The 115,343-nt window shown below is 57.0% G+C and carries 111 protein-coding genes and 1 riboswitch (1 of these 112 only partly in view); of the genes, 24 read left to right on the forward strand and 87 right to left on the reverse strand.

What is annotated here, in order from left to right; translation table 11 throughout:
- The 8 genes from QQF73_RS18065 to QQF73_RS18100 all read right to left on the reverse strand — a co-directional run.
- Nucleotides 1–1,125 (reverse strand): ATP-binding protein (locus QQF73_RS18065; RefSeq protein ID WP_285369052.1); only part of this gene is annotated, 1,125 nt, incomplete at its 3' end.
- Between the two features lie 53 nt (nucleotides 1,126–1,178).
- Nucleotides 1,179–2,273 (reverse strand): 3-dehydroquinate synthase, encoded by a 1,095-nt coding sequence (gene aroB, locus QQF73_RS18070; RefSeq protein WP_219868781.1) that lies wholly within the window; start codon nucleotides 2,271–2,273, stop codon nucleotides 1,179–1,181.
- Nucleotides 2,266–2,832, reverse strand: a complete 567-nt coding sequence (aroK, locus tag QQF73_RS18075; RefSeq protein WP_219868780.1) for a shikimate kinase AroK — start codon at nucleotides 2,830–2,832, stop codon at nucleotides 2,266–2,268. The genes aroB and aroK overlap by 8 nt, the downstream gene beginning before the upstream one ends.
- 137 nt (nucleotides 2,833–2,969) lie before the next feature.
- Entirely contained in the window at nucleotides 2,970–5,033 is a 2,064-nt protein-coding gene (locus QQF73_RS18080) for a type IV pilus secretin PilQ (protein ID WP_219868779.1), read from the reverse strand.
- Between the two features lie 65 nt (nucleotides 5,034–5,098).
- The gene (locus QQF73_RS18085) at nucleotides 5,099–5,647 is read right to left on the reverse strand and encodes a pilus assembly protein PilP (protein WP_219868778.1); all 549 of its coding nucleotides are present in this window, start codon (nucleotides 5,645–5,647) and stop codon (nucleotides 5,099–5,101) included.
- A gap of 2 nt (nucleotides 5,648–5,649) precedes the next feature.
- Entirely contained in the window at nucleotides 5,650–6,261 is a 612-nt protein-coding gene (locus QQF73_RS18090; protein ID WP_219868777.1) for a type IV pilus inner membrane component PilO, read from the reverse strand.
- Nucleotides 6,261–6,824: a PilN domain-containing protein gene (locus QQF73_RS18095; protein WP_285369053.1), complete on the reverse strand. Its 564-nt coding sequence runs from the start codon at nucleotides 6,822–6,824 to the stop codon at nucleotides 6,261–6,263. The genes QQF73_RS18090 and QQF73_RS18095 overlap by 1 nt, the downstream gene beginning before the upstream one ends.
- Nucleotides 6,824–7,888, reverse strand: a complete 1,065-nt coding sequence (locus tag QQF73_RS18100; protein ID WP_219868775.1) for a pilus assembly protein PilM — start codon at nucleotides 7,886–7,888, stop codon at nucleotides 6,824–6,826. The genes QQF73_RS18095 and QQF73_RS18100 overlap by 1 nt, the downstream gene beginning before the upstream one ends.
- 195 nt (nucleotides 7,889–8,083) lie before the next feature.
- Between QQF73_RS18100 and QQF73_RS18105 the strand changes: the two genes are divergently transcribed.
- A complete protein-coding gene (locus QQF73_RS18105) occupies nucleotides 8,084–10,582 on the forward strand; it encodes a penicillin-binding protein 1A (RefSeq protein ID WP_285369054.1) in 2,499 nt (832 codons plus the stop codon).
- Nucleotides 10,583–10,667: 85 nt separating this feature from the next.
- On the opposite strand, the gene QQF73_RS18110 is transcribed toward QQF73_RS18105, so the two are convergent.
- The gene (locus QQF73_RS18110; RefSeq protein ID WP_285369055.1) at nucleotides 10,668–11,933 is read right to left on the reverse strand and encodes a malic enzyme-like NAD(P)-binding protein; all 1,266 of its coding nucleotides are present in this window, start codon (nucleotides 11,931–11,933) and stop codon (nucleotides 10,668–10,670) included.
- A gap of 218 nt (nucleotides 11,934–12,151) precedes the next feature.
- The gene (rpmE, locus tag QQF73_RS18115) at nucleotides 12,152–12,376 is read right to left on the reverse strand and encodes a 50S ribosomal protein L31 (protein WP_218637502.1); all 225 of its coding nucleotides are present in this window, start codon (nucleotides 12,374–12,376) and stop codon (nucleotides 12,152–12,154) included.
- Between the two features lie 263 nt (nucleotides 12,377–12,639).
- Between rpmE and QQF73_RS18120 the strand changes: the two genes are divergently transcribed.
- The 6 genes from QQF73_RS18120 to hslU all read left to right on the forward strand — a co-directional run bounded on the left by QQF73_RS18120 (nucleotide 12,640) and on the right by hslU (nucleotide 21,003).
- A complete protein-coding gene (locus QQF73_RS18120) occupies nucleotides 12,640–14,814 on the forward strand; it encodes a primosomal protein N' (RefSeq protein ID WP_219868772.1) in 2,175 nt (724 codons plus the stop codon).
- Between the two features lie 155 nt (nucleotides 14,815–14,969).
- Complete coding sequence (locus QQF73_RS18125) at nucleotides 14,970–16,553, forward strand: hypothetical protein (protein WP_219868771.1); 1,584 nt, start codon at nucleotides 14,970–14,972, stop codon at nucleotides 16,551–16,553.
- Nucleotides 16,554–16,688: 135 nt separating this feature from the next.
- A complete protein-coding gene (argS, locus tag QQF73_RS18130) occupies nucleotides 16,689–18,374 on the forward strand; it encodes an arginine--tRNA ligase (protein ID WP_219868770.1) in 1,686 nt (561 codons plus the stop codon).
- Between the two features lie 9 nt (nucleotides 18,375–18,383).
- Nucleotides 18,384–19,019, forward strand: coding sequence for an SPOR domain-containing protein (locus QQF73_RS18135; protein ID WP_219868769.1), 636 nt, complete (start codon nucleotides 18,384–18,386; stop codon nucleotides 19,017–19,019).
- Nucleotides 19,020–19,131: 112 nt separating this feature from the next.
- Nucleotides 19,132–19,662, forward strand: coding sequence for an ATP-dependent protease subunit HslV (gene hslV / locus QQF73_RS18140; protein WP_219868768.1), 531 nt, complete (start codon nucleotides 19,132–19,134; stop codon nucleotides 19,660–19,662).
- 12 nt (nucleotides 19,663–19,674) lie between these two features.
- Entirely contained in the window at nucleotides 19,675–21,003 is a 1,329-nt protein-coding gene (gene hslU, locus QQF73_RS18145) for an ATP-dependent protease ATPase subunit HslU (RefSeq protein ID WP_285369056.1), read from the forward strand.
- Nucleotides 21,004–21,052: 49 nt separating this feature from the next.
- On the opposite strand, the gene QQF73_RS18150 is transcribed toward hslU, so the two are convergent.
- The 3 genes from QQF73_RS18150 to QQF73_RS18160 all read right to left on the reverse strand — a co-directional run bounded on the left by QQF73_RS18150 (nucleotide 21,053) and on the right by QQF73_RS18160 (nucleotide 25,265).
- Entirely contained in the window at nucleotides 21,053–22,294 is a 1,242-nt protein-coding gene (locus QQF73_RS18150; protein WP_219868766.1) for a patatin-like phospholipase family protein, read from the reverse strand.
- A gap of 118 nt (nucleotides 22,295–22,412) precedes the next feature.
- Nucleotides 22,413–24,719, reverse strand: a complete 2,307-nt coding sequence (gene ptsP / locus QQF73_RS18155; protein WP_219868765.1) for a phosphoenolpyruvate--protein phosphotransferase — start codon at nucleotides 24,717–24,719, stop codon at nucleotides 22,413–22,415.
- 15 nt (nucleotides 24,720–24,734) lie between these two features.
- The gene (locus tag QQF73_RS18160; protein WP_219868764.1) at nucleotides 24,735–25,265 is read right to left on the reverse strand and encodes an RNA pyrophosphohydrolase; all 531 of its coding nucleotides are present in this window, start codon (nucleotides 25,263–25,265) and stop codon (nucleotides 24,735–24,737) included.
- Between the two features lie 173 nt (nucleotides 25,266–25,438).
- Between QQF73_RS18160 and QQF73_RS18165 the strand changes: the two genes are divergently transcribed.
- Nucleotides 25,439–26,095, forward strand: coding sequence for a histidinol-phosphatase (locus tag QQF73_RS18165; RefSeq protein ID WP_219868763.1), 657 nt, complete (start codon nucleotides 25,439–25,441; stop codon nucleotides 26,093–26,095).
- A gap of 19 nt (nucleotides 26,096–26,114) precedes the next feature.
- On the opposite strand, the gene QQF73_RS18170 is transcribed toward QQF73_RS18165, so the two are convergent.
- The 3 genes from QQF73_RS18170 to QQF73_RS18180 form a co-directional block, all read right to left on the reverse strand.
- A complete protein-coding gene (locus QQF73_RS18170; protein WP_219868762.1) occupies nucleotides 26,115–27,311 on the reverse strand; it encodes a class I SAM-dependent rRNA methyltransferase in 1,197 nt (398 codons plus the stop codon).
- 119 nt (nucleotides 27,312–27,430) lie between these two features.
- Complete coding sequence (gene gcvH / locus QQF73_RS18175) at nucleotides 27,431–27,823, reverse strand: glycine cleavage system protein GcvH (RefSeq protein ID WP_219868761.1); 393 nt, start codon at nucleotides 27,821–27,823, stop codon at nucleotides 27,431–27,433.
- A gap of 47 nt (nucleotides 27,824–27,870) precedes the next feature.
- A complete protein-coding gene (locus tag QQF73_RS18180) occupies nucleotides 27,871–28,761 on the reverse strand; it encodes a LysR family transcriptional regulator (RefSeq protein ID WP_219868760.1) in 891 nt (296 codons plus the stop codon).
- A 125-nt stretch (nucleotides 28,762–28,886) separates the two neighbouring features.
- On the opposite strand from QQF73_RS18180, the gene metE reads away from it, so the two are divergent.
- The gene (gene metE, locus QQF73_RS18185) at nucleotides 28,887–31,169 is read left to right on the forward strand and encodes a 5-methyltetrahydropteroyltriglutamate--homocysteine S-methyltransferase (protein WP_285369057.1); all 2,283 of its coding nucleotides are present in this window, start codon (nucleotides 28,887–28,889) and stop codon (nucleotides 31,167–31,169) included.
- On the opposite strand, the gene cpdA is transcribed toward metE, so the two are convergent.
- The 4 genes from cpdA to thiC form a co-directional block, all read right to left on the reverse strand.
- Nucleotides 31,163–31,969: a 3',5'-cyclic-AMP phosphodiesterase gene (cpdA, locus tag QQF73_RS18190; RefSeq protein WP_219868758.1), complete on the reverse strand. Its 807-nt coding sequence runs from the start codon at nucleotides 31,967–31,969 to the stop codon at nucleotides 31,163–31,165. The genes metE and cpdA overlap by 7 nt on opposite strands.
- 205 nt (nucleotides 31,970–32,174) lie before the next feature.
- On the reverse strand, nucleotides 32,175–32,660 hold the full coding sequence (locus QQF73_RS18195) for a DUF1249 domain-containing protein (RefSeq protein WP_219868757.1): 486 nt from the start codon (nucleotides 32,658–32,660) through the stop codon (nucleotides 32,175–32,177).
- The gene (locus tag QQF73_RS18200; protein WP_219868756.1) at nucleotides 32,657–33,277 is read right to left on the reverse strand and encodes an NUDIX domain-containing protein; all 621 of its coding nucleotides are present in this window, start codon (nucleotides 33,275–33,277) and stop codon (nucleotides 32,657–32,659) included. The genes QQF73_RS18195 and QQF73_RS18200 overlap by 4 nt, the downstream gene beginning before the upstream one ends.
- Before the next feature lie 169 nt (nucleotides 33,278–33,446).
- Nucleotides 33,447–35,324: a phosphomethylpyrimidine synthase ThiC gene (gene thiC / locus QQF73_RS18205; protein WP_219868755.1), complete on the reverse strand. Its 1,878-nt coding sequence runs from the start codon at nucleotides 35,322–35,324 to the stop codon at nucleotides 33,447–33,449.
- 92 nt (nucleotides 35,325–35,416) lie between these two features.
- Nucleotides 35,417–35,536, reverse strand: a riboswitch (TPP riboswitch).
- Nucleotides 35,537–35,720: 184 nt separating this feature from the next.
- Between thiC and QQF73_RS18210 the strand changes: the two genes are divergently transcribed.
- Nucleotides 35,721–37,103, forward strand: coding sequence for a TolC family outer membrane protein (locus QQF73_RS18210; protein WP_219868754.1), 1,383 nt, complete (start codon nucleotides 35,721–35,723; stop codon nucleotides 37,101–37,103).
- Between the two features lie 32 nt (nucleotides 37,104–37,135).
- On the opposite strand, the gene waaA is transcribed toward QQF73_RS18210, so the two are convergent.
- On the reverse strand, nucleotides 37,136–38,389 hold the full coding sequence (gene waaA, locus QQF73_RS18215; protein ID WP_219868753.1) for a lipid IV(A) 3-deoxy-D-manno-octulosonic acid transferase: 1,254 nt from the start codon (nucleotides 38,387–38,389) through the stop codon (nucleotides 37,136–37,138).
- A 123-nt stretch (nucleotides 38,390–38,512) separates the two neighbouring features.
- On the opposite strand from waaA, the gene lpxL reads away from it, so the two are divergent.
- Genes lpxL through QQF73_RS18235 form a run of 4 tightly spaced genes read left to right on the forward strand, consistent with a single transcriptional unit; the run spans nucleotide 38,513 to nucleotide 42,661 of the window.
- Nucleotides 38,513–39,460: an LpxL/LpxP family Kdo(2)-lipid IV(A) lauroyl/palmitoleoyl acyltransferase gene (gene lpxL / locus QQF73_RS18220; protein WP_285369058.1), complete on the forward strand. Its 948-nt coding sequence runs from the start codon at nucleotides 38,513–38,515 to the stop codon at nucleotides 39,458–39,460.
- A gap of 41 nt (nucleotides 39,461–39,501) precedes the next feature.
- The gene (locus QQF73_RS18225) at nucleotides 39,502–40,488 is read left to right on the forward strand and encodes a mitochondrial fission ELM1 family protein (protein ID WP_219868752.1); all 987 of its coding nucleotides are present in this window, start codon (nucleotides 39,502–39,504) and stop codon (nucleotides 40,486–40,488) included.
- Nucleotides 40,485–41,600 carry a glycosyltransferase family 4 protein gene (locus tag QQF73_RS18230; RefSeq protein ID WP_285369059.1) on the forward strand — a complete coding sequence of 372 codons (1,116 nt, stop codon included), beginning with the start codon at nucleotides 40,485–40,487 and terminating at the stop codon, nucleotides 41,598–41,600. Before QQF73_RS18225 ends, QQF73_RS18230 begins: the two co-directional genes overlap by 4 nt.
- On the forward strand, nucleotides 41,597–42,661 hold the full coding sequence (locus tag QQF73_RS18235; RefSeq protein ID WP_285369060.1) for a glycosyltransferase: 1,065 nt from the start codon (nucleotides 41,597–41,599) through the stop codon (nucleotides 42,659–42,661). The genes QQF73_RS18230 and QQF73_RS18235 overlap by 4 nt, the downstream gene beginning before the upstream one ends.
- Nucleotides 42,662–42,677: 16 nt before the next feature.
- On the opposite strand, the gene QQF73_RS18240 is transcribed toward QQF73_RS18235, so the two are convergent.
- Nucleotides 42,678–43,466, reverse strand: coding sequence for a glycosyltransferase family 2 protein (locus tag QQF73_RS18240; RefSeq protein ID WP_285369061.1), 789 nt, complete (start codon nucleotides 43,464–43,466; stop codon nucleotides 42,678–42,680).
- Nucleotides 43,467–43,598: 132 nt separating this feature from the next.
- Here QQF73_RS18240 and QQF73_RS18245 point away from each other — a divergent pair, with 132 nt between their 5' ends.
- From QQF73_RS18245 to QQF73_RS18255, 3 genes are all read left to right on the forward strand, one after another.
- Nucleotides 43,599–45,014, forward strand: coding sequence for a mannose-1-phosphate guanylyltransferase/mannose-6-phosphate isomerase (locus QQF73_RS18245; protein WP_285369062.1), 1,416 nt, complete (start codon nucleotides 43,599–43,601; stop codon nucleotides 45,012–45,014).
- Nucleotides 45,011–45,916 (forward strand): lysophospholipid acyltransferase family protein, encoded by a 906-nt coding sequence (locus QQF73_RS18250; RefSeq protein ID WP_219868747.1) that lies wholly within the window; start codon nucleotides 45,011–45,013, stop codon nucleotides 45,914–45,916. Before QQF73_RS18245 ends, QQF73_RS18250 begins: the two co-directional genes overlap by 4 nt.
- A gap of 63 nt (nucleotides 45,917–45,979) precedes the next feature.
- On the forward strand, nucleotides 45,980–47,998 hold the full coding sequence (locus QQF73_RS18255) for an O-antigen ligase family protein (protein WP_219868746.1): 2,019 nt from the start codon (nucleotides 45,980–45,982) through the stop codon (nucleotides 47,996–47,998).
- 6 nt (nucleotides 47,999–48,004) lie between these two features.
- On the opposite strand, the gene QQF73_RS18260 is transcribed toward QQF73_RS18255, so the two are convergent.
- From QQF73_RS18260 to QQF73_RS18275, 4 genes are all read right to left on the reverse strand, one after another.
- Nucleotides 48,005–48,877 carry a polysialyltransferase family glycosyltransferase gene (locus tag QQF73_RS18260; protein WP_219868745.1) on the reverse strand — a complete coding sequence of 291 codons (873 nt, stop codon included), beginning with the start codon at nucleotides 48,875–48,877 and terminating at the stop codon, nucleotides 48,005–48,007.
- Between the two features lie 187 nt (nucleotides 48,878–49,064).
- On the reverse strand, nucleotides 49,065–50,141 hold the full coding sequence (locus QQF73_RS18265) for a CDP-glycerol glycerophosphotransferase family protein (RefSeq protein WP_285369063.1): 1,077 nt from the start codon (nucleotides 50,139–50,141) through the stop codon (nucleotides 49,065–49,067).
- Complete coding sequence (locus tag QQF73_RS18270; RefSeq protein ID WP_219868743.1) at nucleotides 50,142–51,260, reverse strand: glycosyltransferase family 4 protein; 1,119 nt, start codon at nucleotides 51,258–51,260, stop codon at nucleotides 50,142–50,144.
- Nucleotides 51,257–51,973, reverse strand: a complete 717-nt coding sequence (locus tag QQF73_RS18275) for a 3-deoxy-D-manno-octulosonic acid kinase (protein WP_285369064.1) — start codon at nucleotides 51,971–51,973, stop codon at nucleotides 51,257–51,259. Before QQF73_RS18275 ends, QQF73_RS18270 begins: the two co-directional genes overlap by 4 nt.
- A gap of 154 nt (nucleotides 51,974–52,127) precedes the next feature.
- On the opposite strand from QQF73_RS18275, the gene QQF73_RS18280 reads away from it, so the two are divergent.
- Nucleotides 52,128–53,165: a glycosyltransferase family 9 protein gene (locus QQF73_RS18280; RefSeq protein ID WP_285369065.1), complete on the forward strand. Its 1,038-nt coding sequence runs from the start codon at nucleotides 52,128–52,130 to the stop codon at nucleotides 53,163–53,165.
- A gap of 45 nt (nucleotides 53,166–53,210) precedes the next feature.
- Here QQF73_RS18280 and QQF73_RS18285 read toward each other — a convergent pair whose 3' ends face one another.
- From QQF73_RS18285 to glnE, 3 genes are all read right to left on the reverse strand, one after another.
- Nucleotides 53,211–53,618 (reverse strand): DUF6165 family protein, encoded by a 408-nt coding sequence (locus QQF73_RS18285; protein ID WP_219868740.1) that lies wholly within the window; start codon nucleotides 53,616–53,618, stop codon nucleotides 53,211–53,213.
- Between the two features lie 86 nt (nucleotides 53,619–53,704).
- Nucleotides 53,705–54,631 carry a branched-chain amino acid transaminase gene (locus QQF73_RS18290; protein ID WP_219868739.1) on the reverse strand — a complete coding sequence of 309 codons (927 nt, stop codon included), beginning with the start codon at nucleotides 54,629–54,631 and terminating at the stop codon, nucleotides 53,705–53,707.
- A 79-nt stretch (nucleotides 54,632–54,710) separates the two neighbouring features.
- The gene (glnE, locus tag QQF73_RS18295) at nucleotides 54,711–57,614 is read right to left on the reverse strand and encodes a bifunctional [glutamate--ammonia ligase]-adenylyl-L-tyrosine phosphorylase/[glutamate--ammonia-ligase] adenylyltransferase (protein ID WP_285369066.1); all 2,904 of its coding nucleotides are present in this window, start codon (nucleotides 57,612–57,614) and stop codon (nucleotides 54,711–54,713) included.
- 80 nt (nucleotides 57,615–57,694) lie between these two features.
- Here glnE and QQF73_RS18300 point away from each other — a divergent pair, with 80 nt between their 5' ends.
- Entirely contained in the window at nucleotides 57,695–58,846 is a 1,152-nt protein-coding gene (locus QQF73_RS18300) for a potassium channel family protein (protein WP_219868737.1), read from the forward strand.
- Between the two features lie 14 nt (nucleotides 58,847–58,860).
- On the opposite strand, the gene QQF73_RS18305 is transcribed toward QQF73_RS18300, so the two are convergent.
- The 5 genes from QQF73_RS18305 to typA all read right to left on the reverse strand — a co-directional run bounded on the left by QQF73_RS18305 (nucleotide 58,861) and on the right by typA (nucleotide 64,752).
- Complete coding sequence (locus tag QQF73_RS18305) at nucleotides 58,861–59,724, reverse strand: CYTH domain-containing protein (RefSeq protein WP_219868736.1); 864 nt, start codon at nucleotides 59,722–59,724, stop codon at nucleotides 58,861–58,863.
- Nucleotides 59,725–59,825: 101 nt separating this feature from the next.
- Nucleotides 59,826–60,827, reverse strand: a complete 1,002-nt coding sequence (locus QQF73_RS18310) for a porin (RefSeq protein ID WP_219868735.1) — start codon at nucleotides 60,825–60,827, stop codon at nucleotides 59,826–59,828.
- A gap of 515 nt (nucleotides 60,828–61,342) precedes the next feature.
- The gene (gene dtd / locus QQF73_RS18315) at nucleotides 61,343–61,786 is read right to left on the reverse strand and encodes a D-aminoacyl-tRNA deacylase (RefSeq protein WP_285369067.1); all 444 of its coding nucleotides are present in this window, start codon (nucleotides 61,784–61,786) and stop codon (nucleotides 61,343–61,345) included.
- 92 nt (nucleotides 61,787–61,878) lie between these two features.
- Nucleotides 61,879–62,841 carry a prolyl aminopeptidase gene (gene pip, locus QQF73_RS18320; protein ID WP_285369068.1) on the reverse strand — a complete coding sequence of 321 codons (963 nt, stop codon included), beginning with the start codon at nucleotides 62,839–62,841 and terminating at the stop codon, nucleotides 61,879–61,881.
- A gap of 99 nt (nucleotides 62,842–62,940) precedes the next feature.
- A complete protein-coding gene (typA, locus tag QQF73_RS18325; RefSeq protein WP_285369069.1) occupies nucleotides 62,941–64,752 on the reverse strand; it encodes a translational GTPase TypA in 1,812 nt (603 codons plus the stop codon).
- Between the two features lie 543 nt (nucleotides 64,753–65,295).
- Here typA and glnA point away from each other — a divergent pair.
- The 4 genes from glnA (at nucleotide 65,296) to ntrC (ending at nucleotide 70,175) form a co-directional block, all read left to right on the forward strand.
- Nucleotides 65,296–66,699: a glutamate--ammonia ligase gene (glnA, locus tag QQF73_RS18330; protein WP_219478235.1), complete on the forward strand. Its 1,404-nt coding sequence runs from the start codon at nucleotides 65,296–65,298 to the stop codon at nucleotides 66,697–66,699.
- A 181-nt stretch (nucleotides 66,700–66,880) separates the two neighbouring features.
- Complete coding sequence (locus QQF73_RS18335) at nucleotides 66,881–67,405, forward strand: DUF4124 domain-containing protein (RefSeq protein ID WP_285369070.1); 525 nt, start codon at nucleotides 66,881–66,883, stop codon at nucleotides 67,403–67,405.
- A 251-nt stretch (nucleotides 67,406–67,656) separates the two neighbouring features.
- Nucleotides 67,657–68,751: a nitrogen regulation protein NR(II) gene (gene glnL / locus QQF73_RS18340; protein ID WP_219868731.1), complete on the forward strand. Its 1,095-nt coding sequence runs from the start codon at nucleotides 67,657–67,659 to the stop codon at nucleotides 68,749–68,751.
- Nucleotides 68,748–70,175, forward strand: a complete 1,428-nt coding sequence (ntrC, locus tag QQF73_RS18345; RefSeq protein ID WP_219868730.1) for a nitrogen regulation protein NR(I) — start codon at nucleotides 68,748–68,750, stop codon at nucleotides 70,173–70,175. Before glnL ends, ntrC begins: the two co-directional genes overlap by 4 nt.
- A gap of 60 nt (nucleotides 70,176–70,235) precedes the next feature.
- Here ntrC and QQF73_RS18350 read toward each other — a convergent pair whose 3' ends face one another.
- The 19 genes from QQF73_RS18350 to QQF73_RS18440 all read right to left on the reverse strand — a co-directional run bounded on the left by QQF73_RS18350 (nucleotide 70,236) and on the right by QQF73_RS18440 (nucleotide 88,476).
- Nucleotides 70,236–72,995 (reverse strand): DUF6701 domain-containing protein, encoded by a 2,760-nt coding sequence (locus QQF73_RS18350; protein WP_285369071.1) that lies wholly within the window; start codon nucleotides 72,993–72,995, stop codon nucleotides 70,236–70,238.
- A 227-nt stretch (nucleotides 72,996–73,222) separates the two neighbouring features.
- Nucleotides 73,223–73,588, reverse strand: coding sequence for a hypothetical protein (locus QQF73_RS18355; protein ID WP_285369072.1), 366 nt, complete (start codon nucleotides 73,586–73,588; stop codon nucleotides 73,223–73,225).
- A gap of 37 nt (nucleotides 73,589–73,625) precedes the next feature.
- Nucleotides 73,626–74,411 (reverse strand): type II secretion system protein, encoded by a 786-nt coding sequence (locus QQF73_RS18360; protein WP_219868727.1) that lies wholly within the window; start codon nucleotides 74,409–74,411, stop codon nucleotides 73,626–73,628.
- Nucleotides 74,411–74,902 carry a prepilin-type N-terminal cleavage/methylation domain-containing protein gene (locus tag QQF73_RS18365; protein ID WP_285369073.1) on the reverse strand — a complete coding sequence of 164 codons (492 nt, stop codon included), beginning with the start codon at nucleotides 74,900–74,902 and terminating at the stop codon, nucleotides 74,411–74,413. Before QQF73_RS18365 ends, QQF73_RS18360 begins: the two co-directional genes overlap by 1 nt.
- Nucleotides 74,899–75,351, reverse strand: a complete 453-nt coding sequence (locus tag QQF73_RS18370) for a prepilin-type N-terminal cleavage/methylation domain-containing protein (protein WP_285369074.1) — start codon at nucleotides 75,349–75,351, stop codon at nucleotides 74,899–74,901. Before QQF73_RS18370 ends, QQF73_RS18365 begins: the two co-directional genes overlap by 4 nt.
- Before the next feature lie 91 nt (nucleotides 75,352–75,442).
- On the reverse strand, nucleotides 75,443–75,913 hold the full coding sequence (locus QQF73_RS18375; protein ID WP_285369075.1) for a type II secretion system protein: 471 nt from the start codon (nucleotides 75,911–75,913) through the stop codon (nucleotides 75,443–75,445).
- A 34-nt stretch (nucleotides 75,914–75,947) separates the two neighbouring features.
- Nucleotides 75,948–76,454, reverse strand: a complete 507-nt coding sequence (locus QQF73_RS18380) for a prepilin-type N-terminal cleavage/methylation domain-containing protein (RefSeq protein WP_228743634.1) — start codon at nucleotides 76,452–76,454, stop codon at nucleotides 75,948–75,950.
- A 37-nt stretch (nucleotides 76,455–76,491) separates the two neighbouring features.
- Entirely contained in the window at nucleotides 76,492–77,064 is a 573-nt protein-coding gene (locus tag QQF73_RS18385; protein ID WP_219868724.1) for a hypothetical protein, read from the reverse strand.
- A complete protein-coding gene (locus QQF73_RS18390) occupies nucleotides 77,065–78,294 on the reverse strand; it encodes a type II secretion system F family protein (protein ID WP_219868723.1) in 1,230 nt (409 codons plus the stop codon).
- Nucleotides 78,294–80,060, reverse strand: coding sequence for a GspE/PulE family protein (locus QQF73_RS18395; RefSeq protein WP_219868722.1), 1,767 nt, complete (start codon nucleotides 80,058–80,060; stop codon nucleotides 78,294–78,296). Before QQF73_RS18395 ends, QQF73_RS18390 begins: the two co-directional genes overlap by 1 nt.
- 2 nt (nucleotides 80,061–80,062) lie before the next feature.
- The gene (locus QQF73_RS18400; protein ID WP_219868721.1) at nucleotides 80,063–81,169 is read right to left on the reverse strand and encodes a flagellar biosynthesis protein FlhF; all 1,107 of its coding nucleotides are present in this window, start codon (nucleotides 81,167–81,169) and stop codon (nucleotides 80,063–80,065) included.
- The gene (locus tag QQF73_RS18405) at nucleotides 81,166–82,005 is read right to left on the reverse strand and encodes an ExeA family protein (protein ID WP_219868720.1); all 840 of its coding nucleotides are present in this window, start codon (nucleotides 82,003–82,005) and stop codon (nucleotides 81,166–81,168) included. The genes QQF73_RS18400 and QQF73_RS18405 overlap by 4 nt, the downstream gene beginning before the upstream one ends.
- A 1-nt stretch (nucleotide 82,006) precedes the next feature.
- A complete protein-coding gene (gene mshL / locus QQF73_RS18410; protein ID WP_219868719.1) occupies nucleotides 82,007–83,734 on the reverse strand; it encodes a pilus (MSHA type) biogenesis protein MshL in 1,728 nt (575 codons plus the stop codon).
- Nucleotides 83,731–84,078 (reverse strand): hypothetical protein, encoded by a 348-nt coding sequence (locus tag QQF73_RS18415; protein WP_228743633.1) that lies wholly within the window; start codon nucleotides 84,076–84,078, stop codon nucleotides 83,731–83,733. The genes mshL and QQF73_RS18415 overlap by 4 nt, the downstream gene beginning before the upstream one ends.
- Nucleotide 84,079: 1 nt before the next feature.
- The gene (locus QQF73_RS18420) at nucleotides 84,080–84,772 is read right to left on the reverse strand and encodes an MSHA biogenesis protein MshJ (RefSeq protein ID WP_285369076.1); all 693 of its coding nucleotides are present in this window, start codon (nucleotides 84,770–84,772) and stop codon (nucleotides 84,080–84,082) included.
- The gene (locus QQF73_RS18425; protein ID WP_285369077.1) at nucleotides 84,772–85,377 is read right to left on the reverse strand and encodes a PilN domain-containing protein; all 606 of its coding nucleotides are present in this window, start codon (nucleotides 85,375–85,377) and stop codon (nucleotides 84,772–84,774) included. Before QQF73_RS18425 ends, QQF73_RS18420 begins: the two co-directional genes overlap by 1 nt.
- The gene (locus QQF73_RS18430) at nucleotides 85,374–86,309 is read right to left on the reverse strand and encodes a type IV pilus biogenesis protein PilM (protein WP_219868717.1); all 936 of its coding nucleotides are present in this window, start codon (nucleotides 86,307–86,309) and stop codon (nucleotides 85,374–85,376) included. Before QQF73_RS18430 ends, QQF73_RS18425 begins: the two co-directional genes overlap by 4 nt.
- Nucleotides 86,310–86,522: 213 nt before the next feature.
- Complete coding sequence (ssb, locus tag QQF73_RS18435) at nucleotides 86,523–87,047, reverse strand: single-stranded DNA-binding protein (RefSeq protein WP_219868716.1); 525 nt, start codon at nucleotides 87,045–87,047, stop codon at nucleotides 86,523–86,525.
- A gap of 58 nt (nucleotides 87,048–87,105) precedes the next feature.
- Complete coding sequence (locus QQF73_RS18440; RefSeq protein ID WP_219868715.1) at nucleotides 87,106–88,476, reverse strand: MFS transporter; 1,371 nt, start codon at nucleotides 88,474–88,476, stop codon at nucleotides 87,106–87,108.
- Between the two features lie 184 nt (nucleotides 88,477–88,660).
- Here QQF73_RS18440 and uvrA point away from each other — a divergent pair, with 184 nt between their 5' ends.
- The gene (uvrA, locus tag QQF73_RS18445) at nucleotides 88,661–91,495 is read left to right on the forward strand and encodes an excinuclease ABC subunit UvrA (protein ID WP_219868714.1); all 2,835 of its coding nucleotides are present in this window, start codon (nucleotides 88,661–88,663) and stop codon (nucleotides 91,493–91,495) included.
- Nucleotides 91,496–91,593: 98 nt separating this feature from the next.
- On the opposite strand, the gene rplQ is transcribed toward uvrA, so the two are convergent.
- From rplQ to rpoB, 34 genes are all read right to left on the reverse strand, one after another.
- Nucleotides 91,594–91,992, reverse strand: coding sequence for a 50S ribosomal protein L17 (gene rplQ / locus QQF73_RS18450; protein ID WP_064230334.1), 399 nt, complete (start codon nucleotides 91,990–91,992; stop codon nucleotides 91,594–91,596).
- A gap of 33 nt (nucleotides 91,993–92,025) precedes the next feature.
- Nucleotides 92,026–93,030: a DNA-directed RNA polymerase subunit alpha gene (locus QQF73_RS18455; protein WP_218637441.1), complete on the reverse strand. Its 1,005-nt coding sequence runs from the start codon at nucleotides 93,028–93,030 to the stop codon at nucleotides 92,026–92,028.
- 35 nt (nucleotides 93,031–93,065) lie between these two features.
- Nucleotides 93,066–93,686 (reverse strand): 30S ribosomal protein S4, encoded by a 621-nt coding sequence (rpsD, locus tag QQF73_RS18460; RefSeq protein WP_219868713.1) that lies wholly within the window; start codon nucleotides 93,684–93,686, stop codon nucleotides 93,066–93,068.
- Nucleotides 93,687–93,704: 18 nt separating this feature from the next.
- On the reverse strand, nucleotides 93,705–94,094 hold the full coding sequence (rpsK, locus tag QQF73_RS18465; RefSeq protein ID WP_004580767.1) for a 30S ribosomal protein S11: 390 nt from the start codon (nucleotides 94,092–94,094) through the stop codon (nucleotides 93,705–93,707).
- A gap of 13 nt (nucleotides 94,095–94,107) precedes the next feature.
- A complete protein-coding gene (gene rpsM, locus QQF73_RS18470) occupies nucleotides 94,108–94,464 on the reverse strand; it encodes a 30S ribosomal protein S13 (protein ID WP_070970491.1) in 357 nt (118 codons plus the stop codon).
- Between the two features lie 141 nt (nucleotides 94,465–94,605).
- The gene (rpmJ, locus tag QQF73_RS18475) at nucleotides 94,606–94,719 is read right to left on the reverse strand and encodes a 50S ribosomal protein L36 (RefSeq protein WP_008174902.1); all 114 of its coding nucleotides are present in this window, start codon (nucleotides 94,717–94,719) and stop codon (nucleotides 94,606–94,608) included.
- Between the two features lie 29 nt (nucleotides 94,720–94,748).
- Nucleotides 94,749–96,071 carry a preprotein translocase subunit SecY gene (gene secY / locus QQF73_RS18480; protein WP_041341470.1) on the reverse strand — a complete coding sequence of 441 codons (1,323 nt, stop codon included), beginning with the start codon at nucleotides 96,069–96,071 and terminating at the stop codon, nucleotides 94,749–94,751.
- Nucleotides 96,072–96,088: 17 nt separating this feature from the next.
- On the reverse strand, nucleotides 96,089–96,523 hold the full coding sequence (rplO, locus tag QQF73_RS18485; protein WP_218637440.1) for a 50S ribosomal protein L15: 435 nt from the start codon (nucleotides 96,521–96,523) through the stop codon (nucleotides 96,089–96,091).
- A 1-nt stretch (nucleotide 96,524) separates the two neighbouring features.
- On the reverse strand, nucleotides 96,525–96,713 hold the full coding sequence (rpmD, locus tag QQF73_RS18490) for a 50S ribosomal protein L30 (protein WP_012139786.1): 189 nt from the start codon (nucleotides 96,711–96,713) through the stop codon (nucleotides 96,525–96,527).
- 4 nt (nucleotides 96,714–96,717) lie between these two features.
- Nucleotides 96,718–97,218, reverse strand: a complete 501-nt coding sequence (rpsE, locus tag QQF73_RS18495; RefSeq protein WP_048497752.1) for a 30S ribosomal protein S5 — start codon at nucleotides 97,216–97,218, stop codon at nucleotides 96,718–96,720.
- 12 nt (nucleotides 97,219–97,230) lie between these two features.
- Complete coding sequence (rplR, locus tag QQF73_RS18500; RefSeq protein WP_218637439.1) at nucleotides 97,231–97,578, reverse strand: 50S ribosomal protein L18; 348 nt, start codon at nucleotides 97,576–97,578, stop codon at nucleotides 97,231–97,233.
- 9 nt (nucleotides 97,579–97,587) lie between these two features.
- On the reverse strand, nucleotides 97,588–98,121 hold the full coding sequence (rplF, locus tag QQF73_RS18505) for a 50S ribosomal protein L6 (RefSeq protein WP_219868712.1): 534 nt from the start codon (nucleotides 98,119–98,121) through the stop codon (nucleotides 97,588–97,590).
- A 9-nt stretch (nucleotides 98,122–98,130) separates the two neighbouring features.
- On the reverse strand, nucleotides 98,131–98,523 hold the full coding sequence (gene rpsH / locus QQF73_RS18510) for a 30S ribosomal protein S8 (RefSeq protein ID WP_218637437.1): 393 nt from the start codon (nucleotides 98,521–98,523) through the stop codon (nucleotides 98,131–98,133).
- A gap of 88 nt (nucleotides 98,524–98,611) precedes the next feature.
- Nucleotides 98,612–98,917, reverse strand: a complete 306-nt coding sequence (gene rpsN / locus QQF73_RS18515; protein ID WP_008174884.1) for a 30S ribosomal protein S14 — start codon at nucleotides 98,915–98,917, stop codon at nucleotides 98,612–98,614.
- 13 nt (nucleotides 98,918–98,930) lie between these two features.
- Nucleotides 98,931–99,470, reverse strand: a complete 540-nt coding sequence (rplE, locus tag QQF73_RS18520) for a 50S ribosomal protein L5 (protein WP_218637436.1) — start codon at nucleotides 99,468–99,470, stop codon at nucleotides 98,931–98,933.
- 15 nt (nucleotides 99,471–99,485) lie between these two features.
- Entirely contained in the window at nucleotides 99,486–99,806 is a 321-nt protein-coding gene (rplX, locus tag QQF73_RS18525) for a 50S ribosomal protein L24 (RefSeq protein WP_069185083.1), read from the reverse strand.
- A 17-nt stretch (nucleotides 99,807–99,823) separates the two neighbouring features.
- Nucleotides 99,824–100,192 (reverse strand): 50S ribosomal protein L14, encoded by a 369-nt coding sequence (gene rplN / locus QQF73_RS18530; RefSeq protein WP_007154005.1) that lies wholly within the window; start codon nucleotides 100,190–100,192, stop codon nucleotides 99,824–99,826.
- 18 nt (nucleotides 100,193–100,210) lie between these two features.
- Nucleotides 100,211–100,477, reverse strand: a complete 267-nt coding sequence (rpsQ, locus tag QQF73_RS18535; RefSeq protein ID WP_012139774.1) for a 30S ribosomal protein S17 — start codon at nucleotides 100,475–100,477, stop codon at nucleotides 100,211–100,213.
- Between the two features lies 1 nt (nucleotide 100,478).
- On the reverse strand, nucleotides 100,479–100,670 hold the full coding sequence (gene rpmC / locus QQF73_RS18540) for a 50S ribosomal protein L29 (protein WP_219868711.1): 192 nt from the start codon (nucleotides 100,668–100,670) through the stop codon (nucleotides 100,479–100,481).
- Nucleotides 100,670–101,083 (reverse strand): 50S ribosomal protein L16, encoded by a 414-nt coding sequence (rplP, locus tag QQF73_RS18545; protein ID WP_069185082.1) that lies wholly within the window; start codon nucleotides 101,081–101,083, stop codon nucleotides 100,670–100,672. The genes rpmC and rplP overlap by 1 nt, the downstream gene beginning before the upstream one ends.
- A 12-nt stretch (nucleotides 101,084–101,095) precedes the next feature.
- Entirely contained in the window at nucleotides 101,096–101,779 is a 684-nt protein-coding gene (gene rpsC / locus QQF73_RS18550) for a 30S ribosomal protein S3 (RefSeq protein ID WP_219868710.1), read from the reverse strand.
- Between the two features lie 11 nt (nucleotides 101,780–101,790).
- On the reverse strand, nucleotides 101,791–102,123 hold the full coding sequence (gene rplV, locus QQF73_RS18555) for a 50S ribosomal protein L22 (RefSeq protein ID WP_041341430.1): 333 nt from the start codon (nucleotides 102,121–102,123) through the stop codon (nucleotides 101,791–101,793).
- Between the two features lie 16 nt (nucleotides 102,124–102,139).
- A complete protein-coding gene (gene rpsS, locus QQF73_RS18560) occupies nucleotides 102,140–102,415 on the reverse strand; it encodes a 30S ribosomal protein S19 (protein ID WP_007154011.1) in 276 nt (91 codons plus the stop codon).
- A gap of 23 nt (nucleotides 102,416–102,438) precedes the next feature.
- Nucleotides 102,439–103,266, reverse strand: a complete 828-nt coding sequence (gene rplB, locus QQF73_RS18565; protein ID WP_138441845.1) for a 50S ribosomal protein L2 — start codon at nucleotides 103,264–103,266, stop codon at nucleotides 102,439–102,441.
- Nucleotides 103,267–103,283: 17 nt separating this feature from the next.
- Complete coding sequence (gene rplW, locus QQF73_RS18570) at nucleotides 103,284–103,577, reverse strand: 50S ribosomal protein L23 (protein WP_041341428.1); 294 nt, start codon at nucleotides 103,575–103,577, stop codon at nucleotides 103,284–103,286.
- Nucleotides 103,574–104,179: a 50S ribosomal protein L4 gene (gene rplD, locus QQF73_RS18575; RefSeq protein ID WP_219868709.1), complete on the reverse strand. Its 606-nt coding sequence runs from the start codon at nucleotides 104,177–104,179 to the stop codon at nucleotides 103,574–103,576. The genes rplW and rplD overlap by 4 nt, the downstream gene beginning before the upstream one ends.
- Before the next feature lie 11 nt (nucleotides 104,180–104,190).
- Nucleotides 104,191–104,829: a 50S ribosomal protein L3 gene (rplC, locus tag QQF73_RS18580; RefSeq protein ID WP_219868708.1), complete on the reverse strand. Its 639-nt coding sequence runs from the start codon at nucleotides 104,827–104,829 to the stop codon at nucleotides 104,191–104,193.
- 76 nt (nucleotides 104,830–104,905) lie between these two features.
- Nucleotides 104,906–105,217 (reverse strand): 30S ribosomal protein S10, encoded by a 312-nt coding sequence (rpsJ, locus tag QQF73_RS18585; RefSeq protein ID WP_077529290.1) that lies wholly within the window; start codon nucleotides 105,215–105,217, stop codon nucleotides 104,906–104,908.
- Nucleotides 105,218–105,408: 191 nt separating this feature from the next.
- Nucleotides 105,409–106,605, reverse strand: coding sequence for an elongation factor Tu (gene tuf, locus QQF73_RS18590; RefSeq protein WP_219868700.1), 1,197 nt, complete (start codon nucleotides 106,603–106,605; stop codon nucleotides 105,409–105,411).
- A 35-nt stretch (nucleotides 106,606–106,640) separates the two neighbouring features.
- Nucleotides 106,641–108,746 carry an elongation factor G gene (fusA, locus tag QQF73_RS18595; RefSeq protein ID WP_219868707.1) on the reverse strand — a complete coding sequence of 702 codons (2,106 nt, stop codon included), beginning with the start codon at nucleotides 108,744–108,746 and terminating at the stop codon, nucleotides 106,641–106,643.
- An 18-nt stretch (nucleotides 108,747–108,764) separates the two neighbouring features.
- Nucleotides 108,765–109,235, reverse strand: coding sequence for a 30S ribosomal protein S7 (gene rpsG / locus QQF73_RS18600; protein ID WP_099619739.1), 471 nt, complete (start codon nucleotides 109,233–109,235; stop codon nucleotides 108,765–108,767).
- A 115-nt stretch (nucleotides 109,236–109,350) separates the two neighbouring features.
- Complete coding sequence (rpsL, locus tag QQF73_RS18605) at nucleotides 109,351–109,725, reverse strand: 30S ribosomal protein S12 (protein ID WP_148607559.1); 375 nt, start codon at nucleotides 109,723–109,725, stop codon at nucleotides 109,351–109,353.
- A gap of 167 nt (nucleotides 109,726–109,892) precedes the next feature.
- A complete protein-coding gene (gene rpoC, locus QQF73_RS18610) occupies nucleotides 109,893–114,107 on the reverse strand; it encodes a DNA-directed RNA polymerase subunit beta' (protein ID WP_219868706.1) in 4,215 nt (1,404 codons plus the stop codon).
- A gap of 76 nt (nucleotides 114,108–114,183) precedes the next feature.
- A protein-coding gene (rpoB, locus tag QQF73_RS18615; protein ID WP_219868705.1) for a DNA-directed RNA polymerase subunit beta crosses the window boundary here: on the reverse strand, nucleotides 114,184–115,343 show its 3' end. 2,920 nt of this gene lie beyond the right edge of the window; only the last 1,160 of its 4,080 coding nucleotides appear in the window; the start codon falls outside the window, past its right edge; it ends in the stop codon at nucleotides 114,184–114,186.

Genomic DNA, 115,343 nt, shown 5'->3' on the forward strand with positions numbered 1-115,343 from the left:
CTCTGGCTCTGGCTCTGGCTCTGGCTCTGGCTCTGGCTCTGGCTCTGGCTCTGGCTCTGGCTCTGGCTCTGGCTCTGGCTCTGAAAAAGTATCACCGACAACGTCCGCCACGGCAGAGCCATCCTCAAGCATTCGAGTTTCGGCGGGATCATTCACCACAGGCGACTCAGGTCCCACTGTTATACTTTTCCGGACAGGTTCCGGCTGCGCTGCTTTCGAGACTTCCACCGAAACCGATTCGTCGTACTGCGTGGAGACAAACCACCAGGATCCAGCCAGCAGCGCTAGCGCCAGCACCGGAAAGCCCAGCCTCTTTAACGATAGAATCCGCGAGTTACCTGCCTTTGACACCGAGGACACCATATCCAGCCAAACCCCGGGCGTGATCCGCTTGAGTCGGCCAAAACTGCCCTGACTCAGGGTGTGAATCGTGGCCACATTGGTCGGACTCAACAGCTCACGGGGGTTACCACCCGCCAGATGAACTCTGGGCTCCAAGTAGGCCACCACCTCCTCCCTCGTCAAGGGGCGGAGATGGATCTGGTGAACATTTGCCGATACCGGATCAAGTGCCAGCCGGCCAACAAGAGCATCACTCCCGGACAACACCGGCACCGCCGCGGACGCTCGCTCCGACGCCAAAAATCCTGCCAGGATGAGCTTTAGCAAATCCGTCGGAGCACTATCTGCATCGTCTATCAGCAAGACCATGCGCTGGCCTTTTCGGGCCCGGGACTCTGACCAGTGAAAGAAGCTGTAAACCGCTTCACGAGGACTCTGCTCTGCCCGAAACGATGACGGTGCGAGAGCCTTGAGGACTGCGGAGAGCGACTTGGAACTGGTGAGTGCAGAGACGGGAATACGATGGAAATCAAGACGGGCTGATTCGCTCCGGACAAGCTCCGCCAGCAAGCGGGTCTTTCCCGACCCGGGCGCTCCGGTCAGCAGCAGCGCCATATCGCCAAAGCCACATAGGTGGCGCAGCGTTTCCAGGGCATGGTGGCGCATCGCGTCCGGAAAAAAGGGCGCCTCCATTTCCAAAGGATTGGCCCGGAATCCGTACCGCTGCTGCAGGCGGGGGAAAAGCCCGCCTGCATCCAGACTGTTCAAGCTCTCTTCAGTCACCACGGCTTCCCTGTTGTTAGGTCCGACCTTGTCAGAGCGACGAGTATCGGTCGTTAACCGGACCGACAAAAACGGGCAAGGGTTGCATCAAGATTGTCAGCAGCCGCATCGCCGGTTACGACGGCATGCCCGATGCCATCAAGCAGAACGAGACGCAGCTCGCCATCTACATTTTTCTTGTCGACGGACATAAGTTCCATGAAATCACCGGGCGTCATGCCTGCCGGCGGCAATTCGGGGAGCCCCGCTCGGCGGATCAGGGCCGCGGCCCTGTCGCACTGCTCACGGCTGATCATACCTTCCCGAACCGACAGGTCGGCCGCCATGATCATCCCCGTCCCTACTGCCTCGCCGTGGAGCCAGTTGCCATAACCGGCATAGGTTTCAATGGCATGGCCAAAAGTATGCCCCAGATTCAATATGGCCCGAAGTCCGCCTTCGCGCTCATCCCGGGCCACCACCTCTGCTTTGCAGGCGCAGGAACGGTAAATGGCCTCAGCAATGGCCGAAGCGTCCAGAGCCACAAGCCTGTCCATTTCTGCCTCAAGCCAGTCCAGAAACCGGATGTCGCGAATCAACCCATATTTAATGACCTCAGCGAGGCCGGCCGATACCTCCCTTGGTGGCAGCGTGCAGAGGCTGTCTGTATCGATCAGGACAGCCTCAGGCTGATGGAAAGCTCCCACCATGTTTTTCCCGAGCGGGTGATTAATCCCGGTCTTGCCACCCACCGACGAGTCCACTTGGGACAAGAGCGTCGTTGGCATCTGAATAAAGTGTACGCCTCTCTGATAGCAGGCCGCCGCAAAACCGGTCATATCTCCGACCACGCCCCCACCGAGCGCGACAAGGGTGGTTTTACGGGTATGCCTGCTCTCAAGCAAACCGTCGAAGATCATGTTCAGGGTCTGCCAGTCTTTGTACTTCTCGCCGTCGGGCAGAACGACGGTGTCAATCTGTTTGCCGGGAAAACAGCCAACGGCCCGGTCGAGGTAGAGCGGCGCCACCGTCTCGTTGGTGACGATCATTACCTGGGAGCCGGACACAAAGGAGGACAGGTCATAACTGCCAAGAAGCCCCTGCCCGATGATTATCGGATAGCTTCGTTCACCGAGCTCCACGGTCAGCTCATGCAATACTCTAGACATGATTCCGTCCTTCCTTGCGTACTTGTCTCTTGTGACGAGGGGTCCGTGGCTTCATCCTGTTGACGAGTTGCCGGACCACGAGCCGCGGGCTCTTTCGATCCGTGTGCATCGTGATGTCTGCCAACTGGGAATACAAAGGATCCCGGATCGAAAAAAGTTTGCGCAAGACCGCCTCGGGATCATCATTCTGCAACAATGGACGGTTGCGATCCTTTCTGGTGCGTTCAACCTGCTGCTCAATCGAGGTCTTGAGATAGACCACTACAGCATCCTGTTTGAGCAACTGGCGGTTTTCAGGCCGCATCACGGCCCCACCGCCGGTCGCCAGAACCGTTTTCGCTTCAGAAGCGAGCTCTTCCAACATCGCAGTTTCACGTTGCCGAAAACCTTCCTCCCCCTCCACGTCAAAAATCCAGGGAATGTTTGCTCCGCAGCGCTCCTCAATGATGCGATCAGAGTCCAAGAAACGATAGCCCAGTTCTTTGGCAAGCATCCGGCCAATCGTACTCTTTCCGGCACCCATGGGGCCGACCAGGACAACGCGTTTGGGCAAAGACATAACTTCCGCTCAATTGTGTTCAGGCGGGTGAGAATATCACAGCGCTGCAAATTCCATAAACTTCAGGTTCCGTCCCACCAACGGATTGGCACAAAAAAGCCGCCGGTTTTACGCGGCGGCTTTTTCTCACCTTCAACTTACTGAATCAGGTCGTTCTTGATGATCTTTGGAGTGATGAAGATCAGCAGCTCACTTCGCTCATCAATGTGCTCTGTACGTTTGAAGAGACGGCCAAGGTATGGAATGTCACCAAGGAACGGGGTCTTGGTGGTCTGGGTTGCGACCTCAGACTGGAAAATACCACCCAGCACCACGGTCTCGCCATTGCCGACCAGCACCTGGGTTGTCACTTCGTTCGTGTTTATGGAAGGAATGCCCGCCGTCACTTCACCACGAGAATCCTGATTCACAACCAGATCCATAATGATCTTGTCATCCGGCGTGATCTGCGGCGTCACTTCGAGCGACAGCACGGCTTCCTTGAAGGATACGGAGGTCGCACCGCTGGAGGAAGCCTCCTGATACGGAATCTCTTCACCAGACTTGATGGATGCGGTCTGACGATCAGCGGTTACAACGCGAGGCTGGGACACCACTTCCGCCTGACCATCGCTCTCCAAGGCAGACAGCTCGAGATCCACCAGGAAATCGTCGCTGCCCCAACCGATGGCGAATGAGGATGCGCCGTCGCCGGTTACACCAAGATCAACCGCCAAGGCACCCGGGAAGGTGATGGTGTTGTTGGTACCACCAGCAGCCTGGCGGGCTTCTTCAACAGCCCCTTGAGAGCCGCCGACCGAAAACACATTATCGCCACTCACGTTATAGGCCGCGCCCCCCCAACGAATACCTAGATCTTCTGCAACGTTAGTCTGGGCACGCACGATGCGAGCCTCGATGGAAACCTGCCGCACTGGGACGTCCCACGTCGAAACAAGACGACGGATTTCTTCAAGCTTTTCCGCAGTCTCGCGCACACTGATGGTGTTGGTACGAACATCGGAGGAAACAAAGCCCCGATCGGAAATCAGCTCTTTATCGGCTTCAATCAAGGCAACAACGTCCGCCGCCTTGGCGTAATTCACCTGAATGATATCGAGACGCACCGGCGCAAGTTCTGCGATCTGTTTGGTGGTCTCCAGTTCGAGCTTCTCACGCGCAGCAATTTCGTCTGCCGGCGCAACGAGGAGAACGTTGCCAATCTGGCGCTTGTCCAGGCCTTTGGTCTTGAGAATCAGGTCGAGAGCCTGATCCCATGGAACATTCTGAAGACGCAGGGTAATGCTTCCGCCCACTGTGTCACTGGCCACCAGGTTCAGGCCGGTGAAGTCTGCAATCAACTGCAGCACGGAGCGGACCTCAATGTCCTGGAAGTTAAGAGAGAGCTTGTCGCCGGTGTACGGGAATTTCTCCTCCCGGCGGGCTTCGGCTTCCTGCTCGGTCAACCTTTCAACACTGACGGTAAACTGACTGCCCGACTGATAGGCAATATAGTCGTAGCTTCCTTCTGGACGAATCTCGACAACGGCGTTGCCATCCTGCATGTAGGTGTCGATGCGATTAACCGGCGTCGCAAAATCCGTGACATCGAGACGACGGCGAAGATTTTCGGGAACCGAAACGCCCGACATGGTCAGGCGGATCTTGCCACCCAGTTCGGACAGGTCAACGGGGGTACTCTCGCTGCCAAGATCCACGACCACACGCCCCTCGCCGTCCTTGCCACGACGAAAGTCGACGCCTGCCAGTGTGTTCGGGCGAGAAGCCCTAGACGACTGCGACGAAGCTGCGCCAGACGACTGAACCGTCTGCTGCACGCTTCCCTCACCGCCAATGGTCATGACCAGGGAATTCCCCGAGCGAACCGTGTCGTAGGGAACAAGTTCAACCAGATTGAAGATCAGGCGTGTTCGATCCTTGGTTTCGACAACGGTCATGCTCTGAGCGTTGCCTGAGCCCAGGGGAATGCTGCGACTGTCAAGACCGCTGGCCGTGTCACGGAGATCGACGGCAATCCGGGCTGGACGCTCGATGGTATAACCCGTTGGCTCCGGCGGTTGACCGTCGAAGGCAAGCGTCACCTCCAGGCGATCTCCCGGTAGCGACGAAAATGACACGTCTTCCAGCGTGACCGCATTGGCCAGGCCGGACAACAACCCAAAAGCAATCACGCCGACGTATACATTGAGTTTCTTAAACATCGCTAGCCTCGACCCCAAACTTTTTTGTTCGTGCATGTTTCTTTCATTCTTCATCCTGCCGCTCCTTAGCCTTCTTCTTCGTTTAGCGTCAGGGAGCGCGGACGCTCAACCCATCCACCCCGGCCATTCGGAACGATCTCAATCAGTTCTATGCGGGTTTCATTCACACCGACAATCCGGCCGTAATTCTGCCCCATATAATTACCTGTGCGGACCCGGTGTATACCGCCTGCCGCATCCTGGACCAGCGCAAACAGGTTACCGGACGTACCCTGCAGCGTTCCCACCATATCCAGCTCTTTCAGGTCAAAGTTTTCGAGAACCTCTCTGGGCCTGTCCAGATTTGGCTCCACATCACTCACCGGCTGCTCGTCAACCATGGTGAGCTGAACATCAATAGGCGGCTCGAAAGGTGCTCGTCGGTCGGCAGCTGAGTAACTAAAAGATTCATATGCCTTGAACTCTGGCAAGGGCTCGACGTGCCCTCGAGGCCTGTCCCGCGTGTCCGCCATGAATTTGTCGAGGTCCGAAAAGCCGCTGCCTTGGGAGCAAGCCGTCAAAAGGGATACCAAGGAAATACCCAGCCAGGCTTTTCCCGCATGCGTTTTTGCCATGCTCATTCTCCAGCCCGGTAGCGGTACGTACGGGCGAGAACCTGCATATCAAGCTCTTCCCCGTCTCCGCCAGATGGTTTGATGGTTAAATCATGCAGAGTAACAATCCGAGGAAGACTTGCGACACTGCTTACGAAGGATGCCAGCTCGTGATACGTACCTGACACTCTAATATTGATCGGAAGTTCGGCATAAAAATCGCGCTGCCGCTCAGACTGAAGCTTCACTTCGCGCAACGCTAAACCATTTCCCAGAGCGGTGTTGGTGATATCTTCCAGCAAACCGGGAACTTCCGTTTCACTAGGTAGTTGACGTACCAGAGCGCCGAAGGTTTCCTCCATTTCAGCCATCTGTGCCTTGAAAACTTCAAGGTTGGCGACCCGGTACGCCTTCTCCTCGTATTTCTTGCGCAGGTCCTGTTCGGTCTTTTCTACCCGATCAAGCTGGATGTACTGGTCCTTGATAAAGAACCAGTAACCGCCACCCACAATCAGACCAAAAACAATGAGCACAACAATGGCTTTGACCGGAGCCGGCCATATGCCAGCGTTATTGACATCCAGATCGTTGATATCAAATTCGTTAAGACTTTTGAGAGAGTCCGCGAGGCTCATTACTTATCCTCCGCTTCGGGCTCGGGCGTTTTCTGCTGCACCGACAGGTTAAACTGGCTGTATCCGGCACGACGATTGTCGGCTTCTGCTACGTTGGAAAGACTCGGATCGGCGAACCAGTCAGACTCTTCAAACTGCCGCATGAGCGTCGAGATTCTGCTGTTGGATTCGGCCATGCCGACAATTGAGAGCTTATCTTCCGTTTTCTTGAGATCTGTATAGAACAGACCGTCAGGCAGCGTACGGACCAACTCATCAAACACCCGCACGATCACCGGGCGCGTGCCCTGCAGGTCCTGGATCACCTGCATGCGAGCAAGGAGCTCATCGCGCTTGCGCTTGAGGCTTTCGATTTCCCGAATCTGTTCATCCAACTTCTTTGTTGCAGTTTCAATGTAGGCGTTCCGCGACTGCTGATAGGCAATGCGGCTGTCCATATCGGTTTTCCATAGAAACACGAGGCCTGCGGCTATGATCGCAGCGCCGAGAATCATCACAACGAACTGCTTCTGCTTTTCCGCCCGTAGCTCTTCGCGCCAGGGCCTCAGGTTAATATTCGCCATCAGTCGAAACTCCTCATTGCCAGACCACAGGCAATCATCAGCGAGGGAGCATCATTACTAAGCGAAGATGCGTTTACCCGTGACCCTACCGCCATGTCTGCAAACGGGTTTGCGACAACGGTAGGCGTTCCTGTCTTTTCCTCGACCATTTCTGTCAGCCCCTGAATAGAGGAAGTACCACCTGCCAGAACCACATAGTCGACAGCATTGTACTGACTGGCACCAAAGAAGAATTGAAGTGCCCGGGCAACCTGCTGAACAACCGCTTCCCGGAACGGCGTGAGCACCTCGGACTCGTAATCGTCAGGCAATCCACCCTGTTTCTTGGCAAGTCCCGCCTCCTCCAGCGACAATCCATAACGACGCTGAATTTCCTCGGTAAGTTGTTTGCCTCCGAAGATCTGTTCGCGGGTGTAAACGGTTTTACCGCCTGCGAGTACGCTGAGCGTGGTCATGGTGGCACCCACATCAACGATGGCCACCACCAGCTCCTCACCTTGGGAATCGAGCTGAGGCTCGATCAGAGTGAAGGCACGCTCAAGAGAGTAGGCTTCCACATCAACGATCTTGGCGGTGAGGGAGGCAATTTCGAGGGCGTCTTCGCGAATATCGACGTTTTCCTTCCGGCACGCTGCCAGCAGAACATCGACCTGGTCGGGATTACTTTCCGACGGCCCCTGGACCTCAAAGTCTATTGCAACTTCGTCGAGCGGATATGGAATGTACTGATCCGCCTCGAGGGCGATCTGATCTTCCATTTCAAACTCGTTGAGTCCTCCATCCATCTGGATGGTCTTGGTAATCACCGCAGAGCCCGACACCGCGACCGCAACCTGTTTTACGCCGGTACGCGACTTCGAGGCGACGCGCTTGAGCACCTCGCCAACGGCTTCGACATCGGTGATGTTTTTCTCAACGACGGCATTCGCCGGCAACGGCTCAACCGCGTAGCTCTCGACCTTGAAGCGGTCGCCCTGCTTTGACAGCTCCAGAAGTTTGACCGAACTGGAACTTACGTCCACGCCCAGCACTGCACTGGATTTCTTTCCGAACAATCCGAACACGCGCTCACCCTATACCTGGTTAGATGCACCCGGTTAAGTTACTTATGTGTTTTTTATTTAAGAGAATTTCTTCAGAATTCCGTCTACAATGCCCTTTCTTCTTTAATTGAGAGGCATTGCGGCGGTGAAGCGACTCATCCTTCCTAAAGCAATTTCTCAAATGATAGACCTATATCCAACAGTTGTCAGAAAAAAATGTCTCATTTGTTGCGCACATCTCGCCTTTTTGCATGGTTATTTCTCACCGGCCTGAGCGTCACTGTAATCGTCACCTCAGGACTCTATCTTTATCTTCGCCCCGGACTTCCGCCGGTGGAGCAACTGCTAGATATCAAGTTGCAGACGCCGCTCCGGGTGTACAGCAAAGACAGCAGATTAATAGCAGAATTCGGTGAAAAGAGAAGGGCACCGATCACAATCGAACAGATCCCAACAATTCAGTTACAAGCCTTTTTGGCCGCAGAGGATGCGCGGTTTTACGAGCACTTCGGGGTCGACATCAAAGGCCTGGCGCGGGCTGCAATCGAACTGGTCTCTACCGGCTCCATCCAGTCCGGGGGCAGCACCATCACAATGCAGGTTGCAAAAAATTACTTTTTGTCACGCGACAGGACCTTTATTCGGAAGTTCAACGAGATACTTCTCGCTCTTCAGATTGAGCGTGAACTCGACAAAAACCGAATCCTGGAGCTGTATCTGAATAAGATCTACCTCGGCAATCGCGCCTATGGGATCGCAGCCGCAGCGCAGGTTTACTACAACAAACCCGTTGCCGAGCTTTCACTGGCCCAAATGGCGATGCTTGCGGGCCTGCCCAAAGCGCCGTCTGCATTTAACCCCCTCGCCAATCCGGACCGCGCCCTCATCCGGAGAAACTGGATACTTGGCCGAATGCGCGACCTGGACTTCATCACCGGCGACGCCTATGACCTTGCCGTCACCGCACCGCTGACCGCCGGCTACAACGCCACGGATGTTGAGGTGGATGCCGACTATGTGGCGGAAATGGCGCGCTCCGCCATCGTCCAGCGCTTCGGCGATGGCGCCTACACTGACGGCTACACGGTAACCCTGACCGTGGACAGTCTCAAACAGCAGACTGCCACTGACGCACTCCGGGAAGGCCTGGAAGCCTACGACCGCCGACACGGCTTCAGGGGACCGATCGGGCAGATCGATCAGGAAACCCTGGAGGAGACCACCCCGTCGGACCTCGTCCTGAATTACCCCAAAGTCGCATCACTCACGCCCGCACTGGTAACCGGCATCAAGGATGAGACACTGAGCGTGCGAGTCCATGCCCGGGGTGTGGGTGATGCAGTGATGCCCTTTGACACCATGACCTGGGCAAGGCGTTACAAGACGGAAGATCTGCGCGGCCCCGAACCGGAAAAGCCGTCGGACGTCCTTGCCGTTGGCGATGTGGTCTACGTCCATATCAATGAGAAAGCACCGGGCGGCGAAGGGAAAGAAACACTCCCGACTGTAGCTCTGGCACAAGTGCCCCGTGCGGAAGGCGCGCTCATCTCGCTGGACGCTGATACTGGGGCGATACAGGCGCTTGCCGGCGGCTACAGCTTCCGGCAAAGCAAATACAACCGTGCAGTCCAGGCGAAACGGCAGCCGGGCTCGACCTTCAAGCCGTTCCTGTACTTGAACGCACTGGAAAACGGCATGACACCGGCGACCATCTACAATGATGCGCCGATCGTCTTCGACGACTCGGAACTGGAAACCGCCTGGCGGCCGCAGAATTCCTCCGGCCAATTCTATGGCCCGACTCGACTGCGCGAGGCCCTCTACCGGTCGCGGAACATCGTTTCCATCCGACTCCTCAGGGATGTCGGTATCCAGAAGACGCTGGACTACCTGAAACAACTGAAGATCCCGGTCGACAACATGCCTGACAACCTCTCGCTGTCACTCGGCAGCGGCCAATTGACCCCGATGGAGCTGGCCCGCGGCCTTGCCGTTATCGCAAATGGCGGCTACGACGTGCAGCCGTATCTCATCGAGCGCATCGAGGACGTCAACGGCGATACTGTTTATCAGGCACCCGAAACCATACTCTGTGACCAAAATTGCGATGAGCTGGCAGCCTCGGCAACACCCAATTCTGAGGGGGCAGCCGCTGGCACCTCGGAGGCTGAACTGGAAAGTGTACCCTCAGCCAGTGAGTCAGCGCCGGAAGTGCGGGTGATGCGACGCCTGGCTGATGAGCGCTCGGTGTACATTCTCCACTCGATGATGCGGGACGTTATTCGGCTGGGCACGGGACGACGAGCGCTCGCCCTCGGGCGCACGGATATCGCCGGGAAGACCGGCACGACCAACGAACAGAAAGATACCTGGTTCGCGGGCTTCAACCATGAGGTCGCCACGACGACGTGGGTCGGCTTCGATCAGCCAGCCCCGCTGGGACGACGAGAATTCGGCGCCAGCACCGCTCTGCCGATCTGGATTGACTATATGGAAGTCGCGCTGAAGGGAACCCCACCAGCCACGATGCCCCGCCCTAACGGGATTGTGAACATCCGGATAAATCCGGAAACTGGCAAGCGCGCCAGGCCTGGCGAGGACGGCGTATTTGAGGTCTTCAAGGAAGAGGACGCCCCCGCCCCGCTCACCGCAGAGGACGAGGACGAACGCAACGGCAACGGTAGCGGCGACGGCCTCTCACGCCAAATCTTCTGACCCTAACAACCCGACAGGCACCAGAGGCAGACACAAAAAAACCGGCGGGATCACCGCCGGTTTTTTTATTTCCCTGAACGAAGAATCAGATGATGTCGTCCATGGACTTCAGCGGGTAGTGCGCCGGGTACGGGTTGCGAGCCACACCAGAATCAACCGCTGCGCGAGCAACAGCTGCAGGCACAACTTCAAGCAGACGCACATCCATCGGCTTCGGAATGATGTACTCTTTGCCGAACTCGAAGCTATCCACGCCATATGCCTCACAGATTTCCTGAGGCACAGGCTCTTTGGCCAGTTCGCGAATGGCGTTGACTGCAGCAACCTTCATCTCTTCGTTGATTGCGGTAGCACGAACATCCAATGCGCCACGGAAGATGAACGGGAAGCCCAGAACGTTATTCACCTGGTTTGGGTAGTCCGAACGGCCGGTCGCCATGATGAGATCATCACGGGTAGCCAGCGCCACTTCCGGGCTGATCTCCGGATCGGGGTTTGAACAGGCAAACACGATGGGGTTGGGCGCCATCAACTTGAGCTGGTCCGCAGTCAGCAGATCCGGGCCCGACAGCCCCAGGAACACATCCGCGCCATCAATCGCGTCGTCCAGTGTGCGGCGGTCTGTATCATTGGCGAACATCGCCTTGTACTGGTTCAGATCATCACGACCAGAGTGGATCACACCCTTTCGGTCGAGCATGAAGATGTTTTCAGAGCGAATACCGCAGCTGATCAGCAGCTTCATGCAAGCGATAGCTGCCGCACCTGCTCCAAGGCAGACAACTTTCGCTTCTTCAATTTTTTTACCCTGCAGCTCAAGAGCATTGATCATGCCGGCTGCAGTTACGATTGCGGTGCCGTGCTGGTCATCATGGAAAATGGGCACGCTGCACTTTTCGATCAGCGCACGCTCTATCTCAAAGCATTCCGGTGCCTTGATGTCTTCCAGGTTGATACCACCGAAGGTGTCAGCAATACGCTCGACCGTTTCGATAAACGCCTGCGGGCTTTCGGAATTGACTTCGATATCGAAAACATCAATTCCGGCAAAGCGCTTGAACAGTACGCCTTTGCCTTCCATAACCGGCTTACTTGCCAGCGGACCCAGGTTGCCCAGACCAAGAATCGCGGAACCGTCAGAGATTACAGCCACCAGATTTCCCTTGGCGGTGTACTTGTATGCGTTCTCCGGGTCCTTTGCGATCTCGCGGACCGGTTCGGCAACCCCGGGGCTATACGCCAAAGAGAGATCGCGGGAGGTCTTGGTTGGCTTGGTGATTTCTACACTCAGCTTACCAGGCCGCGGCTTGGCGTGATATTCAAGGGCTGCTTCTTTCAGATCTTGAGACATTGCCACTGTTCCGTTTGTCACGTTTAAAGGTAATGAACCGCAAAGCACTGCTCAGCGGAGCGCGCCATTATGGCGCGACCGCCCCCAAACGACAAGTGCCAACCGGCCAATTTGTGACCAGTCAATAGTGCAAATTGCGTATGTCTTTTTTGACTACACGCGAGGATCAAGACATAAAAAAAGCGCCCGGAGGCGCTTTTCTGACCAGAGTCGCTTGATCAGTCTTTCTTGCCGCCAGCAATGCGGCCGCCGAAGCGCTTCTGGAAACGGTCGATACGACCACCGGTATCCATAACCTTCTGCTTACCCGTGTAGAATGGGTGGCACTGGGAGCAAACGTCCAGCTGCAGGTCATGGCCGATCGTGGAACGGGTCTTGATGACGTTGCCGCAAGAGCAGGTCGCGGTGACGTCTTCGTACTTGGGATGGATACCTTCTTTCATGGCGAACCTCGTTAGGTCATGCCGCCACCTGATCACGGGGCCTTCAATTGCCCGGGCGCCAGGCACCGCATGTTTGAATCAATTGAGAAGACGGGGCACAATCATGCCCTGCCGGAAACAGACCGCGAATCTTACTTGCAAATGCAATAACAGGCAAGCACCGCAGGGATTTCCGCCCCGCCTGCACCAGCAAGGGTCACCTATAGCTGGGCACCTAAAGGATACGCAAATACCGTGACCCCCGACTCTCACTGGAGCAATCTGTGTCGTCCATTGCACGAATCGCCCTGAATCGCCCGCTAAGGCGGCTGTTCGACTACCGGATTCCCGAGGGCCTTGACCTCGTTCCAGGGCAAAGAGTCCAGATACCGTTCGGACGCCAGCAGGCAACCGGCATAGTCGTTGAAACCGGCGTCAACCCGCCAGCCGGTATCACCATCAAGCCCGTAACCTCGGCCATTGAACCTTGGCCGGCGCTCCCTGATGAGACATTCCAATTGCTGAATTGGGCCAGCAATTACTACCAACACCCGCTTGGCGAATGCCTCTTTACCGCTCTACCCGCCTCCTTACGGAAGGGACGAGCCGCCGAAGAAAAACCGGAACAGTGGTGGACAGCGGTCGGCACCGGAGAAGAACTCCCGAACAACGCCCATAAACAAAGGGCCCTGCTGGCCTGGCTGACCGACAGAGAAAACGGGGCGTCCGACCGGGACATCACCCAGGCAGGATACACCCGGGCGCAACTCAGAGCACTTCACGACAAGAAGCTGATTGAGCCCCATTCCCGCGCCATCAGCTACAGCGCGACTACTGACGCGGACATCGACAGCAGGGTGCCGGCACTGTCGGCCGCGCAAGTCGAAGCCGCCCGCGAACTTGCCCCGCCCGGGGACGGCTTTAGCGCCTCGCTTCTCTATGGCATCACCGGGAGCGGGAAAACGGAGCTCTATCTTCATTACTTGAAAACGAACCTGGAGGCGGATCAACAAGCCCTGGTTCTGGTGCCGGAGATCAATCTCACACCTCAGACGGTTGCTCGTTTTCGCCATTATTTCGGCGACCGCATTGTGGTCTGGCACTCGGCACTCAATGACGGTGAACGGCTCTCCACCTGGCTGAAAATCCGACACGGCGAACCGGTTGTACTGATCGGGACCCGTTCAGCTGTGCTGCTTCCCTTTACCGGCCTGAAGACCATTATCGTCGATGAGGAACATGACAGCTCCTATAAGCAGGGGGAAGGCTTCCGTTACTCTGGCAGGGACGTAGCCGTTTACCGGGCGCACCTGAACGGTTGCCCGGTGATCCTGGGCTCGGCAACCCCCTCGCTGGAATCTTATTACAACGCAAAACAGCAAAAATACCGCCTTGTTCGACTGGAAGAACGAGCCGGAAATGCCCAGCCGCCGGAAATCTGTCTGCTCGACATTCGCAGCCGGCCGCTGGAGGGAGGCTTTTCAAAACCCGCCCTCGAGGCTATCCGGAAAACCCTGGAAAACGGGCAACAGGCGCTGGTGTTTGTGAATCGTCGGGGTTTTGCCCCGGTGATGATGTGTTTTGATTGCGGCCACATGGTGGAATGCCCCCGGTGCGACACCCGGCTTACCTACCACCGACGGGATCGCGCCATGCGCTGCCACCACTGCGATTACCAGACGGCCGCCACTGACCATTGCCCCGAATGTCACAGTGAAGCATTCAAACCCGTTGGCGAGGGGACTGAGCGAAGCGAGGACATTCTCGCGACCACATTTCCCGAGACCCCCATCGTCCGAGTTGATCGCGACAGCACCCAGCGCAAGGGCAGCATTCAGGGCATCCTGAACACTGTAAACACCGGCAAGCCCTGTGTTCTGGTTGGCACCCAGATGCTTGCCAAAGGCCACGACTTCCCGGGCGTCACGCTTGTTGTGGTGGTCAACGCTGATGGCGGCCTGTTCAGCGTCGACTTCAGGGCGCCTGAGCAGCTTATCCAGACCCTGCTTCAGGTCAGCGGCCGGGCGGGCCGAGGTAGGGTGCCCGGAAAGGTCCTGGTTCAGACCTGCCACAGCGACCACCCCCTGCTTCGCACTCTGTGTAATGGACGCTACCTGGACATGGCCGATCAGCTTCTGGCGGAGCGAGAGGCCGGCCAATTCCCGCCTTTCCGCGCCATGGCCATCTTTCGGGCGGAAGCCGACTCCATGGAGCAAGGCCTTACCCTGCTCGACTCCATCAAACCACTCACACAAGCCCGGGGGATCGACGTCTGGGGCCCGTTACCCGCGCTGATTGCCCGGCGCGCCAACCGCCATCGTTCCCAACTGGTCCTCAATGCTGACAACAGGAAGCGTCTGAATTTCTTGCTGAAAGGAATATGCGAACAGCTGGATCAGCGAAAGCTTCCTGGTAACCTGAAATGGATGATTGACGTTGATCCGCAGGAAACTGGCTAACTTTTCTCAATTTTCCGAATTTTCACACCATTTCACACTTCAAGGGCGTCCCGGGATTTGCAAATCAAACGCCTGTGCTAATATCTGATTCGCATATGAACATGTCTTTTATGTAAACAGATCATATATGTGATTCTCATGCAGGGAATTCACTTATGGATGACTGCAAAACCAAACGGAAATCATGGAGATTGGAAATGTCAGGGAAGTTCCTTGCGCGTACGTCAGCAATATCGCTGGCACTGATTCTTGCCGCCTGCGGTGGCGATGATGCATCTGCCCCCCTTGCAAACTCAGGCTCCGGCAACAGTTCGGGCTCAACGGGTGACGCCACGACTGATGAAGGGTCTACGAGCACCCCGGAAACTAAATCGATAGCAATTGGCATTAACTCTGGCAGCGGTTTTGTGGATGGCCAGGTATCGGCGTCCACCGTCAATCTGGGATCAGGAGGAAAAGCCTACCTGGAGGTCACAGTAGTAGACCAGAATGACGCCAACAGCCTGGTTACCGGAGAAAGTATCGAAGTTACTTTCTCCTCCCCCTGCCTGGACAATGCCAGGGCATCACTGTCCGCCAATCCAGTCACAGTGTCTTCAGGTTTCGCCAGGACTACATACACGGCAATGGGCTGTGCGCCTCAGGATCTGGTAACGGCAACAGTCGCAGGGGCGGAGGCCAGCGTGGTGCTGAACATTGCACCTCCTGAGGCCGTTGATCTGGTCGCATCCCAGCCGCAACCCAATTCAATCGCGCCGAACGGACAATCGATCGAGGGCCGGAAAAGTGTCTCTAAAGTCACTTTCACACTCGAGGATGAATCCGAAAATGGCATCCCCGGATCTACCGTTAACTTTTCACTGTTTCCCGCAGACACTGATCTGAAACTTACCCAAACAAGCGGCGAAACAGACGATGCCGGGCAGGTTGTGGCGAGCGTAGAAGCCGGAACGACCAATGCGGTTGTTCGTGTCGTAGCCACGACAACGAGCTCTTCGGGCGACACCATCTCAACGACCTCTGCCCCTATCGCGGTTAACTCCTACATCCCGACTGAGGCGAACTTCTCCCTGAGCATTGATAATTTCTTGCCGAATGCCATGAACATTGACGGCGTGACAGTCGGTGTAACTATCTCCGCGGCAGACCGGTACGGGGATGCGATTCGAGGCAACACCATCGTTAACTTCACCACCTCCAACGGCTCGATTACGCCGGACTGCGAACTCGACGACGGTGGCAAATGTAACGTGACATGGTCCAGCCTCGCAACGCGGGAAGCTCGTCCGATAATCTACGCTTACACGCAGGGCGAACGAGTAACCTCAGGCACAGACTGTTTCTTGCCGACGAGCACCTGTACCTATGAGCCGACAACCGTTGAGCAGGCCGCAGCTATCGTGCAATCCAGCTCCGATAACGTGACAGTATCGCTGGCCAATACTTCCGGCAACGAATACTGTGCGACAACGTCCGTGGTAGTGCGCGACGGCGGTACAACCGCATCCGTGGTGCCTCCCTCTGGCACAACCATCGAGTTTACGGCAACCGATGGCACAATCATTAACGAAAGCCAGGCGTCCAAAACCATCGGAACAGGGTCGGCACTGGTCTTCGAAACAGGACTTACCACCTGTGTTTTCGCGGAAGCAAACGCGAGCCCTGAGGGAATACCAAGACTCAATGTTGTTGTAACCCCTCCCGGCGGAGATATCGCGGAGGCCTTTACGGCACTCTAATTAATATCCTTCCAGCCCGGCAACTGCCGGGCTTTTTGCTTGCCGCTCAACTTTCCGCGATAATACCCGCCTTCTGTTTCCAACGGGCGCCCTGCCCTAACTCCAATTCTCCAGTAAACCGAGTCATCCGACAGCATGAAAGAGACCGTTTCCGATCTGCTCCAGTCCGCGCTGGCTTCCCTTCAATCCGAGGGCATCCTGCCTGCCGACGAGGCATTTACACCGCAAGTGGGCAACACCAAGGACAAATCCCACGGCGACTACGCCTGCAACATCGCCCTGGTAGCAGCAAAGGCTGCTGGTTGCCCACCCCGGAAACTCGCCGAAGCACTGATCGATCGACTACCGCAGAGCGAAGCTGTCCGGAAAGTGGAAATTGCCGGCCCCGGATTCATCAATTTCTTCATGAGTACCGCCAGTGCTTTCGAGGTCGTGAACACGATCCTCGAGCAAACCGACCGGTTTGGCCGCAACAACAGCGGCCAGGGTGAAAAGGTGCAGGTTGAGTTTGTCTCTGCGAACCCGACCGGCCCCCTGCACGTCGGTCACGGTCGCGGCGCCGCAATCGGTGACTGCCTCTGCCGGCTACTGGAAGCGAACGGGTATAACGTCACCCGCGAATTCTACTACAACGATGCCGGTGCCCAGATCAACAACCTGGCGCTGTCAGTGCAATCCCGGGTAAAAGGATTGACCCCCGACGATGACAGCTGGCCCGCGGATGGCTATCGCGGAGACTACATCGTCGATGTGGCAGAGGCCTACCTGGCCGGCGAGACCGTGACCGCCGACGACCGCGAGGTCACCGCCAAGGCAGATCCGGATGACCAGGACGCCATACGCGAATTCGCCGTCGCCTATCTGCGCCGGGAGCAGGACCTGGACCTGAAGGCATTTGGCGTGCATTTTGACGTTTATTTCCTTGAGTCGTCCCTGTACGACGAGGGCAAGGTGGAAGCAACGGTCAATCGTCTGCGGGATAACGGTTTCACCTACGAGCAGGACGGCGCCATGTGGCTGAAGACCACCGAATTCGGCGACGACAAGGACCGGGTGATGCGCAAGAAGGACGGTGGCTATACCTACTTCCTGCCCGATGTCGCCTACCACCTCAACAAGTGGCAACGGGGCTTCACCACCGTCATCAACGAACAGGGTGCCGACCACCACTCCACGGTTACCCGGGTCAGGGCCGGACTGCAGGCCCTCAATGCCGGCATTCCGAAGGGCTGGCCCGATTACGTTCTGCACCAGATGGTGATGGTGACCCGATCGGGCCAGGAGGTGAAAATTTCCAAGCGGGCCGGCAGTTATGTCACCGTACGGGACCTGATCGACGAAGTTGGTCGGGACGCGACGCGGTTCTTCCTCGCCGCCCGTCGCGTCGACTCGCAATTGACCTTCGATATCGATCTGGCGCGATCCCAGACCAATGAGAATCCGGTGTATTACATCCAGTATGCTCATGCTCGCATCTGCAGTGTTCTGCGAAAACTCGCGGAGGAAGGTGCAGAGCGGGAACGCAACCAGTGCGTGGGTGACCTGTCGCTGCTGACTCTGGACGAGGAGAAAGAGCTCGCCAATCAACTCGCCAAGTACCCGGAACTGATTGCTAACTCCGCAGCTCAACGGGAACCGCATCATTTGACCCACTATTTGCGGGAGTTGGCGGGCCAGTTCCATACTTACTACAACGCTCACAAGGTACTCATTGAAGATACGGCAATTCGCGATGCCCGCGTGAGCCTCTACCTTGCGATTCGCCAGGTAATTGCCAACGGCCTCGATCTGCTGGGTGTCAGCGCTCCGGAAGAGATGTAAGTAACGACCATGTCCCGAGATTACGCCCGAAAAAACCGCTCGGCCTCGCCTTCCGCGACATCACAGAAAAGGCGCGCCAAGCCTTCGCCCAGCCCAAGGAAGCGGACTGCGCCGGCGGCACCCGCACGATCCCAGCACGGGGGCCTGTCGGTGAAATGGATCCTTTCACTGGCTGCGGTTGGCGGCTTCATCGGCTTCATTGTCTACCTGAACTCCCTGCCAACCGGCAGTGCACCGCAGGCAACGCAAGCCCCGGCCACCAAGACAGAGAGCAGCCAGTCACAAACGGTCGCCGAACCCGAGGAAAAAAAGCCCGGTTTCCGCTTCTATGAAATGCTCCCGGAATCCGAGGTCGTGCCGCCCAAGGTTGACGAGTACACCCCTGGCCCTGTGAAGCAGGATTTCACCTACCTGGTGCAGTCCGGCTCCTTCCGAAGCAAGGGCGACGCCGAGCGCCAAAGAGCCCAGATCGCCTTCCAGGGCCTGCGCGCCACTGTGCAGCGCATTGACCTGGACAGCGGATCCATCTGGTACCGTGTCAACGTGGGCCCTTTCACCTCACGGAGCCAGATGAATTCGGCGATCGACAAGCTGGTATCGATCAATATCCAGCCCCTCATCCGGAAAATTCCGAAGGAAGGTTAACCTGAACCCTGGGGAGAGCTTTTCGCGCTGTCGACAGGCTCTCCACTTGAATTCTCCTCCCACGCCTCCATAACTGCCCAATACCGATTTCAATCAGGCAATTGGAGCCCAAATGACTACCATACTTTCGGTCCGCCGCGATGATGAAGTTGCCATGGGTGGCGACGGCCAGGTTTCCCTGGGCAATACGGTAATGAAGGGCAATGCCCGAAAGGTTCGCCGCTTATACAATGGCAAGGTGATTGCCGGTTTCGCCGGCGGCACTGCCGACGCGTTTACCCTGTTCGAACGATTTGAGGCCCAGTTGGAAAAACATCAGGGTAACCTGACCCGGGCGGCAGTCGAGCTGGCGAAGGACTGGCGAACAGACCGGGCCCTACGCCGCCTGGAAGCGCTTCTAGCGGTAGCAGATAAAACCGCATCTTTGATCATTACCGGCAATGGCGATGTCATCGAACCCGAGGAGGGTCTGATAGCCATCGGATCCGGCGGCCCATTTGCCCAGGCGTCAGCGCGAGCCCTGCTGGAAAACACCGAACTCTCTGCCCACGAGGTTGTGGAAAAAGGGTTGGATATCGCAGCTGATATCTGCATCTACACCAACCACAATCGCACCCTCGAAGTGCTGTCTACCAACGAGTGACCCGGAGCGACCATGTCTGCAATGACACCCCGTGAGATTGTCCACGAGCTGAATAAACACATCGTGGGCCAGGAAGAAGCCAAGCGGGCGGTGGCCATCGCCCTGAGAAATCGCTGGCGTCGGATGCAGCTGGATAGCACCCTGCGCGACGAAATCACCCCAAAAAACATCCTGATGATCGGCCCCACCGGCGTCGGTAAAACCGAAATTGCTCGACGGCTGGCGAAATTGGCCGCCGCCCCGTTCCTCAAGGTGGAAGCCACCAAGTTCACCGAAGTCGGCTACGTCGGGCGGGACGTGGAGTCAATCATCCGGGACCTGGCCGACATGGCCATCAAGATGCTGCGCGAGCAGGAAATGAAACGTCATGAGCACCGTGCTCTTGATGCCGCGGAGGAACGCATTCTGGACGCCCTTCTGCCTCCGGCGAGAGATTTCCAGCAAGACAGCCAGCGCAGCGAGGATTCCTCTACCCGGCAGCTGTTTCGCAAAAAACTGCGCGAGGGCGAGCTGGACGACAAGGAAATTGAAATCGACCTCAGCAGCAGCGGGGCCGGCGTCGAGATCATGGCGCCTCCGGGAATGGAGGAAATGACGAATCAGCTCCAGAGCATGTTCTCCAACCTGTCTTCCGACAAGCGCAAGACCCGGAAAATGAAGGTAAGTGACGCGCTGAAACGGGTTAAAGACGAGGAAGCGGCCAAACTGGTTAATGAGGAAGAGATAAAGCAGAAGGCCATCCAGGTGGTAGAGCAGAATGGCATCGTTTTCATTGACGAGATCGACAAGGTCGCCAAACGCTCCGAAAACACCTCATCCGACGTTTCCCGCGAAGGCGTCCAACGGGACCTGCTCCCTTTGATCGAGGGCAGCACGGTGAGCACCAAGTACGGCTCGATTCGTACAGACCACATTCTGTTTATCGCCTCCGGTGCGTTCCACCTGTCGAAGCCTTCCGACCTGATTCCGGAGCTTCAGGGCCGGCTGCCGATCCGGGTCGAGCTGGAGGCGCTTTCACCAGAGGACTTCAAGCGCATACTTACCGAGCCAGACGCATCCCTGGTTCAGCAGTATGAGGCGCTCATGGCGACCGAAGGGGTAAAACTGACCTTTGGCGAAGGCGCCATCACCCGCATTGCGGAAGTGGCGTGGAAGGTCAACGAAACCACCGAGAATATTGGCGCCCGGCGGCTGCATACAGTGCTTGAACGGTTACTGGAGAGCCTGTCGTTCGACGCGGGCGATCAGGTCAATGATGGCTTTGAGGTGACCGCCGACTACGTGGACGAAAAGCTGGGAGCCTTGGCCGAAGACGAGGATCTCAGTCGCTACATTCTGTAACTGCGGCAAAACGGGGGGGGTGCGGCAATCGTGCCCCCTGCCTCCGGGTTTACTGGGCCTTGCTGAACAGGTGAGTCACGTTTTCCAGGCCCGATGCGAGCTTTCCCTTCTCGGCCTTTTTCTTCCGGCCTTTGGCCACATAAAGCGGAAGCATCTCCCCGTAGAGACTGGTGCTGATGGTTCGCTGCTCGTCTTCCAGCCGATCCCGGCGAAGCGTTATGCCGTACTTCGCCAGCTTTGGCTCCAGTTCGTCGGCCCGGTTCAACAGGTCCCGACGTGTCATCTGGTAAGCATGCTCACACACCATTCGACGGGACTGGAAGCTGAAGACATTCGAGAAAAACAGCTTGGCGTCATCCCGGGTTGGCTCGAACAGCAGGATATCCTTGTCCGGATAGTCCCGCGCGTATTGCGCAATTCCAGACTGCATCCGGGAGTAAACCATGGTTCGGAACATCTGGGACAGTAAGTTGGGCATGCCAGAGCGTGTCAGCTCACCCGGTTTCATGGTGCCCGCCCGAACCGCAGCACTGGCGTCAATCGGTACCTGGGGATTAACCGCAAACACCAAGTCCGCTCCATCCTCAAACGCTACCGAGGCGTGTAGCCCCTTACGCAGAGTGCCATCGACATAATACCGACCGTCGATATCCACTGGCACATACAGGCCGGGAGACGCAGTACTTGCCTGGATTGCCTTGGAAATCGGTACGTGATCAAAACCGGGCGCACCAAAGCATACGGCCTCCGTGCTTTCGACGTCCGCCGCAACGATATACAGGCTTCGCTTCAACTGCCGGAAATCGTTCGTGCGGCCAAGCATGGTAAATGCCCGCTTGAGATACTCGTGCAAACCCTCGTTATCGAACAGGCCCGCCGGTGCCGCCTGCGCAAGGATCGTCAGTGCCTCAAGAAGACTCTGGTCGTAAGGGTTGTTCACAAACCGCTGGACCGCCGTTGAAACCAGACCCGGGACCGCCAGCAACCGACTGCCCAGCTCTCGAAATGCGGGGCGATAGAAGACTTCAGGGTGGAATGGGTGAACCTCGGCTTCATTGCGAACGAAAATGCGGCACAATTGCGCTGTGGTCATCTGGTTGGCCAGATTGGCCGCCACGAAAGACCCACCGTTAACCCCAACGTAGACATCAATCTCATTGAAATCGAGACCGTCCAGGGCTTCATCCAGCGCTCGCAAGGCACCAATCTCATAAATCCCGCCCAAAGGCCCACCACCGCCGAGGGCAAGCCCTACGCGGGGAGAAGATTTGAGATCGGCTGGAGCTGTCATGATGTTTCCTTTTCCGGTTGGCGTTTCGGGGAATGACTTCCGAATCCGCAGTTACCCATAAACCTATCAGCAGGTTTTAGAGTACTCACCCTATATTCGTTCAAAACGAGACAAACGTTCAGGAAAGGGCCTTTTCAGCAAAGGCAATCGTTGTCGACTTGCCCGGGCGCAGATACCGACCAAAGCCCGCATTCCGCAGAGCGAGGTCAACGCAGCTCTTGATCACATGGGGAGAGTCCAGCAGCAGGACATCCTCCAGCAACTGCATCGCCCATTCCCGGCTGACGCTGCGAATCACCGATTTTACCTTCGGCAGACTGGCCGCGTTCATGGACAGGGAGTCATAGCCCATGGCCATCAGAAGCAACGCGCCACCCGGATCGCCCGCCAATTCGCCGCAGATACCCACCGGCTTGCCAACGACGTGGGCGTCCTGGGCGATGCGAACCAGGGCCTGGAGTACGGCCGGGTGATAAGAGTGGTAGAGCTGGGCGACCCTCGGGTTATTCCGGTCGACCGCCAGCAGGTATTGCGTGAGGTCGTTCGATCCCACCGACAGGAAGTCGACCCGGTCCGCCAGCTCACGAATCTGGTAAACCGCGGCGGGAATCTCAACCATCACGCCCACCTTGGGCATATGGATATCGTACCCCTCCTCCCGGACTTCGTGATAAACCCGGTAGATCAGGTGCAGGGACTCCTCGACTTCCGAGATATTGCTGATCATCGGCAGCATGATCTGGAGATTATTCAACCCCTCGCTGGCCTTAAGCATGGCCCGCACCTGAACAAGGAAAATCTCCGGATGATCAAGGGTGACCCGAATGCCGCGCCAGCCCAGGAAGGGATTTTCCTCCTGAATGGGAAAATAGGTCAGTGACTTGTCGCCCCCGATATCGAGCGTCCGCATCGTGACCGGGCTCGGCGCGAATGCCTCAAGCTGCTCCCGATAATACTCTCTCTGCTCCTGCTCGGACGGGAACCGGTCCTTGATCATGAACGGCACTTCCGTGCGATAAAGACCGATGCCCTCGGCGCCGTGAGACAGGGAACGGACCACATCCGTCATCAGCCCGGTATTCACCAGCAGCGAGACCCGATGATGGTCCGTGGTTTCGCAGGGCTTGTCTCGCAGCACCTCCAGCCCACGAATGAGCTCATCCTCCTCGTCACAAATAGCCTGGTAGAACGCTCTCAGGTCATCCGATGGCGACGCAAATATCTGCCCCTCGAAGCCATCGACCACCAACTCCTTGCCATCCAACTGGTTAACCGGAATATCCACCAGCCCCATGACCGTGGGCACACCCATGGCTCGGGCAAGAATGGCTACGTGAGAGTTACTGGACCCCTTGACGGACACCAGCCCAACGAGCTGCCCCTTCGGCACCTCACCCAACATGGCCGGCGTCAGCTCCTCACTGACCAGTACCGTACGGGCGGGGTACTCCAGGTGAAGCTGCTCACCCTCCTGAAGGTGGGAGAGCAGGCGGCGACCGAGGTCGCGCACGTCGACCGCCCGCTCCTGCAAATAGTGATCATCCATCATTTCGAAATGGCGAATATACTGCTGCACTACTTGTTTCAGAGCCCCCTGAGCCCAAACGCCTTCCCGAATCTGGTTGGCCACTTCCCCGGGCATGGCCTCGTCGCCCAGCATTCTCAGATAGACATCGAACAGGGCCTGTTCCTCGGGGCGTAACTGTGAAGCCAGCCGCTTGGCAACCCGCTCGATGTCTTCGCGCACCGCCTTTACAGCCTCGCGGAAAAGCTCAAGTTCCTGCTCTATGTCCTCGGTGGGCTTTTCCGGCACCACATCAAGATCGGCAGCCGGGTAAACCACAACTCCCTCACCAATCGCCACCCCCGGAGCACCTGGCACACCGCTAAAGCTGACGTCCCGGGCCTCTTCGCCGGTCAATGAAAGCCCGCTGATGGCTCCAGTTGCTTCACTGTGGGCAATAACGCCCGCCAGCTGCGCGGAGACCGTGACCAGAAACGCTTCCTCGCCCTCGTCGAAACAACGGGAGCTTTCCCGTTGCTGCACTACCAGGACGCCGAGCACCCGGCGGTGGTGAATAATGGGAACGCCAAGGAATGACCGGAAACGTTCCTCACCGGTTTCGGGGAAATAGCGATAACGGGGATGGGACGGCGCATCTTCGAGGTTGATCGGCTCCTCTCGAGAACCGACGAGACCAACCAGGCCCTCGGAGTAGGCCAGACTGACCTTGCCCACCGCCTCCCGGTAGAGGCCCTCGGTGGCCATCAGAATATAGCGATTGGTCGCCGGGTCCAGGAGATAGACAGAGCAGACCTCCGTTCCCATGGCTTTTTGCACACGCGACACGATGACATCCAGCGCCTCCTGCAAATCGCGGGCGCTGTTTACCTCTTGTACAAGACTTCGCAGTATGCTCAGCATGGCGGGGTCAATCCGTCATTTCTGGTGTTCCTTAAAGCGCCGAGTCTGCTCGCTCCGATGCCACTGCTCCATGTTGTAGAACAGTCGTGGCGCGAGTTCTCTCAGCGCACGTCGATACACTTCCCGTTTAAACGAGACTACCTGGCCGAGCGGGTACCAGTAACTAACCCACTGCCAGCCATCAAACTCCGGCGAATCGGTACCGTCCACGCACACCTGCGCGTCCGGTGACAGCATCCTCAGCAGGAACCATTTCTGTTTTTGACCCACGCAAACGGGGTGGGAATTATGGCGAACCATCCTCCGGGGAAGCCGGTACCTGAGCCAGCCTCGCGTGCAGCTGATGATTTCCACATCGCCGGCACCCAGACCGATTTCCTCACCAAGCTCCCGATACAACGCCTCTTCCGGTGATTCTTCGTGTTTGATACCACCTTGCGGAAACTGCCAGGAGTCCTGCCCAATTCGCCTCGCCCAGAGAACCTCGCCCCTGTGGTTAGCCAGAATGATTCCGACGTTGGGTCTGAAACCGTCTGAATCAATCACGGCACAGTCCTCTTAAAAGTCGGCAGACCGGTACAAAAATCAACCGGTCGGATTTATCCAAGTTGCTCTCATTCTTGCAGAAACCCAAGGGTTCGGCAAACGAAGCCGCAATCGCCGGGTCGTGATAGACTGACGCCCTCATGGCAGGCCCAGTGAACACCGGAGGTAATAGCTTGACGCTCGCAATTTTTGATCTGGACAACACCCTTCTGGCTGGGGACAGCGACCACGCGTGGGGTGAATTCCTTGTTGAAGAAGGGATCGTGGATGCTGAGGAATACCAGAAAGCCAACGACCGGTTCTACCAGGAATACCTGAACGGCGAACTGGACATCCTGCATTACCTCGGCTTTGCTCTCCAACCACTGGCGAACCACAACATGGATCAACTGGTGGCCTGGCGGGAAACCTTCATGGACAAAAAGGTCCGCCCCATGATGCAGCGCAAGGCCGGCGAGCTACTGGATCATCACCGTAACCAGGGCCATACGCTGATGATCATTACCGCCACCAACCGCTTCGTAACCGAACTGATTGCGGAAGAACTGGGCATTGAGCACCTGATTGCCACCGAGCCGGAACTGGTCAACGGCCGCTACACCGGTGAAGTCGCCGGAGTGCCGAGCTTCCAGGAGGGCAAAGTGGCGCGGCTGAATGACTGGCTGGAAGCCCACGGCAGAGATCTGGGTGGCGCCTGGTTCTACAGCGATTCCCACAATGACGTTCCGCTGCTGAAAGCCGTGGAGAATCCAGTCGCCGTGGACCCGGACCCCACTCTAGAGGCCCTGGCCCGGGAACATGGCTGGCAGATCATGTCTCTCCGGGACTGAAGAAAATCGGCCAGAGCCTTCAGAAAAAGCTGGTAAGGGACCGCACGAAACAGGATTTAATGTAATCGGTCTCGGGTATTCCCGGGATAACCGGGTGGTCCGGGGCCTGATGCCCCTGCTCCAGCAACTGCACGAAACGGTCGATCTTGCGGCCGCTGCTGCGAATGATATCGGTCAGTTTGTCCTGAGAAAGGTGCATGGAGCAGGAAGCCGAAACCAGAATGCCGTCGCGGTCCAGCAACCGCAGGCCCAGCTGGTTGAGCCGTGCGTAGGCCTGCTCCCCAGCCTTCTGGTCACGGCGACGGGGAATCAGCGCCGGCGGATCCAGCACGACGACGTCGTATTTCTCTTTTTCATCACACAGGGCTTTCAGCGCCTCAAACGCATCCCCTTCCAGGGTATCCACGTTCTCGAGGCCATTCAGACGGGCGTTGTGATGCACCGAGTCGATCGCTGATGACGAACTGTCAACACAGGTCACCTGAGAGGCGCCGGCAGAAGCGGCCTGAATGCCCCAACCGCCGACGTAACTGAAGACATCCAGAACCCGCTTGCCGGGGGCATAGGACTGCAGGCGCTGACGGTTCATCCGATGATCGTAAAACCAACCGGTTTTCTGACCGCCTTCCAGGGGCACCTCGAATCGCACCCCGTTCTCTTCCACCTCAAGCAGCGAGACCTGCGGACCGTGCGCCTGTTCCACATAAACATCGAGGCCCTCGACCTTGCGCATCTTGCCGTCGTTTTTGAGGATAATTGCCTTCGGGTGCACCAAACGCAGCACGGACCGAACAATGGTGTCTTTCAGCTGCTCCATGCCCGCCGTGGAAATCTGCACCACCACCGTGTCATTGAAGCGATCAATGACCAGTCCGGAGAGCCCATCACTGTCACCGAACACCCAGCGGTAAAACGGCTTGTCGAACAGCCTGTCCCGCAAGCTCAGTGCTGCCTCCAGACGCTGACTCAGGCGTTTCGGCGTCATGCCGTGATTTCCGTCCCGACTGATCAACCGACCACAGATTAGGGCATTCGGGTTGACGAAAACGGTACCCAAAGACTTGTCATTGGAGGCTTTCAACTCAGCCTGGACGCCGGCTTCAAATCCGGTCAGCGGCGAACGACGGGTATCGATCTCGTTGCTGTAGACCCACAGGTGGCCAGCCCGAAGCCTGCGCTCAGCGCCCTTTCGAAGATACAGAACCGGAAAATTCATAGCGACCACCTGACGGAAACAAACATGGGGCGGGGATTATACATAACCCCGAAATGACAGCACGCAGTGATGGGGGGGCGCCGGACAGGCCAGCCAGCCCTTCAACGCGGTTCCAGAGGTTATCCTTCGGCCGCCACATGCTCCGCGTAGGCCGCTGCATCCATCAAACCTTCAAGCTCACCCTGGTCAGTCAGCTTTACCCTGAACAGCCAACCATCGCCATACGGGTCGTCATTCACTTTCTCCGGCTCGTCCTCAAGCGCCTCGTTCACCGCAATGACTTCACCGGTCACCGGGCTGAACACGTCTGAGGCGGACTTGACCGATTCGGCCACGCCGGCCTCCTCACCACCATTGACCGTTATGCCCAAATCCGGCACGCCAATGTAAACGACATCACCCAGCTGTTCCTGGGCAAAGTCTGTAATGCCAACCGTGGCTGTGCCGTCATCGGAGATGCGGACCCATTGATGAGTTTCGATGTATTTGAGATCTGCAGGTATGTCGCTCATGATCGGATTCCCTGATTGGATTTTTTCGCGCAGTTTACCGCAAGAGCCTAACGCCAGCTAACATCACGTGCCATTGTCATGAACGATTTCAGGTAATCCACCTGCTGGTCCCGCTCGCGCAATCCCAGGAAGATCTGTTTTGCAATCCCGTGCTCACCCATTTGCACCGGCCTGACCGCCATTCTGGCGCCATACTCTGCCACCAGCCAGCGCGGCAGTGCTGCCACTCCTCGTCCGGCAGCAACCATCTGCAGCATAATGTCGGTGGTTTCAATCGTCTTGTGCCGAGCAGGACTGGCGTGGGCGGGCAACAGGAACCGGGCGTACACATCGAGCCGCTCGATTTCCACGGGGTAGGTGATCAGAGTCTCTTTTGCGAGGTCGGCAGGTTCTGCCCATCGAGCGTCCGCCAGCGGATGCCCGTCAGCCACCACCAGTACCTGCTCGTAATCGAACACCGGCTCGAACACCAGGCCCGGCCGGTGCAGAGGGTCCGGTGTCACGAGCATATCTATGTCGTAACCGAACAAGGCGCCGATCCCGCCAAACTGGAATTTTTGCTTCACGTCCACATCAACGCCCGGCCAACGATCCAGATAAGGACCTACCACCTTGAGTAGCCACTGGTAACAGGGATGGCATTCCATGCCGATCCTCAGGCTTCCTCGCTGCCCTGTGGCGAACTGACCGATCAGAGTCTCCGCGTGCTCGAATTGCGGCAGCAATCGGCCCGCCAGCGTGAGCAAATACTCACCAGATTGTGTCAAGCGTAACTGACGCCCTTCCCTAACCCACACTGCAGTGCCCAGTTGCTGCTCCAGCTTTCGCACTGAATGGCTGAGCGCAGATTGAGTCAGGTTCAGGGTTTTGGCAGCAGCCGTTAGGGAACCCCTCTCCGCAACGGCTCTGAGGATTTCCAGATGGTTTCGCTCAATCACGACCTCCCCCAAATAAATGAATTTTTCTCATGATTTACTGAAATAATACCATTATTTTTCATGCATAGACCGGGCTAGGCTAGAACTTCTCAATTCACTACCTGCAATCACAGGAGCACCTGGTCATGGCTACCACACACAATCTCGGCTTTCCCCGAATCGGAGCACGGCGTGAACTCAAGCATGCCCTCGAGTCGTTCTGGCAAGGCAGCCTCACCGAGAAGGAACTTCGCACTGAAGGCGCAAGCCTGCGTCGAAGAAACTGGGCAATACAGGCGGGGCTAGACCTCGCGCCCATCGGCGACTTCTCGTTTTACGATCAGGTCCTCGACATGAGCGTCACCCTCGGCAACATCCCTGAGCGGGCCGGCCTTGCTGAAGTCAGCGATCTCGATCGTTATTTCCGTGTAGCTCGAGGCCGGTCGGCAAATGACGACGACGGTTGTGCAATACACGCTGGCGAGATGACCAAATGGTTCGACACCAATTACCATTACATCGTCCCGGAATTCCACTCAGATACCGGATTTTCGCTGAATTCCGAACGCCTGATGGAGCAAATCCAGGAAGCCAGAGAACAGGGACTAACTCCCAAGCCCGTCCTCATCGGCCCGGTTACCTATCTCTGGCTGGGAAAAAGCAAAGACAGCAGCACTGACAAACTGAGTTTGCTGGATCGGTTGCTTCCCGTTTATGCCGCACTTCTGGACCGGATTGCCGCCGCAGGGGTGGAGTGGGTGCAGGTTGACGAACCGGTTCTGGTCACTGACCTCGACGCCGACTGGCGCCATGCTCTCAACCTCGCCTACCATGATCTGAAAACCTGCACGCCCAAGCTGTTAGTAACCACTTACTTCGGCGACCTGCGCGAAAACCTGCAACTGGCCTGTGAACTGCCAGTGGCGGGACTGCATCTGGACGCCATCAGCGCTCCCGAGGAAGTAGCACGGGTCGTGGATTGGCTACCTCCGCATAAAACCCTGTCACTTGGTATCATCGATGGCCGGAACATTTGGCGGACCGACCTGAATCGGACACTCGATTGGCTGGAGCAGGTGCACGACAGGCTTGGCGACCGGCTTTGGCTCGCTCCGTCCTGCTCGCTCCTGCATGTTCCGGTGGATGTCGACATTGAGCATAAACTGGACGCCGACATAAAAAGCTGGCTCGCATTCGCGGTTCAGAAACTGGACGAGCTGGACATACTTGCCCGGGCCCTGAATACCGGCCGCGCTTCCGTGCATCGTCAGCTGACAGAAAACGCCCGACTGATCCGGAGTCGGCAAGTCTCTGGACGAGCGCACTCGCCCGCAGTCACCGACGCACTGAGCAACCTGGACGGCCACACAGGCGCCCGCCAGGCACCGTACAGGGAGAGGATCGACGCACAACGCAGACAAACCGTTCTGCCGGCGTATCCCACCACAACCATCGGCTCCTTCCCGCAGACAGAGGAAATTCGTCTGGCCCGCCAGCAGTTCCGCACTGGCAATCTCACGGAAGCAGCCTACGTCGCCCGCATTCGCGAAGAGATTGCCTATTGTGTAAATCAACAGGAGGAACTCGGCCTTGATGTCCTCGTCCACGGCGAACCCGAGCGCAACGACATGGTGGAGTATTTCGGTGAACAGTTGAACGGCTATGCTTTCAGCCAGTTTGGCTGGGTCCAGTCCTATGGTTCCCGGTGCGTGAAACCGCCCATCCTGTTCGGAGACATTTCCCGTCCCAAAGCCATGACGGTGGACTGGATTCGCTATGCCCAATCCCTCACCGAGAGACCGCTCAAGGGCATGCTCACCGGCCCGGTCACCATGCTGAACTGGTCATTCGTCCGTGACGACCAACCTCGTAAAGACACAGCCCTGCAACTGGCCCTCGCGATTCGGGGAGAGGTCCTAGACCTGGAAAAAGCGGGCGTGAAAATCATCCAGATCGACGAAGCAGCACTGCGGGAAGGGCTCCCCCTTCGTCAGGCAGACCGGGCCAGCTATCTGGACTGGGCCGTCAATGCCTTCAGGGTTGCTGCCAACGGCGTCAGGGACGAAACGCAGATACATACCCACATGTGTTATTCGGAATTTAATGACATCATTGAGGCCATTGCCCGGATGGATGCAGACGTGATTACCATCGAGACCTCACGGTCCGACATGGAACTGCTCGATGCATTCAGGGGATTTGAGTACCCCAACGAACTGGGCCCTGGCGTCTACGACATCCACTCGCCCAACATCCCAAAAAAGCAGGAAATGGTGGCGCTGATGCAAAAAGCCGCGGAACGGATTCCGTCCACGCGACTTTGGGTCAACCCGGACTGCGGACTGAAAACACGGAGATGGGAAGAGGTGGTGCCAGCGTTGAGAGCGATGGTTCAGGCCGCCCGGGAGCTTCGGCAAGCCATTCAGTAGCCGGAGCTGTTCTGATCCAGTTCGAACTCAAAGTCCTCGGCCCGGCGAACTTCCGTCTTGAAGTCGCCGGATGCCATCAGCTCGAACCAGCGATAGCCCGGAGACAGCGGTTCGACTGAAAACCTGCTGGAACCGGACGTGAACTGGATACAGGTTGACGGCGTGGCCAGCAGGCTCACACCGTTTCTGTCCAGGGCGTGTTCCTGATGAATGTGCCCCCAAAGCACCATTTTCACCTGAGGGTATCGATCAACAACTTCCCAGAAGGCCTCCCGGTTACGGAGACCAATTTGTTCCATCCAGTCCGAGCCAATATTCACAGGATGGTGGTGCAGCGTGACCATGGTCGGGAGGTCCGGATGTTCGGCCAGGGCAGCCTCCAGAAAATCGAGTTCTGCCTGGGACAGCTCGCCGTAGACTTTTCCGGGCACGGATGAGTCAAGAAGGATACATTGCCAACCGCCCTCGACGATCGTCCGGCGATCAGCCTGATACTCGGCGGCAACGGATCTGAGTGCCTCGGCGCTGTCGTGATTACCCGCCAGCCAGGCGGAACCGCAGGCGAACACCCGTAAACTTTCCCCGAAAACCCGATATGCTTCCTCAGAGCCATCCTGCGCCAAATCGCCGGTCGCGAGGATGAGGTCCGGCTGACCATGAACCTTTAAGACCTCATCAATCACCGCGGACAGACTCTCCCGGGTATTCACACCCAGCAGCTCACCGTCGGCGTTCGCCATCAAATGGGGGTCAGTCAGTTGCAATACCCGGAATGGCCGGGCTTCATCCTTTGTGGTCATGGCGCTCTTGGTCAAATCAGTGCTCATCACTTGAACGTGGAACAAGTGTACGACGACAGCTTCCGGTTTTATCACTTTTGAATGCAACGGGAATCACATTCTGACCAGGCACCGGCGACATATTGCAATTTTTGACAACTATGACACACGGACCGGTTCGCGCCAGCCCACTTTAGTACTGTGTCCGGCGCCAGTTCGCCGGTCGTCAGTCCACGCCTTCACCGGCCGACCAGGCAGCGTGCTCCATCGGCAGGTGGCCGAAGCGCAGGCAGTAATCGAGCCAGTCCGCCAGGAAGCCGTTGACCTGAACTTTTTCGTCCGGATGGTGCATGAAGCGATTGGGGTAATCGTTGACCGGCGCAATCTGACGATCCCGGTAGCAACTGATGACTTCAGCCATAGCCGCATCGTGGTAGACACGCACCGTCATCTGGGGGTTATTCAGCCAGCGACCGGCATTATGGACCTGCTCAAGCAGGAGGGTTTCAGTGAATCTTGCAGTTTGCAGTACCTTGATCTGAACCCTGCCGAGGTACAGGTTTTCCCGGTGCAACTCGAACGCACACACAGGCTTGCCGTCAACCTCAAGCTGGCGTAGCCGGCTCAAACGCTGGTAATTGCCGTCACACAGGGCCCCAAGCTGCCTGAGGTCCGGTACATAACGTTTCGGCTTCATGCTCCACTCTGTCATGGCGTCGCCTCTTTCCGGAGGCTTGAATGATTCAGTTCAAGCCATTGAAGAGCAATAATAGCCGCTGCGTTGTTGATCCGGCCATCGCGGATCATGCCAATTGCCTCTTCCGCACTGAAGACGTGGGCACGTATGTCTTCGTGTTCGTGCTCAACGCCAAAGAGCCCGCCGGCGCCCTCCGTGCTGATCAGGCCGCAAAACAGATGAACCATTTCCGTCGTGCCACCCGGGGAAACAAGGTAGTCGCAAATCCGGTGCAAACGACTGAACGTGAGTCCGGCCTCTTCCTGACCTTCACGCTGGGCGACATCTTCCGGGGACTCACCGTCTTCGTTCATTCCGGCCACAAGCTCCAGCAGCCAGGGCGACTGGTCGCGGCCCAGGACGCCAAGCCGGAACTGTTCCAGCAACACCACTTCGTCACGGACAGGATCGTAGGGCAGCACGCAGGTAGCATCACCACGGACAAACAGCTCTCGAGTAAACACCGGCATCTCCCGCCCGTCAAAACGCGGGTGCGTCAACCAGAGCTTGTCCATACGGAAGAAGCCCTGAAAGACGGTTTCACGTTTTTCGACTTTGACATCGCTGGCTGTGAACTGGAACGGCTTGGTCATTTTCTACCCTGTTTCGACAATGACTTTGAACGATAGCCGGTGCCCGTTGTTCATTGCAAGCTTCGTTCTGTGTCTCTGCCGCAAGGCCAAAAAAGAGCATCCCGCTCGGCTGCCCAGGCACCGCCGGAAGACGCCTGAACCCGGCCATCCCTGGCCCCGGACAGAAAACCTACACTTTGTCGTACAACTTGCTACCGGACTCAACGAACTCCCGTGACTTTTCCTGCATGCCGGCGTCCACGGCAGCAACCTCATCCAGGCCATGCTCCCGGGCGTAGTCCCGGACTTCCTGGGAAATCTGCATGGAACAAAACTTCGGCCCGCACATTGAGCAGAAGTGAGCGACCTTGGCCGATTCCTTTGGCAGGGTCTCGTCGTGGTAGGCGCGCGCCGTGTCCGGATCGAGTCCCAGGTTGAACTGGTCCTCCCAACGGAATTCAAAGCGGGCCTTGGAGAGAGCATTGTCCCGAATCTGTGCGCCGGGGTGACCCTTGGCAAGGTCGGCGGCATGCGCAGCAATCTTGTAGGTAATGATGCCGGTCTTCACGTCGTCCTTATTCGGCAGACCCAGGTGCTCCTTGGGAGTGACGTAGCAAAGCATGGCGCAGCCATACCAGCCGATCATCGCGGCGCCGATGCCGGAGGTGATGTGATCGTAGCCTGGCGCGATGTCAGTGATCAGGGGCCCGAGAGTGTAGAAAGGCGCTTCATCGCAGCATTCAAGCTGCTTGTCCATGTTCTCCTTCACCAGATGCATGGGCACATGCCCCGGGCCTTCGATCATGACCTGAACATCGTGCTTCCAGGCAATTTTGGTAAGCTCGCCCAGGGTTTCCAGCTCACCGAACTGCGCCGCATCATTGGCATCAGCAATCGAACCGGGGCGCAAGCCATCCCCCAGGCTGAAGGAAACGTCATAGGCCTTCATGATTTCGCAAATGTCTTCGAAATGCTCGTAAAGGAAGCTTTCCTGATGGTGGGCCAGGCACCATTTGGCCATGATAGAGCCGCCACGTGAGACAATCCCCGTGGTCCGGCTTGCGGTCAGTGGTACATGATGCAGCCGCACGCCGGCATGAATCGTGAAATAGTCGACCCCTTGCTCTGCCTGCTCAATCAGCGTGTCCCGAAAGATGTCCCAGTTGAGATCTTCGGCGACGCCACCGACTTTCTCCAGCGCCTGGTAGATGGGCACCGTGCCAATCGGGACCGGCGAATTACGGATGATCCATTCCCGGGTTTCATGGATATTCTTTCCAGTGGACAGGTCCATGATGGTGTCAGCGCCCCAGCGGATCCCCCAGGTCAGCTTCTCCACTTCTTCCTCAATGGAAGAACTGACCGCCGAATTTCCGATGTTGCCGTTGATCTTGACCAGAAAATTGCGGCCGATGATCATCGGTTCGGATTCGGGGTGATTGATATTGGCGGGGATAATGGCGCGCCCCCTGGCTACCTCCTCACGTACGAACTCGGGCGTGATCTCCTCCGGCAGATTCGCTCCGAAGGACCGGCCCGGGTGCTGGTCCTTCAGCAACCCCTTTTCCCGGGCCTCCTGCAGTTTCTGGTTCTCCCGGATGGCGATGTATTCCATTTCCGGAGTAATCATGCCCCTGCGGGCGTAATGCATCTGGCTGACATTGTGGCCGGTCTTCGCCCGCAACGGCTTACGCTCCTCGCTGAACCGGAGTGGATCAAGCTGCGGATCTTTCATCCGGCGACGGGTAAACTCCGAGGTGTAGCCAGGCAGGGGTTCAACATCATTGCGCTCGGCAATCCAGCCCGCGCGGACCGGCGCCAGCCCTTTGCGCAGATCGATGCTGGCCTCGGGATCGGTGTAGGGGCCCGAGGTGTCATAGACCATCACGGGGGCGTTCTCTTCTCCCCCCATTTCAGTGGGCGTATCACCGAGGGTGATTTCACGCATCGGCACGCGAAGATCGGGGCGGCTGCCCTGCACGTACACCTTCCGTGAATTTGGTAACGGTTTTATCGCTGCAGAATCTACCTGGGCGGAATCGCTGAGGTAGGAAGGTAACTCGGTCATCATTCGCTCCCGGAACTTGGGGTGGACGTCGGGTCGCGTATGACGGGGCTGGAGACCGGTTTTCCCCTGAATGCGGGGGTACTCTTGCCAATCAGCGGTGTGGTCTTAATTCCTACGCCGGTATTATCCGGATCAGGTCGCGGGTTCTGCGCTGCAATCTCAGCCGGCTGCCCTCTTTCAGTTCAGGCAGACCAGCACCCCGTCAAGACGCGAATCTTTTTTGTGCGGCACCCGAAATAGGTGCCGTTTGCAAGTGTAGAGCTGCGACTGATTATTGTCCATAATGGCCGACCAAAGCACTATCGACCGCATGTTGCAGCGCAGCTTCTGTGGTTCGGCAGCCATAACGGTGTATCCGGACGGAACGCGTACGTGCACAGGTACTCAGGAGATATAATGAAGAAACGACTGCTTTCCGGACTAGTTGGCCTCTTGGTGGCGCAGCCCACCCTTGCCATGGATTTGGTTGAGACCTATGAGAAAGCACTTTCCTATGATTCAGGAATTGCTGCCGCCCAAGCCAGCTTTGAAGCCCAGCAGGCCGCCAGCGACGTTACCCGCAGTGTGCTGTTGCCCCAGATCGGGGCATTTGGAGAGGCGAATTACATTGATGTGGACGGCCCGAACCAGGACAACGGCTATCGCGAACTCAACTACGGCGTTCAACTGAGCCAGCCCTTGTTTCAGGCCGATGCCTGGTTCCGCTACGATGCCAGCCAGTTCCAGACCGATTCTGCCCGAGCCCAATACAACCTCGCCCAACAACAGCTGATCCTGGACGTTGCGACGGCCTACTTCAACGTGCTTCGCGCCCGGGACACGGTGACCACAACGCTGGCAGCCGAGGCCGCCATCCAGCGGCAGTACGAACAGGCGCAGGAGCGTTTCGATGTTGGCCTGATTGCGATTACCGAGGTGTATGAGGCCAGAGCCAGCTACGACGACACCCGGAGCCGTCGCATTGTCGCGGAGAACCAACTGAACATTGCGCGGGAACAGGTGGCCCGTCTGACAGGCGAATACGCGGAGGATCTCGAGAACCTGCGGCAGAATTTCCCGCTGAGCCGCCCTGAGCCAATGGACCCATCGGCCTGGGAGACCAGCGCGCTTGAACAGAACTGGTCGATTCAATCCGCGCTGTATGACCTGAATGTCAGCGAAGCCAACCTGAAGGCCGCCAAGGCCGGTCATTATCCGACCCTGGACCTGAATGCCTCGTACGGGAACTCGAATACGGATGGCCTGGAGGACGGCGCCAGCTCGCCGTTCCAGCAACGGGATGGCACCACTACCCAGGGCGTCATTGGCCTGACCCTGAATGTGCCCCTCTACACCGGCGGTGGCACCCAGGCCGGCGTTCGCCAGCAGCGTTCTCTGGTGACGGTGGCCCAGGAGTCGCTGAACACGGTACGCCGGGACGTGCGGGTGAACACCCGAAGCCTGTTCCTGACCGTCAACAACAACATCGAAACCTCGTCCGCGCTGGAGCAGACAATCGTTTCCCGTCGAAGTGCGCTGGATGCCACCCGTGCCGGCTATGAAGTTGGTACACGCAATATCGTGGAGGTACTGGACGCCGAGCGCGCCTACTATGTGGCGCTTCGGGACTACGCCAATTCGCGCTACGACTACGTCATCAACACGCTACAGCTCAAGCAGGCAGCCGGGACATTGAGCCCGCAGGACCTGATCGTGCTGAACAACTGGCTGAGCGAGGACGCACCGGGCATTGAAGCCCTGGCAAACGAGGACAAGATTCTGGACGACCCAACCCAGTAAGTGCCAGAGGCGGGCGCCGGATGTCGCCCGCCCTAAACCCTCTCGATAATTCCGTCGACGACCTTCCCAAGTGCTCCACGATTCTTTTCAACCACGGCCAGGGCCCGGTCACCGATGGCTTTTCGCTCCCCGACATCATCAATGAGGGTAACGATGTGGGCGGCCAGCTCTTCAGCATTCGCAACCAGCTTGACGCCGGAATCGTCCAGCAAGCGCTGATAGATGGTTTCAAAATTGAACACGTGTGGCCCGGAGAACACCGGTATGCCCCAGGCTGCGGGTTCCAGCGGGTTATGTCCGCCGCGCTCAATCAGCGATCCCCCCACAAAGGCCATGTCACTGGCGCCGTAGAGCATCATGAGTTCACCCATGGTGTCTCCGAGGTAAACCTGCGCGTCACCCGGCTCGGCCACCGCTGACCGCCTGGCCAGGTTGAACCCGGCTTTCTCGATTTTGTCCGCCACCGAGCCGAACCGTTCGGGGTGGCGCGGCACGAGAATCAGAAGCGCCTCCGGATGGGCGGCCAACACCTTCCGATGGGCCTCCAGCAATTGCACATCTTCGCCCTCGTGAGTGCTGCCTGCGATCCAGACAGCACGACCTGCCAACGTTGCCCGAAGTGCCAGGGATGCCCGTCGTACGTTCTCGGGGATGTCGACATCAAACTTCACGCTGCCGGTCACTGCCACTTTCGACGGCGCGACACCGATGCGGCAGAATCGTTCGGCATCTTTCTCTGCCTGGGCAGCCACCCAGCTAATGCTCCGCATCACGGGAAGCGCCAGACTCCGGATGCGCTCATAGCCCTGGGCCGAGCGTTCCGACAATCGGGCGTTGATGAGAAAGATGGGCACATCGAGCGCCCGGCACTGCCGTATCATGTTGGGCCAGATTTCCGTTTCCATGATCACCAGAATGCGCGGCCGGGCGCGCTTCAGGAAACGCCGGATGGAGCCGGGGGTGTCGTACGGCGCGTAGGCGTACCGCACCCGGTCGCCAAACATCTTTCGCGCCTGCGCCAGCCCCGTGTCGGTCATGGCGGTCATCAGAATGGTGATACCCGGATCTCTTGCCAGAAGCCGCCGGACCATGGGTCCCGCAGCGATGGTTTCGCCAACTGAAACAGCGTGCACCCACACAACGCTGCCCTTCGTACGAGGCACGATTCCGAGCCGCTGGTACCAGTTCCGGCGCAGTTCCGGAGCTCGGCGACCATGCCACCACAGGCGCACCAGAATGAAGGGCAGAAGTAGCCGGATCAGCTGGGAATAGATAAAGTGCAGCACAGAAGACTCCCGGTAAAACAGTACGGTATCATAGCCGAAAACCTATTGATTTACTTCTGGTTGATGCTGTTGACCGGCTCCTGGCGGCAACCAGAATTGCGAACAGGCAGGGACGTTCTTCAAGTGAAAAAGCAATACCGAAAGCTTCCAAGGAATACCGACTACAGTGCCTACCGCCACCCCCGCTGGTGGCCAACCTGGATCGGCGTGGCTCTGATGTGGGCCGTGGCGCAGCTTCCGATCCGCCTACAGTGGTGGCTTGGGAAAGTCGCAGGGCTTCTGGCCTGGCACTTGGCCCGAAGCCGCAGACACATAACCGAAACGAACATCCGACTCTGTTTTCCTGAGCTTACTTCTGCCCAGCAATCGGCGCTGGCGCGCAAATCATTCATCGCCAATGGCATCGGGCTGGTTGAACTCGGACTTGCCTGGTTCCGGAATCCGGCGGGGTTAACGGACATCACCACGGTTCATGGCCTCGAACATTTCGAACAGGCCCTGGCCCACGGCAAGGGCGTTCTTCTGTTAGGTGGCCACTACAGTACGCTGGACCTCGGAGGAAGCCTGGTCACCGAGTACATTGATGCGGATGTCATGCAGCGGGACCACAACAACCCCTTGATGAACGCCGTAATGACCCGTGCCCGGGAGCGGCGCTACGGCACAGTGCTCGCCGCCAAGGATTTAAGAGGACTGTTCCGCAGCCTGAAAAAGAATCACGCGGTCTGGTATGCCACGGACCAGGACTACGGCCGCAAGGACATCGTCTTTGCCCCCTTCTTCAACATCCCGGCCGGCACCATCACTGCAACTTCTCGGATTGCCGAGCGCAGCGGCTGCAAGGTAGTCCCTTTCAGTCATGTTCGTCGTGACGACGCCCCCGGCTATGACATATTCTTCCACCCGGCTCTGGAAAACTTTCCGAGCGGCGACGATTTGCAGGACGCAACTTTGATCAACCGCACCATTGAGCACGAGATCCGAAGGGCGCCGGACCAGTACCTGTGGATGCATCGCAGGTTCAAGACCCGACCGGATCCCGATGACCCGGGATTCTACGGGCGTCAATAATCCGCATACTCAGAGAGGCCGGCAACCCATGACCGGGATTTATGTCCAAACCTACTGATCAGCAGAATACGGCGCCGGTGGTGTGGCTTCTGACCGACAACAAGCCGGGGCACCGCAACCAGCTAAAAGGCCTGGGAAACCGGCTTCGTGTGATCGCAGGGGCAAGCCTCTACTGGGTGGATGCCGGTCAGGTGAAGGTGTCTGTCTGGCGTGCCCTGCTGGCGATGGCTCCAAATGTTGACCAGGCCCTGCCGAAACCTGATCTGGTCGTCGCTGCGGGTACAGGTACCCACCGACTGCTGCTGTCGTTACGTCGGCTCAGGAAGGTCAAAACCCTCGTACTCATGAAGCCAGGCTTCCCACTTGGCTGGGTCAGCGCCGGCATCGTGCCTGTCCATGACGGTGTTAACGCCTCTTCCCGCGTCTTGCTCACCGACGGTGTCATCAATACCGTTACCCCGCTGGCGCGCATTACCGACAAACCCGAGGCTCTGATCCTGATTGGAGGTCCCTCTCATCATTTCGATTGGGACAGCGATGTCCTGCTTGGCCAGGTCAATCACCTGATCGGACATTACCCGACCTGGCGCTGGACCATCAGCGGGTCGCGGCGAACGCCGGACGAATTGCTGTCCAGGCTGCAGGAGTTGGCGGGCCCCAAAATCACTGTGGTTGCTCCAGCCGAAACCCATGAGAACTGGCTGAGCCATCAGCTGGCAGCCTCACGAGCGGTATGGGTGAGCCCGGACAGCATGTCCATGGTATGCGAGGCGGCCACCTCAGGCGTCCCCACCGGCCTCTTCCAGTTTACGCCACACCCCGGCAGCCGGGTCGCCGAAGGCGTGAACCGGCTGGTTCAGGAGGGACGGGTGGCACGGTGGAGCGATCATGCAGCGGTGATGGCCGGCAAGACAATGCACCACGAGCCGTTATGGGAAGCGGACCGGGCCGCCCGCTGGGTGATCGCACGGAATCTGCTTCCTGCATCAAAAAAGACGGAGTCAGGTAACGGGAGGAAGATCGCTTGAGGATTCTCCAGGCGCTGCCTGCGCTATACAGCGGGGGTGTCGAGCGAGGCACCGTGGAGTTCGCTTCGGATCTGGTGAAGCGGGGGCACGAGTCCTTTGTGGTATCCAAAGGTGGTCCGATGGCCGAACAGCTTCGGGGACAGGGTTCGACACACATTTTCATGCCCATACACCGAAAGTCCCCGACCTCCTTTGGTCAGATCTTGCCCATGCGCCGACTGCTGCTGGAACTGAAACCGGACGTCATTCACGTCCGCTCCAGAATGCCTGCCTGGATCATCCACCTGGCACTCCGGAGCATGGCCCCGCACCAGCGCCCCGCAGTCGTTTCGACATTTCACGGTATGTACTCGGTCAATCCATACAGCGCGATTATGACCCGGGCCGATCATCTGATTGCTGTTTCCCGATGCGTCAGGGAATACGTTCTGGACAACTACCCGGTGCCCGAGCATAAATTGACCGTGATACAGCGCGGTGTGGACATCAACGCCTTTCGACAGCGCGAACTCAGTCCGCAATGGCTGCAGCGATGGTTTCGACAGTATCCGCAACTGGCTGGCAAGAAAGTCATCATGATGCCGGGGCGCATCTCACGCTGGAAAGGCCAGATGGATTTTCTGGCCATGATGGCGAAGCTGGTTCGCCATCGCCCTGACTGTCATGGGATCATTGTTGGCGGTACCGAACCGGGCAAGGAGCGCTTTCTGGAGCAACTGGAGAGGGAACGCAGTCGGCTGGAACTGACCGACAAGGTCAGCTTTCTGGGCCAGCGCAATGACATGACCACGCTCTACCTACTGGCCGATGTTGTCTGCCACATGAGCACCAAGCCTGAGCCCTTCGGCCGAACCGTTACCGAAGCCCTTGCTTCAGGCACACCGGTCGCGGGCTACAATCGCGGAGGAGCCGCCGAAACGCTCCAGGCCTGTTTCCAGGCTGGTCTGGTCACCCCCGATGACACAACCGCATTCGCCGAAACCGTCCTCCGACTTCTTGATTCCGGGAAGTCTGCCATTGAAATTCCCCACCGGTTCCACCTCGAGGCGCAGACCGAGTCCACCCTTAAGATCTATGAACAAGTCCTTGAACGGCGCCAACTTCAGCAATGACCGACCGCGAAAAGCTCACCATCGCCCTGTTTTTTTCGACGCCCGGCACCACCTGGGGGGGCATGGAAAAGCACACGGCCGACCTGGCTCAGGCATTAGCCAAGCGTGGACACCGGATCCACGTCATCGGTCACAAGCGTTACCGGGAACACTTTCCCGATACGGTGCACTTTCACTCTGCACCGGTGAACCTTGGGCGGCGCAACCCCTGGCTCCGTTTCTACCTGAGACGGCTGGTTCTGGAGATCGTGCCGGATATCCTCCATGCCCAGGGCAACAAATCTGCCCAGTTGATCAAGACCATCAAATCGAAAAGCCGATGCATTCGCGTGGGCACAGTTCATGGCAGCAAGTCCAGTCACAAGGCGTTTCAGGGACTCGACAGCGTCATTGCCGTCAGCCCGCAGATCTTTGAAAGTCTTGATCACCCCGGCAGAAAACTGATTTTCAACGGAATCTCGCCGCCCCCAAAGCGCCAGGAGGCCAGTGAGTGGCAGACCCTGCCAACGGGAGTGACCAACGTCGTTGCGATTGGCCGCCTTGAACCCGTAAAAGGGTTCGAGACGCTGATTCGGGCGTGGGCCGAACTGACACGAACCGGGACTGTCGCCCACCTCAGCATTTTCGGCGAAGGCAGCCTGCGATCCCGGCTCGACGGTCTGATTGCCGGTCTGGAGCTGAATGACCAAGTAACCCTGACCGGGTATCAGGCAGATCTGGGGTCGGTATACCAGCTGGCTGACCTGGTGGTGATCAGTTCCCAGCGTGAGGGCTTTCCCTACGTACTGATCGAAAGCCTGCTTGCCGGCTGCCCGATCATCTCTACCCCGGTTTCCGGCCCTGCATACTTGCTCCCGGAAGAGGCCCTGAGCCTCGACTGGAAGCCAACCAGTCTTGCCAGCCTGCTCCGGGAGGCCCTGACCAACCTTCCTGCACTGAAGAAAGCCGAGACTGCCGCCATGGCTTTTGCGAGGGAGAAACTGACGCTTGAGCACATGGCCGATGAAACGGAACGGCTGTATCGGGACGCCCTGTCGGCCAGCAATGGTGACGGTAAATGAAGCATCCTTTTCGGGCTTACTGTTTTCGCTCAAGCTGTTCCAGAAGCTGCAGTTCTTTTGCCTTGGCCAGACGCATGAAGTTACGGTTCGCGGCCGTGATCGAGACGCTCAAACCAAACCAGCCGTTCAGGATCTGCTTGTGCAGCAGGTAATACTTCAGGAACTTCAACGGGAACTCAACGAACAGCCGAGCCCCGGATATACTGCGCCCCCGGTTTGCAATGAAACGCGCCTGTTCCGTCGAGAGTTGGCAGTATTTTCGTTCCATCTGCTCCAGCGAAATCAGCGTCCGGTGCAGGACATCGCCTTCCAGATCAAGCACGCGCCCGACCCGCACCTGCGGACGGTCGTTATTGCTATCCTTTTCCGCCTTGATGACTGCGCGATTTCGATTATAAAGCCGGAGAATTTTCTTGGTTTTGTCATGCCGGAATGGATGCCCGGGCAGGGGCGGGGATAACACCCAGCGCATCCTGAAGCCGGCCACGTCCGGGGCAATGGGTCTGGAAAACAGCGCCTTGATATTGGCAACCAGCGCGTCCGACAGCACTTCGTCCGCATCCAGATCCAGTACCCAATCATTACGACACAGGGAGGCGGCATACGCCTTCTGGCATGCAAACCCCTCCCATTCGTGATGCACAAACCGGGCGCCAGCCTCCTCTGCAATGTCTTTCGTTTTGTCAGTACTTCCGGAGTCGACCACAATGATCTCATCGACCCAGCCGGCGACCTTCGCTAACGACTCAGGCAGCCGGGCCTCTTCATCCTGAGTGATGAAATAAACAGAAAGTGGCAGCTTCATCGTGACTCCTGATGGCAAAGTGCGGGTTTTCGGTTTGTAGCGGGACAATATTATGATACCCATGTGGTAAGATGGCGCGCCTAAATTGGTTCTTTTTCATGGCGTTCTCACACTCAAGATCGGAGTAAATTCATGATTCATCCTGTCATTATGGCCGGCGGCACCGGTTCCCGGCTCTGGCCCCTGTCACGACAATTGAATCCGAAGCAGTTCCTGAAACTGACGGACAGTCCCCTGTCCATGCTGCAATCCACGGTTGCCCGACTTGAGGGCATGAACGCTGACAAACCGCTGCTGATTTGCAATGAAGAGCACAGGTTCCTGGCGGCGGAGCAGATGCGGCAATCCGGCCAGGAAGATGTCCAGATCATTCTTGAACCCTGCGGGCGCAATACCGCTCCTGCCATTGCCCTGGCGGCCATCCAATTGTGTGAACGTGCCGGTAATGACAACCCGCTGATGCTGGTTCTGGCAGCCGACCACCTTATCCAGGATACCGAGGCATTCCAGAAAGGGGTTGCCAAAGCCGTTCCCCTGGCCGAACAGGGAAAGCTGGTCACCTTCGGCATAGTGCCAAGCCACGCGGAGACCGGCTACGGCTACATCCATCGGGGAACCGAACTGGCAAACGACTGCTATTCGGTGGATAAATTCGTCGAAAAGCCGGATGTGAATACGGCCAACGCCTACCTGACTTCAGGCGATTACCTCTGGAACAGCGGCATGTTCCTGTTTTCTGCCCGTGACTACCTGAAAGAACTAGAAACCCATCGTCCGGACATTCTCTCGGCCTGCAGGGCCGCTATCGCCGACGCAAGCAAGGACCTGCACTTCACCCGGGTAAACCCGCAACTGTTTGCGGACTGTCCATCCGAATCGGTGGATTACGCCGTGATGGAAAAAACCGACAAGGCCGCTGTTGTCGCCCTTGATGCCGGCTGGAGTGATATCGGCTCCTGGTCGGCGCTCTGGGACGTCAGCTCGAAAGACGATGCCGGCAACAGCCTGACCGGCGATGTCATTGCCAAGGACACGGCCAACACCCTCGTTCGTGCCGACAGTCGGCTCGTGGCAACGGTCGGTGTCGACAACCTGGTCATTATCGAAACCAAGGATGCACTTCTTGTGGCTCACAAGGACAAGGTGCAGGACGTGAAATCCGTGGTCGAACAGATTCGCAATGATGGTCGCCACGAGCACATGAACCACCGGGAAGTTTACCGGCCCTGGGGCGTATACGACTCCATCGACAACGGCGCCCGGTATCAGGTCAAACGCATTACGGTAAAGCCGGGGGCCAAACTCTCGGTTCAGATGCACCACCATCGTGCTGAGCACTGGATCGTGGTGAGTGGCACGGCGCAAGTGACCAATGGCGAAAAAACCTATCTGGTCACAGAGAACCAGTCCACCTACATCCCGGTTGGCCAGGTGCACTCACTGGAGAATCCGGGGGTGATCGACCTTGAGTTGATTGAGGTGCAGTCGGGATCCTACCTCGGCGAAGACGACATTGTCAGGTACGAGGACCGGTACGGGCGCAAATGAGTAAACTCAAATACTTCGTGATCGCCGGCCTGCTGAGAATCGCCGGCGGTTTATCGCTGGCCAATGCCCAGAGAATCGGAAAATGGCTGGGCCTGTTGATCTGGAAACTGCCAACCAAGTCGCGACAGGTGACGGATACGAACCTCGCCATATGCCTGCCCGAACTAACCGACACGGAACGCGAAGCGATGTCCCGGGCCTCGATGATCCAGACCGGACAAACCATGCTTGAAGTTCCACTGATGTGGGAATGGCCGGTTCAGAGATGTCTGGCTCTGATCAAGGAAACCGAAGGCCTGGAGCTCATTGACGAAGCCATGTCCGAGGGCAAGGGACTGATCCTTCTGGCGCCTCATCTCGGGAACTGGGAACTGGCCGGATTATTCTTCTCGTCACGTTACAAGATGGCCGCCCTGTATAGCCCACCCAACATGCCCGAATTTGAAGATTATATGATCAAGGTTCGCGGGCGCCTCGGCTCGGAACTCGTTCGCGGTGACCGGCGCGGACTGGCGAGACTGGCTTCCATACTTCGGGAAGGTGGGGTAGCCGGCATATTGCCGGACCAATCGCCCAGAGGCAAAGGCAACGCCTTCGCCCCTTTTTTTGGCATGGAAGTGAAAACCATGACCCTGGTTTCCAAGCTGATTCAGCGTACCGGCGCGAACGCTCTTATCACCTACGCTGAACGCCTTCCGGACTCCAGTGGCTTCCGTATCGTGGTCAGGAAAACGGAAGCCCGTCTGGGTGACAAGGACCCGGTTATCGCGACAACCGCCCTGAACCGGTCGATTGAGCACTGTGTTCTTGAAATCCCTCAGCAGTACCAATGGGAATATAAACGCATGCGTCACCGCCCCCCCGGGGAGATCAATCCCTACAATCGCGATCGAGTCTGTTGATTCAGTGAGCACTGTGCCACGCCTGATCTGTTTATTCACTTTTAACTCTCGGATTTTCCTGACATGACTGTGCCCTCCCGGACTTTACCACCTGCGCTGCTTCTGGTCGGACTTGGCGGAGCTCTTCTGTCCTCGAGCATCCTGGCGGGCGCCACCCTGCTTCTGGCCATTGCCGGTGGTGTATTTATTGCCCGGAAATCCCCATACAAGGCGGGCTGGGACACGCCGAAAGAACTGCGATTGCTGCACTTCGCGTTCTGGTTCTTCGTTCTGGTCAGTGTCTGCTCGTGGCTGTTCGAAGGCTTTGACTACGAGGGAAGCAAAACCCTGGGCTCTCATGCACGGTTCCTTGTGTTCTGGCCACTGGTCATCGCCCTCAGCTACATTGGCTTGCGGGCACAAACGATGTTTGTCGCTCTTGGCCTTGTTTCGCTGTCGGCCATTGGCGCTTTCATATCAGCACTGGCAAGCCAGCTGTGGTCCGTCGACCACCTGCTGACCATGCGTTTCGGTGGTGGAATCAATCCGATAAGTTTTGGCAATCTTGCACTACTGGGGGGCATACTGACGCTGGTCGGCGCTTCGTTCTTCCTGCGAACCGGGAAAAGAGTCCCGGCCGCCCTGTTCGCCGTGGCCGGCGTTTCTGCAGCCGTCATATCCATGCTTTCCGAAACCCGAAGCAATCTGGTCGCACTGCCCTTTCTTTTGCTTGTCTGCCTACCTCTTGTCGGCAAGAAAGCACGAATTGCCGGCCTGATTCTGATTCCTGTCCTGCTGGCACTGGCTATCGTCTCCGGCGATCGCATGGCCCAATCCGTCCAGGCGCTGATGAACGGTGGTACCCTCGATAATGGCATGGCCATACGCTTGGAGGTCTGGGGACTGGCTTGGGACATGTTCATGGACCATCCATGGACCGGCGTTGGTTTGGGCGGCTACACACACGTCATTGAATCCGCTGTGGCAAATGGTGACGCGACCCAATACCTGCTCACCTGCTGTTCGGGGCACGCACACAGCGACTTCTTCAACAACGCTGCCACCAGCGGCATCCCGGGCATCCTGAGCTGGGCACTGGTGATTTTCATCCCACTGGCAATCTTCGCCCGGCATCTTTTCAGCAAACACCTCCCCACCGCACACCTGGCGACGGCGGGCGTTCTTGTCAGCGTCGGGTATTTTTTCTTTGGCTTGACGGAAGCCACGTTCAACCGGAATCTGTTTCTGACCTTTTACCTGCTTGCCATCGCGGGAATTGCCTCGGCCCTGTTTCACGAACTGAGTGCTTCGTATGTTCGGCAGCGCAACCGCAAGGTCTCTGCGACCATTATCACCAAAAACGAGGAAGCCCATATTGCCGATTGCCTGAAGTCGGCGCGACTGGTAGCCGACGAGGTCATCGTGCTCGACAGCGGCAGCTCGGACCGAACCGCAGAAATTGCGAGAGAGTATGCCGACGTAGTCGAAGTCACCGATTGGCCAGGCTTCGGCATTCAGAAGCAAAGGGCCCTGGAAAAGGCGACAGGAGAATGGGTACTTTCACTGGATGCCGACGAGCGTGTGACACCGGAACTGGCCCGGGAAATCAATCACCATCTTGCCGACCCCGACGCCGATGCCTACAAGCTGCCCTGGGCAGTTACGATCTATGGCACGCGTCTCGACTTCGGTCGCAGCGGCCGCGCGCCCCTGCGCCTGTTTCGCCGCGAGGGTGTGAGTTTTTCCGACGCCCTGGTTCATGAACGGATCCTGATTCCTGAGGGCCGAAAGGTAAAAACCCTGCGAGGCCGACTGACCCACTACACGCACCGGGATTTCGGTCACTCCCTGGAAAAAAGCGCCAAATACGCATGGCTGGGCTCACTGGAAAAACACCGCAAGGGCAAGAAAACCCGGACAATGCTATACCCGACGCTAAGAGGCCTGATGACCTTTGTTCAGGTTTATTTCATCCGGTTCGGATTTCTTGATGGCGCGGTAGGGTACTTGACGGCGGTGACCTATGCCCAGGTCACGTTCAATAAGTATGCAGGGCTATGGACGCTGTCGCGGGAGGAAAGGAGTAACAAAGCACGGGAATAGCCTGCTCTATTCCGGCACCGCGAACGAATGCAAACCCGTTGTCTTCACACCAATTTGGTGAAGCATTTCGACAATTTCGTCGTAGTAAGGAAGTCTGGATGCGAGGATCTTGTCATCAATCTGGAAAACCTGCATCTCAGGGAAAATCTTCTTGATCGTGAACAGGGCCGTTGAGGCAAAACTGTAGAACCCGAGGTAAGATTCTCCGGACAGGGCCACCTCGACCTCAATTGGGCGGCCCGCTTGCCGGATTTCCACCGGAAAGCCTCCAAGCACCTTCTCAAGCTCCTCGGGAACCTCCTTACGGTGGAGAAAATACAGGATGCGAGCATCTTTGTGGCGCTGGACTACGAGCTGCATTTGCATCTTAAGCTGCTCCAGTCGCTCCATTCCTCCAAAGGGCTGTCCGAGAAAGGCGACGACAGGCCTGTTTCCCGAACGTTGCATCTGGGTTCTGAATGTCCGTCGAAACAGGGGAAAATCGTGAACCTCTACGCTTATCCGTTCGGAATCAGACAAGGGGAAGCAAGTAAAAAAAGCGATAGCACTTGTGTCACGTGCCCGGTTGAGCTGAATACCCATGGCAGCCAGGATGCGCCGCTTCCCGCTCGAAACCCTGGAATGGAAAGTTTCATCGTGAATGGCATGGTAGTACTTGACGGTCGCCAGACCATCATCGACAAAGACCACCTGACCACTATCGAGACCAAGATAAAAGGCCTCGTGGACCCAGCTATTCTTGTTTCCGATAAAGAGGCAAGCAATCAAACGACTCGATAGCTTCCGGAAAATAGAGGCCAGCTTAAAATAAAACGATGTCTTTCCAAGAAATACTGTCTGCTGATCGTTCCAGCCCAACGAATCGGCCAGGAACGCCATCTGCGACTCCGTTTCTTTGTTGTCAGGCCTGGCCACAATCAATACACAAGAGTCAGCCGAACATCCATAATGCTCCCGAGCCTCGGAACAGCTGATGAGCTGCAACGGTGTACTGGCAACGAAAACGTTGATGGAACTCCGATTGCTGTTCAAGCTCTTGCGCTCCCGAGTCATGAAGGGTAATCGCTCATTGTACCTGCCGAAGGCCGTGCTTGAGTTCCCTTCGCAAGCGACGCCTCACCTTGACCTTTCTGAGTAGGTTTAGAGGCTTTCGTTTTAACCCCGACTGTTTGTTGACCAGAAAATCCTCTACCGCATCCAGAACCCGCTCGCTGGAACGGCCATCGCGAAAACTGTGCAGCTCATTGCAGAGCGCCCGAGTCTCGCCCATCAGATCCTGAGGGTAATTAAGCGCTTTTTCCAGTGCCGGCTCCACATCCCGCTCGTCATCCACATCTATGAGGTAGGGGCCTGGCATCTTTGTCCTGAAAGTAACCACGGGACGATCCAGGAACATGAATTCAAACATGATTGACGACGTGTCGCACAGCATGACGTCGGCTTCTGGCAGGATCGGCAGCAAGTCCTCATCACTCTCCACAAAGCGAAGGTGATCTCCCGAAAGCTTGCGATACTGCTCAACTACGGCTGGCTCCATCTTGGGATGAAGTGTCACAATAAACTTCCAACGGCCACTTGAAGCCAACTCCCCAATTTTCTTCACTAGAGCCGGCGCCGAAGTCACGGAGCGACTAAAAGTCGATGCGTAGAACACAACAGGAAGCTCGCCCTGCCCACGAGGTCGCGGCCCTTGTGCCGCGTTTTTCAATAGCGGGTCCAGTTTCGGCCAGCCCGTGCGGGCAACCGCAAAATGTTGCTTAAGTTCAGCCAGTTGCTGGAATTTCGCAGTATCTTTCTCGGCGTGAGTGCAGTAAAGGTCAAACCAGCCCCTGATACGATAGTGGTCACTTTCATCTTCGCTACTGTGGCCACGTTTGTTGCGCGCCATTCCATGGAACACCTCGACCTTGATACCCGGGAAAAAGTAAGGAACCCAGTCTCCGGGAACAAAGGTGGCATCGGCGTTGAACTCCATGACCTCTTTCACGGTCTTGAGGTGACGCTCATCCGGACCCAGGGGCTCCGCTGTGCACCCAGCCACGAACCACGCCGCCTCTCCTCCTCGCCGGCGAATTTCGTCCTGCAGGGGACGAAGAATCGAGTAGGAATAGGGCTGATTGACAAAAAACAGATAACGGCGCATTCAGTTCCTGCCTGTTAAAGACTTATACAGATCCCCGGTCTCACGGATGGTCTGGGAGGTGTGGAAATGAGTGGCGATCCGGTTCTTGGCTGCCTGACCAAGCTGGGTCAGCAAGTCCCGATCGCGATACAGACGCTCAATCGCTTCAGCCAGCGCGGCACTACTTTTCGGAGGAATGACCAGACCGCTCACGCCATCCTCAACCAGTTCCGGCATGCCGCCCACACAAGTCACAACAGGGGTGACGCCATAAACCATCGACTCGATCACCGCTCGCGGCAACCCTTCCCGCTCTGTGGATGGCAATACAAAGACATCACTGGCAGCGGCAATAGCGGGGGCGTCGTTGCGGTAGCCGGTAAAATGAATTCGCTCAGAATGGGGTGACCGAGCGACCAGTTCTTTTATCTCCTCATTCTTGTCCACGTCACCCACCAGTAGCAAATGAGGCGCCACGCCCGACGGAAGCTCGCCCATCGCGTTCACCAGCACATCGAATCCCTTTCGAGGTGAGTTGCGCCCTGTGCAACAGACCACAAAGTCGTCTTCCTGAACGCCAAACTCACTCAGATCCGCAGGCTCCGCCTGATACCAGTCAAGATCATGCCCCTTGTAAATCCGCTGGAGTTTCGAGTCGGGAATGCGCATCCAGAGAAACTTCAGACTCGCCAGGTAGTCCTTTATGGCGTCCGCAACACAAACAATCTTGCTGACCCGCGGATGAAGGAACGTTATCCACGACTCGGGGTTGAGAAAGCTGATGTTCCCGATGACCCCGCGATAGGCAACGATCCTGATATCGGTTCCTTTCGATGCTTTAATACCGCAGGCCAGGGCTCTGGGATTATAGGCGTGAATAATCTCGTAATTTTTCTTAGTGAGCTGCTCCCGGATCGCGGCTATGCCGGCCTTGTCGAAGCGGCTTTCCAGCGCCATCGGCTGCGCAACCATGCCTTCATCAACCAGCCGCTGATAGTTCCGACCCTCGGGGTTGCACATAACGTCCACGTCGAAACCCGCCTTCTTCAGTCCGATGAACAGTTCTGTCTCCGGTCGGTCGCATGCGTCTGTCAGACACAGTACGGCTGGCAGCGAGGTATTTTTCTGTTGGTCGATCAAGCGGATTGACTCCCGTTATATCCGTTCATAAATGCATCCCAGACCTTCTGTTGCGCGGCTTCACCCGCCACTTTTCTCAGAGATCTGGCAAATCGTTCAAGGTTGGCATTTTTCCAGTTGGATGGCGATCCGGATGGCCTTATCTGCCCCTTATCGAAGTCGATCAGGTAGAACAATGATCCCTTGACCAGGACATTGAAGCAGTTCAGATCCGCGTGGCGAACGCCAGCGTCGTGGAAGCGCCGAATGGTCTGCCCCAACGAATACCAGTCATCGGGCTGAAGCTGAGTAATCAGCTCGGCAAGCGGCACCGTCTCGTCGAGCCTCTCAATAATAATGGCTGCTTGATACTGCACCGGAGACACTTTCCGGTACCAGGCAGCCACTGCCTTCGGTACCGGCAGCCCCATGTGGTGAAGTTGGTTCAACAGCCGAAACTCCGAGAACGAACGCACGTCCTGTTCCCGGGTATAGAAGTAAGCCCTTTCTGATAGCCTGGCTACCAGGCCACCACGACGATACTCCCGCAATACAAGCCGGCTTCCATCGGCATCAATGAACCAGGCAGCCCCGCGCCCTCCGCTGCTTACAGGCTGGGCTTGCGCTCCCCAATAATCCGGATCGAACCAGTCAACTGTGACCCTGCCCTCGTAATCCGGATGAATGAGCAATCCTGAGCCCGCTCGCCGTTCACAGATTTCAGACTCGACCATGGATCCCCGTGCGCCAGAAAATGAGAGCCGTCCACAAGCCAGACAGGTATCGGGACGTCTGCCGGCGAGTAATATAGAATGGCGGCCAGTTTACCAATGATTAGCTGTAAACCTCTACAAACCTGTTTTCGAACATGCCATGGATCCCCTCCCAATGAAGTCGATCTGCATTCTCCGCCTGTCCGCCATTGGCGATGTCACACACGTTGTTCCCGTTGTTCTGAGCCTCCAGGAACAACTTCCCGGCGTAAAAATCACCTGGGTCATTGGCAAAATAGAAGCGAAGCTGATTGGCGACCTTTCCGGTGTCGAATTCATCATTTTCGACAAGAAGGCGGGTCGCCAAGGCTACTCGGAGCTGCGTCAAACCATGAAAGGTCGCAGGTTCGACGCTTTGTTGCACATGCAGGTTGCCTTCCGCGCCAACCTGGCGTCGGCCTGCATTCGTGCCAGGCTCCGCGTGGGCTACGACAAAGCGCGGAGCAAGGACCTTCACAGCCTGTTCATCAACCGACGGATCCAGCCGGCTCACCACCAGCACGTCCGCGACTGCCTGGCGAGTTTCCTGGAGCCGCTAGGGCTCGAACCTGCCGCTCCAAAATGGATCATTCCCCTGGCCGACAGCGACCACGTCTTCGCCCGTGAGCATCTCGCGTCAGATCGACGCAATCTGGTGATCAGTCCATGTGCGAGCCACACACTGCGTAACTGGCCGGCAGACCATTATGCCCAGTTGGCCGACCACGCCATTCGCGCCCATGGAATGAAAGTAATCCTGGTGGGCAGTCCGGCGCCTTTTGAAGCCGACTATTGCGCTGCCATCGAAAACCGGATGACGGAAACCGCACACAACATCTGCGGTAAAGACACCCTGAAACAGCTCACCGCCCTCATGACACACGCCGATCTGGTGGTGGCCCCCGATACCGGTCCGGCTCACATAGCCAGCGCCGTGGGCACTGACGTCCTTGGACTGTATGCAGCCAGCAACCCTGACCGCTCGGGCCCGTACAACTCACTGCAGTGGTGTGTAAACCGTTATCCGGAGGCGCTGAAGCAATTCACCGGCAAGTCGGTCGAAGAGGCCCGATGGGGCACCAAGGCGGAATTCGAAGGGGCGATGGAACTGGTCACGGTAAAAGACGCAACCGATAAGCTGGACCAGTGGATTGAGAGCAAAACCCGCCACTGATACGGAGCAGCCAAAGACTGCCGCCCCGTATCGGGGCTGCCGGGACTACGACTTCTTCGCGGTATAATCCTGATAGGACTTTTCTTCCACGAAACGTGAACCGAGCGCGAGGTTCACGTCTTTCTTGATCGCGGCGCGCTTGTCATTCGTTACGTATACCGCCCGGGCCAACTCAATAAAACGCGGACCAAAATCCTGTTCAGCTTCCTGGTCCCGGATATCGTCTTCGATCTCCCACAGTGCTTCATTCACGGCCTTGAGCTGTTTTCTCAGATCGGCGATGGCGCTCTGATCCTCGACGGCTTGGTCCCAGGTTGCGCTGAGCTCGTCCAGTTCCAGGCGCACATTCCTTACCTTTGCCTCATCCTTGATGCGCTCGGATTTGATTTCAAGGATCGTAATTTTGTCGAGGACCTCGCCGAAGGAGACGGGGACTTTAATGACGTCTGCCATGTGCTGTTCCTGAAAATTGAATGAATTTAAACAACAAGGCCGCCTGACTGTTCTGAACAGAAGGCGGCCTGGGGATTTCTCGCTGATCAGCTGTTAACCAGCGTCAACCAGCTGCTTCGGGCTTCGAGCTTGCCCTTGACCGCATCGAAGTACATACCCTGCAACTTCTCGGTAACCGGTCCGCGCTTGCCGGCGCCGATTACCCGGCCATCAAGTTCGCGGATCGGCAGCACTTCCGCGGCCGTGCCCGTAAAGAAGGCCTCCTCGGCGATGTACACCTCGTCACGGGTAATGCGACGCTCCTTGACCGGAATATTCAACTCGTTGGCAAAATCGAGGATGGTCTGACGGGTAATCCCCTCCAGGCACGAGGTCAGTTCCGGCGTATGCAGCACACCATCGCGAATGATGAAGATGTTCTCGCCCGACCCTTCCGCAACGTAGCCCTCGTTATCGAGCAGCAACGCTTCCTCACAGCCGCAGGCAATCGCTTCATTCAGGGCCAGCATGGAATTGATGTAGTTGCCGTTGGCCTTCGCCTTGCACATGGTGATGTTGACGTGGTGGCGGGTGTAGGAGGAGGTCCGCACCTTAATCCCCAATTCCTTGGCTTCCGGAGACATGTAGGACGGCCAGCTCCAGGCGGCAACCATCACATGAACTTTCAGGTTGTCAGCGCGAAGCCCCATGCCCTCAGAACCCAGAAACACCATGGGCCGCAGGTAGGCTTCGTCAAGATTGTTCTCCCTAACGGCTGCACACTGGGCAGCATTAAGCTCATCCTTGCTGAACGGCATCTTCATATTGAGGATGTGGGCAGAACGGAACAATCGATCGGTGTGGTCTTTCAGACGAAAAATCGCCGGACCGTTCGCGGTGTTATAGGCCCGCACACCCTCAAAACAGCCGAGGCCATAATGCAGAGTATGAGTCAGCACGTGGGTTTTGGCTTCCCGCCAGGGAACCATTTCGCCATCCAGCCAGATGAGGCCATCGCGATCAGCCATCGACATTCTTCGTTGCTCCTAAAAAAGCGGTTTTCGGGGAACCGGCATTCTAGCAGGAAATTTCTCAATAAAGAAGCATAGCAAGCTAATTAATCATGATTCGTTGCCACATGGCCCGGATATACTCACGCTCTTCGGGAAAAGCGGCTGCTTCGACCTGGCTGTTGAGGTTCTGCAGAGCCCGCCGGTGAATGGTGGAGCGGAGGGCAATGAAAACATCCCGCAGCTTCTCCGTGTCCTCAACCGGCATGACCCCCACTCTCCCCAGCTCTTCCATCTGTCGAATGTTGTCTGACCACTGGGTCAGCTCGGGATGCTCTGAACTGTATGCCAGCATCAGATACTGAACCATGAATTCGATATCCACGATCCCTCCCGTGTCATGCTTGATATGAAACACTTCCTGCTGGCGATGGTCCGGTGTGCCCAGGCTGGCACGCATCCGCTCCCGCATGTCCACCACTTCCGCCCGGAGTTTATCCCGATCCCGAGGTTGGCACAGGATCTCGTGACGAATCGCTTCAAACCCGGCCAGCGTTTCCTGACAACCCGCTACCCCGCGGGCACGGGCGAGCGCCTGATGTTCCCAGGTCCAGGCATCGTTACGCTGATATTTTTCGAAGGCCTGAAGCGTACTGACCAGCAGTCCCGAATTGCCTGACGGCCGCAGCCTCATATCCACTTCGTAGAGCAAACCCGCCGGGGTCTGGGTATTGAGAATATGAACAATCCGCTGCCCCAGACGGGTATAAAAAACGGCGTTGTCGATGGCTTTCTCACCATCGGTCGAGAGCTCCGGATCGGCATTGTGTACAAACACCAGATCCAGATCGGAGGTGTACCCCATTTCGATACCGCCCAGCTTTCCGTAGCCAATGATCGCAAAGTCGGTTTCATAGGCGGAACCGTCCGCCCGCTTCGGATAGCCATGGCGACTCACCAGATTGGAAAACGCCACGTCAACCACGTGATCCAGCACCACCTCCGCAAGCCAGGTCAGATAATCACTGACCTTCATCAACGGCAGGGTCCCTTTCAGTTCAGAGGCCGCCAAGCGCAGAATATGCGCCTTCTTGAAATGGCGCAGGGATTCCATCTGCTCCTCAAGGTCCTCAAAGGGAATTCTCAGCATCTGTTGCCGCAGATCATCCTGCAATTCCTCCTTGGCCGGAGGATGGTACAGGCTTTCTGCGTTCAGAAGTTCATCCAGAAGCAATGGCGTTTCCGCAAGCTGCCGGGCAATCCAGGGGCTTTCACTACAGAGCTTGACCAGTTGGGTCCGTGCCCCGGGGTTCTCCAGCAACAGCACCATGTAGGCAGTCCGCCGGAGTATCGCGTCGACCAGTTGCAGAACCCGGAACAGAGTCTCGGAAGGGTTGTCGACCTGCGTCAGCGCCTCCAGCAAAACCGGCATGAACTGATTCAGGCGGGTGCGCCCCTGGGTCTGCATGGTCTGGACTGTCCGGTTTTCCCGAAGATCCTTCAGCGCCTGGCAGGTTGCCGGCGCATCCTCATAACCATGATCTGCCAGCCACTGCGCTGATGCAGCTTCATCGATTTCCGCCAGCCAGAGCTCATGCCAGCCTTCTTCGAGTGCCCCGGCGCCCGACTGGTCATCGTCATCGGTCGCAATGATGTTGGCAAAATGGGTTGCGACCCGCTGCCGGTGCTCATCCAGTGCCGTCTCGCACGAACGCCAGTCGTCATGCCCCATGATCAGGGCGATACGGGCCTGGCTCAGGTCATCGGCCGGTAACAGCTGGGTTTGTTTGTCTTCCATGCCCTGCAGGGCATGCTCGAGATTGCGCAAGAAAACGTACGCCTCTCTCAATTCCTTAACCACCTGCGGTGGCAACAGCTCAAGTGCCTCCAACTCCTGGAGGATAGCCAGCAATTCACGCTGCTGGAGCTCACGATCTCGGCCACCACGAATCAACTGAAATGCCTGCACCACAAACTCGATCTCACGAATACCGCCGCTGCCAAGCTTGATGTTGTTCTCAAGCCCCTTCCGGCGCACCTCACGGCTGATCATAGCCTTCATGCTGCGCAGTGATTCGAACGCACTGAAATCAATGTACTTGCGATAAACAAAGGGCCGCAGGCTCGTCATCAGAACCCGACCGGCGGACTGGTCTCCCGCCACTACCCGGGCCTTTACCATGGCGTAGCGCTCCCAATCCCGTCCCTGATCCTGGTAGTAGGCTTCGAGCGCGGCGAAACTGAGTGCAAGGGCACCACTTTGCCCATAGGGCCGCAGCCGCATGTCGACACGGAAGACAAAACCATCCGCCGTTATCTGATCCAGAGCCTGGATAAGACGTTGGCCCAGCCGGATAAAAAAGGTCTGGTTATCCAGAGAACGCGGTCCACCTTGAGTTTCCCCGTTCCCGGGGAACGCAAAAATCAAATCGATATCGGAAGAGACATTCAGCTCACGGCCACCGAGCTTACCCATTCCGAGCACGACCATTTTCTGGGGTGCTTCCTGGCCGGTGGCCGGATCCGTTCCCCAGGGCGTTCCGGACTGCTTGCAGGCATCCTCATAAAGCCAGTCGAGAGCCCCCTGAATACAGGTATCCGCAAAGGCACTGGTCGCAGCGATGGTTTCGTCCAGATCCGCCCAGCGCATCAGGTCGCGCCATATGATTCGGAACTGGGCCTCACGACGGAACTGGCGTAGCGCTGAATGCAGAGAGGCCTCATCGTTTACCCTGGCGAGGTACTCCTGCCAGCGATGCGCCAGATACTCCGGGGTCGTCGGCTCGCCGAGCGGACGGGGCTGGAGGAAGACGCGGACCTGCTCCGGGTGACGCTCGAGGGTCTGTCTCAGAAACAGACTGCGGGCGATGGCACCGGCCACCACCTCTTCAGACATCCCCTCAGTTGCCTCCAGCCAGTCAGGAAAGCCCTCCGGAAATACCGATTCCCAACTGGAAGCGAGGTCTTCCGCTAAGGGTGCGGGAAGGGAGCTCCACGGCTCGGACATAATGCAAACCCCTGTCTCTCTGTTATATTTCCGGTACTGTATAACGAACTCAACCGCGACTGAACAGGCCGTACCCACGGATGCAGAGAAACCGACGCCCGCTTAATCCGGAACACCAGCAGACCCACCTCCCCATGGGGGGACTGATTCGGCACAGGATGAAACGCCTGTTCCTGATACTGGCGGGGCTCCTGTCCGTTCAGATTCTTGTCATCTGGACCGTCGAAGATCTGAACCTGTTCGAGTCAGTTTGGATTACCATGACCACGGTATCCACCGTCGGCTATGGGGATTTCGCACCCAAGACACTGGTCGGACGGTTGAGCACCATTCTGGTCATGTTCGTCGGGGCAATCACCCTGCTAACGCTGATCGTCAGTGACTTTATCGAGTACCGGTTCTATCGCCGGGAACGCATTCTTACCGGGAGGTGGATCTACAAAATGAACGACCACATCGTCATGATCAATACGCCTCAGAGTGGCGGCGAACAGTACTTTATGCGTTTTGCCTCACAGGTCCGCTCGGTACCAGGCTACGAGACCATACCGATCATGCTGCTGACCCGAAAGTTCCCAAACGGCCTGCCCACCGAACTGTCCGATGTCGGCATTGTGCACTACCATGGCTCCGGCTTCGATCCACAGGCTTTAAAAGCGGTTCATGCCGGCGGTGCGCGGCACATCATTGTTCTTGCCGCGGACGAATGCGATCCCTACTCGGACAGCTTGACCTTCGACATCGCCCACCGCCTCAGCGAGCGCAATCTGGGCGGTCGCACCACGGTGGAGTGTGTCTCCGATGACAATCGGTCGCGGTTCAAGGCACTGGGCATCCGGACCATCATCCGGCCGGTGCGAACCTACCCGGAAATCATGGTGCGCTCGGTCGTTGCGCCCGGTTCGGAAAAGGTTCTGGAAGATTTGTTCAACTATGAGCACGACCACCCCCACCGCTACGACCTGACCCTCGACGATCTCAACTGGGCGGACATTGTCAGCGCGCTGGTTCGCCATGGCATTGGCACCGCGCTGGCCTATATCGATAACGACGATGAAGTGATCTGCCACCCACCGACGACGGAGGAAATCGAAGGCAAGGGACTGATTGTCCTGGTTAAGTCCGCGAATACGCCGAGTGTCGAGCTGGTTCAGGAAGCGCTGGACAGGTACCGGGCCTTCATCGCCAGCTGGCACGAGAAAACCAAACCGGCGGCAAAGTCCTCGACGTAATCCTGAACGGCTGCTCAGCCGGCAACCAATGCCGTCTGCAGCTGCCCCAGGGTCACGCTCTCCAGCATGTCTGCAACCACCTTGCTGTCCTTTAGGGATTGGATGATGTTTTCGAACTGGACACCGACGCCATTCCGTCGGGCCGTTGCCGCGACACCGGTCAAGTCTACCTGGTCCAAAGGGAAGGGCTCTCCGGTTAACCAGCACAGACTGAGTCCATGAAGGAATTCGGTCACCGAGATCGCCTTAGCCTCACCAGCCCTGACAACCGGACCCGGAGCATAAAGCCCCGCCAGGTAATAGCCCTGCTCGGCCTTGCTCACCAGATTGAGAAAAACCGGGACTTGACTGGCCAGTTTTTGGGCCCAGCCAATCAATGCCTTTGAATCTCCGGCCTTCAGCTCGAACTCGACTTCGTTAAGCGGGCGGAAACGGGCGCCACTCAAGACCTGACCGCGATCAATGGCGACCTCAATGCTGCTGTGGTCGTCATGCAGCATGACGATCTGACGTTCGAAGTTGGTCTCGAAGACTGTTCGCAGACGCTCAAGACTGATCTGACCGGCCAGGGGCGTCTCTGCCAACAGCCCAAGATCCAGTTCAGCCGACGGTAAAGGCCATTCCCATTCCTGACGCCTGTGAGCGCCCGCCACAAAGTCGCCCTTTGTTTTCAGCGTCTGAATGAAGCGGTCACCGGACTGACGAACCCTGAGCGCGGCTTTCTGCCCGTTAAGCTCTGCATCCGGGGTGTCATAGTACCGGTTGATCAGCACTTTTTTGTTTTCCCGAGTGGCTTCGGGCTGATCCAGCAGCCAGTCCAATGCCGACGCCAGATCCTCTGGCTTGAGGGTGAGCTTTATTTCCAGCTCTTCAGCCATACAGCACTCCTGACACTATTGATCTTTTCAGAATACATAAAAAAACCGGCGACCCGAAGGTCACCGGTTTTCGATTACGACTGAATTAGTGGTTAGCTAAATCAGAAGTAGTAGACAGCACCAACTACGAGGTCAGTGGTGTCAACATCAGCAACGCCGCTGTCTGCGTTGTTCAGGTAACCTTCGACGTACACGTACATGTTGTCGGACAGGTTGTGCAGAGCCTGGGCAGTGATAGTGGAAGTTTCTTCGTCGGTGTTGTCCGCATCAGCAAACTCGTAGGACAGAGCGAAGGTGTTCGCGCCGATAGAGTAGCCACCGAACAGACCCCATGAATCGCCTACGTCCTTGCGAGTCTGGTACTGAGCAGTCACGCGCAGATCGCCAGCAGTGTAGCTACCACGAACACCATAAGTGTTTTCGTTGTTCACGCTGCTGCCATCAACGTTGCTTGAGTAAGCGCGGTCACCGTCGTTGGAATCCATGGCGACGGCCAGTTCGAATGCGTCAACTGAGTAAGTCGCAGCCAGCTGGTACGGGTAGGACTTCTCGCCCTTGTCACCGTCACCGTTGAACTGAACGGCACCGTGCAGCGCCAGGCCGCCGAAGCTCGGAGTGCTGTACTGGATCAGGTCGCCTTCACCAGTGTCGTAAGAGCCACCAACGCTCAGCGCAGCGTACTCGTAGTAGTTGGCGATTTCGTCAACGGCGCTCTCGTAGGTGGAGTCGTCAGAACCAACCCAAACCTGGCCGAAGCTGTCACCCTTCACACCGATGTAGGCTTCGTCAAATGCGTTCAGACCGCCGTTGCCAGCCTTGTCGTCCGCGTCGAATTCGAGCTCAGCCTTGAAGAAACCAGTGATGCCTGGCGCGATTTCGTGGTCGTGCTTGAAGCCGATGGTAGAACCGTTATCGTAGTGACCGATTTCGGAACCAGCGTCTTCTACGTCACGGTGGGCAACCGCCAGCTGGATGTTACCGTAAACGGTCGGCATGGAGTCCATCTTGGCTGCCAGCTCGGAAGCTGACATTTCCATCTGTGCCAGCGCGGAGCCAGAGAAGGTCGCTGCTGCAATAGCGGATGCGATGAGCGTTTTTTTCATTTTGCGTCTTCCTTTTTGAGTTAACTCAGGTTTTAGCGACGGGTTCTTATCCCGATTTTTTAAGGCATAACCAGTCTTTGCTGGATAGGCCCGATTCTGCATTACCCCTATGTCAGATTTGTTACACATGGGATAACTTTTCTTCTAGTTATGTAGACCCACTCTCCGGCAGGTCTATTTAGCTCAGTCACTTACAAGACTTTATTAAAGTCCTGCATGATGAACCTGTTTTAATACAGTGAACCTGTTTTTGCAAACATTTGGCGGTGCATTTTTAGCTCGTTTCGCACCAGAAACGCAAGTATTTATGCGATCCAGCACCAAGGAGCAACCTGAACCCTGTGTAACAATTCCGGGGCCAGATTATCTTTAACGGTTCTTAATCAACACGTTACATCAAAAAAAGTGTCACAAATACGTTACACAGGGGGTCAGACCCCACTTTTACGCACCAATAAAAAACATCGGGCACTGGACCGCACTTTTGTTGTGCGTTACGGCCATACTAAACACAGTCATACCTCGAGCATGAACGTTACAGGGCCATCATTGACCAGATGGACTTTCATATCGGCGCCGAATCGACCCTGCCCCACTCGTTCGCGTCCGATTTGCATCTGGGCCTCTGCAAGAAACCGGCGGTACAGTTCGCTGGCGAGTTCAGGGGCGGCCGCGTAAGAAAAACCTGGACGGGTGCCCGATGACGTATCTGCGGCAAGGGTAAACTGGGGAACAACGAGAATGGATCCGCCGGTGTCGACAAGACTTCGGTTCATGCGGCCATGTTCATCGGGGAACACCCGGTAGGTGAGAATCCTGCGGCACAGGTTCCGGACTTCTGATTCGCTATCTTCACGCTCTACGCCGAGCAACAACACCAGACCGGGACCGATCGAAGCAATTTGCTCACCGCCCGTAACTACGCTGGCTTCCGATACTCGCTGGATCAGCCCTTTCATGCATCTCTCTGAGGAAAATCTTGCGGCGGAACATCAAATCGAAAACGAGTCTATCGGCGGGATTAACGAATCGCAACCGTCAAAAAGCACGACTAGCTCGCACTTTTCCCAGATTTTGCAACCACCTCTTCGACCCCTCTCAGGAGGGCGTCGACAATGGCAGGCTCGGAGGCGGAGTGTCCGGCATCCCGAATGATCCTGAGATCCGCACCGGGCCAGGCCTTGCTGAGAGCCAGAGCATTATCCAGCGGACACACCATGTCATAACGTCCGTGAACAATAATTCCCGGAATACCTGTCAGCCTATGGGCATCGCGAACTATCTGGTTTGGCTCCAGAAACGCCTCATTCATGAAGTAGTGGCACTCGATCCGGGCGAGAGCTATCGCCACATGTGGGTGTCCGAAGTGTTCAACTACTCTCGGGTTCGGATGCAACGTCGCGCATCGCCCCTCCCATACAGACCAGGCCTTGGCGGCCTGAATCTGTTCCAGTTCGTTAGAGCTTGTCAGTTTTTTGTAATAGGCAGAAACCATGTCGGCACGCTCACCCTCGGGTACTTGTTCCTCGAATTCCTGCCAATAGTCCGGAAACACCCGACTGGCACCGTCCTGGTAGAACCATTGGATATCCCGCGGCCGACAAAGAAAAATGCCTCGCAACACCAGACCCAAGACTCGTTCCGGATAGGCCTGCGCGTACACCAGACTGAGCGTCGACCCCCAACTACCTCCGAACAGGAGCCAACGCTCCACGCCGAAAAACGAGCGAACGGTCTCCATGTCCTCAACGAGCTTATCCGTACTGTTGCCCTCCAGTTCCGCTAACGGAGTGGATCGGCCAGCGCCCCTCTGATCCATAAGGATGATGCGGAAACGTTCGGCATCAAAGAAGCGCCTTTGGTACTCCTCACACCCACCACCAGGCCCACCGTGAACAACGAGGACAGGGATACCTTCAGGGTTGCCGCTTTCCTCGACATACAGCTCGTGAGGGGACTCAACGGCAAGGCGATGCTGGGCATTCGGCTTGATTTCCGGGTAGAGCGTGAGCATCAGGCGCTCCTGAAAGGGGTTTAACCGGAGTGTAGCTGAACTGAACGAAAAAGGGGCAGGTCACTGCTGACCCGCCCCTTCTTTGTTACCACTGAAGACTTACTTTTTCTTCGCGCGCTTGCGCTCGTTTTCAGTCAACAGCTTCTTGCGCAGACGAATCGATTTCGGAGTCACTTCCACCAATTCATCGTCATCAATGAACTCGAGCGCCTGCTCAAGAGTGAACTTGATCGGTGGCACCAGGCCAATGACCTCATCCTTGCCGGAGGCACGCATGTTATCGAGCTTTTTGCCTTTGGTCGGGTTCATGACCAGATCGTTATCCCGACTATGAATACCACAGAGCTGACCTTCGTAAATCTCTTGCCCCGGGTCCAGGAACAGCTTGCCGCGGCTCTGGAGCGTTTCAAGTGAATAGGTCAGCGCAGTACCCGTTGCCATGGACACCAGAACGCCATTCTGGCGACTGGTGACATCACCCAACTTGATGGGGCCGTAGTGGCTGAAGGTTGATGTCAGGATACCGGTGCCTGAGGTCATGGTCAGGAAGGTATTCCGGAAGCCGATCAGACCGCGCGCAGGGATGGTGTACTCAAGACGCATGCGCCCCTTGCCATCCGGCACCATATTGGTCAGATCACCCTTTCGCAGACCCATCTGCTCCATCACGGAACCCTGATGCTGTTCCTCGATATCGACGATGACGTTTTCGTACGGCTCCTGCTTCTCGCCGTCGATTTCGCGAATGACAACTTCAGGCCGACCGACGGCAAGCTCGAAATTCTCGCGACGCATGTTCTCGATCAGAACCGACAGATGCAGTTCGCCACGCCCCGATACCTTGAACTTGTCAGCAGACTCGCCTTCTTCCACCCGCAGCGCAACGTTGTGCAGCAACTCCTTCTCGAGGCGTTCCTTGATGTTGCGGCTGGTTACAAACTTGCCTTCCCGACCGGCAAATGGCGAATCATTGACCTGGAAGGTCATTGATACGGTCGGTTCGTCGACCGTCAGCGCAGGCAATGCCTCAACGTTGGACGGATCACACAGGGTATCCGAGATGAAGAGTTCATCCATACCACTGACGCAGATGATATCGCCCGCCTGCGCTTCCTCAACCTCAACGCGCTGAAGACCGGAGTGCCCCATGATCTTGAGGATACGGCCGTTGCGTTTCTTGCCATCGGCTCCAATCGCGGTCACCGGAGAGTTGGTCTTGACCCTGCCCCGCATAATGCGACCGATGCCGATAACGCCCAGGAAGCTATTGTAATCGAGCTGGGAGATCTGCATCTGAAACGGCCCGTCCGGATCCACGTTGGGCGACGGCACGTGATCAACGATCGCCTGGAACACGGCATCCATGTTGTCGTCCAGGTTCTCGTGATCGAGGCCTGCAATGCCGTTCAGGGCACTGGCATAGACAATTGGGAAATCCAGCTGTTCATCGGTGGCACCGAGGTTATCGAACAGATCGAATACCTGGTCGACCACCCAATCCGGGCGCGCGCCGGGGCGGTCAATCTTGTTGACCACAACAATAGGGCGCAGACCCGCATCGAAAGCTTTCTGGGTTACGAATCGGGTTTGCGGCATCGGGCCATCAATGGAATCGACCACCAGGAGCACACAATCCACCATGCTCATCACCCGTTCTACTTCGCCGCCAAAATCGGCGTGACCCGGGGTGTCGACAATATTGATGTCGTAGTCATTCCACTTCAGCGCCGTGTTCTTGGCCAGAATGGTAATACCACGTTCTTTCTCCTGGTCATTGGAGTCCATCACACGCTCGTTCTCGAGCTCTTTGCGATCCAACGTACCGGACTGACGCAGCAATTTATCTACGAGCGTGGTTTTGCCATGGTCGACGTGAGCGATGATGGCGATATTACGAAGTTTCTCAATCACAACTATAATCCTGCGGCATGCTTTCCTTTGACCTGAGAGGGTCTATCAAGGAGGCCAAGCCTCTCACATGCCGTCTCAAATCCGTAAAATGAACCCATTATCCGGCACCGGGCGGCACCAGCGTCCCAAACGTGAAGCTCGGGGTAAAAATGAGGTGGCGCGCAGTATATCGAAAACTCCCTGCCGTTAATATGAAGAAAAACGCCTATTCCGGGAACACCCTTTCTGCACCATTTAAGGGCGACCCACATGGCATCCGCACCAGTTTTGTGCACCACATCGTCAATCTTGCACCAGTGGAAATCCCGCGGATGCTCCACAAATGGCCAAAACCCGCGTCATTGCTCGCTCCTGGAGCATGCCCTAAAAATTGGCAAGAGCCTTGCTTAAACGAACTCAGCCGAAATTTGCAGGTAAGTGGCAGGCGCTTTTGCTAAGCTGCGAATTCCTGAAGAAAAGATCGGATATCAGCTACCCTGAACGATCCGGCAAAACGAACATGAATGCGCCCGCTCACGCGGGATAACTTACGGAGCATGCACAATGTCCAAGACAGTTGATTTGATCAAAGAACACGAAGTTAAGTGGGTCGACCTGCGCTTTACCGACAGCCGCGGTAAGGAACAGCACGTCACCCTGCCGGCCTCCGAGGTAGACGAAGACTTTTTCGCGGACGGCAAGATGTTCGACGGCTCTTCAATTTCAGGCTGGAAGGGTATCAACGAGTCCGACATGATCCTGATGCCGGATGACTCCAGCTCCGTGCTGGACCCGTTCACCGAAGAGACCACCCTCAACATCACCTGCGACATCGTAGAGCCTTCTACCATGCAGGGATATGAGCGTGACCCGCGTTCCGTTGCCCGTCGCGCTGAAGAGTACCTGAAGTCCACCGGCATCGCCGATGGCGCCCTGTTCGGCCCGGAGCCGGAATTCTTCGTATTTGACTCGGTCAAGTGGGAAGTGGACATGAAAGGTGCGGGCTACTCCATCCACTCCGAAGAAGCGGCCTGGGTTTCCGGCGAAGATTTCGACCGCAACAACATCGGTCACCGTCCGGGCGTGAAAGGTGGCTACTTCCCGGTTCCGCCGGTCGACAGCCTGCACGACCTGCGTGGCGCGATGTGTGCCGCCATGGAGTCCATGGGCCTGAACATCGAAGTTCACCACCACGAGGTGGGTACTGCTGGCCAGTGTGAAATCGGTGTTGGCGCCAACACCCTGACCAAGAAGGCCGACGAAGTTCAGATCCTGAAGTACTGCGTACACAACGTTGCACACGCATACGGCAAGACTGCCACCTTCATGCCGAAGCCGGTTGTTGGTGACAACGGTTCCGGCATGCACGTACACATGTCCCTGAGCAAAGACGGCAAGAACCTGTTTGCGGGTGACAGCTATGCCGGCCTGAGCGAAGCGGCGCTGTACTACATTGGTGGTGTGATCAAGCACGCCAAGGCCATCAACGCCTTCACCAACAGCTCCACCAACTCCTACAAGCGTCTGGTTCCGGGCTTCGAAGCACCGGTTATGCTGGCCTACTCGGCCCGTAACCGTTCCGCCTCCATCCGTATCCCATACGTGAACAGCCCGAAGGCGCGCCGGATCGAAGTTCGCTTCCCGGACGCCTCAGCTAACCCGTACCTGGCTTTCGCCGCCCTCATGATGGCTGGCCTGGACGGCATCCAGAACAAGATCCACCCTGGCGACGCCATGGACAAGGACCTGTACGACCTGCCGAAGGAAGAGGCTCTGAACATTCCGGTCGTGGCCGAAACTCTGGCCGAAGCTCTGGATTGCCTGGAAGAAGACCACGAGTTCCTGACCCGCGGTGGCGTCTTCACTGAAGACATGATTCAGGGTTACGTCGAACTGAAGCGCGGTGAAGTCGAGCGTCTGAACATGACCACGCATCCGGTCGAGTTCGAGCTGTACTACTCCTGCTAAAAACAACCCGTTAATTCGGGATTGTGAAGAAGCCCCGCCCTGTGCGGGGCTTTTTTTTGTGCACCCCCTCACAAGTGCCTGACGTCCTTAACGATATGTAACCAACAACCCGCCACACAGGCGTTGAAATGACTCCGGCGCCCGCAGATAATCAATTAAAATCATGGAAACAGGTGTGCTTATGAACCCGAGGACCGGATTAGTTGCCGCAGCCTTCCTTCTGCTGGCCGTTCCCGCAAGCGCTGAGGTCTACCGGAATGTAGACGCCTACGGCAATGTCACGTACTCCGACGAACCGTCCGACGGAGCCGAGGCTATTGAGGTAAAGCCGGTTACCACGGTCACCCTGCCGAAACCCCAGAATGTTCGTGAAACCGACAAGCTCCTTGAGGAAGTGAAGCGCGAGGGCGCGGTTTATGAAAGCGTTTCCTTTGCCTACCCTGAAAATAATCAGGCGTTTAACACTGGCAGCGGTGACGTCCAGTTTGAGGTTCAAAGCACGCCCGGCCTTCAGGACGGTCATAAATACGAAGTCACCCTCGATGGCCAGCCCGTCGGCCAGACCACCTCGGGTAGCGTAACCGTCAGCAATGTGTTCCGCGGAACCCACGATGCACGCGTGCACATCGTTGATGAAAACGGCGTTCAGGTGAAAACCGGGCCAGCAATCACCTTCACCGTTCATCGCCCATCAGTCGCCAACTGAACCCAGAACCGCACCGATTTGGTGCGATCGCACCATAAACAAGCCATACTCTGACCAGCAACGGGGCGATTTGTCCGGGCTGGTCTCGATCCCTTCCTGAATACGCACCAGCTTACGGCATGTTTCAGTGCCAATTGGCGCCCATGCCCGTACTTTGCCCACTCTTTTGAGACGGACTTCCAAAGTGGTTCGCTTCTTGCAGAAGCCACGAAGTCATTACATTTACTCTGTCGGACCAACGGGATTCACGCATGGCATTGCCCACTGCCAATAAGAACGGCTACAAAAGCATTCTCGACAGTCTCACCACCGCTGTGTTGGTGCTTGAGGACAACCTGAAGATCCGTTACTTCAATCCGGCTGCAGAAAGCCTGTTCGAAACCAGCATGACCCGAAGCCAGGGCCAACCGTTTAGCGACATCCTGGTCGATTCGGAAGACGCTCTGAAAACTCTTTACGCGGCTGCTCAGAATGGCCAGTCCTATACCCGACGGGAGGCCGAATTCCGATTGACCAGCGGGGCCAATCTGACAGTCGATTATTCGGTAACGCCCATCAGCCTGGAACCGACCGAGTTGCTCATCGAGATTCAGCCCCGGGATCGGCTGCTGCGCATCAGTCGCGAAGAAGACATTATCTCGCAACAGGAAACCACCCGGATTCTGGTTCGCGGCATGGCCCATGAGATCAAAAACCCTCTGGGCGGGATTCGTGGTGCTGCGCAATTGCTCGACCGGGAGCTCAGTGATGAAGACCAACGGGAGTACACCCGCGTCATCATCGACGAGGCAGACCGCCTACGCAGTCTGGTCGACCGCATGCTCGGCCCGAACAAGGCTCTAAAAATCGCCCAAACCAATATTCACGAAGTGCTTGAGCGAGTCGGAACTCTGGTGGAGGCAGAGAGCAAGGGGCGACTGGTATTCCGCAGGGACTATGACCCCAGCATTCCGGAATTCCGCGGCGACAAGGAACAACTCATCCAGGCGTTCCTGAACATTGCACGTAACGCCATGGAAGCGGCGTTCGAGAACCAGAGCGGCCATAAGAACGAAGCACCGCCCACCATCATTTTCCGGACCCGGGCGCTGCGCCAATTCACCATAGGCCACCGGCGACATCGCCTGGTCTGTCGTGTGGATGTTATCGACAACGGACCGGGCATCCCACCGGATCTGCTGCAGAATATTTTCTACCCGATGATCAGCGGCCGTGCCAGTGGCACGGGCCTGGGTCTCTCCATAACCCAGAGCATCATTGGCCAACACCACGGACTGGTCGAATGCGAGAGCAAACCCGGCCGTACTGACTTCATCATCTTCCTGCCTCTGGAGGACACCCCATGAGCCAACCGGCAAACGTCTGGATCATAGACGACGATCGCAGTATTCGCTGGGTGCTGGAGCGCGCCCTTAACCAGGCCGGTATGCAGCCCCGCGTTTTCGAAAGTGGCGAGAGCATCATGATGCGCCTCGAACACGAACAACCAGACGCCATCATCAGCGATATTCGAATGCCCGGGGTCGACGGCATTACTCTGCTTTCGCAGATCGTCGAGGTCCACCCTGACGTGCCGGTCATCATCATGACTGCGCACTCGGACCTCGAAAGTGCAGTGACCAGCTACCAGACCGGCGCCTTTGAGTACCTGCCCAAACCCTTCGACGTGGATGACGCCGTTGCCCTGGTTAAGCGGGCCGTTGCGCACAGCCACGAAAAGAAAGCCAGCGCAGAGCCTCAGGCAGAAAGCACTCAGCGCAACGCCGAGATCATTGGCGAAGCCCCCGCCATGCAGGAAGTGTTTCGGGCAATCGGTCGCTTATCCCACTCCAACATCACGGTCCTGATCAATGGCGAAAGTGGCACAGGCAAAGAACTCGTAGCCCAGGCTCTGCATAATCACAGTCCACGAGCCAAGCACCCGTTCATCGCCCTGAACATGGCGGCGATCCCCAAGGACCTGATTGAGTCCGAACTGTTCGGACATGAGAAAGGCGCGTTTACCGGCGCGGGAGCTGCCCGGCAGGGCCGGTTTGAGCAATCCAACGGCGGCACGCTCTTCCTGGACGAGATCGGCGACATGCCCGCAGACACCCAGACACGCCTGCTGAGGGTACTGGCCGATGGCGAGTTCTACCGGGTTGGTGGCACCACCCCCATCAAGGTGGATGTGCGCATCATCGCTGCCACCCACCAGGATCTGGAAAAACTGGTTCAGGCCGGCTCCTTCCGGGAGGATCTCTTTCACCGCCTGAACGTCATCCGGGTACATTTGCCAAAGCTCGCCGAACGCCGGGAAGATATTCCTCGGTTGATGCAGCACTTCCTGAAGCGAGCAGCCAAGGAACTGGCGGTTGAGTCAAAAATTCTCCGGCCTGATGCCGAGGAATACCTCACCACCCTGCCCTGGCCCGGCAACGTCCGCCAGCTGGAGAACACCTGCCGGTGGCTCACGGTCATGGCCAGCGGTCGTGAGATCCATATCGACGACCTGCCGCCAGAGCTTCTGCATCAGGCCGAGACGCCCACCATTGGCACCACCTGGCAGGAAGGCCTGCGCAACTGGGCAGAACAGGAACTCAAACGGGGAAAGAAAGGCATTCTGGACAACGCCGTACCCGAGTTTGAAAAGATCATGATAGAAACGGCGTTGAAACACACCGGCGGCCGCCGTCGAGATGCGTCCGTTTTGCTGGGTTGGGGACGCAACACCCTGACCCGCAAAATCAATGAACTGGGACTGGACCATCCGGAAAATGATGACGATTGAGCCGCCAGGCTCTTTTTTCAGGGGCAGGTCGCAAGATCTGTCCCTTTTTTATTGCCCCGATCAACGTTCCTGCCAGTATATAACCCGGTCGTGGCCGCGATACACGCCGAACGTAGCGAGCCCGGCTGGATCGTCCAGTGAACCATCCCCATCCTGATCGGACTCAAACCAGACGGGCACATCCCAAACCAGGGTATCGGTTCCCTGCGTACCTTTCGGCTCAAGCCTGAGCGGCCCGCCACTGCCCGTCGTCAGGCTGCCTGCTCCCGCCACCAGGGCATGATGAAGTTCAGGATCGGCGATGGGAGTCGTGGCCCAGGACGAACAGCCATCCGCCGCGTGCTCGACGAAGCGACTCCCGTTCCATACCTCAGCCCGGAAGGGCATGAACAACTCGCTCACGTTTTCGGGACCGTAGACGTTTTCTAGCTCCCAGCGCCCGTACCGGATCTCCAGGGGGGAAAATGGCGTTACGGATAACGGTGCCGCCGGCGCCATCACGCCATCGGAATCCCGAATGGCATCGACGGTTATGGTCATATTCGGAGAGAAGGCCGGCACCCGGGCGTCGACGGCCTTTTCATAGGTAAAGGAATCAGTGGTTGAAAACGAATAGGTCAGCTTCCCCGGGGCGGCAACGGACAACAGGCCGGCCTGCAGGTTTGAGGTAACGGGGTAGGCAGGGCCCGACAGGTAGGTCTGAACGTTGTCCGTTACCGGCTCGCTCCGGGCGACATCGCCAGCGGCCAGTTTCCGGAAACCGCCCTCCGTATAATTACTTGTGACATAGGTTCCTGGCCCCATCGCGAAAATGCTCAGCTCCGGTACAACGGCCCAGGACATCGGCTGACCGGAATAGACAAAGGCCGAACCGGCGCTACAGAAAGGCGCGAGCTCGCCGGATGAGACCACGACTTCAAATCGATTAGGGACGAAGCGCCCCACCGCCCCAGACTGCCCTGTGATCGCAGGCGCTACGCCAAGGTAGCTGGGGTTATCGGCGACCAATTCCAGAATTCCCACTTCGTTCCAGCCCAGGTTACTCGCAGTCGCCTCGCCATTGCTGAAGGAGGTGCCCGTTACATCCAACGTTCCCGACAGGATTCCCGCTTCGCCACCGGCGGGCCGCAAAAGGCTGTGGCTCAGGGTCACACCCTGGGGACTGCCTTCCTGGCCGTAGCTCGGTAAAACGCTGCCTTCGGCACCGACGGCGGACAGGACCAACTCAAATGTCTGCCCAGCCGACCTGAATACGGGACCATTTGCATCGGCGGCCGATGGATTGTCCGTTACCAAGAGATCAAACCGGTCCGGCCTGACAGTCCAAAGGGAGCTCTGCCCCGAGACAGTGAGCGGATTGCCGTCGGCATCGACGACAATCCCTGAGGTGTCGTCCAACAGGTTCAGTCGGTATTGCCCGACATCGCTGGTGATCAATGAGAACGCAGCGAGACCGCTATTAAAATCGAGCGTCAGGTTGTCCGACGAAGGCGCAGCGGTTCCCGGCGTGGCCGCCGAAGCACCAGCGTCCACAAGCGGCGCAGCGCCACCCGGATCGTCGCCACTTCGTGAAAGCCAGGCCTTCACGTCCACCTGTCCGTCATAATCCGGTATCAGCCCACACTCACCATTCGCAGGATCCCGTCGGATCGCCCGCGCCACAAACAAGTGGTCACGCTCCGCCACGAGATCCAGACCGTTGGCATCGGCACTTTCGATCACCAAGACATTTTCAAGAAACTGGATCGGCGCCGAGCGGCCTTGCTGCCCATTGGCAACGCCAGTAACAACAACCCTGAGTTGGTCCGCCGTGGCATTAGCCAGGGCAAGCGATACGGTACCGTTATCGGCGCCGGCGAACTGGTAGCTCACAGTTCCATCATTATCGGTGTCCGGGCTCGGCGCCAAGGACCCGGTCGGCACATCTGACGCTGCTGCAGACCAGTTACCGCTTCCGGCGGTTGTCTGCAGGGACACCTGACCCTCGTAGTCCGTAACGACATCACCTTGTTGATCAAGAGCACGGATTGTCACCTCCACCGGTATACAGACACTGGCAGAAGACGGGGCACTTACCTCGAAGCGATCCAGGCGATTTGCCAAGGGAAGAATCGTTGCAATACCAGCCTGACTGGTGAATGTCCCAAACTGTGTTTCCGCGGAGGTTCTCGGGTTGCTCAGAACGACAAAAAATTCTGTCTGATCGGAATTACCAGAGTCAAACGTTTGCACACTTACGGTGGCCTGATCATCCCCGGCTGAAACCCGAATTGTGCCGGTCTCGGAGGAGTAGTCGGTGCCAGCTTTGGCAGAAAGATCTCGGGTCTCAAAGTCGATCAATAAATCCGAACCCTGATTCGCACTGAGGGTGACGGTGAAGACTGCGGTTTCGCCTTGAAAAACCTCAACATTATCGACACTGATGGCAGGCCCGGACACACCCTCATCGTTAGTATTACCCTCGGAGTCCTTGCCATCTGAGGCACCGGAACTCAAAGACCATTCACCATTTCCATCAGGGCTGCGACTGGCAAATTTACCACTATCGCCACCCACCAGACTCAGACGGGTATCGAAGGGCAGGTCATCGGGATCTGACGAACATGTAGGATCCTCTGAAGCATCGACTGAACTCCCTACACGAAGGTAATCAATGGTTCTGCCACTGGAATCCGAAAGCCGGACATCCATTCCTGCAAGATTAATACTCCCGCCACCCAGATTGGCCGCCCCCATCACCAACCACGGATAGGTGTTGCCAGACGCTCCGGAAACAGATTGCAGGCCACTGCAGCTGAGTGGTTTGTTGTTACCTCCCATCGCACAAAACTCCAGCTGCCAGCCACCGTAGATTGATGAGTCAACGCGCGACGAAAGGAGCTTGAGTTCAATGAATCCATCTTGTTGAGATACTTCATTGATCGTTGCCAAACCTGCGTAAGGTGAGCACTCCGCTCGCAGAAATTGTGGCAGGACCAAAAGGAACGCTGTGGTCGCTAGAGCTATGAAACGCCCTGTCAAAAGACGCTTACGAACCTTTGTCGATCTCATCGGACTTTGACCTCCACCACGCGCTCGGCCCGATCAATACCCGTTCCACATTGGCCGGTACTGGTCAGGGTGAAAATCTCTTCAGCCGGGCTTTTACCCGTCAGCTCGGCAGAAACCGATTCGCAATCCATAACGACCCGACAACCCGACAACCCGGGAACCGTGAACGTTTTCGGCGACGAAACGGCACTGCAGCCGCTCCCCTCCAAGGCTTCACGGACACCGACCTGGGCTCCACTTTCCGCCGCAAACAGCGCTCGTTGAGACTGGATCTGCAAGCTTACAGCCTCCGCGCCGCCCTGCTGCAGTTGCGCCATGACAGCCACCAGAAGGGCCAGCACCGTGATCACAAATAACGCCACCGGTAGTCCGGCGCCGGTTTGTTTTCCTGGGCACGAATCAGGGGACATTGCGAACCTGAACCTCCTGGCTGACGTTGGTCATCTCGCCGGTTTGCTGACTTCGGACCTGGAAACGGAAACTGACAACGCCACTGCGCTGGAGTGTCGGTGGGACCACTTCAAAGTTCAGGGAGCCGGGAACCAGGTTACCGGCCACCACCTCGCGCCCCGGCATGGTTGCCGGCAATGCCGACGCCACAGCACTCTGGATTCCATACCCACGATAGCGAAACAGGAAACTGCTCTGCTGACAAAACGTGCGGGGCTCCTCAATCACAAAGAACTTCCGCTCCGGGGACTTGGCAGTGAAGCGGTGGTTGGCACCACCATTAAAGGCCACGGTCACCGGGGAAGCACCAGAGGGCAGCGTTGCCTCGGGCGAGATGGGCCCGGGATTACCGGTTGTATACAGGTTGCTACCGTATCCGTAAACGACGACTCTGCCACTGGCACTGGCGCCACCGGCCAGGGGGACCGCTTCAAATGAGTCCGGATTCGCATTGCCGGGAAGATTCAGGTAGTTGGAGACCGCAACCACCGGCATCCATTCGATGCACGAGCCATCACCGTTCGCGCGGATGGATCCCGGCAGGGCTTCACGAAGCGCCCGGCTCAGGTGCTCGCTGATGATAACGGCGGAGAAAGACCGGAGCTGTCGCGAGCTGACATCGACGGCCCCCTGGGTTGAAAGTGCAACAAAACGAACCGAGATGGTCGCAACAATGGCCAGGAGCACGATCACCATGACCAGTTCGACGAGCGTAAACCCACGATTGCTGCCCATCAGAAATTGGCCCTGTATGCCGAGAACACAAAACGTCTGTTATCCGGGGCAGATACCAACACATCTATCCGTTTTGCCTGCGAAGCGGGCAAGCCCACCTCGCCGCCAGCACAGGTAATGGATACCTCGACCGAAAAGCCTGAATAGCCGGTGATACCACCCAACGCACTGGCGGGTGGTGTATCGCTGACGCCATCATAATCGTCGACATCGTCGAACGACGCTCGGGTCTCCGTACCGTCAGCGCCTATATTGCAGACGCCGGCATAACGGGGCACACCGCCTTGAGGCGTTTGTTCGTCGTACTTTTTCGCCAGAATTTCATCGACGTAGAGCTGCGCCAGGGCAATGGCCCGGGTTTCGTTCAATGGATCGGCACTGCGGCCGGAGATCAGTGCAAACGCACCGACTACGCCCGCGATGGCGATGCTGATGATCACAATCGTGATGACCAGTTCCACCAGAGTGGCACCCCGAATCTCCCGCCTCACGGCTGGCACCCCCCGGCATAGACGGCACCCAGGGAACTGATGCAGGTCTGGTAAGCGCTTTCGCCGTTGAAGGTGAGGCTGGTGTTGCCGCCGCCAACCACTTCGCCCCTGATGTTGAAGGTCAGGGTGAGTGGAAGTGACGCGCCGCTCAAGGTAGTCCCGGCGCGATCAAGAGAGAAGGTCCGGGCATTGAGCGTGCCCGAACCGACGGTAAACACGAAGTCTTCTGCTGTCTGATTAATCGTCAGTCGGCCTGCAGAATTCCCCGCCAGCGCTGCCTGCTGGGCAAGCAGCGTAGCAGCGGAGAGTTGCTGGGTGGCCAGCAGGGGGGAAAAGGCCGAGCGACTCAAGAACAAACTTGCTCCCACGGCTGAAATAATCCCAATCAAGACAATTACCACGACCAACTCTACAAGCGTATATCCCATGTTTTTCGAGTCACAGCACATAAACCTTTACATCCTGTGCAGAAATCGGGGCGGACTCCCTTCCCTGGGAAATCCTTTGTCATGCTAGTAGGAGTAGAATTTCAGGCTACCTTTACTCGCACGCATCGTTTATTGAAGAAACGACACCCGTGAGCTCGGAATAGCTGAAGTTGCAGTTGGGAACAACCGTAGTGCCATCGGAACCGAGCAGGGAGATAGTCACAGCATTCGAGGCTTCAGTTCCGACCTGAAATTCTGCGCTTAACTGGGCTGCAGTATCAATTCCACCGGTTGTGGCAGTTGGATAACCATTAGTGGTGTCCATATCTACCGACTGACCATCCAGGGAAACAGTACTTGCAGAGTTACCATCCGCAATCCAACGAGCGTGCGCGATCGACGCGGCGGAACGGACCGAACCCGCGGCACCGTTGATGGTTGCGCTTCTCGCATCATTCCCAAAATCCGCAAACCGCGGCAACGCAAACGCTGCCAAGATGCCCAGAATCACAATCACCATCACCAGCTCGATGAGGGTGAAGCCCTGCTCTTTTCTTGCCGCTACTGCATTCATCATATTCATGGTCGTACTCCAATTGCTCGCTTGAGTTTGTGTGTTAGTTGATCGTTGTTGTGATTTCGCCGTTATCGGCGTCATAGCTGATCGTGCTGCCCTGTCCATCCAGCTGATAGGTGAACAGGCAATCTCCGCTGGGTGCAGAGACGGCATAATCCGGTGTTCCGCCGGTGATCGTGGGCGCATTGGATTGCAGAACGCCAACCCAGACCTGTTGGCAGCGATCTACCGTCATGGCTGGATCCGTTGTGTCGTCGGTGGCTGTCGGCCAGCCATCGCCGCTCACATCAACGTTGTCGTTGCCGAATCCCTGTACATTCGCCGTCGCGACAGTCAAACCATTCGAAACCCACTGGGTTTTCGTCAGGGCCACGCCTGCCGCCAGGGCGCCCGCCGTCGCCCGGATGCTGGATTGATGCGCCTGCTCGGAAAGCTGGGCGAATCGTGGCAGGGCAAAGGCGGCGAGGATGGCCAGAATGGCAATCACCACCACCAGTTCAATCAGGGTAAACCCTTGCTGTTCCTTCACTTTTCTGTACTGCCTCATTGGTCAGCCTCATTCCCGATTTTTTGTGTTCGCTCTGTCAGTGTCCCGCATCCTGCACACGCACTGCTTCTCCTGTTAACGACACTGGCGCCAGTTTGAGGCCAGTCAATCGTTCCTGATGCTCCCGCTCTCCATTTTCGTTGCGGTCTGCATAGTCTGTTGTCACCGACCAGGCCAGAGGCTCCCCGACCGGTGCGCGCCGCCCGTTCAGGGTTATCGGCTGATTGGGGGTGAAAATTAGCCACCCACCCGTCGCTCCTCTGGATTCGTCACGCCAGAAACACCAGGTTCCCGGCTCCGATGCAGGCTTCTGACATGCCCCGGAATAGTTCGACCATCGATGCTTCACCAGATCGAAGGGGTTCAGCCCCTCCTGATCTTCCAACCGTCCATGCCGACTCAGCATCACCTCGGCCCCCTTGATGACCAGTGCAGCCCGCAGCTGGTTCATCACCATATTGGCGGCCTGCTCCTCGGCCTTTCGGGTTTCCCGCTCGAGTGCCCCGAGCAGGTACCACACCAGCGCTGCAACGACCAGCACAGAGACGCCGAACCGAAACGTTCGGGCCAGTGCGAGGCTGTCCGCATCTGACCGTTCCTGGGCCTGCACTCAACCACGCCCCATGGCGGCGGCTCCCAGATCCCAGATGGGCAGGAACACACCGAGCGCGAGAATCAGGACCAGGATGCCCATCGCCACAATCAGGATCGGTTCAATCGATTCCGCCAGCCGCTTGAGTCCGTAGTCCACGTCCTCATCGTAGAAATCCGCCACGTTATTGAGCATTTCATCGACGGAACCGGTTTCTTCACCGACCGCGATCATCTGCAGTATCAACGGCGTAAACATCTGGCTCTGCCGGGCGGTCCGGAGCAGGCTTTCACCTCGCTCGATACCCGCGCGCATTTCCTTGATATGACTGGAAATCCACGCATTGTCAGTGGCATCTGCCACGACCGTCAGCGCGTGTGTCACCGGCATTCCTGCCGACAGCATGGAGGCAAAGTTCCGGGCAAAGCGGCTCAGGGTGATCAGCTCCAGCAGCGGCCCGATGATGGGCATACGCAGCTTGTACCGGTCCCAGGTCAGCCGCCCCTTCTCCGTCTGCTTCCACTGGCGGAGCAAAAGCCCGCCTGAAGCTATCGCAAACAGCAGGACGTACCAGTAGCTCAACAGGAAGTCGGACGTTCCGACAAGCACCTGTGTCAGGAACGGCAGGTCCGCCCCCAGCTTGTTGAACACGGCCGCAAATTTCGGGATGACCAAAAAATTCACCACCATCAGGGCCGCCAGCAATGCGATTATCACAAAGGTTGGGTAGCGCATGGCCTGCTTCAGGCGGCGCTTGGTGTCCCGTTCCAACTCCAGGATATCGGACAGTCGTTTGAAGGCGTCGTCCAACATGCCGGTGTTTTCACCAACGTGGATCATCGCGACGAACAGTTCCGAGAAGACCCTGGGGTGAGCCTGCATGGCCGCGGCCATGGTGGTGCCGCCCTCCAGTCTTGAGGTTACGTCCGAAAGAACGTCCGCCAGTACCGGCGAACGGGTGGTCTCCGCCAAGCCACGCATGGTACGGATCAGGGGAATACCCGCCTTGGTCAGCGCATTCATCTGCCGGCAGAAGACGATCAGTTCGTCCAGCGTGACCCTTTTCCGGAACAGTGGAGTGCCGTTCAGGCGATCACTCAGCGAAACCTGTTCCTGTCGCTCATCAATGGTGAGCGGCGTAATGCCCCGGCGCATCAACTCGGAGGCAGCAGCGTCTGCACTCGCTGCAACCAGTAAGCCCTGTTGCACGATGCCGCGATCATCTTTACCCCGGTAGCTGTATTGCATCAGAGCAGTTCCCCAACAGGCTGATCCGGAACGGGAATCTCCACACTTTCAGAGAACTCGTCCTCTGATGTCGCGGCCACACGGGCCACTTCCTCCAGAGTCGTCATTCCCTTTAGGGCATAATCCATGGCGCACTGACCCAGGGGACGGTAGAGATCGCCTTGGCGGGCGGCCCGGGTGAACGCGGAAACATCCTGCCGGCGCAGCGCATCCAGCATCTTTTCATTCATCTCGAGCAGCTCATAAACCCCTACCCGACCCTTGTAGCCGGTGTTGCTGCACTGATAACAGCCGCGCCCCTGCATGAAACCGGCCTCCCGATCGAGAGGGTCCAGATCAAAGCTGTCGAGCCAGATATTCTCCTGCTCGGTTGGCTCATAGGCCGCTGAACAGTTGTCACACACCCGTCGCACCAAACGCTGGGCAACCACGCCAAGCAAGGAACTGGCCACCAGGAAGGGTTGTGCACCCATATCAATCAGGCGCATAGCGCTGCTGATCGAGTCATTGGTGTGCAGGGTCGACAGCACCAGGTGGCCGGTCATGGCTGCCCGGAGGCCAATTTCTACCGTTTCCCGGTCACGCATTTCCCCCACCAGGATGACATCTGGGTCCTGGCGCAACGCAGATCGTAAAACACCAGCAAACTCCAGTCCGATCTTTGGATTTACCTGAACCTGCGTAATCCTCGGCAGGCGATATTCGACAGGATCCTCGGCCGTGATGATTTTCAGCTCGGGCCGATTCAGCTCACTCAATGCCCCGTAAAGCGTGGTCGTTTTGCCGCTGCCCGTTGGTCCGGTCACCAAAATCATGCCGTGCGGTTTCCGGATCATCCGACGGAACCGTTCCAATAATTTCGGAGGCATACCGGTACCGTCAAGATTCAGAACGCCCTGACTCTGATCCAGAAGACGCATGACCACCGACTCGCCGTACTGGACCGGCATGGTGGAAACCCGGACATCGATGCTCCGCCCCTTCACCCGGACGTTGAACCGGCCATCCTGAGGCAGTCGCTTCTCCGAGATATTGAGACCGGCCATCAACTTGAGGCGCAGAACCAGAGCCGCGTTTACACGCTTCTCCTTCATCACCTGTTCCTGGAGTACGCCGTCTACCCTCTGGCGGATGCGCACGACCGTCTCATCTGGCTCAATATGGATGTCGGAGCTTCTGGCCTGCACCGCATCCTCGAACAGGGTCTGCAGCAGTTTTACAACAGGCGCTTCGGCGCTCTCCGATTCAGCAGACAGGTTGGCCAGATCGAAGGCATCGTCACCGAGTTCGTCTTCCAGCTCTTCCGCCAGGGAGGCAATTTCCTCTGTGCGTCGGTACACCAGATCGATCGTACTCAGCAGCTCACTCTCGCGAACCACGGCTTGCCGAACCGGCTGCTTGAGAATCCGAACCAGCTCGTCGTAGGCGAAGATATCCAGCGGGTCCGCCATGCCCACCAGCAGCTCACCACCTTGCTCCGCCAGCACAATGCTGCGAAACCGCCGGGCCATGGCCTCCGGCAGTTTTTTCACCAACTCATTGTTGAACTGGTAGTGCCTGAGCCGAACAAAGGGCACCTCGAGCTGTCGGGAGAGGATGTTGAGCAGATTGTCCTCATCCACATAGCCCAGCTCAATCAGGGTGCGCCCCAACTTCCGACCAGTGTTTTTCTGTTCCCGTAGCGCCGTCATTAGCTGCTGCTCGGTAATGACATCGTCCTGGACCAGCAGGTCACCAATACGGATTTTTTTCTTGGGCTCCGTCATTCCTATCCTGCCTGCAGTGTTTTCAAACGATCACGGACATAATCCGTCAGCGAAGGCGACAAACCAGGCAACCGTGCTGCCTGGAAATAAGCTTTCAGGGCTCCGGACACTTCGCCCCGGGACTCGAGGGCAATCGCCAGCCCCACCCACCACGCTGGGCGACTGTCATCCACCGAAATCAGCGCCGACCAGTGTCGTGCTGCCTCAACAGCCTGACCGGATTGCTGCAACAATGTCGCCAGGGTGACCCGGTATTCCGTGTACTCCCGAACCGATGGCACATCCCGGAGCAGAGTCGCCAGCGCCGCTTCAAGCTTGCCCAATGCCAACAATGCCCGGGCTTCCAACAACCGTAACGCGGGATACTCCTGCACTTCGGCATCGGACAACCAGCGCAGAGCTCGCTCTGGCATGTCCTGAACCAGCATGGCTCGGGCGAACACCTCCCGACTCACGGGAGCGTCCTGACGCGAAGCGATGTCGGTCAGGCGCTGCTCGGCTGCCCGGGAATCGCCGGTGCGCAGGAGGCTGGACAGCTCCCGACTGACTCGCAGGTCCACAGCCTCAGGCGTCTCGCGAACCTGTTTCACAGGGGGCTGCGAGGCTGCTGGCCGAGGCTCGGACTCTTCCGTTGCCGGGGCGTCGACCGTAAGTTGCAGCTTCCGGTCCGCTACCTCTGGCGTCTCGGCCACCTCTCCTGGCGAAGGCTCAACGGCCGTCGTTTCTGTCACCTTCCGGACTTCCTCCGGCGCAGATGGCTGCTCAACCTGAACCGTCGTGTTCTCGGCTTCGCTCGCGGGGCGTGCATTATCCGCAGCGGTTTTCGGTGGGGTTGGCGGAGCCTGGATGGCCGCTTCAGCAGGCTCTGGATTACTCTTCACCGCTGACCTCGACGCAGACCCGGCAACGTCGGACTCAATGGACTGGTCACGGAACGAATATTCGTAAACAGCAGTGGCCACCACCAGGGCGGTAAGCACAACCGAGACCGGTAACAGCCAGCGCCGTTGCTTCCGCGGCACAAAGGACTGGCCGGTATACGCGGCCGCCACGTCCGGCCTTTTCTGGCGCTGTTCAGCCGCGCGCAGCGCGTCGTTGAGCAGGCTCATAGCCACCTCGCCAGCAAACCGGGGGCCCGGACACTTTCGGTATCACGGATGGCCCGGGCGACATGGCGACGCCCGACCTGCCGGTCGCCAACACCCCAGGCCGCCAGCATTGCCTTGTGGGCAAGAATATTGACCAGGCGCGGGATGCCGCCGGAAGAGCGTGAAATAAGGCGCAGCGCACCGCTGGAAAACAGATCCCCACCGTTGTAGCCCGCCTGCGCTACTCGATGCCGAAGGTACTGGGCAACAGAGTTTCGATCCAGGGGCGCCAATCGGTAATGGAAAGTAATACGCTGCCTCAGTTGTCGTAGGCTGTCTTTCTGCAGCAGCACATCCAGCTCTGGCTGCCCGAACAAGACAATCTGCAACAGCCGCACGCTTTCTGTCTCGAGATTGGTCAGAAGACGGAGGGCCTCAATGGTCTCTTCCGGCATCGCCTGGGCTTCATCAATCACCAGAACCACCGGTTTCTGGTCCATGGCCAAGCCAATCAGCTTCTCATTCAGAGCCTTGAGAATCTGATGAGTATTGGCGCAGGCGGACACATCCACGCCCAGTTCTTCGGCCACAGCCTCGTACAGGGTTTCCGGGGTCAGGTGCGGATTGGGGATGTAAGCAGTGCGGGCCTTCAGCTCCAGCTCATTGAGCAACAGGCGGCACAACAAGGTCTTACCCGTGCCGACCTCGCCCGTAATCTTGATGAAACCCTCACGTTCACTCAGCGCAACCAGCAGCAGCTCCAGCGCATCGCTATGGCTGGGAGCCCGCAAGAAGTATCGGGTGTTTGGCGTCAATGCGAACGGTGCTTCCTGCAGTCCGAAGTGGGATTCGTACATGCTAGCGACGGGCTTTCTCCGGTTCCGGGGTAACAGACTTGGATGATTGCAGCAGTTCCCGAAGCACATTCATGCGCTCACGACTTGCGGCGATGTCCGCGTTCATACGCGCCGGCTCGGCAACAACCGGGCGCAGCAGGATCACTAGTTCACTCTTGCGGGACTGAAACCGGCGCTGCTTGAAGAGTTCGCCGACCACGGGAATGTCACTGAAAAAAGGAACCGCCGAATTCGTATCTTCGCTGGTGTTCTGTATCAGCCCTCCGATCACCACGATCTGGCCACTTTCTGCCCGGATCACGCTGTCAGTCTCCCGCACTGTACTGATGGCCAGAGGCAAGGTGACATCACGCTCACCAATGGTGATGACCTTGTTCTGATCATTAACCTCGCTGACCGACGGGTGCACGTGCAGGGTGATGCTGCCGGTATCGGAAATCTGCGGGGTGACGTCAAGGGAGATTCCGGAGAAGAACGGCGTGAGCTCAACCGATGTGGACGTGCTGTCTGAACCGGTGAGGGTCGAGTTATCGTCGTCAAAATCGATGTCCGTGACGAAGAACTCATCGGTGCCGACCTTGATCACGGCTTTCTGATTGTTGACCGTCGAGATTCGTGGACTGGAAAGAATCTGCACATTGCCCTGTTCACCGAGCAGTTCAATAAGCGCGGTAAAATCGCCGGCGCGGACACTGGCGGAGAACAGCCCCCCGATATCGGACGTACTGATTACCTGGCCCGCCAGCGCCTGGGCAGTGAAATCTTCTGGCAAACCGTCAGAGGCGGTGATCCCTGAGGCACTTTGCAGATCGGACCAGTTGACGCCCTGCTGGTAGCCTTCGTTAAGAATGATCTCCAGGATCTTGGCTTCCAGCACGACCTGGCGCTGCATGATCAGTTCGGTGCGGCGCAGGTACTCCTCGACCAGCCTGAGATCTTCGGTACCGGCACGGACCATCACCAGGCCCGCACCCGGATTCACAACCACCTGCTGATTACTGCTGTTGCCCACAATCATCGTCAGGGCCTGACGGATATCGGACCAGAAGTTGGATTCAGTTTCCGTGGAAATGGTCGTACCGATCAGGTTCCTGCTCTCGGAGCTCCGGTTGTCACTGTTTCCGTTCGAGAACCGGTCATTGCTCTGGGTGCTGGTCACCTGGCCGGAACTGACCCGGGTTTCCGAACCACCCTTGCGCTTGAAGTGCAGGTAATCGATCGGAAACATCCGGGTCTGTATCCGATCCGCATTGACCTTGAAAAGTCGGCCGGCGCGCTGGATATCGAGGCCGTATAGATCCGCAGAAATGTCCATGACTTCCGGAACGGTCACATCTTGCAGGCGAAGATCAACAACCGTCGTCACATCCGGGTGAACCACCACGTTGTAACGGGTTCCCTCAACCAGGGATTCAAAGAAACTGCCGGCGGGAATATTGCTGGCGTTCACGTCGAAGCGTTCATCCAGATCCTCACTGCTGGACAAGGGCGGCAACAACGCGGCACTGATGTCCGCAGGCAGTGACGCCGCAGACCCGGTTGATTGCTGCTCTGTCGCGGCTTGTTGCTCCGCCTGTGCCAACGACTTGTCAATATCATCCGCAACATCCGTCGACGTCGCGGTGGACGAGCGCAGGAGCGGATTGTTACTGCATGCCGTCAGCGTGGCCGCGATCAACAGCACCGCCAGTGAGTTCTTTTTGATCATGATCGCCTGTTTCTTGGTCATTGGGTTCTGCGTACCTGAGGCAGCTCGTCCAGATACAGGGTGCGAACTCGTCCCCGGTCCACCACATCGACCCGGTCTCGATGAATCTGGCGCACCCGGACACCGTCAAAGGCCTGCCCTTCCACTCGGGGCTCACCATTGATCACCGCCAGCCGTCGCTCCGCTCCCACCAGAATGGACTGCAGCGCAAGGTCAGTCATCGGCAATGCTTGTGCCTGGGGCTCGTCGAAGCCCGGAGGTCGCGTTGGGTCCTGAAGGGCAACTGCCGGGCCAGCAAACGCCAACCAACAGCCAACGACCATCGGCGCAACGCACGTGTGCTTCAAAGCTTCAAATCGGGTCATGTCATACTCCCAGCCAGGCCGGCTCTAAACTCAGTGTTCTTACCCGGATGATGGCTTTACCGGCCGGCCAGCTTTCCGAATCGTACTCAAGAATTACCCACCCAAGGCGCTCATCCAGGGCTTCCAGCCGTTCAAGGTAAGCCAAGACTTCCAGGTAGCTCCCCTGCACCGTCAACTCCACGTCATGGGCATACAGCAGCGGGCTGCCCTGCTCCCGATCAGCCGTCGGATCCGTCGGAGAATCACCCTCCGGCGCAAAAACAGGCGCCGGCGTTTTCAGATCAAGAGCCTGGAGGCCCAGAGATTCCTGGGCCGTCAGCATGTCTTTCAACACAGACACCATGGCTCGGGGTGCGATCAGCTGGCCCGTCGTTTCTGCAATCTGCCGGTCGAGTCGTGCCAACCGTTCCCGGCGCGACTCCAATTGGTCTCGCAGTTCCTGTGACGGATCGGCAGCCAGCTGATCAGTCAGGCTTTGCTGCTGAATCTGCAGGCTGTCCCGACTTGAGGCAAGAACACTGAGCCGGGATTCCAGAATCTCCTGCTTCTTGATCGCTGGCGCCACGCCCAGCTCCCAACCGATAAATGCAAGCAGCGTCAGCACGGTAACCGTGATGAGAAAGCGCTCACGAATGGGGCGGTCGTTAAACCACTGCGCCCCGTTCTGCAAAGACTCATTCCAGGGCTTTGCCATCAGTGACCCTCCCCGGAACGTTCCGTAGCCACATGAAAGTCGATCCAACGCCCACTTTCAGGCCGTGAAAGCCTGAAGGCACCAAATGTCTTGCCGGCAAAAGCCGGTTCGTCACTCAGGTTTTCCAGATACGCCGGCACCAGGGCACTCGAACGGGCTCGGCCCTCAATGGTCACCTTGGACTGCTGCCCGTTCAGCCGGATACCCGTTAACCAGACGTTATCCGGAATCTGGCGCGCGAGAGCCGCCATCTGGGGAGAGAAACGCCCGCCACCGTTAAGCACCAGTCCCTCTACCCGCTCCAGAAGGCGTTGCCGACGCAGGAGAGCGTCGTTAACTTGTTCAAGCGCCTCCCGAACCTCGGGCGCCGGTTGCCGCGCACTGACCTCTGCCGATAACCGGGTGATGTCCTGCTCCAGGCCAATATTCTGGAACTCAAGCTCATTGACCTGTGTCGTAAGCCGGTTGTTCTGGTAATGCACAACAGCATCGGCTGCGCCTATCACCAGGATCAGTAGCCCAACCAGGCCCATTAACATCCCCGCTTGCATCCTCTCTTTGCGTGGCCGCAGTTCCTGGACGTACAGATTGACCTGTTGAATCACGAGCGCTCCCCCGTTTTTGTGCCTGAGAGACCGGCACTCCAGGCCGTAAGGCAACGGCTGTCCAAGGGCTGATCCAGCCCCAACACCGACCAATCCAGCATTTCCACGCCTGCAGCCACATAAGACGAGACCATGGATGCAAGCGGCAAAGCACTGTCTCTGGCAACCAGACGAATGACAGCCGGGGGCACCTGTCCCAACTGACTCTCGTAATAATCGAGCGATCGCTGCAGCTCCAGGGCCAGGGACTGAACCGCGTTTTCCTGACGTGAAACATCCCGGAGATCCTCCGCCGACACATCCAGACGACGCGACAGGTAGAGTGTGTCGTCCCGGCAAACAATCATCTGGCCGTAGTTTTCCCGCAGGTGAACGAGCGCGGCACCCCGCTTGGTCTCATCCAGGGCACTCACAAGGTTGCGCAAAGCCAGTTCCGCTATATCAATACGATCCAGCAGGAGATCAGATGCACCAACCAGGGCGACCAGTTCTCTCGCAAGGGATTTTCGCGCTGCGACCACATTCACAAGAGCGCCGCGGCCCCGGGAAGCGTCTTCAGGGAAGGGGAAGACATCAGACACGACATCGGTCGGGCTGAAGTCCAGGAAATCCTTGAGTTTCCACTTCAGGGCATCCCCAAGTTCAGACTCTTCAATCCCGTCCGGACGCTCCATCTGGAAGACCTGGTACTGATCCAGCGGCAACACCAGTGTTGTGAGCGCCCCTGACCAGCCGCGCCGCTTTACCAGTTCCTGCAACGCCTGGGTGCGCTGTGCTGGCCGACACTGAATGAAGCCAACAGGCCCACCGGAACGCGCCGCTGCCTCGGCCCAGGCGATGCCATCCGGTCGGACCTCCAGACAGACGCGCTGAAGCCTCCCGGACCCACTGAATAAGCCGGTAATATTTTTTACGATGGATTGCTTTGTCATAGAGTACTTCAGGTGAAATCAGGACCACTCGCCGGAGCCAAGTCTTTCTTATTTTGTCCAAAAATTCAGCAATTTTTACATTGGCTCACATAATAGATGAGAAGATGAACCGAACTCTATGGTTTTCGATTTATTTCACGTCTTTTTGCAACACAGTAACAAAAAGGCCTCCGTCATACGGAGGCCTTTGAGGTCAAGGATTCAGTTTCGGTCCTAAAACGGAATATCGTCATCAAAATCATCAACCGGCTCCGGCATGCTGCCCTGGGACGGCTGACTGTAACCACCGGACTGCTGCGGTGGCGGGTTGTTGCTCTGCTGGCCCGCCGGAGCGTTGTTGCCAGACTGCTGCGGACGGCCCGCTGGCGCTCCCTGGTTCATACCACCTTCGCCACGACTGTCCAGCATCTGCATCTGGCCATTGATGTCCACTACGACTTCGGTCGTGTACCGGTCCTGACCATCCTGACCCTGCCACTTGCGAGTCTGCAGCTTGCCTTCGATGTAGACCTTGGAACCTTTACGCAGATATTGGCCGGCAACCTCGGCGACCTTGCCAAACAGCACAATACGGTGCCACTCGGTTTTCGGCACCAGCTGTCCTGTCTGACGATCCTTGTAGCTCTCGTCAGTCGCAAGGTTCAGGTTGACCACCGCATTGCCGTTGGGGGTATAACGGGTATCCGGATCCTGCCCAAGGTTCCCGATGAGTATGACTTTGTTCACGCCTCGTGCCATGTTCTGCTCCTGACTCTGTTTTCAGGGACCACCCGCGCTCCCTGCGGGCCTCCAAATTTCAAGTACTGCTACCGTGCCGGACAAACGAAAAGTCCGCAAGTAACGCCTCATCAAATTGCTGGCGATCCACCTTGAGATAGGCAGTCGCGGCATCCTCAACAATTACGACATCCTGTACACCGGGCAACCGGCGCAGGCTGTCATCGATATCGCTGTACTGATTACCCACAGCCTGCCGCAACTGTAACACGAAACTGGTGGTGTATCGCGGCGACGGCATGGTCAAGGCCACCAGCAACCAAAGCACCAGAACCGCGGCCATGAACCATAGAACACCGTTGATACCAAGCTGCTCCAGCAATACCCCTCCGAGTGCACCACCAAGAAACGCGCCCATGAACTGGGACGTCGAGTAGGCCCCCATCGCCGTACCCTTGGTCGCCGCAGGCGCCTCCTTGCTGATCAACGACGGCAAGCTCGCTTCGAGGAGATTGAACGCCATGAAAAAGAAGAAAAGCACGGCCCATGCCGCGAGAAGCCCCGCCGTAACACTCGTCAGTCCGGCCGTTGCCAGCGTCAGCAATGCGATCGCACCACACAGCACCGGTTTCATCTTGCGCTTTTTCTCTCCAAGGATGATGAAGGGCACCATCGCAAAGAACGAGGTCACCATGACACTGAGATAAAACCACCAGTGGGAACTGCCGGCCAGACCCAGTTGGTCCTGCAGAATAGAGGGAAAGACCAGGAACAGCGCAGTCAGAACCAGATGTAACGCAAAGATTCCGAAATCCAGCCGAAGCAGGCGACCATCCGAGAGGACCCTGCCCAGCATTTCGCGAGCCGGGTGAGTATCGGCACTGAGCTTGTGCTGATGGGGCGTCGGAACCACACGACTGACCACCACCAGCGCGAACACCGCGAGCGCTGCGGTGGTGTAAAAAATGCCGGACAACCCCCAAACAGAACCAATCAGGGGCCCAAGGACCAGGGAGACAGAAAACGACAGCCCAATGGAAATGCCCACCGTAGCCATGGCCTTGGTGCGCTGCTCCTCCCGGGTAAGATCACTCAACAGCGCCATCAACACGCTGGCAATTGCCCCGGCCCCCTGAAGAATCCGACCGAGAATCACAACGTATATCGAGTCGGTGGCGCCGGCCAGGACGCTGCCTGCAGCAAACAGGACCAAACCGATATAGATCATGCGCTTGCGACCAACCCGGTCGGACATCAAGCCAAACGGAATCTGCAGCAGGGCCTGACTGAGACCGTAGGCGCCGATGGCGAATCCCAGCAAAGCCGGCGTGGCGCCCTCGAGGTCACTACCGAGCAGCATGAACACGGGCATGACCATAAACAGCCCAAGCATACGCATGGCGTAGACAGACGCGAGAGCCGAAACCGATCGTTTTTCCAGCGCGTTCATGGAACCACTACCTCAGCCGGGGTTGAAAGCAGACAAGCAAGAAGGCACATAGCCTTCGCAGGCCGCGCATTGTAACAGAAGGTGCATCATCGCGGCACGGTGCCCGGTGCGCAGGAACAACCGGCAGTTTCGCCGCAGCCGCCCGAACGCGGTATAATTTTCGTTTTTATTTGAGCGAGGTGTTATGGACCATATCCAGATCAAAGGGGCACGCACCCACAACCTGAAGAACTTCGACCTGGATATGCCTCGGGACAAGCTGATCGTCGTCACCGGACTGTCCGGATCAGGCAAGTCCTCCCTGGCGTTCGACACCCTTTACGCAGAGGGTCAGCGCCGTTATGTGGAGTCCCTGTCTACCTACGCCCGCCAGTTCCTGTCGATGATGGAGAAGCCCGATGTCGATCACATCGAAGGTCTTTCTCCGGCAATTTCGATCGAACAGAAATCCACCTCGCACAATCCGCGTTCGACCGTTGGCACCATTACCGAAATTTACGATTACCTGCGCCTGCTGTTCGCCCGCGCCGGTGAGCCGCGCTGCCCGGATCATGACCAGCCGTTGGAGGCCCAGACCATCAGCCAGATGGTCGACCAGGTGCTGGCAATGCCCGAAGACAGCAGGCTGATGATACTTGCACCGGTGATCCGGGACCGCAAGGGTGAGCACCAGCAGGTCATCGACACCATGAAAAGCCAGGGGTTCATCCGTCTGCGCGTTGACGGCACGGTCTACGACATAGATGACATTCCGGAGCTCGACAAAAAACGCAAACACCAGATCGATGTTGTGGTCGACCGATTCAAGGTGAAGCCTGGACTGGAACAGCGATTGGCAGAGAGTTTTGAGACCACGCTTGAACTTGCAGACGGTATCGCCCTCGTGGCGCCCATGAGCGGCGATGGCGAAGAGCATACCTTCTCAGCCAGATACGCCTGTAACCAATGTGGTTACTCACTCAGTGAACTGGAACCCCGGATCTTCTCGTTCAACAATCCAGCCGGCGCATGCCCGACCTGTGATGGGCTGGGGGTAAAACAGTTCTTCGATCCGGAGAAAATCATCCAGCACCCCGAAGCCACACTGGCGGCGGGCGCCATCAAGGGCTGGGACCGCCGGGCGGTTTATTATTTCCAGATGCTCGGCAGCGTCGCCGATCACTACGGCATGGATTTGGAAACGCCATGGGCCGATCTGCCGGAAGACTTTCAGAACACGCTTCTGTACGGCTCCGGCAAGGAGGACATCCCTTTCCGGTACGTGAACTCCCGCGGCCACATCATGGAAAAGGCCCACCCCTTCGAAGGTATCCTGCCCAACCTGGAGCGTCGTTACCGGGAGACCGATTCACAAAGCATGCGTGAAGAGCTGGCCCGGAACCTGAGCACCCAGCCATGCAAGGACTGTAATGGCTCACGTCTGCGCCGCAGTGCCCGGCACGTCTTTATCGAAAACCGGAATCTCCCGGAGGTCACCGGACTGCCGGTGGGCGATGCTCACGACTATTTTGCACAGCTGACGCTACCGGGCCGAAAAGGCGAAATTGCGGAGAAGATCCTGAAGGAGGTCCGCCAACGGCTCCAGTTTCTGGTGAACGTCGGCCTGGAATACCTGACGCTGGAAAGGAGCGCCGACACGCTCTCCGGCGGCGAGGCCCAGCGCATTCGACTGGCCAGCCAGATAGGCGCAGGCCTGGTGGGCGTGATGTACATTTTGGACGAACCGTCCATTGGTCTGCACCAGAGAGACAACGATCGCCTGCTCGCCACCCTCACCCACCTGCGCGATCTTGGGAACACAGTCATCGTGGTGGAACACGATGAAGATGCGATCCGGGCGGCCGATCACGTTATTGATATCGGTCCCGGCGCCGGCGTGCATGGCGGACAGATCATCGCCCAGGGAACGCCGCAGGACATTCTGGACACCCCGGAGTCGTTGACCGGCCAATACCTGAACGGCACTCGTGAGATAGCCGTACCAAGCCGGCGCAATCCCGGGACCGGCAAGTCACTGACCCTTGCCGGGGCCAGTGGCAACAACCTACAGGACGTCACCCTGAACCTGCCACTGGGCATCATGACCTGCGTCACCGGTGTATCAGGCTCCGGCAAGTCGACCCTGATCAACAGTACGCTTTACCCGGTATCAGCCGCGAAGCTGAACAAGGCGACCAGCCTCAATCATGCCCCTTACAAGACATTGAAAGGCCTCGACCATCTGGACAAGGTCATTGATATTGACCAGAGCCCAATAGGCCGGACGCCCCGTTCGAACCCAGCGACCTACACCGGCCTCTTTACCCCCATTCGTGAACTCTTCGCCGGCACCCAGGAAGCCCGGTCACGAGGCTATAAGCCCGGGCGCTTTTCCTTCAACGTCAAGGGAGGGCGCTGCGAAGCCTGCCAGGGCGATGGCGTGATCAAGGTGGAAATGCACTTCCTGCCCGACGTGTATGTACCCTGTGACGTCTGCAAGGCCAAACGCTACAATCGGGAAACGCTGGAAGTCCGCTACAAGGGAAAGAACATCCACGAGGTCCTGGAAATGACCGTGGAGGAAGGCCGGGAATTCTTCGACGCCGTGCCATTCCTTGCCCGAAAACTCCAGACCCTGATGGACGTCGGCCTCTCCTACATCCGCCTCGGCCAAAGTGCAGTCACCCTGTCCGGTGGCGAAGCCCAACGGGTTAAACTGGCGAAGGAACTCTCCAAGCGAGACACCGGCAAGACCCTTTACATCCTTGACGAGCCCACCACCGGCCTGCACTTCTATGACATCCAGCAACTGCTTAACGTGCTTGAGCGCCTCCGAGACCACGGCAACACCATCGTGGTGATTGAACACAATCTGGACGTCATCAAGACTGCTGACTGGATCATAGATCTGGGCCCCGAGGGCGGCTCCGGTGGCGGCCAGATCGTCGCTGAAGGAACCCCAGAAGAGGTCGCCGAGAACCCGGCCTCTCACACCGGGAGATACCTGAAGCCGATGCTGAAGAAAGCCAAAGCCGTGTAGCCCGAGGCCAGGCTCGGTTACAGCACGCACTTTAGCCGGGACATAAAAAAACCGGGTTTCTTTCGAAACCCGGTTTTTCGCGGACCAATCCGAAGAGTTTAATCTTCGTCTTCGTCCACCTCTTCCGCTTCAATATCCAGCGGGCGACCGACAAGCTCTACAAATGCCATGGGGGCATTGTCGCCAGCGCGGAAACCGCACTTCAGGATACGAAGGTAACCACCCGGACGCTCGCTATAGCGCGGGCCAAGCTCATCAAAAAGCTTGGCAACCGCAGCATCGTCACGCAGGCGCGAAAACGCCAGACGACGATTCGCGACCGAATCATTCTTGGAAAGCGTGATCAAAGGCTCCGCTACCCGACGAAGCTCTTTGGCTTTCGGCAACGTTGTTTTGATCAGCTCGTGTTCAACCAGTGACGCAGTCATGTTACGGAACATGGCCTTGCGATGCGCACTGGTCCTGCTGAACTTACGACCACTCTTACGATGACGCATTGCTCTGATTCCTTACCTTAAACTAATCGGCGATTAACCGCCCAACACCCGGTCATCGCCACGAAGGCTAGCCGGCGGCCAGTTATCAAGACGCATTCCCAGTGACAGACCACGGGACGCAAGCACGTCTTTGATCTCGGTCAGCGACTTTTTACCAAGGTTAGGCGTCTTCAGCAGCTCAACTTCTGTGCGCTGTATCAGATCGCCGATGTAGTAAATGTTTTCAGCCTTCAAGCAGTTAGCTGAACGCACTGTCAATTCCAGATCATCAACCGGACGCAGCAGAATCGGATCGATTTCTTCCTCTTCCTCTACGCGCTCAGGCTCTTTCTCATGATCGAAATCAACAAATACCGCGAGTTGCTGCTGGAGAATGGTGGCCGCCCGGCGAATTGCTTCTTCCGGATCGATGGTGCCATTCGTTTCCAGATCAATAACCAGCTTGTCCAGATCGGTCCGCTGCTCAACCCGTGCACTTTCCACGGCGTAAGCCACACGACGAACCGGGCTGAACGTAGCGTCCAGCTGCAGGCGTCCGATGGCGCGAGTTTCGTCCTCGTCGAGACCACGCTGGTCCGCCGGCTCATAGCCGCGACCGCGATTAACACGGAGGCGCATGTTCACTTCACCGTTTTCGCTCAGGTGACAGATCACGTGCTCCGGGTTGGCAATCTCAACGTCATGGTCGAGCTTGATATCACCGGCTGTGACAACGCCCGGGCCTTTCTTGCTGAGCGTGAGCTCGGCATCGTCCCGGCCGTTCATTTTCACGGCGACGCCCTTGAGATTCAGCAGAATCTCGATGACGTCTTCCTGGACACCCTCAATGGCGCTGTACTCGTGCAAGACGCCGTCGATCTGCGCCTCAGTCACAGCGCAGCCCGGCATCGAAGACAAGAGAATACGGCGCAGTGCGCTGCCAAGTGTATGCCCGAAGCCTCTTTCCAGAGGCTCAAGCGTTACCTTGGCACGCGTGGCGCTCGATTCCTTCACGTCAATGGTACGAGGTGTCAATAACTCATGTACTGAACGCTGCATAGACGCCCCTATCTACTATCGTTGCTAACTGGGCTTTACTTGGAGTAAAGCTCGACGATGAGGTTCTCGTTGATGTCGGCCGGCAGTTCAGTACGCTCAGGCACTGATCTGTAAACGCCGGACATCTTGTTGGCGTCGACCTCTACCCAGCTCACCGGTGCACGGCTTGCAGACAGATCCAGCGCGCCTTTAACGCGAAGCTGATTTCTGGCCTTCTCGCGCACACTCACAACGTCGCCTGGCTTGACCTGGTAGGAAGCAATATTCACTACCTTGTCATTTACCAGAATCGCCTTGTGAGAAACGAGCTGACGGGACTCAGCACGGGTAGAACCAAAACCCATGCGGTATACAACGTTATCAAGACGACCTTCCAGCAGCTGCAACAGGTTCTCACCAGTTGCGCCTTTGCCGCGGGCGGCCTCTTTATAATAGTTGCGGAATTGCTTTTCCAGTACGCCGTAGATACGACGGACCTTTTGCTTTTCACGAAGCTGCACGCCATATTCGGACAGACGGCTGCGACGCGCGCCGTGCATACCTGGCGGAGTCTCAATGTTGCACTTTGAATCGAGCGCGCGAACACCGCTCTTCAGAAAAAGATCTGTCCCTTCACGACGAGACAGCTTGCACTTCGGGCCTATGTAACGAGCCATAATTCACTGTCTCCTGTGTTAGACGCGGCGCTTTTTGGGCGGACGACAACCGTTATGGGGAATCGGCGTCACATCTGTGATGTTAGTAATCTTGTACCCGCAGCCATTCAGCGCGCGTACAGCGGATTCACGTCCGGGCCCCGGACCTTTAACCTCTACGTCCAGGTTTTTAAGGCCGTATTCAGCAGCCGCATTACCGGCTCTTTCAGCTGCTACCTGCGCAGCAAAAGGTGTGCTCTTGCGTGACCCACGAAAACCGGAACCCCCAGAGGTGGCCCAGGACAATACATTGCCCTGACGGTCAGAAATGGTCACGATAGTGTTGTTGAAGGACGCGTGAATGTGCGCGACGCCATCAACAACCGTCTTCTTCACCTTTTTACGGGTACGTGTACCTGGCTTTGCCATGATTGCCTACCTGTTACTTACGAATAGGTTTGCGAGGACCTTTACGGGTGCGTGCGTTGGTCTTTGTGCGCTGGCCACGGACCGGAAGGCCATGACGATGACGCAGACCACGGTGGCAACCGAGATCCTTCAAACGCTTAATGTTCATCTGAACTTCACGACGCAGATCGCCTTCGACAGACACCTTGCCCACTTCGGTACGAAGTGATTCAAGCTGCTCGTCGCTCAGGTCTTTGACCTTGACGTCCGGCTTAACGCCGGTTGCATCGCAAAGCTTCTGGGCTGTTGTCTTGCCAACACCAAAGATGTAGGTGAGCGAGATAACAGCATGTTTGTGATCGGGTATATTGACACCGGCTATACGTGCCATCCAAATTACTCCGCGTTCAAAGCTTTGCTGTGTGAATTTTCCGCCACTATAAAAGGGCGCGAAATAATAGCGCCTGACCCCGGCTGAGGTCAAGCGCTATAAATCGTACCCTCAACAATGTCAGTGCTGAATCCGTAAGGATTAACCCTGACGCTGCTTGTGGCGAGGCTCCGAGCAAATGACTCGTACTGAGCCATTGCGACGAATTACTTTGCAGTTACGGCAAATTTTCTTTACCGAAGCGCGTACTTTCATTGTCGACTCCAGTTTTCAAGGGGAACGGCTTAGCCGTTCCGACCATAGCCCTTGAGATTGGACTTCTTCATCAGTGATTCATACTGATGGGACATCAGGTGCGACTGTACCTGCGCCATGAAATCCATCACCACGACTACAACAATCAGCAGTGACGTACCGCCCAGATAGAACGGAACATTCCCGGCCACCATCAGAAACTGAGGGAACAGGGAGACTGCTGCAATGTACATTGCACCGAACAGCGTCAGACGAGTCAGAACGCCGTCGATATACTTGGCAGTCTGATCACCCGGACGAATGCCCGGAATAAATGCGCCAGAGCGCTTGAGGTTATCCGCAACTTCCTTCGGATTGTACATCAGGGCTGTATAGAAGAAGCAGAAAAACACCACTGCCGCCGCAAACAGAATAATGTACAAAGGCTGGCTCGGAGCCAGGGCCTGGGAAACATCGCTGAGCCATTCCATGCCCTCGCCCTGACCAAACCACTGCCCGATTGACGCCGGGAACAGAAGAATGGAAGAAGCGAAAATCGGCGGAATAACCCCGGCCATATTAACCTTCAGAGGCAGATGGCTGGACTGCTGTGCAAACACACGGCGGCCCTGCTGACGTTTCGCGTAATTGATGGTCAGACGACGCTGACCGCGCTCCATGAAGACCACAAAGCCAATTACCGCAACCGCCAACACACCAATCCCAAGAACGACCAGTAGGCTCATTTCACCGTTTCTGGCCTGCTCGAGAGTCTGCCCAATAGCGCCTGGCAGGCCGGCCACGATACCCGCAAAAATCAGCAGGGAAATACCGTTACCGACGCCGCGCTCGGTGATCTGCTCACCCAGCCACATCATGAAGACCGCACCGCTGACAAACGAAACAACCGCCACGAAATGGAAGCTGAAGCTGTCATTAAAGGTGACGCCTTGCGATGCCAAACCGACAGAAATACCAGCGCCCTGAACCAGGGCGAGGATAACCGTACCATACCGAGTGTACTGACTGATCTTTCGGCGACCAGCTTCGCCTTCTTTCTTCAGCTGCTCAAGCTGCGGACTGACCGCAGTCATGAGCTGCATGATAATCGAAGCCGAAATGTACGGCATGATACCGAGAGCGAAGATACTCATGCGCTCAAGCGCACCACCGGAAAACATGTTGAACATACTCAGGATCGTGCCCTGATTCTGCTCGAACAGTGCCGCCAGACGGTCGGGGTTGATCCCCGGCACCGGAATATGGGCACCAATCCGGTACACCAACAATGCCAGGAAGACAAACCAGAGCCGCGATCGCAGCTCCGCCAGTCCTTTACCCGCGCCCGCAGGCAATGATGCTGTCTTGGCCATTTAGTCCTCGACTCGCCTTAGTCTTCGACTTTACCACCCGCGGCGGCAATTGCCTCGCGTGCGCCTTTGGTTACCCGAAGGCCCTTAACGGTTACCGCACGGCTGAGTTCGCCGGACAGGATAACCTTGGCTTCACGAATTTCTTCGCGAACGATATCTGCCTTTTTGAGGGCCTCGAGATCAACCACATCGCCTTCAACCTTCGCCAGTTCGTTCAGGCGAATTTCAGCAACGTAGCGCTGCTGGCGAGAGGTGAAACCAAACTTCGGCAGACGACGAGCCAGAGGCTGCTGACCACCCTCGAAACCGGGAGCCACACTGCCGCCAGACCGGGCTTTCAGACCCTTGTGACCGCGACCGCCGGTTTTACCGAGACCGCTACCGATACCACGACCAACCCGCTTCGGAGCTTGGCGTGAACCGGGTTCCGGACTAAGTTCGTTCAGACGCATCTTAGTTCTCCTCAACCCGAACCAGGTAATCCACCCGGTTGATCATGCCGCGAATGGAAGGAGTATCCTCCACTTCCACGGTATGACCGATTTTACGAAGACCCAGGCCCTTGACGCACAATTTGTGCTTGGGCTGACAGCCGATAGGGCTGCGGGTCAGAGTTACTTTGATCGTTTTTGCGTTCGCCATGACTTCAACCCAGAATCTCTTCCACGGTCTTACCGCGCTTGGCTGCAATATCTTCAGGCGCTTGTGTTGCCTGGAGACCCTTGATGGTGGAACGTACCACGTTCACCGGGTTGGTAGACCCGTAACACTTGGACAGTACGTTCTGAACACCTGCCACCTCCAGGACGGCGCGCATCGCGCCACCGGCGATGATACCCGTACCTTCGGAGGCCGGCTGCATGTAGACCTTGGAGCCGCCATGCTGAGCCTTCACCGGGTACTGAAGAGTGGTGCCGTCCAGCGGTACGTCGACCATGTTCTTGCGCGCAGCTTCCATGGCCTTCTGAATGGCGACCGGCACTTCACGCGCCTTACCACGACCAAAACCAACGCGACCTTTACCATCACCCACTACAGTCAGTGCGGTGAAGGCGAAAATACGGCCACCCTTTACAACCTTGGCGACACGATTGACCTGAACCAGCTTCTCCTGGAGCTCAGGCGCCTTCTGTTCGTTAACGCTCATCTTCTCCACCTCTTAGAATTGCAAGCCAGCTTCACGGGCTGCGTCGGCCAGAGCCTGAATGCGGCCGTGATAACGGTAACCGGAGCGGTCAAAAGCAACCTGCTCAACTCCTGCTGCCTTGGCGCGTTCAGCAATCAGCTGACCGACCTTTTTGGCAGCGTCCACGTTACCGGTTGCACCCTGGCGCAGTTCCTTATCCAACGTGGAGGCAGTGGCAATAACCTTGCTGCCATCTGCAGTCGTGACCTGGGCGTACATGTGACGCGGTGTGCGATGAACACACAGACGATTGGTACCCAGTTCACGGATCTTCATGCGCACTTTGCGTGCGCGACGCAATCTTTCGTTATTCGCGCTCATAGTCCCGCCTTATTTCTTCTTGGCTTCTTTGCGTCTGACCTGCTCATCCGCATAACGAACACCTTTGCCCTTGTAAGGCTCGGGCGGACGGAACGCGCGGACATCAGCAGCGACCTGGCCAACCTGTTGCTTGTCGATACCGCGAATCACAACTTCCGTATTGGACGGAGTTTCTGCGGTAATCCCCTCGGGCAGCTCATACTCGACCGGGTGAGAAAACCCCAGTGTCAGATTGAGCTTCTTACCTTGCGCCTGGGCACGGTAACCTACGCCCGTCAGCTGGAGCTTACGCTCAAAGCCTGTGGATACACCGGTCACCATATTGTTGACCAATGCACGAGTAGTACCAGCAAGAGCGCGGGACTTTGTAGCACCATCGCGAGCAATGAAACGCAGAACATTTTCTTCCTGCGTCACTTCGACCGCCTGGTGAATGGTGAACTGAAGCGCTCCCTTGGAACCCTTCACACTAATTTCCTGTCCGTTCAGCTTAACCTCAACACCGGAAGGCAGCACGACAGGATTATTGGCAACCCTGGACATGTGTATCTCCTAGAATACGGTGCAGATGACTTCGCCACCCACGCCAGCAGCTCGTGCGGCGCGGTCTGTCATAACGCCCTTGGACGTTGAGACAATCGCGACTCCCAGACCACCGGATACTTTCGGCAGTTCCCCAGCGCCTTTGTACTGGCGCAGACTCGGACGGCTGACCCGCTTGATCTCTTCAATAACCGGCTTACCACCGAAATATTTCAGAGTGATCGTCAGCTCGGGTTTCGCGTCGGCTGAAACGGAAAATTCCTCAACGTAACCTTCGTCCTTGAGGACTTGGGCCACGGAGATCTTCATCTTTGAAGACGGCATCGTAACATCTGTCTTAGACGCCATCTGTGCATTACGGATACGAGTAAACATATCCGCAAGCGTGTCTTGCATACTCATTGGTATGAGGCTCCTGATCTTTTTAGTTGTGCAGCGGCGTGCCGCACCGCTTACCAACAGGCACCCGACCGAAGTTCGGGTGCCTATCTTACCAGCTTGCCTTGGTCAGGCCCGGAACGTCACCGCGCATGCCGTATTCACGGAGTTTAATCCGTGAAAGCTCGAACTTGCGCAGAACGCCATGGGGACGACCAGTCACCTGGCAACGATTACGAAGACGCGACGGGCTTGCGTCACGAGGAAGCTGTTGAAGCTTCATCTGCGCATCCCAACGGTCATCATCGCTGGTATTGGGGTTCTTGATAATCGCCTTGAGCTCCGCACGCTTCGCTGCAAACTTCGCAACGGTCTTTTCGCGCTTGAGCTCACGGTTCTTCATGGAAACCTTAGCCATTACACTCGTTCCTTTATCTCTTGAACGGAAAGCCGAAAGCTTTCAGCAGTTCGCGACCTTCATCGTCGGTACCGGCAGTGGTGGTAATGGTGATGTCCAGACCACGGATCTTGTCGACTTTGTCGTACTCGATCTCAGGGAAAATGATCTGCTCACGCACGCCCATGCTGTAGTTACCACGACCGTCGAACGACTTGGGATTCAGACCACGGAAGTCACGAATGCGAGGAACCGCAATGTGAACCAGGCGATCAAAAAAGTCCCACATACGCTCGCCGCGCAGGGTAACCTTGCAACCGATCGGCCAACCTTCACGGATTTTGAAACCCGCAACGGATTTACGTGCCTTGGTGACCACAACTTTCTGACCTGCCAGGCGCTCGAGATCCGCCACGGCATTTTCAATCAGTTTCTTGTCACCAACCGCTTCGCCGACACCCATGTTAAGGGTGATCTTTTCGATACGCGGCACCTGCATAACGTTCTTGTAGCCGAACTCTTTCTGCAGGGCGGGTACCACTTCCTTACTGTACTGCTCTTTCATGTTAAGCATCGTAACCACCACCGCTTACTGGTTATCGACAGCTTCGTTCGTGGACTTGAAGATCCGCACTTTCGCGCCGTCTTCCTTAATCTGGAAGCCTACACGATCGGCCTTGCCGGTCTGCGGATTAAAAATAGCCACGTTGGAAGCCTGGATAGGTGCTTCTTTTTCGACGATGCCACCTGGGGTGCCCAGCATCGGGTTCGGCTTGGTGTGCTTCTTGATCATGTTGATCCCAGAAACAACCATACGGCCATCGTCCTGAACCTTCAGGACTTTACCACGTTTGCCTTTATCTTTCCCCGTGGTGACGATTACTTCGTCATCTCGTTTGATCTTTTTCATAACCGGCCTCTGGTCCTTTAAAGTACTTCGGGTGCCAGTGAGATAATTTTCATGAACTTCTCATTACGCAGTTCACGGGTAACCGGTCCGAAGATACGGGTACCAATAGGAGCGTCCTGATTGTTCAGAAGTACTGCCGCATTTCCGTCGAAACGGATCAGCGAACCGTCGGGACGGCGAACACCCTTGCGAGTGCGTACCACGACAGCTTTCAGGACCTGGCCTTTCTTCACTTTACCGCGGGGGATGGCTTCCTTGACGGTCACCTTGATGATATCCCCTACGCTGGCATAACGCCGATGTGAACCGCCCAGGACCTTGATGCACATCACCTGACGCGCACCGCTGTTATCCGCGACTTCAAGCATTGTTTGAGTCTGAATCATGGTTGTTCTCCGGGCGAATTACACCTTAGATGCACGTTCGGTCACTTCCACCAGGGCCCAGCTCTTGGTCTTTGAGACCGGACGGGTTTCCTGAATGGTCACAGTGTCACCGACGTTGCACTGATTGCTCTCATCGTGAGCATGGATCTTGGTAGAGCGCTTCATGTACTTACCGTACAGAGGATGCTTCACCTGACGCTCGACCAGAACGACGATGGATTTCTCCATCTTGTTGCTCACGACCTTGCCGCTCAGAGTTCTGGCAGTTTGGGTAGCTTCGGTCATGTCACTGTCCTGCCTTTTCGTTCAATACTGTTTTCACGCGAGCGATCTCGCGCTTCACCTTGCCGAGAAGGTGAGACTGATTCAGCTGACCTGTCGCCTTACGCATGCGCAGGTTGAACTGCTCCTTCAGGAGGTCGATCAGCTCTTTGTTCAGCTCCTCGACTGACTTATCACGCAGCTCTGTTGCTTTCATCACATCACCGTCCTCGTTACAAAGGTGGTCTGTACCGGCAGTTTGGCCGCAGCGAGTGTGAACGCGTCGCGTGCTACGTCTTCAGCAACGCCTTCCATCTCGTAGAGCATGCGGCCTGGCTGAATTTCAGCCACCCAATACTCGACAGAACCTTTACCTTTACCCATTCGAACTTCAAGCGGCTTGCTGGAGATAGGTTTGTCCGGGAAAATCCGGATCCAGATCTTTCCGCCCCGCTTGATGCGGCGAGTCATAGTACGACGTGCCGCCTCAATCTGGCGCGCAGTTATACGCCCCCGACTGGTCGCCTTCAATCCGTATTCACCGAAGCTCACCTTGTTGGCGCGGTGAGCAAGACCGGTGTTACGGCCTTTCATTACCTTGCGGAATTTGGTGCGTTTTGGTTGCAGCATAAGAGTGCCCCTTTACTTAGAACCTTTCTTCCCAGAGGCTTTCTTGTCAGCACGGACCTGCTCCATACCACCAAGAATCTCACCTTTGAAGATCCATACCTTGACGCCGATTACGCCGTAAGTGGTATGCGCTTCGTAGGTTGCGTAATCAATATCTGCACGCAGCGTGTGCAGAGGTACACGACCTTCGCGATACCACTCGGAACGCGCAATTTCAGCACCCCCGAGACGACCGCCTACCTGGATCTTGATACCCTTGGCGCCTTGACGCATGGCATTCTGAACCGCGCGCTTCATGGCGCGACGGAACATCACACGACGCTCCAGCTGGCCGGCAACGTTTTGCGCTACCAGGCGGGCATCCAGGTCCGGTTTGCGGACTTCTTCGATGTTGATGTGCACAGGCACACCCATCATGTCGCCGACTTCACGACGCAGACGATCAACATCTTCACCCTTCTTACCGATAACAATACCGGGACGGGCAGTATGGATCGTGATACGGGCGTTCTGAGCAGGGCGCTCGATCACAATCTTGCTGACAGACGCCTTCACCAGACGCTTGTCCAGAAACTCACGAACCTGAATATCGTTCAGCAGGTTTTGTGAGTATTCCTTCTTGTCGGCATACCAGACTGAGTTGTGCTCTTTGATCACACCCAGGCGAATGCCGGTTGGATTTACTTTATGACCCATCTGAGCATCTCCTACTTGTCGGCGACCTTGACGGTGATATGGCAGGTGCGCTTGAAAATCCGATCAGCGCGCCCCTTGGCTCGAGCTTTGATTCGCTTGAGCGTCGGACCCTCATCCACCATCACGGTGGAAACCCGCAGTTCGTCAACGTCCAGACCTTCATTGTGCTCAGCGTTGGCGATGGCGGACTCAAGAGCTTTCTTGAGCACGACCGCCGCCTTCTTTGGGCTAAAAGTCAGAATGTTCAGGGCATCCTCAACAGCCTTGCCGCGTACTTGGTCAGCGACAAGACGTGCTTTCTGAGCTGAGAGGTTAGCGCCCTTATACTTGGCTGCTACTTCCATTTCTATTCCCTCACAATCAGCGTTTAGCTTTCTTGTCGGCCGCATGACCACGATAAGTACGCGTTGCCGCGAACTCACCCAGCTTATGTCCAACCATATCTTCGGTGACATAAACCGGCACGTGCTGCTTGCCGTTGTGGACTGCAATGGTCAGGCCTACCATCTCTGGGAAGACTGTCGACCGGCGGGACCAGGTTTTGATCGGCCGCTTGTCGTTAGCTTCCAGAGCTGCCTCGACCTTCTTCAACAGATGCAGGTCTATAAAAGGACCTTTCTTCAAAGAACGTGGCACAGCAATTACCTCTATGTAGTCGTTTACTTGGCCGAACGACGACGTACTATCATTTTGTCAGTACGCTTGTTCTTACGAGTCTTATGCCCTTTGGTCGGAACACCCCACGGAGTAACCGGGTGACGCCCGCCAGAGGTACGCCCTTCACCACCACCATGTGGGTGGTCAACTGGGTTCATAGCAACACCACGTACTGTTGGCCGTTTGCCGCGCCAACGTGATGCACCCGCTTTACCAAGCTGCTTGAGGCTGTGCTCGCTGTTGGATACTTCACCCAGCGTTGCACGGCAATCTACAAGCACCTTACGCATTTCACCTGAGCGCAGGCGGATGGTGGCATATGCACCTTCACGCGCTACCAGCTGTACGGATGCGCCCGCAGAGCGAGCCAGCTGAGCACCTTTGCCAGGCTTGAGTTCGACGCAGTGGATCACGGAACCGACCGGAATATTCCGGAGCGGCAGCGTGCTGCCCACTTTGATTGGCGCGTCGATACCGGAGCGCACAGGATCACCGATTTGCATACCTTTGGGAGCGATAATGTAACGACGCTCGCCATCGGCATACTTAACCAGCGCGATGTGCGCGGAGCGGTTAGGATCGTATTCCAGGCGCTCAATGACCGCCGGGATACCATCTTTGGTCCGCTTAAAATCAATAACGCGGTAGTGTTTTTTATGACCACCACCAGTGTGACGAGTAGTAATGCGGCCTGCATTATTACGACCACCCGTCTTGTTCTTTCTTTCTACCAACGGCTCGTAGGGGCGCCCAGTGTGCAGATCCGGGTTGTAAAGCTTTACAACGTGACGGCGTCCGGCAGATGTTGGTTTGGTTTTGACGATCGGCATATTACGACCCCTTTACCTTATTCCACATCCAGAAAATCGATGTCCTGACCTTCTGCCAGCTTTACGTAAGCCTTACGAATGTCATTACGCTTGCCGAACCCGCGGATAGTGCGCTTGAGCTTACCCTTACGGTTCAGAACCTGAACACCTTCTACGGTGACGTTGAACAGCTGTTCAACGGCTTTCTTGATCTCCGGCTTGGTGGCATCCGGGGCGACCCGGAACACAACCTGGCCATGCTCGGCCACCAGAGATGCTTTTTCAGATACGTGTGGTCCAAGCAGGACCTTGTAAATACGTTCCTGATTCATCCCAGCATCTCCTCGATCTTCTTCAGAGCGGGCACAGTCACCACAACATTCTCGTAGGCAACCAGGCTGACCGGGTCCAGGCCGGCAATATCGCGCACATCGACGTGTGGGATGTTGCGGGACGCCAGATGCAGGTTCTGCTCAACACTGTCTGACAGAATCAGTGCATTGCTCACACCGATGTCCTTCAGCTTGGCATTGAATGCCTTGGTCTTGGGGCTGTCGACATTCATGTCATCAACAACCACGAGACGCTCTTGGCGAACCAGCTCGGAAAAAATGGAGCGCATCGCTGCGCGGTACATTTTGCGGTTAACCTTTTGCTCAAAACCACGAGGTTTGGCCGCAAAAGTGACACCACCTGAACGCCAGATCGGGCTACGAATGGTACCCGCACGGGCACGACCAGTGCCCTTCTGACGCCAGGGCTTCTTACCGCCACCGCTGACTTCGGAACGCGTCTTCTGAGCCTTGGTGCCCTGACGGCCCGCTGCCATATAAGCAGTAACCACCTGGTGAACCAGCGACTCGTTAAAATCTTTGGCGAATGCGGCGTCGGAAACAGAAATCCCCTTGCCGCTACCTGTAATAGTCAATTCCATCGCACCGCTCCTCAGGCTTTAACTGCAGGCTTGATGACAACATCGCCGCCAGTTGCGCCGGGTACGGCACCACTCACCAGCAGCAGGTTGCGCTCGGCGTCGACACGGACAATTTTCAGGTTCTGCACGGTGACCTGTGCATTACCCATCTGGCCCGCCATCTTTTTGCCCTTGAATACCTTACCCGGAGTCTGGTTCTGACCAATGGAACCCGGAGCACGGTGAGAGAGGGAGTTACCGTGGGTAGCGTCCTGCATGGAAAAATTCCAACGCTTCACGCCGCCCTGAAAACCCTTACCTTTGGACTGACCAACAGCATCAACAACCTGGCCATCTTCAAAGACGGAAGCAGTAATCTCGCCACCGGCTGCAAGGTCTTCACCTTCGCCTTCAGCCAAACGGAACTCCCACATACCACGACCGGCTTCAACGCCCGCCTTGGCAAAATGGCCTGCTTCACTCTTGGTTACACGGGAGGAACGACGAGTGCCTACAGTAACCTGAACGGCACGATAGCCATCGTTTTCAAGAGTCTTGATTTGGGTAATCCGGTTGGGCTCAACCTCGATTACCGTTACGGGCAGCGCCTGCCCATCTTCCGTAAAAATACGGGTCATACCGGCCTTACGACCGACAACACCAATTGCCATGTTTCACCTCTTAAGTGTACGGGGCTCTCACCCTCTATGGCCTTATGACAGTTACACAGACTAATACCGGGCGGTATTAGCCGAGGCTGATCTGAACGTCTACACCTGCAGCCAGGTCCAACTTCATCAAAGCATCTACTGTCTTTTCCGTCGGCTCAACAATGTCGAGCAAACGCTTATGCGTACGAATTTCATACTGATCGCGCGCGTCCTTGTTGACGTGCGGGGAGATCAGAATGGTGTACTTTTCCTTCCGCGTCGGCAGAGGGATTGGCCCACGCACCTGAGCGCCGGTCCGCTTTGCGGTATCGACGATCTCCTGCGTGGACTGGTCGATCAGGCGATAATCAAACGCCTTCAACCGGATTCGAATTTTTTGGCTTTGCATGATGCACCAAACTCCACTCGTAGCAGCTACTAACTAGTTAGCCGACCTTCAAAAAAAGGAGCCGCATTGTATGCATAATACCCAACCCTGTCAACAGCTAGGCTGTTTGACCGGGTCGGGCACAGGCTTTGCGACTGAAACAGAAAAAGGGGCTGAACTTTCAGCCCCTTTTTCCTGATCAAACGAGCGAATTACTCGATGATCTTGGCGACCACGCCGGCACCAACGGTACGGCCACCTTCGCGAATCGCGAAGCGCAGACCATCTTCCATGGCGATCGGAGCGATCAGGGTAACACTCATCTTGACGTTGTCACCCGGCATAACCATCTCCACACCTTCCGGCAGCTCACAGGAACCTGTGACGTCGGTGGTACGGAAGTAGAACTGCGGACGATAGCCCTTGAAGAACGGAGTATGACGACCGCCTTCTTCTTTGCTCAATACGTACACTTCGCACTCGAACTTGGTATGCGGCTTGATCGAGCCTGGCACACACAGAACCTGACCACGCTCAACGTCGTCACGCTTGGTACCACGCAGCAGAACACCAACGTTCTCACCGGCACGACCTTCGTCCAGCAGCTTGCGGAACATCTCAACACCGGTACAAGTGGTCTTCACGGTATCCTTGATACCAACGATTTCCACTTCATCGCCAACCTTGATGATGCCACGCTCAACACGACCGGTCACAACGGTACCACGACCAGAGATGGAGAATACGTCCTCGATCGGCATCAGGAACGGCTGATCAATCGCACGCTCCGGCTCCGGGATGTACTCGTCCAGGGCTTCTACCAGCTTCTTGACAGCGGTAGTACCCATCTCGTTGTCGTCCTTACCTTCCAGCGCCATCAGCGCAGAACCGGTAATGATCGGCGTGTCGTCGCCCGGGAAGTCGTACTGGCTCAGCAGATCACGAACTTCCATCTCAACCAGCTCGAGCAACTCTTCGTCGTCTACCATGTCGGCCTTGTTCAGGAACACGACAATGAACGGTACGCCAACCTGACGGGACAGCAGGATGTGCTCACGAGTCTGCGGCATGGGGCCGTCAGCTGCAGAACACACCAGGATCGCGCCGTCCATCTGCGCCGCACCAGTGATCATGTTCTTCACATAGTCAGCGTGGCCCGGGCAGTCGACGTGGGCGTAGTGACGATTCGGAGAATCGTATTCAACGTGGGAAGTCGCGATGGTGATACCACGCGCCTTCTCTTCCGGTGCGTTATCGATCTGATCGAATGCACTGGCAGAACCAGTACCCCAGACTTCGTGACACACACGAGTCAGGGCGGCGGTCAGAGTGGTCTTACCATGGTCAACGTGACCAATGGTGCCTACGTTCAAATGCGGTTTACTACGGTCAAATTTTTCTTTAGACACGGTTACACCTCTTCCTGTTTCTTAAGTCCTGGGGATCAACCCTGTTTAATGATCGCTTCGGCAATGTTCGAAGGAGCCTCGGAATAACCCGCAAACTCCATCGCATAAGACGCCCGGCCCTGTGTTGCAGAACGCAGGTCGGTGGCGTAACCGAACATCTCCGACAACGGAACTTCGGCACGAATGATCTTACCAGCAGGCGACTCATCCATGCCCTGAATGACACCACGACGGCGGTTCAGGTCACCAACAACATCGCCCATGTAGTCTTCCGGGCTCACGACCTCGACCCTCATGATCGGCTCAAGCAGAGCGGGGTCCGCTTCAAGCGCACCCTTCTTCATCGCCATGGAGCCGGCGATCTTGAACGCCATTTCGTTGGAGTCCACATCGTGGTAAGAGCCATCGTACAGCGTGGCCTTGATGCGCAGCAGCGGATAACCGGCCAAACAGCCGTTCTGCATCTGCTCTTCAATACCTTGCTGGACCGCTGGAATGTATTCCTTCGGAACCACACCGCCAACGATCTCGTTTACAAAGATGAAGTTCTCGCCATCTTCATCATCCAGAGGCAGCGGCTCAAGCTTGATCTTGACGTGACCATACTGACCACGACCACCTGACTGGCGAACAAACTTACCTTCGACATCCACCGGCTTGCGGATACGCTCGCGGTATGCAACCTGCGGCTTACCGATGTTCGCCTCTACCTTGAACTCGCGACGCATACGGTCAACGATGATGTCCAGGTGAAGCTCACCCATACCGGAGATGATGGTCTGACCGGACTCTTCATCGGTCCGGACACGGAAAGACGGATCTTCCTGAGCCAGCTTACCCAGGGCAACACCCATCTTTTCCTGATCCGCCTTGGACTTCGGCTCAACAGCAACAGAGATAACCGGCTCCGGGAACTCCATGCGCTCGAGAATGATCTTGTGATTCTCGTCACACAGGGTGTCACCAGTGGTCACGCTCTTCAGGCCGATTGCCGCGGCGATATCACCCGCAAGCACTTCCTTGATCTCTTGGCGATCTTTGGAGTGCATCTGAACCATACGACCAACGCGCTCTTTCTTACCCTTTACAGAGTTATAGACCGCATTGCCGGACTCCAGCTTGCCAGAGTAAACCCGGAAGAAGGTCAGAGTACCAACGAACGGGTCGGTGGCAATCTTGAATGCCAGGGCCGCAAAAGGCGCATCATCGTCCGCCTGACGGGTCTCTTCGGTGCCGTCTTCATCGACTTCACCGCGAATCGCCTTGACTTCGTCCGGCGCCGGCAGGAATTCGATAACGGAATCCAGAACCGCCTGTACACCCTTGTTCTTGAACGCAGAGCCACAAGTCGCGAGAACAATCTCGTTGGCAAGCGTACGCATACGCAGCCCCTTCTTGACGTCCTCAACGCTCAGGTCACCCTCGTCCAGGTAACGCTCCATGAGCTCTTCGTTAGCCTCGGCTGCCGCCTCGACCATTTGCTCACGGTACATGGCGACTTCGTCCACCATTTCGGCCGGAACGTCGCGCTGCTCGTAGGTCGCACCCGCGTCATCTTCGTTCCAGTAAATCGCCTTGTTACGAATCAGATCGACGATACCGGCAAAGTCATCCTCGGCACCGATCGGCAACTGAATGGGAACGCAGTTCGCGCCCAGACGGGTTTTGATCTGGTCCACAACGCGCAGGAAGTTAGCGCCGGCACGGTCCATCTTGTTGACGAACACCATGCGGGGAACTTCGTACTTGTTGGCCTGGCGCCATACGGTTTCGGACTGCGGCTCTACACCGGAGGATCCGCAGAAAACAACAACGGCACCATCCAGCACACGCAGTGAACGCTCTACCTCGATGGTAAAGTCAACGTGCCCCGGGGTGTCGATGATGTTGATCCGATGCTCCGGATATTGTTTGTCCATGCCCTGCCAGAAGCAGGTAGTCGCAGCAGAGGTAATGGTGATACCACGCTCCTGCTCCTGCTCCATCCAGTCCATGGTAGCCGCACCATCATGAACCTCACCGATCTTGTGGGAAATGCCCGTATAGAACAGAACCCGCTCGGTGGTTGTGGTTTTGCCCGCATCAACGTGCGCACAAATACCAATGTTTCTGTAACGCTTGATAGGAGTCTTGCGTGCCACTGTATTAACCTCGGCTGATTAGAAACGGAAGTGAGAGAACGCCTTGTTGGCTTCCGCCATGCGATGAACGTCTTCGCGCTTCTTAACAGCAGAGCCTTTGCTGTCAGCGGCGTCGAGAATCTCACCAGCAAGACGCTGCGCCATGGACTTCTCACCACGCTTCCGTGAAAATTCTACAAGCCAGCGCATGGCCAGCGCATTCTGACGGGAAGGCCGTACCTCGACAGGCACCTGGTAAGTAGCACCACCCACACGACGGGACTTAACCTCAACCATCGGCTGGATGTTCTCCAGGGCCTTCTCGAACATGTCGATCGGCTCTTCCTTCGATTTCTCGGCGACAATATCGAGCGCGCCATAAACAATGCGCTCTGCAACAGATTTCTTGCCACTTTCCATCACGTGGTTGATGAACTTGGCAAGACGTGCACTGCCGAACTTAGGATCCGGGATAATTTCCCGCTTTGCTGCAACTCTTCTTCTAGGCATCGATAAGCCCTTATATATCTAAAAGGTCTTCAGGAACCCCTGAGATAGCAATCTGCTACTCAGCCTTACTCTTACCGTTCTGACAAGCAACGATAAAAGACACCCGCTCGGGACATCAGGACTTGGGTCGTTTTGCACCATACTTGGAGCGGCCCTGCTTACGGTTCTGCACACCCTGGGTGTCCAGCGTTCCGCGAACAGTGTGATAGCGCACACCCGGAAGGTCCTTTACGCGACCGCCGCGGATAAGCACAACACTGTGCTCCTGAAGGTTGTGACCTTCACCACCAATGTAAGAGGAAACCTCGTAGCCGTTGGTCAGACGAACACGGCACACTTTACGCAGTGCTGAGTTCGGCTTCTTCGGCGTTGTAGTGTATACACGAGTGCACACACCACGGCGCTGAGGGCAGGCCTGCAGAGCAGGAACATCGCTCTTGGCTACCCGGCGCTTACGAGGCTTACGTACCAACTGATTAATCGTTGCCATGTAAGCAAACTCCAAAAAACCATATCAATGAAACTTACCCCCTGTGCAGGGGGTAAAATTTAAGGGACGCAAGTGTAAGCCTGCGCCCCTGGACAGTCAAGATGACTGGTCTCTTTTTAACCACCTGCCGGGTAGGTATCTACCCGGAGGCGGCGGACCGACTCAACTCAGCTTTCGCGGTTGAGTTCGGCGCTCAGCGCTTCTTCGACGTCGGCTGCGGTGACGCCCTGTGCTTCAAGGTCGCGCTTGCGGCGACGTTCAGCGTGGTAGGCAAGACCGGTACCAGCCGGAATCAGTCGACCCACCACAACGTTTTCCTTCAAGCCACGCAGGTAATCACGCTTTCCGGTAACCGCACCTTCGGTGAGTACACGGGTGGTTTCCTGGAACGAAGCCGCCGAAATGAACGACTCGGTTGCCAGCGAGGCCTTCGTGATACCGAGCAGCAGACGATCGAATCGTGCAGGCTCTTTATCGGCAGCATTGGCCTTTTCGTTCTCTTCGAAAACCTGAGTAATTTCCACCTGGTCACCGGAAAGAAGCGTGGTATCACCCGGATCGGTGATCTCTACCTTGCGCAGCATCTGCCGAACGATAACCTCGATATGCTTATCGTTGATGACAACACCCTGCAAACGGTAGACGTCCTGGATCTCATTGGTAATGTATTTGGCCAGCTCTACCACACCCAGCAGACGCAAAATGTCGTGGGGGTTGGATGGGCCATCGGAAATCACCTCGCCCTTCTCAACCGTTTCACCCTCGAACACGTTCAGCTGACGGTGCTTCGGAATCAGCACTTCGTAGGCGTCGGCATCTTTCGGCGTGATCACCAGGCGCTTCTTGCCCTTGGTCTCTTTGCCGAACGACACCATGCCGCTGATTTCCGCCAGGATGGACGATTCTTTCGGGCGACGGGCCTCGAACAGATCGGCAACCCGTGGCAGACCACCGGTAATATCACGAGTCTTCGAACTTTCCTGCGGAATCCGGGCAACAACATCACCCAGCTCGATCCGGGCGCCGTTGGCCATGGTCACCAGCGCATTGGCCGGCAGGAAGTAGATCGCGGCACCGCCACCGGGCAGCTCCACATCGTTTCCGCTGGCATCCAGCATCTGGATGGCAGGACGGATGTCCTTACCAGCCGCAGGACGCTCCTTGGGATCGATAACTTCCATGGTCGACAGGCCGGTCAGTTCGTCGGTCTGGGTGCGGACAGTAATGCCCTGGTCCATGTTGACGAATTTCGCGGTGCCTTCGGCCTCGGCAATGATCGGGTGAGTGTGCGGATCCCACTTGGCAACCGCAACACCGGCTTCAACAGTATCGCCATGCTTAACGGACAGCACTGCGCCGTAAGGCAGCTTGTACCATTCGCGCTCACGGCCCTGCTCGTCGGCAATCGCCAACGCGGAGGAACGCGATACCACGACCAGTGAGCCATCACTCTTCTCAATAGACTTCAGATTGTGCAGGCGTACGGTACCGCCGTGCTTGACCTGGATGTTGTCTACAGCTGATGCCCGGCTCGCCGCACCACCAATGTGGAAGGTACGCATCGTGAGCTGGGTACCCGGCTCACCGATGGACTGGGCGGCGATAACACCAACGGCTTCACCGACGTTGACCCGATGGCCACGGGCCAGGTCGCGGCCGTAACACTTGGAACAGATGCCGTGACGGGTCGCACAGGTGATCGCAGAGCGCACCCAGACTTCGTCCACACCCGCACGCTCAAGAGATTCAACAGTCTTCTCGTCAAGCAGCGTTCCGGAAGGAACAACGGCGTTGTCCTTATCGGTTGGTGTAAAGGCATCGCGCGCTGTCACACGCCCCAGCACACGATCGCCCAGCGGCACAACAACGTCGCCACCTTCGATGTGCGGCGTCATCAACAGGCCTTCATCGGTGCCACAGTCTTCTTCGGTTACGACCAGATCCTGAGACACGTCGACCAGACGACGAGTCAGGTAACCGGAGTTCGCGGTCTTCAGGGCGGTATCCGCCAGCCCCTTACGTGCACCGTGGGTCGAGATGAAGTACTGAAGTACGTTCAGGCCTTCCCGGAAGTTTGCGGTAATCGGCGTCTCGATGATGGAGCCATCCGGCTTCGCCATCAGGCCACGCATACCGGCCAGCTGACGAATCTGGGCCGCGGAACCCCGGGCACCGGAATCCGCCATCATGTAGACCGAGTTGAAGGACTCCTGCATGACGAACTCGCCATCCTCGCCCTTCACAGGCTTCCCATCAGGGCCAATCACCTGCTCCTTGGCCAGACGCTCCATCATGGCCTTGGAGACCTTGTCGTTGGCGCGGGACCAGATGTCGATCACCTTGTTGTACTTCTCACCCTGGGTCAGCAGACCGGACGCATACTGGGTTTCGATGTCCTTAACTTCCTCGGAAGCGGCATCAACCAGCTCGTATTTCTCAGGGGGAATCTCGAAATCGTTGAAGCCGATGGAGATACCGGAAACCGTCGCGTAGTGATAACCCATGTACATGAGCTGATCCGCGAAGATAACCGTGTCTTTGAGGCCGGCGTCCCGATAGCAGGTGTTGATCAGGTTCGAGATCGCCTTCTTGACCATCGGCTTGTTGACCAGCTCGAAGGAGAGGCCATCAGGCACGATATCAAACAGCAGGGCGCGCCCAACCGTGGTATCAACAATGTTATAGGCTTGAGTGCGCGAACCATCTTCGGCAATGGCAACTTCCTTGACCCTCACCTTGACGCGCGCCTGGAGGTCTACCTTACCGGCACCGTAGGCGCGGTGAACTTCTTTCACATCCGCGAAGGTCATCCCCTCACCGACCGCATTCTTGCGCTCACGAGTCATGTAATACAGGCCCAGAACCACGTCCTGGGACGGCACGATGATCGGCTCGCCGTTGGCCGGCGACAGTACGTTGTTGGTGGACATCATCAACGCACGGGCTTCCAGCTGGGCTTCCAGGGTCAGCGGCACGTGGACCGCCATCTGGTCGCCGTCGAAGTCGGCGTTATAGGCCGCACAGACCAGCGGGTGCAACTGAATCGCCTTGCCTTCAATCAGTACCGGCTCGAACGCCTGAATCCCCAGACGGTGCAAAGTCGGAGCACGGTTCAGCATGATCGGATGCTCGCGGATCACTTCGTCCAGGATATCCCAGACCACGCCTTCCTCGCGCTCGACCATCTTCTTGGCAGCCTTGATAGTCGTTGCGAGACCACGGTGCTCAAGCTTGGAGAAAATAAACGGCTTGAACAACTCCAGCGCCATCTTCTTGGGCAGACCACACTGATGCAGACGCAGGTATGGACCGACCACGATCACCGAACGACCGGAGTAATCCACGCGCTTACCGAGCAGGTTTTGACGGAAACGACCCTGCTTGCCCTTGATCATGTCAGCCAGGGACTTGAGCGGGCGCTTATTGGTACCGGTGATGGCACGACCGCGACGACCGTTATCCAGCAGCGCGTCGACGGCTTCCTGCAGCATCCGCTTCTCGTTGCGCACGATGATGTCCGGGGCGTTGAGCTCCAGCAGGCGCTTGAGGCGGTTGTTCCGGTTGATCACACGACGGTAAAGATCGTTGAGATCCGAAGTCGCGAAACGACCACCGTCCAGGGGAACCAACGGACGCAGATCCGGCGGCAGAACCGGCAGCACGGTCATTACCATGTCGCCCGGCTTGTTACCGGAGTACAGGAAGGCCTCAAGAATCTTCAGACGCTTACTGAATTTCTTGATCTTGGTTTCGGAATTGGTCTGCGGGATTTCCTCACGCAGCGCATCCACCTCGGCCTGCAGATCGATGCCCTCGAGCAGCTCCTTGACCGCCTCGGCACCCATGCGGGCATCGAATTCGTCGCCGAACTCTTCCAGGGCTTCGTAATACTGCTCGTCGTTCAGCAGTTGCCCTTTCTCGAGGGTGGTCATGCCCGGCTCGATCACGATGAACGACTCGAAGTACAGCACCCGTTCGATATCGCGCAGGGTCATGTCCAGCATCAGACCGATGCGGGACGGCAGTGATTTCAGGAACCAGATGTGCGCGACCGGACTGGCCAGCTCGATGTGACCCATGCGCTCACGGCGAACACTCGCCAGTGCCACTTCAACGCCGCACTTCTCGCAGATCACACCGCGATGCTTGAGGCGCTTGTACTTACCGCAAAGGCACTCGTAGTCCTTGATCGGGCCGAAAATCTTGGCACAGAAAAGACCGTCACGCTCCGGTTTGAAGGTACGGTAGTTGATGGTCTCAGGCTTCTTCACTTCACCAAAAGACCATGAGCGAATCATGTCAGGCGATGCCAGGCCAATGCGGATGGCATCAAATTCCTTGCTTTGGTTCTGGCTCTTGAGAAGATTCAGCAAATCTTTCATCAGTAAAAGCTCCGGATGGCGTTAATCTCGGGCGGGCACAGGTTGTGCCCGCTCACGCTGCCAAAAACAATTCGGCTCACTCGGATTCCAGCTCGATGTCGATACCCAACGAGCGGATTTCCTTGACAAGAACGTTGAAGGACTCGGGCATGCCCGGCTCCATACGATGATCGCCATCGACAATGTTCTTGTACATCTTGGTCCGACCGTTCACGTCATCAGACTTGACGGTGAGCATTTCCTGCAGCGTATACGCCGCACCGTAAGCCTCAAGGGCCCACACTTCCATCTCACCGAAGCGCTGGCCACCGAACTGCGCCTTACCACCCAGCGGCTGCTGGGTAACCAGGCTGTAGGAGCCGGTGGAACGAGCGTGCATCTTGTCGTCGATCAGGTGGTTCAGCTTCAGGATATACATGTAGCCGACAGTCACCGGACGATCAAATGCGTCACCGGTACGGCCGTCGTACAACATTGTCTGGCCCGTCGTGTCCAGTCCGGCAAGCTCAAGCATCCGCTTGACCTCGGCTTCCTTGGCGCCGTCGAAGACCGGCGTTGCCATAGGAACACCCGTGCGCAGGTTGCCGCACATTTCAAGGATTTCCTTGTCGCTCAGCGAATCCAGGTCCACCTTGAACACTTCGTCCGAGTGGTTGTAGATCTCATCCAGCAACTGGCGAAGCTCAGCGACCTTACGCTGCTCGTCCAGCATCCGGCTGATACGCTCACCCAGGCCCTTGGCCGCAGCACCCAGATGGGTCTCGAGCACCTGCCCGACGTTCATCCGTGACGGTACACCCAGCGGGTTCAGCACAACGTCGACCGTGTTGCCGTGTTCGTCGTAAGGCATGTCCTCAATCGGCATAACCGATGAGATAACACCCTTGTTACCGTGACGCCCGGCCATTTTGTCACCCGGCTGGATGCGACGCTTGATAGCCAGGTAAACCTTGACGATCTTGAGCACGCCCGGAGCAAGGTCATCGCCCTGCTGCAACTTGCCCTTCTTGTCGTCAAACCGTGCCTCATGCTCTTTCTTGCGGTCATCCAGGCCCTGCTCGGATTTCTCGAGCAGCTCGTTCAGACCGTCATCTTTCATGCGCAGCTTGAACCACTCGGGGCGCGGCAACTCGGCAAGGTAAGCCTCGTCCAGCGTGGCACCCTTCTTCAGGCTCGGACCACTGATAACTTCCTGGCCTTTCAGCGCGTTCATCAGACGCTCAAAGGTTGCACCCT

Origin of the sequence: Marinobacter albus, assembly GCF_030238305.1 — a bacterium.
Lineage (GTDB): Bacteria > Pseudomonadota > Gammaproteobacteria > Pseudomonadales > Oleiphilaceae > Marinobacter > Marinobacter albus.

Coding starts and splice junctions, on each gene's coding strand:
- aroB (WP_219868781.1), bottom strand. CDS start 2,273: ATGTCTAGAGTATTGCATGAGCTGACCGTGGAGCTCGGTGAACGAAGC.
- aroK (WP_219868780.1), bottom strand. CDS start 2,832: ATGTCTTTGCCCAAACGCGTTGTCCTGGTCGGCCCCATGGGTGCCGGA.
- QQF73_RS18080 (WP_219868779.1), bottom strand. CDS start 5,033: ATGTTTAAGAAACTCAATGTATACGTCGGCGTGATTGCTTTTGGGTTG.
- QQF73_RS18085 (WP_219868778.1), bottom strand. CDS start 5,647: ATGGCAAAAACGCATGCGGGAAAAGCCTGGCTGGGTATTTCCTTGGTA.
- QQF73_RS18090 (WP_219868777.1), bottom strand. CDS start 6,261: ATGAGCCTCGCGGACTCTCTCAAAAGTCTTAACGAATTTGATATCAAC.
- QQF73_RS18095 (WP_285369053.1), bottom strand. CDS start 6,824: ATGGCGAATATTAACCTGAGGCCCTGGCGCGAAGAGCTACGGGCGGAA.
- QQF73_RS18105 (WP_285369054.1), top strand. CDS start 8,084: ATGTCTCATTTGTTGCGCACATCTCGCCTTTTTGCATGGTTATTTCTC.
- QQF73_RS18110 (WP_285369055.1), bottom strand. CDS start 11,933: ATGTCTCAAGATCTGAAAGAAGCAGCCCTTGAATATCACGCCAAGCCG.
- rpmE (WP_218637502.1), bottom strand. CDS start 12,376: ATGAAAGAAGGTATCCATCCCAAGTACGAAGACGTCACCGCGACCTGC.
- QQF73_RS18125 (WP_219868771.1), top strand. CDS start 14,970: ATGGATGACTGCAAAACCAAACGGAAATCATGGAGATTGGAAATGTCA.
- argS (WP_219868770.1), top strand. CDS start 16,689: ATGAAAGAGACCGTTTCCGATCTGCTCCAGTCCGCGCTGGCTTCCCTT.
- QQF73_RS18135 (WP_219868769.1), top strand. CDS start 18,384: ATGTCCCGAGATTACGCCCGAAAAAACCGCTCGGCCTCGCCTTCCGCG.
- hslV (WP_219868768.1), top strand. CDS start 19,132: ATGACTACCATACTTTCGGTCCGCCGCGATGATGAAGTTGCCATGGGT.
- hslU (WP_285369056.1), top strand. CDS start 19,675: ATGTCTGCAATGACACCCCGTGAGATTGTCCACGAGCTGAATAAACAC.
- QQF73_RS18150 (WP_219868766.1), bottom strand. CDS start 22,294: ATGACAGCTCCAGCCGATCTCAAATCTTCTCCCCGCGTAGGGCTTGCC.
- ptsP (WP_219868765.1), bottom strand. CDS start 24,719: ATGCTGAGCATACTGCGAAGTCTTGTACAAGAGGTAAACAGCGCCCGC.
- QQF73_RS18170 (WP_219868762.1), bottom strand. CDS start 27,311: ATGAATTTTCCGGTTCTGTATCTTCGAAAGGGCGCTGAGCGCAGGCTT.
- gcvH (WP_219868761.1), bottom strand. CDS start 27,823: ATGAGCGACATACCTGCAGATCTCAAATACATCGAAACTCATCAATGG.
- metE (WP_285369057.1), top strand. CDS start 28,887: ATGGCTACCACACACAATCTCGGCTTTCCCCGAATCGGAGCACGGCGT.
- cpdA (WP_219868758.1), bottom strand. CDS start 31,969: ATGACCACAAAGGATGAAGCCCGGCCATTCCGGGTATTGCAACTGACT.
- QQF73_RS18195 (WP_219868757.1), bottom strand. CDS start 32,660: ATGACAGAGTGGAGCATGAAGCCGAAACGTTATGTACCGGACCTCAGG.
- QQF73_RS18200 (WP_219868756.1), bottom strand. CDS start 33,277: ATGACCAAGCCGTTCCAGTTCACAGCCAGCGATGTCAAAGTCGAAAAA.
- thiC (WP_219868755.1), bottom strand. CDS start 35,324: ATGACCGAGTTACCTTCCTACCTCAGCGATTCCGCCCAGGTAGATTCT.
- QQF73_RS18210 (WP_219868754.1), top strand. CDS start 35,721: ATGAAGAAACGACTGCTTTCCGGACTAGTTGGCCTCTTGGTGGCGCAG.
- QQF73_RS18225 (WP_219868752.1), top strand. CDS start 39,502: ATGTCCAAACCTACTGATCAGCAGAATACGGCGCCGGTGGTGTGGCTT.
- QQF73_RS18235 (WP_285369060.1), top strand. CDS start 41,597: ATGACCGACCGCGAAAAGCTCACCATCGCCCTGTTTTTTTCGACGCCC.
- QQF73_RS18240 (WP_285369061.1), bottom strand. CDS start 43,466: ATGAAGCTGCCACTTTCTGTTTATTTCATCACTCAGGATGAAGAGGCC.
- QQF73_RS18245 (WP_285369062.1), top strand. CDS start 43,599: ATGATTCATCCTGTCATTATGGCCGGCGGCACCGGTTCCCGGCTCTGG.
- QQF73_RS18250 (WP_219868747.1), top strand. CDS start 45,011: ATGAGTAAACTCAAATACTTCGTGATCGCCGGCCTGCTGAGAATCGCC.
- QQF73_RS18255 (WP_219868746.1), top strand. CDS start 45,980: ATGACTGTGCCCTCCCGGACTTTACCACCTGCGCTGCTTCTGGTCGGA.
- QQF73_RS18260 (WP_219868745.1), bottom strand. CDS start 48,877: ATGGCGTTCCTGGCCGATTCGTTGGGCTGGAACGATCAGCAGACAGTA.
- QQF73_RS18265 (WP_285369063.1), bottom strand. CDS start 50,141: ATGCGCCGTTATCTGTTTTTTGTCAATCAGCCCTATTCCTACTCGATT.
- QQF73_RS18275 (WP_285369064.1), bottom strand. CDS start 51,973: ATGGTCGAGTCTGAAATCTGTGAACGGCGAGCGGGCTCAGGATTGCTC.
- QQF73_RS18280 (WP_285369065.1), top strand. CDS start 52,128: ATGAAGTCGATCTGCATTCTCCGCCTGTCCGCCATTGGCGATGTCACA.
- QQF73_RS18285 (WP_219868740.1), bottom strand. CDS start 53,618: ATGGCAGACGTCATTAAAGTCCCCGTCTCCTTCGGCGAGGTCCTCGAC.
- QQF73_RS18290 (WP_219868739.1), bottom strand. CDS start 54,631: ATGTCGATGGCTGATCGCGATGGCCTCATCTGGCTGGATGGCGAAATG.
- glnE (WP_285369066.1), bottom strand. CDS start 57,614: ATGTCCGAGCCGTGGAGCTCCCTTCCCGCACCCTTAGCGGAAGACCTC.
- QQF73_RS18300 (WP_219868737.1), top strand. CDS start 57,695: ATGCAGAGAAACCGACGCCCGCTTAATCCGGAACACCAGCAGACCCAC.
- QQF73_RS18305 (WP_219868736.1), bottom strand. CDS start 59,724: ATGGCTGAAGAGCTGGAAATAAAGCTCACCCTCAAGCCAGAGGATCTG.
- QQF73_RS18310 (WP_219868735.1), bottom strand. CDS start 60,827: ATGAAAAAAACGCTCATCGCATCCGCTATTGCAGCAGCGACCTTCTCT.
- dtd (WP_285369067.1), bottom strand. CDS start 61,786: ATGAAAGGGCTGATCCAGCGAGTATCGGAAGCCAGCGTAGTTACGGGC.
- pip (WP_285369068.1), bottom strand. CDS start 62,841: ATGCTCACGCTCTACCCGGAAATCAAGCCGAATGCCCAGCATCGCCTT.
- glnA (WP_219478235.1), top strand. CDS start 65,296: ATGTCCAAGACAGTTGATTTGATCAAAGAACACGAAGTTAAGTGGGTC.
- QQF73_RS18335 (WP_285369070.1), top strand. CDS start 66,881: ATGAACCCGAGGACCGGATTAGTTGCCGCAGCCTTCCTTCTGCTGGCC.
- glnL (WP_219868731.1), top strand. CDS start 67,657: ATGGCATTGCCCACTGCCAATAAGAACGGCTACAAAAGCATTCTCGAC.
- ntrC (WP_219868730.1), top strand. CDS start 68,748: ATGAGCCAACCGGCAAACGTCTGGATCATAGACGACGATCGCAGTATT.
- QQF73_RS18350 (WP_285369071.1), bottom strand. CDS start 72,995: ATGGGAGGTAACAACAAACCACTCAGCTGCAGTGGCCTGCAATCTGTT.
- QQF73_RS18360 (WP_219868727.1), bottom strand. CDS start 74,411: ATGGGCAGCAATCGTGGGTTTACGCTCGTCGAACTGGTCATGGTGATC.
- QQF73_RS18370 (WP_285369074.1), bottom strand. CDS start 75,351: ATGTGCTGTGACTCGAAAAACATGGGATATACGCTTGTAGAGTTGGTC.
- QQF73_RS18375 (WP_285369075.1), bottom strand. CDS start 75,913: ATGAATATGATGAATGCAGTAGCGGCAAGAAAAGAGCAGGGCTTCACC.
- QQF73_RS18380 (WP_228743634.1), bottom strand. CDS start 76,454: ATGAGGCAGTACAGAAAAGTGAAGGAACAGCAAGGGTTTACCCTGATT.
- QQF73_RS18390 (WP_219868723.1), bottom strand. CDS start 78,294: ATGCAATACAGCTACCGGGGTAAAGATGATCGCGGCATCGTGCAACAG.
- QQF73_RS18395 (WP_219868722.1), bottom strand. CDS start 80,060: ATGACGGAGCCCAAGAAAAAAATCCGTATTGGTGACCTGCTGGTCCAG.
- QQF73_RS18400 (WP_219868721.1), bottom strand. CDS start 81,169: ATGAGCCTGCTCAACGACGCGCTGCGCGCGGCTGAACAGCGCCAGAAA.
- QQF73_RS18405 (WP_219868720.1), bottom strand. CDS start 82,005: ATGTACGAATCCCACTTCGGACTGCAGGAAGCACCGTTCGCATTGACG.
- mshL (WP_219868719.1), bottom strand. CDS start 83,734: ATGACCAAGAAACAGGCGATCATGATCAAAAAGAACTCACTGGCGGTG.
- QQF73_RS18415 (WP_228743633.1), bottom strand. CDS start 84,078: ATGACCCGATTTGAAGCTTTGAAGCACACGTGCGTTGCGCCGATGGTC.
- QQF73_RS18420 (WP_285369076.1), bottom strand. CDS start 84,772: ATGGCAAAGCCCTGGAATGAGTCTTTGCAGAACGGGGCGCAGTGGTTT.
- QQF73_RS18430 (WP_219868717.1), bottom strand. CDS start 86,309: ATGACAAAGCAATCCATCGTAAAAAATATTACCGGCTTATTCAGTGGG.
- ssb (WP_219868716.1), bottom strand. CDS start 87,047: ATGGCACGAGGCGTGAACAAAGTCATACTCATCGGGAACCTTGGGCAG.
- QQF73_RS18440 (WP_219868715.1), bottom strand. CDS start 88,476: ATGAACGCGCTGGAAAAACGATCGGTTTCGGCTCTCGCGTCTGTCTAC.
- uvrA (WP_219868714.1), top strand. CDS start 88,661: ATGGACCATATCCAGATCAAAGGGGCACGCACCCACAACCTGAAGAAC.
- rplQ (WP_064230334.1), bottom strand. CDS start 91,992: ATGCGTCATCGTAAGAGTGGTCGTAAGTTCAGCAGGACCAGTGCGCAT.
- QQF73_RS18455 (WP_218637441.1), bottom strand. CDS start 93,030: ATGCAGCGTTCAGTACATGAGTTATTGACACCTCGTACCATTGACGTG.
- rpsD (WP_219868713.1), bottom strand. CDS start 93,686: ATGGCTCGTTACATAGGCCCGAAGTGCAAGCTGTCTCGTCGTGAAGGG.
- rpsK (WP_004580767.1), bottom strand. CDS start 94,094: ATGGCAAAGCCAGGTACACGTACCCGTAAAAAGGTGAAGAAGACGGTT.
- rpsM (WP_070970491.1), bottom strand. CDS start 94,464: ATGGCACGTATAGCCGGTGTCAATATACCCGATCACAAACATGCTGTT.
- rpmJ (WP_008174902.1), bottom strand. CDS start 94,719: ATGAAAGTACGCGCTTCGGTAAAGAAAATTTGCCGTAACTGCAAAGTA.
- secY (WP_041341470.1), bottom strand. CDS start 96,071: ATGGCCAAGACAGCATCATTGCCTGCGGGCGCGGGTAAAGGACTGGCG.
- rplO (WP_218637440.1), bottom strand. CDS start 96,523: ATGCGTCTGAACGAACTTAGTCCGGAACCCGGTTCACGCCAAGCTCCG.
- rpmD (WP_012139786.1), bottom strand. CDS start 96,713: ATGGCGAACGCAAAAACGATCAAAGTAACTCTGACCCGCAGCCCTATC.
- rpsE (WP_048497752.1), bottom strand. CDS start 97,218: ATGAGCGTTAACGAACAGAAGGCGCCTGAGCTCCAGGAGAAGCTGGTT.
- rplR (WP_218637439.1), bottom strand. CDS start 97,578: ATGAGCGCGAATAACGAAAGATTGCGTCGCGCACGCAAAGTGCGCATG.
- rplF (WP_219868712.1), bottom strand. CDS start 98,121: ATGTCCAGGGTTGCCAATAATCCTGTCGTGCTGCCTTCCGGTGTTGAG.
- rpsH (WP_218637437.1), bottom strand. CDS start 98,523: ATGAGTATGCAAGACACGCTTGCGGATATGTTTACTCGTATCCGTAAT.
- rpsN (WP_008174884.1), bottom strand. CDS start 98,917: ATGGCTAAGGTTTCCATGAAGAACCGTGAGCTCAAGCGCGAAAAGACC.
- rplE (WP_218637436.1), bottom strand. CDS start 99,470: ATGCTTAACATGAAAGAGCAGTACAGTAAGGAAGTGGTACCCGCCCTG.
- rplX (WP_069185083.1), bottom strand. CDS start 99,806: ATGAAAAAGATCAAACGAGATGACGAAGTAATCGTCACCACGGGGAAA.
- rplN (WP_007154005.1), bottom strand. CDS start 100,192: ATGATTCAGACTCAAACAATGCTTGAAGTCGCGGATAACAGCGGTGCG.
- rpsQ (WP_012139774.1), bottom strand. CDS start 100,477: ATGACCGAAGCTACCCAAACTGCCAGAACTCTGAGCGGCAAGGTCGTG.
- rpmC (WP_219868711.1), bottom strand. CDS start 100,670: ATGAAAGCAACAGAGCTGCGTGATAAGTCAGTCGAGGAGCTGAACAAA.
- rplP (WP_069185082.1), bottom strand. CDS start 101,083: ATGCTGCAACCAAAACGCACCAAATTCCGCAAGGTAATGAAAGGCCGT.
- rpsC (WP_219868710.1), bottom strand. CDS start 101,779: ATGGGTCATAAAGTAAATCCAACCGGCATTCGCCTGGGTGTGATCAAA.
- rplV (WP_041341430.1), bottom strand. CDS start 102,123: ATGGAAGTAGCAGCCAAGTATAAGGGCGCTAACCTCTCAGCTCAGAAA.
- rplB (WP_138441845.1), bottom strand. CDS start 103,266: ATGCCGATCGTCAAAACCAAACCAACATCTGCCGGACGCCGTCACGTT.
- rplW (WP_041341428.1), bottom strand. CDS start 103,577: ATGAATCAGGAACGTATTTACAAGGTCCTGCTTGGACCACACGTATCT.
- rplD (WP_219868709.1), bottom strand. CDS start 104,179: ATGGAATTGACTATTACAGGTAGCGGCAAGGGGATTTCTGTTTCCGAC.
- rplC (WP_219868708.1), bottom strand. CDS start 104,829: ATGGCAATTGGTGTTGTCGGTCGTAAGGCCGGTATGACCCGTATTTTT.
- rpsJ (WP_077529290.1), bottom strand. CDS start 105,217: ATGCAAAGCCAAAAAATTCGAATCCGGTTGAAGGCGTTTGATTATCGC.
- rpsG (WP_099619739.1), bottom strand. CDS start 109,235: ATGCCTAGAAGAAGAGTTGCAGCAAAGCGGGAAATTATCCCGGATCCT.
- rpsL (WP_148607559.1), bottom strand. CDS start 109,725: ATGGCAACGATTAATCAGTTGGTACGTAAGCCTCGTAAGCGCCGGGTA.
- rpoC (WP_219868706.1), bottom strand. CDS start 114,107: ATGAAAGATTTGCTGAATCTTCTCAAGAGCCAGAACCAAAGCAAGGAA.